Origin of the sequence: Pseudomonas bubulae, from assembly GCF_037023725.1 — a bacterium.
Taxonomy (GTDB): domain Bacteria; phylum Pseudomonadota; class Gammaproteobacteria; order Pseudomonadales; family Pseudomonadaceae; genus Aquipseudomonas; species Aquipseudomonas bubulae.
Genome location: NZ_CP146077.1, coordinates 2,072,418 through 2,185,171 on the forward strand (window position 1 = coordinate 2,072,418; position 112,754 = coordinate 2,185,171).

A 112,754-nucleotide genomic window follows, 5' to 3' on the forward strand; every position below is an offset into this window, starting at 1 on the left:
GGTTTGCTGGGCATCAATGTGGGGGGCGTACCGTTCTCCGATGACTCTTATGGCTTTGCCATAACCTGCGGCGTGATGCTGGTTATCGGGGCGGGGCAATGGTGGTTTTACCGTCGTTTGCAGTGGCTGTGACCGGGTGAATGTGACCCCGGCAAATGTCCCTTCGTCATTTACTGACTTACCGAGAGGTGCTTATGCACGATCCGTTTGAACAGTCCTTACGTGAAATGCTCAAGGCCGAGCCGTCCAACCGGGATGACGATGCGTGCCTGGGTCGCGTGCTGAAAACCGCCAACCGACAGGTCGGTGCGGGAGACCTTTTCAGCCTGCTGGGCCGCTGGATGCAAGCACTGATGATTGCTTTGAATAGCGGTTCGGCTCATATTGCGCCCGTTTCGCGACGCAAATCTGCTGCTCGCCCTGTTGATAAGGCTGATTGAACATGGAATTGAATGTCTGGACCCAAAGCCTGGTCGCGGCAATGACTGCCTTGTGGACCAAGATTGCCAACTTTATTCCCAACCTCTTCGGCGCGTTGGTGGTAGTACTGCTCGGCTTCGTGGTTGCCAAACTGCTCGACGCCTTGCTGTCCAAACTGCTTGCCAAGTTGGGCCTTGATCGCCTGATGGGCGGTACGGGCTTGACCAAGATTCTGGCCCGGGTCGGGATTCAGGTGCCCATTTCGACGCTGATTGGCAAAATCGTCTACTGGTTTGTGCTGCTGGTATTCCTGGTTTCTGCAGCGCAGTCTCTGGGCCTGGATCGTGTGTCATCCGCGCTGGATCTGTTGACGGTGTATCTGCCCAAGGTCTTTGGTGCGCTGCTGGTTCTGCTGGCAGGCGTGTTGCTGGCCCAGGTGCTCAACGGCCTGGTGCGTGGCGCTGCCGAGAGCGTGGGCTTCGATTATGCCGGCGGGCTGGGCAGGGTGACCCAGGGGCTGGTCATCATCATCAGCATCTCCGTGGCTATCAGCCAGCTGGAGGTCAAGACCGACCTGCTAAACCATGTGATTGTTATTGTGTTGATTACCGTTGGTCTGGCTATTGCACTGGCAATGGGGCTTGGCAGCCGGGAAATCGCCGGGCAAATACTGGCCGGGATCTATGTGCGTGAGCTGTATCAGGTTGGTCAGGAAGTGCGGATTGGCGAGGTTGAAGGGCAGATCGAAGAAATTGGCACGGTTAAAACCACGTTGCTGACCGATGAGGGTGAGCTAGTCTCCATCTCGAACCGGATCTTGCTGGAGCAGCACGTAACCAGCCGCTAACACGGCAAACCCTGCTAATGTACGCCGCCGCAAAAAAGCCAAGATTGACTGGTTGCGGCGGACATTGACCTGACTGTTGGCACAACTCGTTTTGAATAAAGCACAATCGCTATCCATGCGCTATGACCCCCGCGAGCTCTCTGATGAGGAGCTGGTGGCGCGCTCGCATGATGAGTTGTTTCACGTGACACGTGCCTATGAAGAGCTGATGCGGCGCTATCAGCGTACTTTGTTCAACGTTTGTTCAAGGTATTTAGGGAACGATAGGGACGCTGATGATGTCTGTCAGGAAGTCATGCTGAAAGTGCTGTACGGTTTGAAAAATTTTGAAGGCAAGTCGAAATTCAAGACATGGCTGTATAGCATCACCTACAACGAGTGCATTACACAGTATCGAAAGGAACGGCGAAAGCGTCGCTTGATGGACGCATTAAGTATTGACCCCCTCGAGGAAGCGTCCGAAGAAAAGGCGCCGAAACCTGAGGAAAAGGGCGGACTTGATCGCTGGCTGGTGCATGTAAATCCGATTGATCGTGAGATTCTTGTGCTGCGTTTTGTCGCAGAACTGGAATTTCAGGAAATCGCGGACATAATGCATATGGGTTTGAGTGCGACAAAGATGCGTTACAAGCGTGCTCTAGATAAATTGCGTGAGAAATTTGCAGGCATTGCTGAAACTTAGTTCAGCGCAAATGGCTCTACGTGTAGGCAAGGTCTGATAGACTTGCTGCCGAGTTGTCCCCCGGTATGAGGGACTGCTTTACAATCACCAGATGGGGATTTAACGGATGAAACTGAAAAACACCTTGGGCATTGCCATTGGTTCCTTTGTAGCCGCAACTTCGTTCGGTGCCCTGGCACAAGGCCAAGGCGCGGTCGAGGGTGAACTGTTCTACAAAAAACAGTACAACGACAGCGTCAAGCACGTAGAAGACGGTTACAACCCAGGCGCATCGATCGGTTACTTCCTGACCGACGACGTTTCGTTGAACCTGACCTACGACAAAACCAACCACACCCGTTCGAATGACGGCACTGGCCACCAGAAAATCAAAGGCGACAACTTTGGTCTGAACGCTCAGTACCACTTCGGCACCGTAGGCGACGCTCTGCGTCCATACGTTTCCGGCGGTGTTGCTCACAAGAGCATGACCAACGTTGAAGCTGACGGCCACAGCGGTCGCGACAAGTCGACTTTCCTGACTGCAGGCGCTGGTGTTAAGTGGTACATCACTGACAACCTGTTCGCCCGTGCTGGCGTTGAAGCTGACTACAAACTGGACAACGGCAAGTGGGACTACGCTCCTACCGTTGGTCTGGGTGTGAACTTCGGCGGTAACGGCGGTAAAGTCGCTCCTGCTCCAGTTCCAGCTCCAGCACCAGTTGAGCCAGAGCCAGAAGCTCCGATCGCTGAAGTTGTTCGCGTTGAACTTGACGTGAAATTCGACTTCGACAAGTCGGTTGTTAAATCGCAGTACATGCCTGACATCAACAACGTTGCTGATTTCATGAAGCAGTACCCTGCGACCACCACTACTGTTGCTGGTTACACTGACAGCATCGGTCCAGACGCCTACAACCAGAAACTGTCGCAGCGTCGTGCTGACGCTGTTCGTGCAGCCCTGGTTAACCAAGGTGTTGCAGCCAACCGCGTAGACGCAGTTGGCCACGGCGAAGCCAACCCAGTTGCAAGCAACGCAACTGAAGAAGGCCGTGCCCTGAACCGTCGCGTAGAAGCTACCGTTCAAGCAGAAGCTAAGTAATTTTTAGCTAGGCTGTTCAGAAAAACCCGGCTCAGGCCGGGTTTTTCTTTGCCTGTGATTTAGTGAAGCGCGCAGCTATAATCGCGCTCTCTTCAAGCAACCCTTTGAGTCCTATCAGCCCATGTATAACCTGGCCCGCCAGTTGCTCTTCAAACTCTCCCCTGAAACCTCCCACGACCTGTCCCTGGACTTGATCGGCGCAGGTGGCCGTCTCGGGCTTAACGGTTTGTTGTGCAAGGCGCCGGCAAGGCTGCCAGTGACGGTGATGGGGCTGGACTTCCCTAACCCGGTCGGCCTGGCCGCAGGTCTGGACAAAAATGGTGCGGCCATTGATGGCTTTGCACAACTGGGTTTTGGCTTCGTTGAGATCGGCACCGTGACGCCGCGACCTCAGCCGGGCAATCCCAAACCCCGTATTTTCCGACTGCCTGAAGCGCAAGCGATCATCAACCGCATGGGGTTCAACAACCTTGGCGTCGATCACCTGCTTGCACGGGTTCAGGCAGCCAGGTACAGCGGTATCCTGGGTATCAACATTGGCAAGAACTTCGATACGCCGGTTGAGCGAGCGGTCGATGATTACCTGATTTGCCTGGACAAGGTGTATGAGCACGCCAGCTACGTGACTGTAAACGTCAGCTCGCCTAACACGCCGGGTTTGCGCAGCCTGCAATTCGGTGATTCGCTCAAGCAATTGCTCGAGGCCCTGCAGCTGCGTCAGAACGAGCTGACTCAGCGCCACGGCAAGCGCGTACCGCTGGCGATCAAGATCGCCCCTGACATGACAGACGAAGAAACCGTGCTTGTGGCTCAGGCGCTGCTTGAGACGGGTATGGACGCAGTGATTGCCACCAACACCACGCTGAGTCGTACAGGTGTTGAAGGTATGGAGCATGGCGACGAGGCGGGTGGACTGTCTGGAGCACCGGTTCGTGAGAAAAGTACTCACACGGTGTCAGTACTGGCCGGTGAGCTGGCAGGTCGTATGCCGATCATCGCTGCGGGCGGGATTACCGAGGGCAAACACGCAGCTGAAAAAATCACTGCGGGTGCGAGCCTGGTGCAGATTTATTCGGGCTTTATCTACAAGGGTCCGGCCTTGATTCGCGAGTCGGTTGACGCCATATCGGCCTTGGCGCGCTGATTGGCAGGCAATAAAAAGGGCTCCCCTAAGGAGCCCTTGGGCCGTAGCCCGCCGCCTGGAAAGGGCGGCAAGGTTGAGTCAGTACAGCTTCGAGGTGATGTCGGATTTTGCCCGGAGTTAGCCGACGGCGTGAAGTTCGTTGAGTCTGTGGATGCCCGCAGTGCCTGTCATACCGTCCCAGTTGTCGCCGCGTCCTTCACGCCAGCCGTTAATCCAGGCTTGGCGTACCGACGGTAGAGTAAAAGGGCAAAGCTCGCGGGATTTTCCGTTAACACCGTATTGATATCCGCGAAGGAACGCTTTTTCCAACGGATCACGCTTAAGTCTTCTCATAGGGTATTGCCCTCACTTGTTGACTGTTTATTTAGCGTCGGCCTTCCAGAGGCCGGGGCAGAGTGTTCTGCCGTTGGTGTGCTCGCTGCCGGCGTGGCGAGCATTTTGTCAGGGCCTGTGCGGCCGTAACCTGAGTTGAGTTCTAACCAATGCGCCAAGGCGTGTGAATGATCGTTTTGTCATAAGGACGTAACGATAATGGTGTTAAGGCCATAAGTAAGGTCGCTTTTTGACCACCGAATACGACCAAAGCCTGATAGGCCGAGTGTTTGCAAAGAGGATGCGTTTCATTCCCCCTCGCGAATACCCGCCTCTTTTGCTGGGGGACTATTCGACGAAGGGTCTGTATATGACCTGTTGTTTCCAGATGAATGACCTGCCTCGGCGTCTAAACTGTTCATGCCTGCGGGCATGAGTGATCGCCTCGGTGGAACGGCACAGTTTCGTGCCACGCGAGCGCTCTTCAAGAAAAGCGCTTGATTGAAAACGGAGCGGGCGATGCGTCGCCTTCTCGCTGATAGCTAATAGCCCAGGAATCCCATGTCGGATCGTTACGAACTCTTCCTTACCTGTCCCAAAGGCCTTGAAGGCCTGCTTCTCGAAGAGGCCACCGGCCTTGGTCTTGAGGAAGCCCGCGAGCACACCTCGGCCATTCGAGGCATGGCTACCATGGAGACGGCCTACCGCCTGTGCCTGTGGTCGCGCCTTGCCAACCGTGTGTTGCTGGTACTCAAGCGCTTCCCGATGAAGGACGCCGAAGACCTGTACCACGGTGTGCTGGACGTTGACTGGCAAGACCATATGGTGCCGGATGGCACCCTGGCCGTTGAGTTCAGCGGTCACGGCTCGGGTATCGACAACACCCACTTTGGTGCGTTGAAGGTAAAAGACGCCATCGTCGACAAGCTGCGCACGCCAAGCGGTGAGCGTCCTTCCATCGACAAGATCAGCCCCGACATGCGCATTCACCTGCGCCTGGACCGTGGCGAAGCCATTCTGTCGCTGGATCTGTCAGGCAGCAGCCTGCACCAGCGCGGCTACCGCCTGCAGCAGGGTGCTGCTCCGCTGAAGGAAAACCTCGCGGCGGCCATCCTGATCCGTGCGGGCTGGCCACGTATGGCCGCCGAAGGTGCTGCTCTGGCTGACCCGATGTGTGGTGTAGGTACGTTCCTTGTCGAAGGCGCGATGATCGCCGCCGATATGGCGCCAAACCTCAATCGTATTCACTGGGGTTTCGATGCCTGGCTGGGTCATATACCGGCCATCTGGAAAAAACTTCACGACGAAGCCACCGAGCGTGCCGAAATCGGCATGGCCAAGCCACCGCTGTGGATTCGTGGCTATGAAGCCGATCCGCGCCTGATCCAGCCAGCGCGCAATAACATCGAGCGCGCGGGCCTGAGCCACTGGATCAAGATCTACCAGGGCGAAGTGGCGACCTTCGAGCCGCGCCCGGACCAGAACCAGAAAGGCCTGGTAATCTGCAACCCGCCGTACGGCGAGCGTCTGGGTGATGAGGCGAGCTTGCTTTATCTCTACCAGAACCTCGGCGAGCGTCTGCGCCAGGCCTGCTTGAACTGGGAGGCCGCGGTGTTTACCGGTGCTCCGGATCTGGGCAAGCGTATGGGCATCCGTAGCCACAAGCAGTATTCGTTCTGGAACGGCGCCTTGCCGTGCAAGCTGTTGTTGATCAAGGTGGTGCCGGATCAGTTCGTTACCGGCGAGCGCCGTACCCCCGAGCAGCGTCAGGCTGAGCGCGAACAGGCTGAGTCCGATCTGCCTTCCAACATCGAAGCGCCAACCAAGTACGAGAAGTTCAACAAGAACGGTAACCCGATCAAACCGGCTCCGGTGGTGATCGAGCAGCCGCGCTTGAGCGAAGGCGGGCAGATGTTTGCCAACCGACTGCAAAAGAACCTCAAGGCGCTGGGCAAGTGGGTCAAGCGCGAAGGTATCGACTGCTACCGTGTCTACGATGCCGACATGCCTGAATATGCCATGGCGATCGATCTGTACCACGACTGGGTTCACGTCCAGGAATACGTGGCACCGAAATCCATTGATCCGGTAAAAGCCTCGGAACGCATGTTCGATGCATTGGCGGCCATCCCGCAGGCGTTGAACATCGACAAGAGCCGGGTAATCGTCAAGCGTCGCGAGCGCCAGAGCGGTACCAAGCAGTACGAGCGTCAAAGTGCCCAGGGCAAGTTCACCGAGGTCAGCGAAGGCGGTGTGAAGCTGCTGGTCAACCTTACGGACTACCTGGATACCGGTCTGTTCCTGGACCATCGCCCGATGCGCATGCGTATCCAGAAAGAGGCTGCCGGCAAACGCTTCCTCAACCTGTATTGCTACACCGCAACTGCCAGCGTACACGCAGCCAAGGGCGGCGCGCGCAGCACCACCAGCGTTGACCTGTCGAAAACCTATCTGGACTGGGCGCGTCGCAACCTGTCCCTGAACGGTTTTTCGGACAAGAACCGTCTGGAGCAGAGCGATGTGATGGTGTGGCTGGATGCCTGTCGTGAAGAGTACGACCTGATCTTTATCGATCCGCCGACCTTCTCCAACTCCAAGCGCATGGAAGGCATCTTCGATGTGCAGCGCGACCACGTGCAATTGCTGGATCTGGCCATGGCCCGTCTGGCGCCGGGTGGCGTGCTGTATTTCTCCAACAACTTCCGCAAATTCATCCTCGATGAAAATCTGGAAGCGCGTTACGCGGTCGAAGAAATCACTGCCAGCACCATCGATCCGGACTTTGCCCGCAACAGCAAAATCCACCGTGCCTGGAAAATCATGGCCCGGTAATAGCGGCTGAGTACTGGCCTGCCTGCTTCTTGCAGGGGTGGGCCTGTAGTGGGAGCGAGCCTGCTCGCGATGGCATCACCGCAGTTTTGCGCCTGAGCGGGTCGCCTGCTTCGCGAGCAGGCTCGCTCCCACAATGAAAAACGCCCCTGATCGCACGATCAGGGGCGTTTTTTATTGCCCGGGCAACGCCTTACTGCGCGATGGATACCGCGCTATTCGGGATTTGCGGCTGACGATACAGGTCGAGCAGAACCTGATCCAGAATCGCCGAAGCGCCCCACGGACGAGGGTCGTTAAGGATGGCCACCACTGCCCAGGTATTGCCGTTGCTGTCGCGACTAAAGCCGGAAATGGCCCGCACGGTGTTCAGGGTGCCGGTCTTGATATGGGCCTGGCCGTTCATGGCCGTGGTTTTCAGGCGCTTGCGCATGGTGCCGTCTTTGCCGGCAATGGGCATGGAACTGATGAACTCGGCAGCGTAGGGGCTTTTCCAGGCAGCCTGTAGCATTTGCGCCATTTCCCGCGCGCTGACGCGCTCTGCACGGGACAGGCCGGAACCGTTCTCCATGATCAAATGGGGTGCGGTAATGCCTTTTTTCGCCAGCCATTGGCGTACTACGCGCTGTGCGGCCTTGGCGTCGTCACCGTCAGCATCGTTGCGGAACTGCGCGCCCAGGCTCAGGAACAGTTGCTGGGCCATGGTGTTGTTGCTGTATTTGTTGATGTCACGAATGATTTCGGCCAGGTCGGGCGAGAACGCGCGTGCCAGCAGCTTGGCATTTTTGGGTACGCTGGCCTGGCGGTCCTGGCCTTGAATGCTGCCACCCAGCTCTTTCCAGATAGCGCGTACGGCGCCAGCAGTGTAGGTCGCGTGGTCCAGTAGGGACAGATAGGTCTGCGAGTTGCAGCCATCGGCCAGTTGCCCGCTGACGGTTACCAGTACCGAGCCGTCGGCTTGCGGTACCGGGTTGTAGCGCACGTCGCCGGTGCATTGTTTGGTGTTGACGGCCTTGACCTGGTTGTCGATCTTAATGCTGGCAATTGGTGGTTCGACCGAAATCAGAACCTTGCCCCCATCGTTGCGCGCCACGAAACGCAGGGCCTTGAGGTTGACCATCAGCGAGTCGGGCTTGACCAGGAACGGTTTGTTCTTGTCATTGCCGTCGTCGTTGAATACCGGCAGTTGCGGCTGATTGAAGAAGTTGCGATCGAGTACCAGGTCGCCGGTGATCTGTTGCACACCATTGGCGCGCAGATCGCGCATCAACAGCCAGAGTTTTTCCATGTTGAGCTTGGGGTCGCCGCCGCCCTTGAGGTACAGGTTGCCTTGCAAAATGCCATTGTTCAGCGTGCCATCAGTGTAGAACTCGGTTTTCCATTGATGGGTCGGGCCAAGCATTTCCAGGGCGGCGTAGGTGGTCACCAGTTTCATGGTGGAGGCCGGGTTCATGGATACATCGGCGTTGTAGACAGTGGGAATGCCAGGGCCGCTTAGCGGCAGCAGAACCAGGGACAGGGCGTCGTCGCCCAGTTTGTTGGTCTTGAGCGCTTGCTGAACTTTTGGTGTGAGGGTGGTATTGACGGGGGCGGCGTTGGCGCCGAAGGCCAGTGGCAGAAAAAAGCTGGCGAGAAACAGTGGCCGTAAAGATTTGATCATATTAAGTAAAACCCTGCAGGCGAGGGGGGGAAATACGAGGGCATGATGAAAAGTTCCCTCAATGGTCATAAAAGTATTGGCATTATGCCCCAAGGTTGTCGGGGTTGTGCATCCACCTGTTACAGGGTTTCGCGGATAAAGTATAGAAAACGATGAACCGTTCACACGGAACCGGGCGCCGGGCGGCCGAAGCTGCTAAAGTGCCGCCCGTTATTACTTAAGAGGATTGTTCAATGGCTACTAATCGTTCCCAGCGTCTGCGCAAAAAACTGTGCGTTGATGAATTTCAGGAGTTGGGTTTTGAGCTGAACCTGGATTTCAAAGAAGACCTGTCGGAAGAGGCTATCGATGCATTCCTGGCAGCTTTCCTGGCAGAAGCCATGGAAGCTAACGGCTTGGGTTATGTTGGCGGCGACGACTACGGTCTGGTTTGCCTGCAGAAGCGCGGTTCGGTCAGCGAAGAGCAGCGTGCTGCTGTTGAAGCCTGGCTCAAAGCGCGTCCAGAGCTGACCACCGTTGAAGTTAGCCCGCTGTTGGACGTGTGGTACCCGGAAAAGCCAATCAATCCGGTAGCCTGACGTCAAATATAAAGGCAGCCCAAGGGCTGCCTTTATATGTTTTACCCCTCTGGCCCGTCCTGGGCTTTACATCGCATTCCCTGGTTCCTCCGACAGCTGCACAGGTGGCATGTGTCTGTCAGTCGTAAATCGACTTCTTCTTCCAGTCGGCATCGGCCTCGTCTGTCTTCAAACCTTCAGTCAGCTCGTTGACTTCACCCGTGGTCGGCTCAAGTGCGCTCTGCACTTGTGCGTTGGCGCGTGCCAGTTGTGCTTCGAAATCCTTGATCTGGGCGTTGTACATGGCGGGTACCGGCTGTTTGCGCAAGTACTGCACGGCACGTTCGAAAGCCAGGCGCGCCTGTGCGGGCTGATTTTTCTGCAGGGCCAGCTTGCCCAGATTGTTGAAGAACTCGATATGCAACACCACCAGCAAGTGGCGAATTTCCGTGAGCCACTGCTTGGCTTCGTTGGTCGGCAAAAAACCGTCCTTGGCCGCACGGGTGATTTGCCCGTGGAGTGTTTCAAGCAAAAAACGTACGTCCTTGGCTTTGGCTTCGGTCAGCACCGGGTTGGGCGGGTTGTTGACAGGAATTGACTCGCCCTTGGCAATCAGGCCGCCGAGCTCGGTCACTTGTGCCTTTAATGCCGCGCTGGATTTATCCAGGAGCAATAGGCGCTGTGTCGCATTGAGCTCAAGGCGGGTAAGCAGCAGTTTGAGGGCGGGAGACATCAACTGGCCGGGGAAGGTCTCGTTGACCTCGCTGCAACGACGGATGCGGTCGTTAAGCTCGACCTTGAGGCGGGCTTTCTCCAGTTTGTTGTTTTCCACTATATGGTTGATGTAGACGATGGCAATCAACAGTGCGATCCCGACGACGACAAGCAGGGCGATCATGGTGGGCGTCAACGTTAAAACCTCTTGTGGGTGTAGATGCGCTGTCTCGGTGAAGTCGCAGTGCCTGGCTAGGACGGGGGTGAGGATCGACTGGGCAGCAAACTGCCATCACTGAGGTTCGGCAATCATAACTCCTTGTAGGGTGCCGGAATATAGGCGCCAAGAGCTTGCCTCGAGACTCTGTAGGAAAACGCCTTAATAGGGGGGAAGTCATTGATTTCAATATATTTTCATATTGGGGTTGACGACCTTCCAATCCATCCCTAGAATGCGCGCCAATTGCAGCGTAAAGCGAACAGCCAAACGCATGTAACCAGTGAAGTTGTAGTGTGTCCCCTTCGTCTAGTGGCCTAGGACACCGCCCTTTCACGGCGGTAACAGGGGTTCGAGTCCCCTAGGGGACGCCATTGCGGGAATAGCTCAGTTGGTAGAGCACGACCTTGCCAAGGTCGGGGTCGCGAGTTCGAGTCTCGTTTCCCGCTCCATTTTTAAGCAACTTTGCTTTCGGGCGAAGTTGAGTGAAAGCCAAGAGACTAACGTTTGTTAGTGATCTGGCACTGAAATGTACGTGTGCATTTCGGGCAACGTCCCCTTCGTCTAGTGGCCTAGGACACCGCCCTTTCACGGCGGTAACAGGGGTTCGAGTCCCCTAGGGGACGCCATTATTGCGGGAATAGCTCAGTTGGTAGAGCACGACCTTGCCAAGGTCGGGGTCGCGAGTTCGAGTCTCGTTTCCCGCTCCATTTTTAAGCAACTTTGCTTTCGGGCGAAGTTGAGTGAAAGCCAAGAGACTAACGTTTGTTAGTGATCTGGCACTGAAATGTACGTGTACATTTCGGGCAACGTCCCCTTCGTCTAGTGGCCTAGGACACCGCCCTTTCACGGCGGTAACAGGGGTTCGAGTCCCCTAGGGGACGCCATTATTGCGGGAATAGCTCAGTTGGTAGAGCACGACCTTGCCAAGGTCGGGGTCGCGAGTTCGAGTCTCGTTTCCCGCTCCAAATTTTGTTTTTTGGAGCAACGCAGTTTCAAAAAACACACAGAAAGCAGCCTTCGGGCTGCTTTTTGCGTTTCCGGGTTTTGCTTTTCGACCCGTACGCAAACACCTCTAAGCTCATAACCAATCGATCTGCAAGAAAACTGCGACTGGCGCAACAAGGATTCAAACCTGTTTTGAGTTCATCAGATGTCGCATTATTTCGATAGCGCCCAACAACGGGACATCCAGGCCTTGTCCCGTACCTTCACCGGTCGAACCCAGTGGCCTACCTGGTTATTGCTGCTTGCCGTTCCCACCGCCTGGTTTGCGTTGCTGCTGGGCAGCCCGGTGCTTGGCGCTGGCTGGACGATTGTGCTGCTGATCCCGGTGGTGGTGCTGTGGATGTCGGTGCAGCACGAACTGCTGCACGGCCACCCCACAGGTTCCAGTAACCTTAACAAGGTGCTGGGCTACGCACCTTTTGCGCTGTGGTACCCCTATACCCTCTATCGGGACAGCCATTTGCAGCATCACCGCGATCATGACCTGACCTTGCCCGGCATTGACCCCGAAAGCCGCTATTTAAGCCAGGCTCACTGGCAGGGCAGTTCCAGTCTGCTGCGTGGTTTGCTCTGGCTGAACAAAACGGTGCCCGGACGCCTGCTGCTGGGCCCGCCCCTGGCATTGTTCGGCATGGCCAGGGAGGAGTTGCATCGCCTGCGCAGCGGCGCGCGGAAAGCCTGGTGCATGTGGCTGACCCACGGTTTTTTCACGATGCTGATGTTTGCCTTTATCGCGTACTGCAGCGAACTGGCTGTTTGGCAGTATGTATTTCTGGTTACCGTGCCGGTTTTGTCAGTGGGCATGGTTCGTTCCTTTTATGAGCACCGTCCCGCAGCCCGGCCGGAACAGCGAACGGTACTCAATGAAGCCGGTTGGCCCTGGACCTGGCTGTTCCTGAACCTCAACTTGCATCTGGTGCACCATGATTTACCGGGTTTGCCGTGGTTTTACATGCCCAGGGTCTACCGTGCGCGACGAGAGCAGTGGCAGCAGCGCAGCGGCGGTTTTCTGGTGCAAGGCTACGGTGAACTGATTCGCCGTCACGCGGTGCAGGCGATTGATAGCCCGCAGCATCCGTTCAGTTAATTTCACAAGGTGCCTTCCATGTCTGGCCGTTATGCCGAATTGGCAATGTATGTAGCCCCCCAGCAGGTCAGCGAAGCCAATGAACGCTGGTTGACCCGTGTTCTCGAGCTTTTGCAGCATACCCGTGGCGATGCCCGGGGCCTTGGCCTGCTGGAGTTGTTCAGGGCCCCCGAGTTGTTGCTGAGCCAGACCTGCGGTTATCCGCTGTTGACCCAGTTGCGCGGTCAGGTGCAATTGGTCGGTCGCCCGCATTACGAATGGCCCGACAGCAATGGGGGGGAGCATTGCAGTGTGATTGTCAGCCGTGATGCAGATCCGCGCCGCGATCTGGGCGCTTTCGAGGGCAGCCGCGGGGTGATCAATGATCAGCACTCCAACAGCGGCATGAATCTATTGCGCCATCGCCTTGCGCCCCTGCAGCGCGGTGGGCGCTTTTTTGCCTCCGTGGCCGTCAGCGGCGCGCACCGGCAAAGCCTGCGCTGGGTGCGCGAAGGTTGGGCCGACCTTGCCGCCATCGACAGCGTGACCTATGCCTACCTGGCCCGCTATACGCCGGCAGAAGTTGCCGGGCTGCGGATTGTGGCGCGTACGGCCTCCAGCCCGACCTTGCCTTACATCACTGCGCTCAGTGCCGGACGTGACGGCGCAGGGCAGATTCGCCAGGCAATGAATACGGCCTTGGAGCAATTACCCGAAGTAGCTCTAACCTTGGGGCTGCGGGAAGTTTTACCAGCCAGTGAAGCGGATTTTCAGATGGTTCTCGATTATCGGCAGGAAGCGGCTGAGTTCGGGTATGACGTGTTGCAGTAGTGGAGCCATACTTAATAGCTGAAACGAATAAACAAATGTTTTTTTAGTATTTAAATTGCATAAAACCATTTGCTAGGATCGCCGCACCGGATCACCGGACATACCGTTCTGTTTAATTCCTGGAGCCCCTATGTCCGGCGCCGACATCGCTCACCGCGACCATGTGAGCCAGCTTTATCGCACCCACTATTTGTGGCTGCATGCACGTTTGTGCCGTTACCTCGATTCCAGCAGCTACGCTGAAGACATCGCGGCCGACACGTTTGCCCAGCTTTTAAGCGCACCTCAGGGGCAGGTCATCCGCGAGCCGCGTGCGTTGTTGACGACTATCGCCCGGCGTCTGATCTTTCAACTGTGGCGTCGCCGGGATGTGGAACGGGCCTATCTGATGAGCGTGCAACAGCAAGAACCCCTTCATTTCCCCTCGCCAGAGACCCTGGCCCAGGCAATTCAAGCCTTGCAGATGATTGATGCCCGGCTCGATGGTTTGCCCGACAAGGTAAGGGAAACCTTCGTTCTATCACGGGTCAATGGCCTGACGTATCCCGAAATCGCACAACAGCTGGGCATATCCCGGCGCAGCGTGAGTGACTACATGGTTCGCGCCCTCAAGCGTTGCGCCATGCACGCCACCGCGCAACCCACCTACCGCCCCTCCATAACAAGAGAATCCGCATGAATAACTTGAAAAAATGGCTCGGTGGTCCGCTGCTGGCCTGTGCATTGATCACCCAACCGGTGCTGGCCGAGCAGAAGGCACCGGTTCACTTTGGTGATATCACCTGGGAAAGCGGCAGCCTGATTACCGAAGTGCTGCGCCTGATTACAGAGAAAGGCTACGACGTGGCGACGGACACATTGCCCGGCAGCACAGTCAGTCTGGAAGCAGCACTGGCCAAAAACGATATTCAAGTGATTGGTGAAGAGTGGGCAGGGCGCAGCCCGGTGTGGATCAAGGCCGAAGCCGAGGGCAAGGTGCTGGGGCTGGGCGATATCGTCAAGAACGCCAGCGAGGGCTGGTGGGTGCCGGAGTATGTGATCAAGGGCGACCCTGAAAAAGGCATCAAGGCACTGGCCCCGGACTTGAAGTCGGTCAACGATCTGGCACGCTACAAAGATGTTTTCCGCGATCAGGAAGACCCTTCTCGCGGTCGCTTTCTAAATAGCCCTACCGGCTGGACCTCTGAAATCGTCAACAGCCAAAAGCTCAAGGCCTACGGGCTGGACAAGGACTTCGTGAACTTTCGTACAGGCTCCGGCGCGGCGCTGGATGCCGAGGTCAGCTCATCGATCAAGCGTGGCAAACCGGTGTTGTTTTACTACTGGTCTCCAACCCCGCTGATTGGCCGCTACAAACTGATAAAACTCGAAGAGCCTGCCTTCGATGCCGAAGCCTGGAAAACCCTGGCCGACGCCAACAATCCCAACCCCAAGGGCACCCGCTCCTTGCCGGCGAAACTGGCGATCGGCGTGTCGACCCCGTTCAGCAAGCAATACCCGCAACTGGTCGAGTTCTACCAGAAGGTCGATTTCCCGATCGATCTGCTGAACACAACCCTGGCGCAAATGAGCGAAAAACGCACCGAACCGCGTAAGGCGGCGCAGGCCTTTTTGCGCGAGCAACCGCAGATCTGGCATGCCTGGGTTACTCCTGAAGCGGCGGCCAAGGTCGATGCGGCGCTTAAAGCGAATTAATTCCTTGAACAAGAGCACCGCATGTTTCCTGAAAATCTGACGTTTTCCATCGCAGGATGGGTCAATGATGGCGTTGATGCGCTGGTGAGCAACTACGGCGATGTGTTTCGGCACATCTCCGACACGCTGCTGTGGGCCATCATCCACCTCGAAAACCTGCTGCGCCTGACCCCGTGGTGGCTGATGCTGATCATCGTCGGCGCCATTGCCTGGCATGCCACGCGCAAAATTTTCAGCACCTTGCTGATTGTCGGCCTGTTGTTCCTGGTAGGTGCTGTTGGCCTGTGGGACAAGCTGATGCAGACCCTGGCGCTGATGCTGGTGGCCACGGTGATTGCTGTGCTGCTGGGCATCCCGCTGGGGATTCTGGCCGCCCGCAGCAACCGTCTGCGTTCGGTGCTGATGCCGCTGCTGGATATCATGCAAACCATGCCCAGCTTCGTGTACCTGATCCCGGTGCTGATGCTGTTTGGCCTGGGCAAGGTGCCAGCGATTTTTGCCACTGTGATTTATGCCGTACCACCGCTGATCCGTCTGACCGATCTGGGCCTGCGCCAGGTCGACCGCGAGGTGATGGAGGCGATCAATGCCTTTGGTGCCACGCCGATGCAACAGTTGTTCGGTGTGCAATTGCCGCTGGCCATGCCCAGCATCATGGCCGGTATCAACCAGACCACCATGATGGCCCTGTCGATGGTGGTGATTGCCTCGATGATCGGTGCACGCGGTCTTGGCGAAGACGTGCTGGTAGGCATTCAGACCCTCAACGTCGGTAAAGGGCTGGAAGCCGGGCTGGCTATCGTGATTCTGGCGGTGGTCATCGACCGCATTACCCAGGCTTATGGCCGACCTCGGCATGGGGATCAGAAATGACCGTCAACAAAATTGAAGTACGCAACGTTTACAAGGTGTTCGGCAATCGCGAAAAGGCCGTGCTGGCGATGATCCGCGCGGGCAAGAGTAAAGACCAAGTGCTGGCCGAAACAGGCTGCGTGGTGGGCATCAATGACATTTCGCTATCGATCAGGGCGGGAGAGGTTTTTGTCATCATGGGCTTGTCCGGGTCAGGCAAGTCCACGCTGGTGCGTCATCTCAATCGGCTGATCGACCCCAGCAGTGGTCAGATCCTGGTCGACGGAGAAGACATCCTGGATTACGACATGCCTGCCTTGCGCCATTTTCGGCGACACAAGATCAGCATGGTGTTTCAGAATTTTGGCCTGCTGCCTCACCGCAACGTACTGGATAACGTCGCCTATGGCCTGAAAGTCCGGGGCGAGAGCGTCGCGCAATGCCAGCAGCGGGCCCTCCACTGGATTTGCGTGGTCGGCCTGCAAGGTTACGAGCAGGTGTTCATTCATCAGCTGTCGGGCGGCATGCGTCAGCGCGTCGGCCTGGCACGGGCATTGGCCACCGACACCGACATCATCCTGATGGACGAAGCTTTCAGTGCCCTGGATCCTTTGATCCGTGCAGAGATGCAAGATCAGTTGCTGGAATTGCAGCGCACTTTGCAAAAAACCATCGTGTTTATCACCCATGACCTGGACGAAGCGTTGCGCATTGGCAATCGTATTGCCGTACTCAAGGACGGGCAGTTGATCCAGGTCGGCAGCCCGCAAGAGATTCTGCAGGCTCCGGCAGATGACTACGTCGGTCGTTTCGTCCAGCGCCGGCGCACCAGTGCCTGATTCTGTACATATCCAGATACCGCCTGTAATGCGGATTCATTGCGTTTAATCAGCCGATCCGGTTCTGCCTCTCGCGGGCGTAACCCTCGTCTAATTCAACGCGATGAACTGTCATGAAAACACTTTCGACCACCCCTGATGCCATGATCCGCTACTCGGCCCTGAGTAGCTTTGCGGGTCACAGTTTTGCCCTGCGCCCGACGTTTCAAGGTGTCGTTGCCAGCTGGTTCAAGCAAGCGCTACAGGATAAATACCCGGCCCTGAACGTGGATTTTACGCAGCTCGCTATCGCTGAGCCATTGAGCCATGAGAACTCACCGGGCATGCCCAGGCGCTATCGTTTCATGGCCGTTGCGGATGTGATGATTCAGTGCTTTATCGACTCAACGCCGGTGGTGCTTATCCAGGGGTTTCACCGCCTGAGCGTCGATAAAAACGAACTGTCTGCGCATCCATTGGCGGTGAACATGGCGGAGCTGCAAAGCATCATCAACGACCATTCGGGGTTATTGATTGCGGCCTATCAACAGGCGTTGGCCGAATTCTGGAGTGACAGGCAAAACGGCTCATTGGCCCCGCTTCAATGGTTGAGCGAAGTGTTACGGATGGCCCTGGGGGGTGCCGCCCTGATGCAAAACCGCGTGCCTGCCTTGCCTGCCGATCAGGCAGTCGTGCTGGCGGTGGTTGCATCCTTCCCTGACAGGGACAATCGGGCCAGAGGAACCCTCGAAACCCCGGTGCACGCCTATCTGGTCAATATCGACGGTACAGAGAACAACGTTCGGCGGCGCTTTCAACTGCCGGGTGTGGTGCTGATCACCCGGCAAATGCCCGATCACCTGATTGTCCTCGGTTATTCACTGGAGCACGGGGTTGAGTCCTTCAGCTCGGTACAGGCGTTCGCTACCTGCATGCTGACTCGTGTGTTGCAGGTTGCCCCCGTTCGGTTGTTGAGCTGGAGTCTGCATGAGCCCGAGGGGGACTTTATCACCGGCCTGGCCCGCACCTTGCTCGACCAGCAGTTGCGCAACATGGTGCGTGTGGGGCAAGCCGCTCAGGCTGGCAAGTGGAGCGTCGGGCGACTGGAGCAGGTGCTGGACGAAGCGGCTGCGATGTTCCCGTTTTTCAGCGAGCAGGAACGCCCGCACCTGGAGAATGTGATCTCCGTATTGCCCGAGTGGCTCAAGCAGGCCAGCTCCGTGGATCAATTGGACTACAGCAGGTTGATGAGCGCAGAAGTGATCTGACAGCGCCAGACCCGGGGCCGCACCTTTCTGGACGGTATTGATGCATTGCCGGTGTACGCCGAGAAAATGATCAGGCAACGCATCGAGCGCGATCATACGCGGTCAGGCCTCGATATCTCGCACATTGAGATACATGACGTGGGGGTCGAAAACTTGCAGCTGCCTGTTTTCAGCGACGATGTGCTGTCTTTTGTCGAGTTTGTCCTTGGCTACAGAGGCGGCTGGCCAGTCGGCCTGATCGCGGTCAAGGATCGCACAGGCGCCCCAGTACCTGACTGGTTGACCAGTGGCTACGTGAAAAGCCTTGTGGATGAGCTGGATGTGGGAGTGGGCTATATCGCGCTACTCAAGGGTTACCTGGTGGACGACGACAAGCAAGTCATGCAGCGCGAGGCGTTATATGCGGCCCAACTGAGAATTCAATTGCCGCTGTTGGCCCTGGAGAAAAAAATCAGGGGGCAAGCCGGTTTTACCCCGCAGGGCTTGCATGTGGTCACCCAGGTCATGCGCCACGACGCGCAACGGTCGGTCAGCCATGACTATGTGTGCGTGCGGCCCCTGGGCTTTTACGCCTATGAAGGGGCCAGAGTTGATACGGCGGCGAACATGTTTGTCTTCGGCTCGCTGAATATCCAGACAGGGCCCTTTATCCTGTACCGGCCTTTTGCCCCTGAACCCTTGTTGGAGTATGCCAGCTGGCCCGCATTGTTTGACGCCATCAAGCATCCGGGTGAGCTGCAAGAAAGCATATTGACCTGGCTGGACGATGACGCCCGTGGTTATTACGCCGACGGCGGTTTTGCGCGACCGCATCTGGAGAATGTACTGCTGGAGGGTTTTTTGGCCCTGTTGCCACGTCGCCCGGCGACCTTGAGTACGCGTAGCTTGGTGGGCAACTACTACGGGGCGATGTTTGACGCCAACGTCAGTGCGTTGATGAGCATGGCGGACAACCAGACGGTGTCGACCTCTGAGCGTCGCTGGATGCTGCTCAAGCACTATGGCTGGAGCCTGTTTAACGGGTTGACGTTTTTCCTCAGTGGGCCCTTGCAGAAAGCCGCCTGGCTTTTTCAGACCCTGTTGAGCCTTGATAGCGGTTTGCAGGCGCGAATTGATGGCGATAAAGAGGCGGGGCAACAAACGGTTATCGATCTTTTATTCAATATCAGCCTGGCACTTCTGCACGAAGGTCTGAGATTCAAGGCAAAAGCCAATGCCCGGTTACGCTTGAGTGCCCCTGTCGATGAACCGTTGTTTACGATCTATAAACCTGAGGCCCTCCCGGCGGTTGAGCCAGTGTCCGCTAGCGTTATCGCGCAAAAGAAACAGCCCGATATTGAACCCCGTGCTGCCAGCCAGTATTCGTCCCTGGACTTCTCATGGTTCAGTGCTCAGCCCCGTTTGACAGAGCTGCAGCAGGCAAGCCTGGACACTTTTGTGCTGGATCTGGACTTGAGCCAGGGCACGCGCATCGAAGTAGGCCCCTTAAAAGGTGTTATCAACCATGAGGGCAAGTCATATGTGCAGATCGGTGCCAAAACCTATCGCGTTGGCCGTGACGCGGATGGGCTGGTGATCCAGGACGACAGGCAGCCTGAAAGATTTGGCCCGCGCCTGAGAAGGGATGAGGCCGGGCAGTGGCAACTCGATCTGCGTTTGGGATTGCGCGGCGGCGGTCCCAAAAAAACCATTCAGGCATTGCGCGAGAAAAAGACCCAGAAAGTGGCCGCGTTGCAGCAAGAGGCCGAACGCCTGGACGAAGAGCTTCTGAGGCGCGACCGAGTGCTGAAACTGACTGAAGAGTTGCTGACTAAATTTCCCGATCGGCGAGCGACGTTTGTTGATCGCTACGAAGCTGAGCTGGAAGCGTGGCGCGCGGGTGTGCTGGACATGATCAACGTCAAAACCAGGTCGAACCAAATTATCCCCCTGGAGGGCTTTGAGGCCAGAACACAGGAGACTTGGGTACAGCTGACCTTGAGGCTGTTCAAATTACAGAACTACCTGGAAGAAGCGCTCCGTGAACTGCCGGTATCCAACTCCAGGGTCTCTTATACCGCTTCGCTGCTGGAGGTTCTGGCAGAGATAAACAATGGCTCGAGTGCTCCCTATGAGCGCTGGATTACCAACTTGAAACAGGCCGAACGGCTAGAGGCGCGGTTATATAAAAACTCGCTGCGCGAGTGCGATGCCCTTGATGAGGTCAGAACCAGGCCGTTGCCCAGATACAGCGCACTGGAAGAGATAATCAATCAACCCAATCGGGATTATTTCGACCGCCACTGGTCCGCCGCCTACCTGGAAACCTTGTGCGAACTGGTGATTCGCCGTGATGCGGTCAACCTCATACCTGAAGAGCAATATGCATTTGATCTGTTCGGGCAAGGAACATTGATTGATACCGCCTGGTCGCAATTAAGCTTGCGCCGTGAAGAGACGAAGTATCCCGGAGAGCATCTCGATTTCTTCGATAAGACCATCGAAAAATACGACGCAGCGGAAGGCGTTTGCCAGAACCTTGTCAGTCTTGGCTCCGAGCATTTCCGTAATGAATATCTGCCCGACATTATTGAGGTTCTAAGCAGCCTGAGAACGTTTGCAGAAGCCCAGATGCAGAATGTTATCCGTGAGTCCGAAAGCTCCTCTTCTGAAGCAGAAGAGCCCCGGCCAGGCCCCAGTCGCCTGATCAATGAGCCAGGAGCCGGGGCAGGATCGTCCCGCGGGACACAGCAAGTAATCAAGACCACAAAAAACCTGACGCTGGTAGGGCAGCGTCGTCCTCCGTCCTCGGAGTTTGAAGATGAAATCGTCGATGTGACTGAGGGCATCGATCAAATGAATATCCGCTCCTATCGCAAAACAGAGGCGGGAGAATGGGAAGAAATCGGTAGCAGCAGACCACCCACTCTTCAGGCTTCACAAGCCAAGTCGTTATCCCGACTCCAGGCTGACGCCCGCACGTTGCTGGAGCGGATTTCGGGAGTCATTGCACAGAACAGGGCAAGCGCTGCAACATCCAGAATACCGATCGAAATAGAAGAAATTCTGAGCTTCAAAGCCAGCTCACTCGACGAGGTGGCGCAGAAGATGGAGCGGATTGTGCTCACATCCAGCCCTGAGGTTGAGCCCCTGACTCAAGAGCGCAGAGCTGGCGCTTTGGCATTAATTACCGACCTGAAGGCGGCGGCCGGCAGGTTGCGCGCCGAGGGCCGAAGCCTGCGCATCAGCATTATCAAGCGGCTGCCGCCAACGGGTGCCAACGTCGAGTATTTAAAGGCCCAGGGCGAGGTAAACATTACCCGCGTGGGGAGGCGGCGGTTTTTGTCCAAAGGCCAGCGCAAGGATTATCTTGAGGAATACGCCATTAGCACTTTGGATGGTAATGAGTTGTGGTTTGCACATTTTCATTACAAGGCAATGGACACACTCGCCGCCGACTTTGACGTGGCCCACTTGAAAACGGCCCAACAGCGCACCCTGAGTGAACAGGCGTTGTACGCCCGGGCACAGAGTTCCCATGACTATATCGCGGTGTATCGCGCCAAACTGGATCGGGCCATGGCGCAGCGGCTTTTTTTATCCCTTCCTTGATTGCGTCAGGCCAGAGCGTAGCGTACTGAGAGCACGCCCTTTTTCTGACTTACGGACAACACGTTGACGGTGCCCAGTTCAGCCAGGGATTGCACATGGGTGCCGCCACATGGATAGCCCGGCAGCTCGCCAAAACGGATGGCGCGCTGCTCCGAGTCCAGGCAGGTATGCCTTTGCAGGTCGGCAGCGATCCATTGTGCCAGGGTGTGCTGTACGGCCTCGGCCTCAAGGGGTTGCGGATTGTCGCCGGCTACAAAGCTTACCCGGCATTCGCCTGGCCAGTGATGGGCTTTGGTGGGTACCCAGCCCAGTTGCTCGCCGCATACACCAATCAAATGCCCGGCCGAATGCAGGCGGGCATGCAACCGACGGCGGGTTTCGTCGACCTGAGCCTGTGCCCGGCCTGTCGGTACGGGCACGCTGACGTGGTGCACGATAGCATCCTGTCCCTGCACAACCTTGATGACCTGGCTGTCGCCGATCCAGCCCGTGTCGCTGGGTTGCCCGCCGCCCTGGGGATGAAAGGGGGTGGCGCAGAGGATGACGGCAAACCCGTCTTCTTGGGGCGCGCAGTGGATGACTTCGACCTCGCAGCTCACGGCGTCGTCATTGAAAAACAGGCGTTGGGTCATGGAGGTGTTCCTGAGCGGGTTTCGTTTTTAGTATAGGGGGGAGCCAGGAGTGTGATAATCCATAAAATTTTCAATGGACCTGTGCGCTGTGAGCATAAATCTCCCGTTGTCATTACTGGCTGAAATGGTCGTGTTTGTGAAAGTGGTCGAGGCAGGCAGCTTCTCTGAAGCCGCTCGTCAGCTTGGCACATCGCCTTCGGCGGTCAGTCGCAGTGTTGCCCGACTGGAAAAAGCCCTGGCCATTCGCTTACTGCAACGCACAACCCGCAAGCTCGGCCTGACCGATGCAGGTGAAGAGGTTTTCAAACGTTGCGATGAAATGGCCTGTTCGGCTCAGGCGGTGATGGACCTGAGCGGGCGTTTTACCCGGGAGGCCGAGGGGCTCATTCGCCTGAGCGTGCCCAAGGCCGTGGGGCGGTATGTGATACATCCCCATATGCCCGAGTTTCTGCGCCGTTACCCCAAGGTTGATGTGCAATTGATCCTCGAGGATCGTTATGTCGATTTGATCGATGACAACATTGACTTGAGCATTCGCATTACCGACCAGCCGCCACCGGGGCTGGTGGGGCGCCAACTGTTCCCGATCGAGCATTTACTCTGCGCCACACCGCAGTATCTGGCCGGGCACGGGGTACCGCAGCAGCCTGAGGACTTGCGTGACCATAGTTGCATTTACCTGGGGGAAACCCCGGCTGATGCGCGCTGGAAATTCAGGCAGGGTGGCAGGTCGGTAACGGTGGGGGTGCGCGGACGTTATGCGGCCAATCATACGGGCGTGCGCCTGGATGCGGTGTTGCAGCATATCGGGATCGGCAGCTTGCCGTACTTTACGGCACGCCAGGCGCTGGAGGAGGGGGTGGTGGTGCAGGTGCTGCCCGAGTGGAATTTTATTGCTTCCTACCACGGCGGCGTGTGGTTGCTACAAACGCCCACCCGGTATTTGCCGCCCAAGCTGCGAGTGTTTATCGACTTTCTGGTGGAGCGGATGGCGCAGGAACCTACGCTGGAGATGTGGCGTAATCCGTAGCAGCTGCCGAGGGCTGCGCCGCCGAACGCAGCCGTTGGAACGGCTACAGAGCTTTTGCTTCTTTAAAAAAAGCCCGCCAGGCAAAACCGGGCGGGCTTTTGGGTCGGACTGCGATCAGTGCTGCGGGCTGTCTTGTGTCGTGGGCAGCGCCATCAGTTGTTTTTCCTGATTCCAGTCAAACGGCTCATCGTTCAGTTCGGCTTCGTGGCGGCGCTCTTCCAGGGCCTGATACATGTCCAGCTCTTCATCCGACAGGAAGTTGAAGCAGGCGCCGCCGAAGTACCACAGCAGGTCGCGCGGGACCAGGTGGGCGATCTGCGGATAGCGCTCGATTACCTGGCACATGATGTCCTGGCCCAGGTACTGGCTGTTGATCGGGTCAACCGGCAACGAGCTGCGCATGTCGTCAAAACGCTCCAGGAACAGCGCGTGGCTTTCCTCGGGGATCTGCTCAGCGTCACCGACAGCAACCAGGATGCTGCGCAGAATGTCGAGCAGGACAAGGTTGTGGTTCAGATCGTTGGTGGCCATTGCGGGTGTCCTCTAGGGTAAAACGGGCGCGAGAGTATAAAGCTCATCGCGCTCGCTGTCCTGTTATCGAATCTTTCCTTCTGTGTGGCTGAGTTCTTCCTTGCTGAAGTCATCCACGTCGATGACCTTGCGTCGTGCGGCTTCGGCGGTGCGCAAGGTTTCAGCTTCGGCCGGTTGCAGTACCCCGGCTTGCAGCGCGGCATCGATGGACGGTTCTCCTGCAGCGGGTTTTACCTGGCCACTTTTCAACGCTTCGTGGAGTTTTTTGTGCAGGGGGCGCGCTTCGCTCAGCAGGTTGCTGGCATGTTGCAGGGCGCCCACAGCGTCATCCGGCGATTGCGGGCGGTAGCAGCCAGCGAGCACGGCTTCAAGTGCCGGATCCCCTTTGGCGCGGCCCAATACTGCAGCGACCTCGGCATCCAGTGCGTCCGACGGACCGGTATGCCGGCGCCCAAACGGAAATACCACGCCGCGCAACAGAAAGCCCAGCGTTCGGCTCGGGAAGTTTTTCAACAGTTCATCCAGTGCGCGCTCAGCGTGGCCCAGGCTTTCTTCCATAGCCCATTTGAACAGCGGATCAAGGTATTGCGGCGAGTCGAGGTCGTGATAACGCTTGAGGGCGGCCGACGCCAGATACAAATGGCTCAGCACATCGCCCAGGCGCGCAGACAAGCGTTCGCGGCGTTTGAGCTCACCGCCCAGCAGCATCATGCTCAGGTCCGCGAGCAGGGCGAACGCCGCCGCCTGACGGTTGAGCGCGCGGAAGTAACCCTGGCTCAACGGGTTGCCGGGCGCAGCTTCGAAACGGCCAATGCCCAGGTTCAACACCAGCGTGCTGGAAGCGTTGCTGATGGCAAAACCAATGTGTTTGAGCAGCAGGGCGTCAAACTCCAGCATGGCTTGATCTTTATCTTCCCGCCCGGCCAAGGCCATTTCCTTCAGCACAAAGGGATGGCAACGGATGGCGCCCTGACCAAAGATCATCAGGTTGCGCGAGAGGATATTGGCGCCCTCTACAGTGATGAAGATCGGAGCCCCTTGCCAGTTACGCCCCAGGTAGTTGTTGGGGCCCATGATGATGCCTTTGCCACCGTGCACGTCCATCGCATGGCTGATGCACTCGCGGCCGCGTTCGGTAAGGTGGTACTTGAGAATGGCCGAAAGAACCGAGGGTTTTTCCCCCAGATCCACCGCGTTGGCGGTCAGCATGCGGGCGCTGTCCATCAGCCAGGCATTGCCGCCGATACGCGCCAGCGCCTCCTGAATGCCCTCGAAGGCGGCCAGTGGCACATTGAACTGTTCGCGTACCTGAGCATATTGGCCGGTCACCAGGCTGGTGAACTTGGCCGCGCCGGTGCCCACTGCCGGCAACGAAATCGAGCGTCCCACCGACAGGCAATTCATCAGCATCATCCAGCCTTTGCCGAGCATTTCCTGGCCGCCGATCAGGTAGTCGAGCGGGATAAACACATCTTTGCCCGAGTTCGGGCCGTTCATGAAGGCTGCGCCCAGGGGGAGATGGCGACGGCCGATCTCGACGCCGGGGGTGTCGGTAGGGATCAATGCCAGGCTGATGCCCAGGTCCTCTTTGTCGCCCAGCAGATGGTCCGGGTCATGGGCCTTGAACGCCAGGCCCAGCAGCGTGGCGACGGGGCCGAGAGTGATATAGCGTTTCTCCCAGTTCAGGCGCAGGCCGATAACTTCCTCACCTTGCCATTGGCCTTTGCAAATGATCCCGGTGTCGGGCATTGCCCCGGCATCTGAGCCTGCCAGTGGCCCGGTCAGGGCAAAGCAGGGGATGTCATCACCACGGGCCAGGCGTGGCAGATAGTGGTCGCGTTGTTCATCGGTACCGTAATGCAGCAGCAGTTCAGCGGGGCCTAGGGAATTGGGCACCATTACGGTGGAAGCCAGATCGCCACTACGGGTGGCCAGTTTCATGGCGACCTGGGAATGGGCGTAGGCCGAGAACCCTTTACCGCCGTAGGCTTTGGGGATGATCAGGGCGAAGAAGCCATGCTCCTTGATGTGCGCCCAGGCCTGCGGTGGCAAGTCCATGGCCTGGCCGATTTCCCAGTCGCTGACCATTGCGCACAACTCTTCGGTGGGGCCGTCAATAAATGCCTGTTCCTCTTCGGTCAGCCGGGCCTTGGGGTAGGCCAGCAGCTGGTTCCAGTCGGGGCGGCCGCTAAACAACTGGCCGTCCCACCACACGGTGCCGGCATCGATGGCATCGCGTTCGGTTTGCGACATCGGCGGCAGGGTCTTCTGGAACCAATTGAACAGGGGGGCGGTAAAGATTTTGCGACGAAGTTCGGGCAACAGCAGCAGGGCCGTGGGCGCGGCCAGCAGCAGCCAGAGGATTGCCAGCAACCCGCCAGGTACATGGCCGATAACCCCCATGGCCAGTAAATACACCGCGACCACGGCAATGATCGTCAGGGGGGCGATGCGGCGATGGGCCATATAGGCGATGCCAACAATCAGAACCAGTATCCACAACAACAGCATATTCAATCCTCCATGAAATCAGGGGCGTGCACCCTTGTGAGCTTAGTCGCAACTTTCGATCAGGGTTGTAGGGATAGTGACCTCGCGCTGGAGACGGAGTTCGTCATCCCGGCGTAGACTCCTTCGGCGTCTATCAATCAGGAGCCAGATCATGCTGAAAGTGTGGGGTCGCAAGAATTCGTCAAACGTGCGCAAGGCGTTGTGGTGTGTTGAAGAGCTGGCGTTGCCGTATAGCCGGGTAGAGGCGGGCGGCGCCTTTGGGGTGGTCAACAGCCCTGAGTACCGGGCGTTGAACCCTAATGGCCAGGTGCCTGTGATTGAAGAGGACGACGGCTTCGTGCTGTGGGAGTCAAACACCATCGTGCGCTACCTCACTGCCAGATATGGCTCGGATACGTCATGGTATCCAACCGATGCACGTGTGCGGGCGCAGGCAGACAAGTGGATGGACTGGACCAGCACTTCCTTTGCCGGGGTGTTTCGCACGGTGTTCTGGGGTGTCTTGCGTACGCCTGCCGAGCAGCAGGACTGGGTGGCAATCAACGCCGCAATCAAGGCCAGCGGCGAATTGCTTGCCGTGGCCGATCGGGCCCTGGCTGAAAAACCCTACTTGTCCGGTGATGAAATCGGCATGGGTGATATCCCGCTGGGTAGCTTCATTTACGCCTGGTTTGAAATGCCCATCGAACGCCCGCCCCTGCCGCACCTGAGTGCCTGGTATGAGCGCTTGAAGCAGCGTCCGGCCTATCGAAATGCCGTCATGACCGCGTTGACTTAATAGCCACTATTAATACGGGCGACTGTACTTGTGCGGCGAGGCCAAGCACCATAGGGTCTTGTCGGACTTGTCCTACAGGCTGTTCGCCCTTATTTACAATTCCCCTTTCCCCCATCTTGGTGCGTAATCCGATATGAGTTCCGCTCTGTCCATACGGCAGCTAACCAAAACCTACGGCAACGGTTTCCAGGCCCTGAGTGGTATCGATCTGGATGTCGCCGAAGGTGACTTTTTTGCCTTGCTGGGCCCTAACGGTGCCGGCAAATCCACCACCATCGGCATTCTCTCGACCCTGGTCAACAAGACCGGCGGCACGGTGAATATCTTTGGCCATGATCTTGATCGCAATCCCGCAGCCCTCAAGCGTTCGATTGGTGTGGTTCCGCAGGAATTCAACTTCAACCAGTTTGAAAAGACCTTCGATATCGTCGTGACCCAGGCGGGGTACTACGGTATTCCGGCGAAAATCGCCAAGGAACGAGCCGAAAAATACCTGACGCAGTTAGGGCTCTGGGACAAGCGCGACACGCCATCGCGTTCGTTGTCCGGTGGCATGAAGCGCCGCCTGATGATTGCCCGGGCTTTGGTGCATGAGCCGCGTCTGTTGATCCTCGATGAGCCTACAGCCGGTGTCGACATTGAACTGCGTCGCTCGATGTGGTCCTTCCTCACCGGGCTGAACGAGCAGGGCACCACCATCATCCTCACCACCCACTATCTGGAAGAGGCTGAGCAGCTGTGCCGCAATATCGGGATCATCGATCACGGCACCATTGTCGAAAACACCAGCATGCGCCAACTGCTTGGACAGTTGCATGTCGAGACCTTTTTGCTCGACTTGAAGCAACCGCTGCAGGCTGCCCCTCAGTTGATCGGCTACCCGAGCCAGTTGCTCGATGCCGCGACCCTGGAGGTCCAGGTCGACAAGGTTGTGGGCATTACCGGTCTGTTCACTCAATTGGCCGCGCAAAATATTGAAGTGGTGAGCTTGCGCAACAAAACCAATCGCCTTGAGGAGTTGTTTGTGTCGTTGGTCGAGAAAAACCTGGCAAAGGTGGCGGTATGAGCTCGGAGCTGCGTCCCAACCTGATTGCGTTGAACACCATTATTTACCGTGAGGTCCGCCGCTTTATGCGGATCTGGCCGCAAACCCTGCTGCCACCTGCGATCACGATGGTTTTGTACTTTGTGATCTTCGGTAACCTGATTGGTCGGCAAATCGGCGATATGGGTGGCTTCACCTATATGGAGTACATTGTGCCGGGTCTGATCATGATGTCGGTGATCACCAACTCCTACGGTAACGTGGTGTCGAGCTTCTTTGGCGCCAAGTTCCAGCGGTCGATTGAAGAGCTGATGGTCTCGCCGGTGTCGCCCCACACGATCCTGATCGGTTTTACCGTGGGCGGGATCTTGCGCGGCCTGATCGTGGGCCTGATCGTGACCCTGCTGTCGCTGTTCTTTACCCATCTGCAGGTGCATCACCTGGGCCTGACCATTGTGGTGGTGGTGCTGACCGCTACGATTTTCTCGTTGCTGGGGTTTATCAACGCCGTTTTTGCACGCAATTTCGACGATATTTCGATTATTCCGACCTTCGTACTGACGCCGCTGACGTATCTGGGCGGGGTTTTCTACTCCATCACCCTGCTGCCGCCGTTCTGGCAGAGCGTGTCGCTGGCCAACCCGGTGCTGCATATGGTCAACGCCTTTCGCTACGGCATCCTGGGCGTTTCGGACATCAAGATCAGTGTCGCGCTGACCTTTATGGTGGTGGCGACCATCGTGCTCTACTTCGGCTGCGCCAGGCTGCTGGTCAGCGGGCGCGGGATGCGTCAGTAGTTGTTGTGACATGCGGATAAAAAAGGCCCCTGTTCGGGGCCTTTTTTATGGGTGTCTGTTTTTGCGGGCTTTCCATTTATGGCTGACCCACCAGCGCCAATAGAGCATGGTCAGGCAATAGGCCAATGCGCCGAGCACCACGCCGCAGACCACCGAGCCCAGCAAGAATGGCTGCCACACAGTAGAGAGCTGGCCGCTGATCCATTCCCAGGTCAGTTCGTCGGGCAGGGTGCGCGCCGGCACGTTCATCAGCCAGGCGCCCAGCTGGTAGGTGCAATAAAACACCGGGGGCATGGTGATGGGGTTGGTCAGCCATACCAGGCCCACGGAGATCGGCATATTGCTGCGAACCCTTATTGCCAGAAAGGCCGCCAGAAGCATCTGGAACGGCATGGGTATAAAGGCCGCGAAAATGCCCACCGCCATTGCCCGGGCCACGGAGTGACGGTTGAGGTGCCAGAGGTTGGGATCATGGAGCAAGGTGCCCAAAAATCGTAAGGACTTGTGTTCCCTGATCAGGGCCGGATCTGGCATGAAACGTTTGATCAAACGCCGTGGCATGGGCCTCTCCCTAGGTCAAGGGGGCAGTATGCCCAAATTCGACAGGATGCCTATTTAGACTTTGTGACAATTTCTTAAGCGCGGCCCCGGGATTCCAGCTAATCCGAGTCAAAGGGATAAGTTGAGTATAGGCATGTACACAGGGATGTTTGCGCTGGCAGCGGGCCTGATCACGCTGCGGTTTTTACCTGGTTTACCGTCTGCCGGGTGGTTGCTGCTGATGGTGACGGCGGGGGGGTTGCTATTGGCCTGCAGGGGCTGGCCGGTGGGGCTTTATGTGCTTGCGCTGTGCTGGGCCTGCTTTCAGGGGCAAAGGGCACTGGATAACCGTCTGGCTGACTCATTCGACGGGCGTACGCTCTGGGTCGAGGGGCGTGTGATCGGCTTGCCGCAGCAGTCTGGAACATCCGTCCGCTTTGAATTGCAGGGGGCAAAGTCGCGCCACGGTGCTTTGCCCGCGACTATCAGGCTGAGCTGGTATGGCGGCCCTGCGGTAAACAGCGGCGAGCGCTGGCGGCTGGCGGTCAAACTCAAGAAACCCAAAGGCTTGCTCAATCCTCAGGGGTTTGATTTTGAGGCCTGGTTACTGGCGCAGCGCATCGGTGCGACCGGTACGGTCAAGCAGGGGCATTTACAGGAGGCTGCCAGTCACGCCTGGCGTGACGGCTTGCGTCAGCGTCTGCTGCGCATTGATGCCCAGGGCCGGGCTTCGTGGTTGGCGGCGCTGGTACTGGGTGATGGATCGGGTCTGAGTCGCGATGACTGGACGTTGTTGCAAGCGACCGGCACGGTGCATCTGCTGGTGATCTCGGGCCAGCATATTGGCCTGTTTGCCGGTTTGATCTATGGATTTATCGCCTTGCTGGCGCGTTATGGGCTGTGGCCACGTCGTTTGCCGTGGCTACCCTGGGCTTGTGCCCTGGCGTTTATTGGCGCCACGGGTTACGGCGTGCTGGCGGGCTTTGAAGTGCCGGTGCAGCGCGCGTGCATGATGCTCGGACTGGTGCTGGCATGGCGTTTGTGGTTTCGGCAACTGGGCGTGTGGCTGCCTTTTTTGCTGGCGCTCAATGCCGTGCTGATCGTCGAGCCGCTGGCGAGTTTACGGGCTGGGTTCTGGTTGTCATTCAGCGCCGTGGCGGTGCTTCTCTTTACCTTCAGTGGCCGCTTGGGGGCGTGGGGGTGGCGGGCCATGTGGTTGCGCCCTCACGGCCTGATCGCCCTGGGCTTGTTCCCGATGCTGTGGATACTCGATCTGCCCATCAGCCTGACCGGGCCGCTGGCCAATCTGATAGCCGTCCCCTGGATCAGCCTGGCAGTGCTGCCAACAGCTTTGCTGGGGACCTTGCTGTTGTCTGTGCCCTGGCTGGGGGAAAACCTGCTGTGGCTGTCAGGTGGCCTGATCGATGGGTTGGTCCAGGGTTTGAGCCTGCTGGCCGATGTGTTTACGCCGTGGTTGCCCGTATCCGTGCCGATTTACATTTGGCTGTTGAGTGCGGCCGGAGTGCTGATCCTGTTGTTGCCTGCGGGGATGGTCTTGCGGCCGCTGGGTTGGCCGCTGGTGCTGCTGGCGCTGTTTGCGCCCCGTGAACAGATCCCCCGTGGTCAGGTCGAGGTGCTGCAGCTGGATGTTGGTCAGGGTCTGGCGATTGCCTTGCGTACCCGCAATCACACTCTGTTGTACGACGCAGGCCCCAAGTCAGGGAATCTGGATCAGGGCGAGCGGGTGGTGGTGCCGGTTTTGCGTTCATTGGGGGTGGCCGAGCTGGATTTGATGCTGCTCAGTCACGCCGATTCGGATCATGCCGGTGGGGCGCTGGCGGTGCAGCGGGGCGTCAGCGTGAAACGGGTGATTAGCGGCGATGTGCCGGGGCTGGCGGAGCCGTTGCGGGCGCAACCCTGTGTCAGTGGGGAAACTTGGGAATGGGATGGTGTGAGTTTTTCACTCTGGCAGTGGGCGGGGGCCAGCGACAGTAATCAAAAGTCCTGCGTGTTGCAGGTGCAGGCCGGTGATGAGCGGTTGCTGCTGACCGGGGATATCGATGCCAGGGCCGAGCGTGCCTTGCTGCAAAGCCCGCTGGGCGTGCCTACCCGCTGGTTGCAGGCTCCTCATCACGGCAGCAAGACCTCGTCGTCGATGGTGTTTCTCAAGGCCCTGGCGCCTGAAATCGTGCTGATCTCCCGGGGGCATGGCAATAGCTTCGGTCATCCCCATCCACAGGTGATGGCCCGGTATCTGGCGCTGGGGGTGCAGGTACTGGACAGCGCCGAGCAGGGTGCGGTGAAGTTTCGCCTGGGGGCGTCGGGCAAGGCTGAAAGCATGCGCGACCAACGCCGGTTCTGGCGCGATTGACGCTGCCCCTGTGGTAGAGTGGCACACTTTTTCGAGGGGATTGTCACTGTGTGGGAACTGGTCAAATCCGGCGGCTGGATGATGTTGCCGATCATTCTGAGCTCTGTTGCCGCGCTGGGCATTATTGTCGAGCGTCTGTGGACCCTGCGTGCCAGTCGCGTGACCCCGGAGCATCTGCTCGGTCAGGTCTGGGTCTGGATCAAAGACAAGCAAATGGACAAGGAAAAACTCAAGCAATTGCGTGCCGATTCGCCTCTGGGTGAGATTCTTGCCGCGGGCCTGGCCAACTCCCGTCATGGTCGCGAAATCATGAAAGAGTGCATTGAAGAGGCCGCCGCGCGCGTTATTCATGAGCTTGAGCGCTACCTCAATACCCTGGGCACCATTGCCGCAATGGCGCCCTTGCTGGGGCTGCTGGGTACGGTGCTGGGCATGATCGATATTTTCAGCTCGTTCATGGGCTCGGGAATGACCTCCAATGCTGCGGTGCTGGCGGGTGGTATTTCCAAGGCGCTGATCACCACGGCCGCAGGCCTGATGGTGGGTATCCCGGCCGTATTCTTCCATCGTTTCCTGCAGCGTCGTATTGACGACCTGGTGGTTGGCATGGAGCAGGAGGCAATCAAGCTGGTTGAAGTGGTTCAGGGCGACCGTGAAGTCGATATGGTCGGGAGTAAAGCGTGAAATTTCGCCGCAAGCCACGGGAAACAGTTGATATCAACCTCGCGTCATTGATTGACGTGGTGTTTATCCTGTTGCTGTTTTTTGTCGTGACCACCACCTTCACCCGCGAAACCCAGTTGCGCGTCGATCTGCCGGAGGCTGTCAGCGGTTCACCCAGCGATGAGCAGAATGGCAAGCAACTGGATATCGCCATCAGCGCAGACGGGGTTTTCTCGGTGAATAACCAGTTGTTGCCCAAGAATGATCTGGCCAGCCTGATGGAGGCCCTGCAGAAAGAGTCCGGTGGCGATACCCGTTTGCCGCTGTCGATCAGCGCCGATGGCAAAACGCAACATCAGGCGGTCATCACCGCGATGGACGCGGCCGGCAAGCTCGGCTTTAGCCATTTGCGCATGACCACGGTTGAGGCGCAGACGACTCCCTGATGGCCATGTCCGATCGTTTACTGCGTGCCTGGTATGCCGGGCATCCGCTGCTGATCCTGTTGCGACCACTCGAATGCCTCTACCGACGGGTGGTTGAGCGCAAGCGGGCACGTTTTGTCGCCGGTGAGGGCGAGATCTATCGCCCGCCGGTGCCGTTGATCGTGGTGGGGAACATCACGGTCGGCGGCACCGGCAAAACGCCATTAATCCTGTGGCTGATAGAGCACTGTCAGCGCCAGGGACTGCGCGTTGGCGTGGTCAGTCGCGGCTATGGCGCGACCCCGCCGCAACTGCCGTGGCGTGTACGCGCCGAGCAAAGTGCCGTGCAGGCGGGGGATGAACCCTTGCTGGTCGTGCAGCGCACTGGTGTGCCCCTGATGATCGATCCCGACCGCAGTCGGGCGATCAAGGGGCTACTGGCCAGCGAGCCGCTGGACCTGATCCTGTCGGATGACGGGTTGCAGCACTACCGTATGGCGCGGGATCTGGAGCTGGTGTTGATCGACAATGCCAGAGGCCTGGGTAATGGCCGTTGCCTGCCTGCCGGGCCGCTGCGCGAACCGGTCGAGCGCCTGCAGAGCGTTGACGCGGTGCTCTATAACGGCGCTGCCAGCGACCCGCAGGGCGGTTTTGCCTTTGCGTTGCAACCCACCGCACTGGTGAATCTGGTGAGTGGGGAGCGCAAGGCACTGGACTTTTTTCCTGCGCAGCAGGCTCTGCATGCGGTCGCCGGTATCGGCAACCCGCAGCGTTTCTTCACCACCCTTGAAACGCTACACTGGCGGCCAATTGCTCATGCGTTTGCTGATCACGCGCCTTATAGCGCCGAAATATTGAATTTCTCGCCATCATTACCCGTGGTCATGACCGAAAAGGACGCGGTGAAGTGCCGTGACTTCGCGTCATCCGACTGGTGGTATCTGGCTGTTGATGCAGTGCCTTCCGAGGCCTTTGTGTTGTGGTTTGACCAACAATTGCTGCGTCTTTTACCTGATCGTCTTTTACCCTAACTCATCTCAAGGGGAACATTTATGGACACCAAGCTGCTCGATATCCTCGCCTGCCCTGTTTGCAAAGGCCCGCTCAAGCTCAGTGCCGACAAGACCGAGCTGATCAGCAAGGGCGCAGGCCTGGCTTACCCGATCCGTGATGGCATTCCGGTAATGCTCGAAACCGAAGCCCGCACCCTCACTGCCGAAGAGCGTCTGGATAAATGATCCCGGTTTTTACCGTCGTTATCCCGTCGCGCTATGCCTCGACCCGTTTACCGGGCAAGCCGCTGCAAATGATCGCCGGCAAGCCGATGGTCCAGCATGTCTGGGAGCAGGCCTGTAAAAGCAGCGCGCAACGTGTGGTCGTTGCCACTGACGATATGCGTATTGTCGAGGCCTGCAAGGCGTTCGGCGCCGAGGTGCTGCTGACCCGTGCCGACCATGAATCCGGCACTGATCGCCTGGCCGAAGTGGCTACGCAACTGGGTCTGGCCAGCGATGCCATTGTGGTTAACGTGCAGGGCGATGAGCCGATGATCCCGCCACAGGTGATCGATCAGGTTGCGCTCAACCTGGCGGCCCATGGCGAGGCGAGCATGGCGACCCTGGCCGAGCCTATTGATGATGTCGAGACGCTGTTCAATCCCAATGTGGTCAAGGTGGTCAGTGATATCAACGGGCTGGCGCTGACCTTCAGCCGGGCCACGTTGCCCTGGGCGCGGGATGACTTTGCACTGCACCCGGACGCACTGCCAGCAGGCGTGCCTTACCGTCGACATATCGGCATCTACGCCTATCGAGCGGGCTTCCTGCATGACTTCGTCAGCTGGGGGCCTTGCTGGCTCGAAAACACCGAGCGCCTCGAGCAACTGCGGGCGCTGTGGCATGGTGTGCGTATTCACGTGGCCGATGTGCTTGAAGCTCCGCCTGCCGGGGTAGATACCGTGGAAGATCTTGAGCGCGTTCGGCGTTTGCTGGAGTCATGAGTTTGGACATGCAGGTCAATGCGTCGCTCAAGCCCTTCAATAGCTTTGGTGTTGATGTGAAGGCCAGCCTGTTTGCCCAGGCGCACAACGATGATGATGTGCGCCAGGCCTTGCTGTGTGCGGCTGAGCACAAGTTGCCGTTGCTGGTGATTGGCGGCGGCAGCAACCTGCTGTTGACCGGCGATGTGCCAGCGCTGGTTTTGCGCATGGCCAGTCGCGGTATCCGCTTGCTGGAAGATGATGGCGAGCGGGTAGTGGTGGAGGCTGAAGCGGGGGAGGTCTGGCATGCCTTCGTGCTGTGGACCCTTGAGCAGGGCTTGTCGGGCCTGGAAAACCTCAGCCTGATCCCTGGCACCGTGGGTGCCGCGCCGATGCAGAATATCGGCGCCTATGGGGTCGAGATCAAGGATGTATTCGCAGGCCTTACAGCGCTCGACCGACAAACCGGCGAGTTGCGTGAGTTCAGTCTGGCCGAATGCAACTTTGCCTATCGTGACAGTCTGTTCAAGCAGCAGGCCGGGCGCTGGTTGATTTTGCGTGTGCGCTTTGCCCTGAGCAGGGCCATGCATCTGCATCTGGAGTACGGCCCTGTGCGTCAGCGCCTGGCCGAGCAGGGCATTGAGCAGCCGACGGCCTGTGATGTAAGTCGGGCTATCTGCAGTATCCGCAGCGAAAAACTGCCTGACCCTGCGGTGTTGGGCAATGCCGGCAGCTTCTTCAAGAATCCGCTGGTATCGGCAAGCCTGGCGGCGGAATTGAAATTGGCCCACCCCGGCCTGATTGGTTACCCACAAGCCGATGGCCAGGTAAAGCTGGCGGCGGGCTGGCTGATCGAAACTGCAGGCTGGAAGGGCTTTCGTGAGGCGGATGCCGGAGTGCATCGCCTGCAGTCGTTGGTGCTGGTCAACTATGGGTCGGCTACCGGTTTGCAGTTGCTGGCCCTTGCGCAGCGTATTCAGGCAGATATCGAGCAGCGCTTTGCGGTGCAGCTGGAGATGGAGCCCAACCTGTATTAGCGGTCTGGACTATCAATGAAGCACATACCGGCAGGGGTGCTGGCGTTGGCACTGGTGACGTTGACCGGTTGTGTCACTGCTCCGCCCAAAGATCAAAACAACCTGTGCAGTATCTATAGGCAATATCCGGCCTGGTACAAGGACTCGGTAGCGATGCAGGAGCGCTGGGGCACGCCTGTGCATGTTTCGATGGCAATCATGAAGCAGGAAAGCAGCTTCGTTGCCGATGCGCTTCCGCCTCGTGCTTACCTTTTGTGGGTCATCCCGTGGGGTCGGGTCAGCCCGTCCTACGGCTATGCACAGGCTCAGCCTCCGGCATGGCGTGACTTTGAAAACAGCATGGGCAGTTCCGGGTCGCGCGACAATTTCGCTGACGCCATCATGTTTATCGGTTGGTACACCGCGGGTACCCAGCGGCAATTGGGGATCTCCAAGTGGGATACCTATAACCAGTACCTGGCGTATCACGAGGGCAGGGGGGGTTACAGTCGCAATACCTATCGCGCCAAACCCTGGTTGATGCAGGTGGCGCGTAAAGTCGAGCAGCAGTCCAAAACCTATGGTGCACAGCTTGGCCAATGTCGCGGTGAGCTGGAGAAAGGTCGTCGCTCGTTCTGGCCTTTTTGATTTAATTCGCAGGCATAAAAAAAGCCCCGCCAGTTCAGAACTGGCGGGGCTTTTTAATGGCCTTTGGAATTAGGCGAGGGGTTTATCCTCGTGTGCCTTTTCCTGGGCTACGCCTTCATGCGCAGTTGCCTGAGCGGCCGCTGCAGCAGCTGCCTCTTCACGCTTGCGGCGACGTACTTCACGCGGGTCGTTAGGTGCGCGACCGTTGCTTGGGGCGCTGACAACCGGAGTTGCTGCAACCACTACCTCAACCACTTCAGTTGTCACAACAGTCTCAACGGGGGCCGGCTCTACGGCTACTATCGTTTCGACCGCGGCTTCAACGGTTACCACTTCAGGTGCGGCAACAGGCTCTGCTACGGCTTCAGTAACGGCAGGCTCTGCTACTGGCGCGCGCACAACGCGGGCTTCGCGGGCATGCGGTGCTTTTTCGATAACCGGAGTTTCGACCGCTGGTGCTTCCAACACGGCTTCAACCACTGGCTCTGGAGTCGCTGCAACCGGCTGGGCAACGGCCTGGACTTCAGGCTGTGCTTCTTGAGCTGGTGCAACTTCAACTTCAGGCGCCTTGACGGCTTCGATCGGCGTCACTGCTTCTACTGTTGGCGCTTCTACTACCGGTGCTTCTACTACTGGAGTTTCAACAACAGGCGTTTCAGTGGTCGGTGCCTGGGCAGCGACTGCTTCTACTTTGGTTGCTGCTTCGCCAGCGGTTTCAACAGCTGGGGCCTGGGCCGCAGGTGTTTCGACAGCCACAATTTCCTTGTCAGCTTCAACGACGGCCACGGTTTCAACCGGGGCCGATTCCTGGGCCACTTCTGTTGCGCGTTCTGCCTGCTGGTGCGCCTGGGCTTCAGCAGGAGCGCTGACGACCTGGCTGGCAACGGTTTCAGTCACGGCCACGACGGCTGTTTCAGAGGTGGTTGCAGGAGCGTTCTGGCTGTTGCCTTCTTCGCTGTTCTCTTCCGAGCCTTCAATCACGTTGCCGTTGGCGTCACGCTGACGCTCGCGGCGGTTGCTGCGACGACGCTGGCCACGGGAGCGACGACGTGGACGATCGCCTTCGGCGTTGTCCTGGGTCTCGTCCTGGGACTGCTCTTCACCGTTCAGCACTTCTTCGTCTTCAGCGGCAGCTACAACCTGCTCTTCGCGTGGCGCACGTTCTTCGCGAGGTGCGCGCGGCTGGCGCTCTTCACGCGGCTGACGGGCTGGGCGCTCTTCAGCTACAGCAGTGGTAGCGGCCACAGCGGCTACGGCTGGTGCTGCATCCAGAGGCTCGCGCAGTTCACGTACGCGCTCTTCGCGTTCGCCACGCGGCTTGCGGTCTTCACGTGGTGCACGCGGCGCACGTTCTTCGCGCGGTGGGCGCGGTGCGCGCTCTTCGCGAGGAGTTTGAGCCACAACCGGAGTTTCTTCGCGAGGGCTGCGCTCTTCGCGTGGTTCGCGAGCGGCACGCTCTTCACGTGGAGCACGCTCTTCGCGCGGTTTACGTTCTTCGTCACGACGACCGTTGCGGTTACGGCTCTGCTGGCGACCGTTGCGACGTTCTTCGTTGCGTGCAGGGCGCTCAGGGGTTGCCGGCTTCTCGACTACGGTCGGTGCTGCAGGCTCTTCCTTGGAGGCAAACAGGCTTACCAGCGACTTGACCAGGCCCTTGAACAGGCTTGGCTCGGCGATGGTGGCCGCCGGTGCAGGAGCAGGTGCGGCAGCAGCAGCGGCTTCGGTCGGAACCGGTGCCGAGGTGCGTGGCGGTGCTGTTTTAACGGCGGCTTCCTGGCGAACCAGGGTGCGGGTGGCAGCAGCCGGTTGAACTTCTTCCACTTCAGCGGCAGCGGCAGCGATTTCATAGCTGGACTGGTTGGTGTGGGCTTCCGGGCTGTCATCACGCAGACGCTGAACTTCGAAGTGCGGCGTTTCGAGGTGGTCGTTCGGCAGAATGACGATGCGGGCACGGGTACGCAGTTCGATCTTGGTGATCGAGTTGCGTTTTTCGTTGAGCAGGAACGCTGCAACCGGGATTGGCACCTGGGCGCGGACTTCGGCAGTGCGGTCCTTCAGGGCTTCTTCTTCGATCAGGCGCAGGATCGCCAGCGACAGCGATTCAACATCACGGATGATGCCGGTGCCGTTGCAGCGCGGGCAAACGATGCCGCTGCTTTCACCCAGGGATGGGCGCAGACGCTGACGGGACATTTCCAGCAGGCCGAAGCGCGAGATACGACCCACTTGTACGCGGGCGCGGTCGGCTTCCAGGCATTCGCGGACTTTTTCTTCCACTGCGCGCTGGTTTTTGGCCGGGGTCATGTCGATGAAGTCGATGACGATCAGGCCGCCGATGTCGCGCAGGCGCAACTGACGGGCGATTTCTTCCGCCGCTTCAAGGTTGGTTTGCAGTGCGGTTTCTTCGATATCGCTGCCTTTGGTGGCGCGGGCCGAGTTGATGTCGATGGACACCAGGGCTTCGGTCGGGTCGATAACGATGGAGCCGCCGGAAGGCAGTTCAACGACGCGCTGGAAAGCGGTCTCGATCTGGCTTTCGATCTGGAAACGGTTGAACAGCGGAACGCTGTCTTCGTAGAGTTTGATTTTGCTGGCGTACTGCGGCATCACCTGGCGGATAAAGGTCAGGGCTTCGTCCTGGGCTTCAACGCTGTCGATCAGGACTTCGCCGATGTCCTGGCGCAGGTAGTCGCGGATGGCGCGGATGATCACGTTGCTTTCCTGGTAGATCAGGAAGGGTGCGGCGCGATCCAGCGAGGCTTCTTTGATGGCGGTCCACAGTTGCAGCAGGTAATCGAGGTCCCACTGCATTTCTTCACTGCTGCGGCCAAGGCCGGCAGTGCGAACGATCAGGCCCATGTCGGCAGGAGCGATCAGGCCGTTCAGCGCTTCACGCAGTTCGTTGCGCTCTTCACCTTCGATGCGGCGGGAGATACCGCCTGCACGCGGGTTGTTCGGCATCAGGACCAGGTAGCGGCCGGCGAGGCTGATAAACGTGGTCAGGGCTGCGCCCTTGTTGCCGCGCTCTTCTTTTTCGACCTGCACGATGACTTCCTGGCCTTCGCTCAGGACGTCCTTGATGTTGACGCGGCCTTCAGGGGCTTTCTTGAAGTACTCGCGGGAGATTTCTTTGAGGGGCAGGAAGCCGTGGCGCTCGGAGCCGAAATCGACAAAGGCAGCCTCAAGGCTTGGTTCGATGCGAGTAATACGGCCTTTATAGATGTTGGCTTTCTTCTGCTCGCGAGCACCCGACTCGATGTCCAGGTCGTAGAGGCGTTGGCCATCTACCAGTGCAACGCGCAACTCTTCAGGTTGAGTTGCGTTAATCAGCATTCTTTTCATGTTGTACCGTCGGTTTCCGGGCTACCGGAAACGGCGTTCGGCACACACGACTTCTCATGGTCGGTGTCAGGTGCGTCAGGAGTTGTTGGCCACTCCTGTGTACAGCGAGGTTCGACCCTTGGGGGCGAAGTCGCGACTTACGCTTCCTGCTTGCTGTGGTGCTAATGCACCTCTTAAGCAAAAGTCTGGTCAGGAGGAGGAATCAACCGGCGGCTGTGGACGAGATGAAGCGTCTTGATAAAGCCTATTGCTACACAGTCCGGCGGTTGTGCATCTCCACCCTACACGTATCCCTGATAATTCGGGTGCTGCCGCGCGCAGAATCCGCAGCGGGTTGGCATTTACCGTGTTCTCCAAAGGGGAGTTCACGCATCATGGCTAATAAAGGCGTTGTTTCCGAAGCATTCGCTCGAAATTCCCGAGGCTGACTGCACTTTGTGAACTGGCCGTGAATATCGGCGTAAAAGGCGAGTTTGCACTCTGCTTTCCAGGCTCGCTTCAGGCCTCATGTCACCTGCGCTTGTTACAACTCCAGGTCTTGCGTATCCAGCAAAAGCCCCGTAGGACGGCCTCGCGTCCTGATCAAGAGCGTTGGTCAGGGCCGGTTGTTCACCGTTAATCCTCTGTCCAGGCCGCTTTTGGCGGCGTTCGCGACTATAGCAGCAATGATTAAGTGCTTCAATTCCATAAAAAATTGTTATCATTCACGGCATGACGACGACTACCCCCCCGACCCCCAGCGTCCAGCTGCTTGAGGTCTCGCCGGAATATGCCGGCCAACGCATCGACAACTTCCTTCTTGCTCGGCTCAAGGGTGTTCCCAAGACCTTGATTTACCGCATTTTGCGTAAAGGCGAAGTGCGTGTGAACAAGGGCCGGATCAAGCCCGAGTACAAGCTGCAGGCCGGCGATATCGTGCGCGTGCCGCCGGTTCGCGTGCCTGAGCGCGACGAGCCGGTGCCTGTGGCCCAGGGTTTGTTGCTGCGCCTTGAAGCGGCCATTGTCTATGAAGACAAGGCCCTGATTATATTGAACAAGCCAGCAGGCATCGCCGTGCACGGCGGCAGCGGCCTGACCTTTGGCGTGATTGAAGCCTTTCGTCAGATGCGCCCGGACGTCAAGGAGCTGGAGCTGGTGCATCGCCTGGACCGTGACACGTCCGGCCTGCTGATGATCGCCAAAAAGCGCAGCATGTTGCGTCATTTGCACGAGGCCCTGCGCGGCGACGGTATCGACAAGCGTTATATGGCTCTGGTGCGTGGCAACTGGGCGGCGTCCATCAAGCAGGTGCGTGCGCCGCTGATGAAGAGCAACTTGCGTTCGGGTGAGCGCATGGTTGAAGTCAACGAAGACGAAGGCAAAGAGTCGGTCACTGTGTTCAAGGTGCTGCGCCGCTTTGGTGATTTTGCAACCATGGTCGAAGCGCGACCGATTACCGGGCGTACTCACCAGATCCGTGTGCATACCCTGCATGCCGGGCATTGCATTGCCGGCGACAGCAAGTACGGTGATGAGGGGTTCTCCAAGGAAATCCGCGACCTGGGCGGCAAGCGCCTGTTTCTGCATGCCTACATGCTGACCGTGCCGATGCCCGATGGGACTGAAATGAAATTCCAGGCCCCGGTCGATGAAATGTGGGCCAAAACCGTGGAGCGTCTGAGTGCCCCTTACTGAGTACAAGCTGCTCATTTTTGACTGGGATGGCACGCTGGCTGATTCCATTGGTCGGATTGTCACGGCGATGCAGGGTGCGGCGCAACGTGCGGGGCGTCCGGTACGTGATGCGCAGGCGGTCAAGGGGATTATCGGTCTGGGGTTGCCTGAGGCGATCCTGACCCTTTACCCCGACATGCCCCCGGAGCAGGTGATTGCCTTCCGCCAGCACTATGCCGATATTTATATCGCCATGGATGCCGAGCCTTCGCCGTTGTTTGCGGGAGTCCGGGAATCGCTGGAAGCATTCCGTGCCCAGGGCTATCGTCTGGCGGTGGCCACGGGCAAGGCCCGTCGTGGCCTTGATCGTGTGCTCAAGGCCCACGGCTGGGAGGATTTCTTCGATATCACCCGTGCTGCAGACGAGACCGCCAGCAAGCCTGATCCGTTGATGCTCAATCAGATCCTGGCTCATTGCGATGTGTGTCCGCAGCAGGCGTTGATGGTGGGTGATGCGTCCTTTGATTTGCTGATGGCGCGCAATGCGGGTATCGACTCGGTTGCGGTAGGCTATGGTGCTCAATCGATGGAGCGCTTGCTGACGTTCGAGCCCCGGTTGGCAATTGACAGTTTTCCCGAGTTGCGTGCCTGGCTTGATCGCCAGGCTAATTAAGATCTTTGCTGGGGTAGTGCATGGTCGATCAATGGAAGGCGCCCTCTGCGGCTGAAAACACTGTCGGTGGTGACAAAAGCTGGCAGTTGCTGGAAAAAACCCTGTTGGCGGGCATTCAGGAGCAGCGCCGCTCGCGGCGCTGGGGCATTTTCTTCAAGGTGTTGATGTTCTGCTACCTGATTGCGGTGTTGTTGCTGTTTACCCCGTTGGTGAGTATGGAGCGCAGCGCTGTCGGCGGTTCCAGCTACACCGCGCTGATCGATGTGCGTGGTCCGATTGCCGATAAGGAGCCGGCCAGTGCCGACAATCTGGTCACCAGCCTGCAGGCTGCGTTTGACGATCCGCGGGTCAAGGGGGTGGTGCTGCGCATCAACAGCCCGGGCGGCAGTCCTGTGCAGTCGGGTTATGTCTACGATGAAATCCGTCGCCTGCGTGGGCTGCATCCCGATACCAAGGTGTATGCGGTGATTTCCGATCTGGGGGCATCCGGGGCTTATTACATTGCCAGTGCTGCTGATGAGATCTACGCCGACAAGGCCAGTCTCGTCGGGTCGATTGGCGTGACGGCGGCAGGCTTCGGTTTCGTCGGTGCGATGGACAAGCTGGGTATTCAGCGTCGTGCTTACACGTCGGGCGACCACAAGGCGTTCCTGGATCCGTTTGAGCCGGAAAAGCCGGATGAGACCAAGTTCTGGCAGGGTGTGTTGAATGTGACGCACCAGCAGTTCATTGACAGCGTCAAGCAGGGGCGTGGCGATCGCCTGAAAGACAAGGAGCACCCGGAGCTGTTCTCGGGCCTGGTCTGGACGGGGCAGCAGGCGCTGCCGCTGGGGTTGATTGACGGGCTGGGCAATACCAGTTCGGTTGCCCGTGACGTGATCGGCGCCAAGGAGCTGGTGGACTTCACGGTGCAGGAATCGGCTTTCGACCGCTTCTCGAAAAAGCTCGGTGCCAGCGTGGCTGAGCAATTGGCCATGTGGATGGGCTTTCAGGGGCCGACGCTGCGCTGATTGTTGAGTGCTTCAAACAAGCCGGCCTGAAAGAGGGCCGGTTTTTTTATGGCTGGCAAAAAGTTTAGAGGCTCTATGTCGCGTAGCAGCTGCCGAAGGAGCGAGGCTGCGTTCGGCGGCGAAGCCGTCGTGAAATCAGCTGGCGCGGTGCGTCGTCGAATTGCGATCATCGGGTTTACGACGGCTTCGCCGCCGAACGCTGTCTTCGTTCCTCGGCAGCTGCAGGAACACTGCAACTGTGGGAGCGAGCCTGCTCGCGAAGGTCGTTCGCGAGCAGGCTCGCTCCCACAATAGGGCTTGACCTGCAACAGAGTATCTACAGAGTGTCCGGCTTATTCATGGCAGGTGTACGCCCTCGGCAAGCAGCATGTCCACCAGTCGGATCAGTGGCAGGCCGACCAGGCTGGTGGCGTCATCGCCTTCGGTGCGCTGAAACAGGCTCACGCCAAGCCCTTCGGCTTTAAAGCTGCCTGCGCAGTCGTAGGGCTGCTCGGCGCGCAGATAACGCTCGATCTGCTCTGCGCTCAGGCTGCGCATGTGTACGGTAAACGGCACGCAATCGGTCTGATAATGGCCGGTCTGGCTGTTGAGCAGGGTCAGGCCGGTCAGGAAGCTGACGCTGGCACCGCTTGCCGTGGTCAATTGCTGGTGCGCTTTTTCGTAAGTGTGGGGTTTGCCGATGATCCGTCCGTCGAGTACGGCAACCTGGTCCGAGCCGATAATCAGATGATTCGGATGGCTGGCAGCCAGCGCGCGGGCTTTTTCCAGTGACAGGCGCTTGACCAGTTCGATGGCGGTCTCGCCTTGATGATGGCCTTCGTCGATATCCGGCGAGCTGCACGTGAAGGGCAGACGCAGGCGAGACAATAAATCGCGGCGATAAACCGAGCTTGAAGCGAGTAATAAAGGTAGCATGCGCGACTCCTGTAGGCAGTTGACGATTCTAATGCTCGTACGCAATGTCGCACAGACACAATTTCCTTTGACACGTGAAGGGGTCCTCCCTAGAATGCTGCGCCTATGTTGAATGACCCGATTCCACCTCACGTTGACCCGCGCAAATTGGCTGATCGTGGCACTACCCTTCAAGGTGAAGTGTTGCTGGCTGATTTGGAGAGACTCTGCGATCCGCTTTCCGACGATGTCGGTACGGTCCAGGCTAAATTTGTTTTTGAGCGCGACGAACGTAGATCTGTGGTAATACACAGCTCCATCGACGTCGAGGTCAAGATGGTTTGCCAGCGTTGTCTTGAGCTGGTCACCCTGCCGATCCACAGCGAATGCAGTTACGCCGTGGTGAAAGAGGGTGCGAATACCCAGTCGTTACCGAAAGGTTATGACGTGCTGGAACTGGGCGAAGATCCATTGGATCTGCATGCACTGATCGAGGAGGAGCTTTTGCTCGCCTTGCCCATTGTGCCTGCTCATCATCCGGAAGAATGCCAGCAGCCGGCGGGTCTCGATGAGCCCGAACCAGGCGAGGACGAGGTAACGCGGTCCAACCCGTTCAGTGTATTGGCGCAGTTAAAGCGTGACCCAAACGTTTAGGAGTTAATCAATTATGGCTGTTCAGCAGAACAAAAAATCCCGCTCTGCCCGTGACATGCGTCGTTCGCACGATGCTCTTTCGGCTAGCACTCTGTCTGTAGAAAAAACCACCGGTGAAATTCACCTGCGTCACCACGTATCGCCAGAAGGCGTATACCGTGGTCGTAAAGTGATCGACAAGGGCGCTGACGAGTAATCACTTGTCCGCTCAGGTCATCGCGATCGACGCAATGGGCGGGGACTTCGGTCCCCGCAGCATTGTTCAGGCCTGTATTGCCTGCCTGTCTGCTACTCCCTCGCTGCATCTGACCCTCGTTGGTCAACCTTCCCTACTTGAATCCCTGATCGCTGGCCATTCGGCTGTGGATCGCTCGCGCCTGTCTATTGTCCCGGCTTCAGAAGTCATTGCCATGAATGAGCGGCCTTCCCATGCCCTGCGCAGCAAGCCGGACTCGTCCATGCGCGTTGCTCTGGAGTTGCTCCGTGATGGCAAGGTGCAAGCTTGTGTCAGTTCCGGTAACACGGGGGCGCTGATGGCCTTGTCCCGGCATGTGCTCAAGACCTTGCCGGGCATCGACCGTCCAGCGATGGTGGCGGCAGTTCCGACCCAGACCGGCTACTGTCAGTTGCTGGATCTGGGGGCGAATGTCGATTGCACGGCCAGTCAGTTGTTCCAGTTTGCGGTGATGGGCTCGGTGGCGGCGCAGGCGCTTGGTGTGCCTCGTCCGCGGGTCGCCTTGCTCAATATCGGTACCGAGGACGTCAAGGGCAATCAGCAGGTCAAGGAGGCGGCGGCATTGTTGCAGGCGGCGCCGGGGTTGCACTACATCGGTTTTGTCGAAGGCGATGGGGTGTATCGGGGCGAAGCTGATGTGGTGGTGTGTGACGGGTTTGTCGGCAACATCATGCTCAAGTCCAGCGAAGGCCTGGCAACGATGATTTCGAGCCGGCTTGAGGCGGTGTTCAGGCGCAACCTGTTCAGTCGCTTCGTGGGCGTGCTGGCATTGCCGTTGATGCGGCGCTTGCAGGCGGATCTGGCGCCGGCGCGGCATAATGGTGCGAGCTTTCTCGGCTTGCAGGGCATTGTGGTCAAGAGTCACGGTTCGGCAGGTGCTCAGGGCTTTCAAAGTGCAATTGAACGTGCGCTGATTGAAATCCATGAAGACCTGCCAAAGCGTTTGTATGGGCGCCTTGAAGGGTTGTTGCCGTAGGCGTTTTAGCGGTCGGGCGCTTAAATGTGACCGCCCGGTCCAATCAGCCATCCAACTGTCAGTTTCTTGCGTCCGCCACGGCAGGACGTCAATTCTCCGACGACAAGATCATTAGGGGCTTGTTACATGTCTACATCCCTCGCATTCGTCTTTCCAGGGCAGGGTTCGCAGTCCCTCGGCATGTTGGCCGAGCTGGGCGCGGCACATCCGCTGGTCCTGGAAACATTTAAAGAAGCGTCTGACGCCCTGGGTTACGACCTGTGGGCGCTGACCCAGGAAGGTCCTGCCGAGAAGCTGAACCAGACTGATATCACCCAGCCTGCCATCCTTGCGGCCTCGATTGCCCTTTGGCGTCTGTGGCTGGCTGAAGGTGGCAAGCGTCCTGACTTCGTTGCCGGCCACAGCTTGGGCGAGTACAGCGCGCTGGTGGCCGCCGAATGCCTGACCCTGGCCGAGGCGGTCAAGCTGGTCGAGCGTCGTGGTCAGTTGATGCAAGAGGCCGTACCGGCCGGGCAGGGCGCCATGGCGGCGATCCTGGGTCTGGAAGATGCCGATGTACTGGCTGCCTGTGCTGAAGCTGCGCAAGGCGAAGTGGTCAGCGCGGTCAACTTCAACTCGCCGGGTCAGGTCGTGATTGCCGGGGCCAAGGCCGCTGTCGAGCGCGCCATGGAACTGTGCAAGGCCAAGGGCGCCAAGCGTGCCTTGCCGTTGCCGGTAAGCGTACCGTCGCACTGCGAACTGATGCGTCCAGCTGCCGAGCGTTTTGCCGAGTCCATTGAAGCGATCGACTGGAAAATGCCGGCCATTGCCCTGGTGCAGAATGTCAGCGCCGCGGTGGCAGCCGATTTGCCAACCCTCAAGCGCGATTTGCTTGAGCAGCTGTACAAGCCTGTGCGCTGGGTTGAATCGGTTCAGGCCCTGGCGGCCGATGGCCCGGTTGACCTGGTCGAATGCGGGCCGGGCAAGGTCCTGGTGGGCATCAGCAAGCGCTGTGCCGAAGGCGTTACCACTCACAATTTGAATACCCCGGATGCCTTCGCCGCTGCGCGCTTGGCTCTGGTCTGAATCAGGAGAAGCCTGCATGAGCTTGCAAGGTAAAGTTGCACTGGTAACAGGCGCAAGCCGTGGCATTGGCCAGGCAATCGCGTTGGAGTTGGGTCGTCAGGGCGCCATTGTCATTGGTACGGCGACTTCCGCTTCCGGTGCCGAGCGCATCGCTGCCACCCTGAAAGAAAACGGTGTTCAGGGCACTGGCATGGAACTCAACGTGACCAGCAATGAATCGGTTGCTGCGGTACTGGCGAGCATTCAGGAGCAGTTCGGCGCGCCGGCGATCCTGGTCAATAATGCCGGTATCACCCGTGATAACCTGATGATGCGCATGAAAGATGACGAATGGCATGATGTCATCGACACCAACCTGAACAGTCTGTATCGCCTGTCCAAAGGTGTTTTGCGCGGCATGACCAAGGCCCGTTGGGGACGAATTATCAATATTGGCTCTGTTGTGGGTGCCATGGGCAACGCTGGCCAAGTAAACTACGCCGCCGCCAAGGCAGGCCTTGAAGGTTTCGGTCGTGCTCTGGCACGTGAAGTGGGCTCTCGCTCGATCACTGTCAACTCGGTCGCTCCAGGTTTTATCGACACCGATATGACCCGTGAGCTGCCAGAAGCACAGCGCGAAGCCTTGCAGACGCAGATTCCGCTGGGCCGTCTGGGCCAGGCTCAAGAGATCGCAAACGTGGTCGCTTTCCTGGCATCCGACGGTGCAGCCTACGTGACCGGGGCTACAATTCCGGTCAACGGCGGGATGTACATGAGTTAAATGTGACGGATTGCTTCAAAAAAATGTCATACGAGCTGTCTAAAATCCGTTATAAAGCTGCAATCTTTTTATAGGTGGCCGGTTGTTGCGGGGTGAGTGCAAAGCTTTCAGTTGAAAAACCGAAAAGGCTTTCGATACACTTGCCCACTGGCCAGCTGCCTGAATTTGTCCATTAGGAGTGAAAACAAGGTATGAGCACCATCGAAGAGCGCGTCAAGAAAATCGTTGCCGAGCAACTGGGCGTTAAAGAAGAAGAAGTGACCAATGCCGCTTCCTTCGTTGAAGACCTGGGTGCCGACTCCCTTGACACCGTTGAGCTTGTGATGGCTCTGGAAGAGGAATTCGAGACTGAGATTCCTGACGAAGAAGCTGAAAAGATCACTACTGTACAAGCAGCAATCGACTACGTTACTAGCCACCAGGCGTAATAGTTTGTAATCGTTGCTCGCTGTCATGGAAAAACCGCACTGCCGCTCTGGCGTGCGGTTTTTTCTTTAGGTGTGATGCAAAGTGTCGTCAATAGAATAAAGGAGAGTGCTGTGTCGCGTAGACGCGTCGTAGTCACCGGTATGGGGATGTTGTCGCCACTGGGTGCGGATGTTCCGAGCACCTGGCAAGGCATTCTGGCAGGCCGTAGTGGCATTGGTCTGATCGAACACACGGATCTTTCTGCCTATTCCACCCGTTTTGGCGGCTCGGTACAGGGCTTTAACGTTGAGGACTACCTCTCCGTCAAAGAAGCCCGAAAACTTGACCTGTTTATTCAATACGGTCTGGCAGCCGGGTTTCAGGCTGTGCGCAATTCCGGCCTGGAAGTTACCGACGCCAATCGTGAGCGCATCGGTGTGGCAATGGGTTCGGGTATTGGCGGTCTGACCAATATCGAAGAAACCAGCCGTACCCTGCACGAGCAAGGCCCGCGACGGATTTCTCCGTTTTTTGTGCCGGGCTCGATCATCAACATGATTTCCGGCTTTCTGTCTATCCACCTGGGTACACAGGGGCCTAACTACGCCATCGCCACAGCCTGTACCACCGGTACGCACTGTATTGGCATGGCGGCGCGCAACATTGCCTACGGCGAAGCCGATGTGATGATTGCAGGTGGCGCAGAAATGGCTGCTTGCGGTCTGGGCATGGGCGGCTTTGGTGCTTCCCGTGCGCTGTCGACCCGCAACGACGACCCGACCCGGGCCAGCCGTCCGTGGGACAAGGGCCGTGACGGTTTTGTGCTGTCCGACGGTGCCGGCGCGCTGGTGCTCGAAGAGCTCGAGCATGCCAAGGCGCGTGGCGCGACCATCTACGCCGAGCTGATCGGTTTTGGTATGAGCGGTGACGCTTTCCACATGACCTCGCCTCCGGCTGACGGTGCGGGTGCGGCACGCTGCATCACCAATGCCTTGCGTGATGCCCGGGTCAACCCTGATCAGGTGCAGTACATCAACGCCCACGGCACCTCGACGCCTGCCGGTGACCTGGCAGAAGTTTCGGCGATCAAGTCGGTGTTCGGCGATCACGCCTACAACCTGGCCGTGAGTTCGACCAAGTCCATGACCGGTCACCTGTTGGGTGCCGCCGGTGCAGTCGAGGCGATCTTCAGCGTACTGGCCATCAACAGCCAGATTGCGCCGCCGACCATCAACCTCGACGAGCCTGATGAAGGCTGCGACCTGGATTTCGTGCCGCACACGCCGCGCGAAATGCCGATCGATGTGGTGCTGTCCAACTCGTTCGGTTTTGGTGGCACCAACGGCTCGCTGGTGTTCCGCCGGTACGCCGAGTAATGCAAAGCTGGGTCGACGGTCAACCGGCGAGCGCCCTGGCGTCGCTTAAAGACCGTGGGCTGGCCTATGGCGATGGGCTGTTCGAGACCATCGCCGTCAAGGCTGGCACGCCGTTGCTGCTGGAGCTGCACCTGCAGCGCCTGGCGCAAGGGTGTTCCCGGCTGGCGATTGTTGCGGATCAATCACTGATCCGCAGCGAATTGCTGGCTTACGCCCACGCGATGGGCGAGGGCGTCCTCAAGCTCATCCTGACCCGCGGCGACAGCCAGCGCGGTTATGGTATATCCCCCGGGGCCATGCCTCGAAGAATTCTGCAAGCCAGCCCGGCGGCTGCCTGGCCTGAAGCCAATGCGCTGCACGGTATCACCCTGTTCGACTGTGCCACCCGTCTGGCCGAGCAACCGCTATTGGCCGGGCTCAAACACCTCAATCGACTCGAACAGGTCATTGCGCGCTCCGAATGGCAAGACCCGGCCTGTGCCGAGGGCTTGATGCGCGATACCTCGGGGCGGGTGATTGAAGGTGTGTTCAGCAATCTGTTTATTGTGCGTGACGGCGTTTTGCTGACTGCCGACCTGCGCCGCTGCGGTGTGGCTGGTGTGATGCGGGCTGCACTGCTGGCCGAGGCCGGGCGCCTGGGCATCCCTTGCCATGTTACCGATATCAGCCTTGCGCAGTTGCAACAGGCCGATGAACTCTTTCTCTGCAACAGCGTATATGGCATTTGGCCGGTGCGCGCTTTTGCAGACCTTAGCTGGCCGGTGGGGCCGCTGACCCGTAAACTGCAAGGTATTGCTCGCACCTTACTGGATGTCTGATTCGTGAAACGTAAAATCTTGGTGCTGCTGGAGACAGGTCTGGTGCTGGCGGGCTTGCTGCTGGGCGTCAGTGCCTGGAAGCTCAACTCGGCGCTCGACCAGCCGCTGAACCTGACGCAAGAGCAATTGCTCGATGTCCCGGCCGGCGCCACGCCGACTGGCACGTTCAATCGACTGGAAGCTGACGGTACCCTGCAAGACGCATTCTGGCTGCGTCTTTACTGGCGCTTTAACCTTGAAGGCCAGCCTTTGCACAGCGGCGAATATCGCATGACTCCGGGCATGACCGCCCAGGAGTTGATCGGTGTGTGGCAGCGTGGTGAGGTGGTGCAATACAGCCTGACCCTGGTTGAAGGCTGGAACTTTCGCCAGGTGCGTAGCGCCCTGGCCAAACACGAAAAAATCGAACAGACCCTCGACGGCCTGAGCGACAGCGAAGTCATGGCCAAACTCGGGCACGAAGGGGTATTCCCGGAAGGGCGGTTTTTCCCTGATACCTACCGTTTTGTGCGTGGGATGACCGATGCCCAGTTGCTGGAAAAGGCCTACGACCGTCTGGATAAAGTGCTGGCCCAGGAATGGGAACAGCGTGACCCGGGCGTACCCTATACAACGCCATACCAGGCGCTGATCATGGCTTCCCTGGTGGAAAAAGAAACCGGCGTGCCACAAGAGCGTGGGCAAATTGCCGGAGTATTTGTGCGTCGGATGAAAATCGGCATGCCACTGCAAACCGATCCTACGGTGATCTACGGTCTGGGTGAGCGATACAACGGCAAACTGACCCGCGCCCATTTGCGCGAGCCTACGCCGTACAACACCTACACCATTCCCGGTCTGCCGCCGACACCGATTGCCATGGTCGGGCGTGAGGCCATTTATGCCGCACTGCACCCGGCGGATGGCACCAGCCTGTACTTTGTGGCCAAGGGCGATGGCAGCCACACGTTTTCCGATGACCTGGATGCGCACAACTCTGCTGTGCGTGAATTCCAGATCAAACGTCGGGCCGATTATCGTTCGAGCCCTGCGCCGACCCCCGCTGCTGAACCGGCAAGCGCCCCGGTCGAGCCGCAAAGTCCGAAAGACACTGATTAAGGATTGCCGCTTGTGACTGGCTTGTTTATTACCTTGGAAGGCCCCGAAGGCGCGGGCAAAAGTACCAATCGCGAGTACCTGGCAGAGCGTTTGCGCGCCGCAGGCATCGACGTGGTGCTGACCCGCGAACCTGGCGGCACGCCGCTGGCCGAGCGCATCCGCGAGCTGTTGCTCACGCCCAGCGACGACGCTATGTGTGCCGATACCGAGCTGTTACTGGTGTTCGCTGCCCGCGCCCAGCATCTGGCCGAAGTCATTCGCCCGGCGCTGGCCCGTGGTGCAGTAGTGCTGTGTGATCGCTTTACCGACGCCACCTATGCCTATCAGGGCGGTGGCCGGGGCTTGCCCCGTGAGCGCATCGCAACCCTGGAGACCTTTGTTCAGGGGGCTCTGCGCCCGGATCTGACCCTGGTGTTCGATCTGCCCATCGAAGTCGGCATGGCCCGTGCCAGTGCCCGCGGTCGCCTCGACCGCTTTGAGCAGGAAGGCCGCACCTTCTTTGACGCCGTGCGCAGTACCTACCTTGAACGTGCCAGGCTTGAGCCCGGGCGCTACCGCCTGATCGATGCCGCACAAACCCTGGAGCAGGTGCAGGGCCAGCTCGACGCCCTGTTGCCGCAATTGCTGGGCATGCACCGTGGCTGAGGCTTATCCGTGGCAAGACGGCCTGTGGCAGCAGATGGCCGGGCGCGCACAGCACGCTCATGCCTACCTGCTGCACGGCCCGGCGGGCATCGGTAAGCGGGCGCTGGCCGAGCGGCTGATGGCCAGCCTGCTGTGCAAACAGCCGGTCGGGCTTGAGGCTTGCGGTACGTGCAAGTCCTGTTCGTTGCTGGCGGCGGGCAGTCACCCCGACAACTACATTCTTGAGCCTGAAGAGGCTGACAAGGCGATCAAGGTTGACCAGGTGCGTGATCTGGTCAGTTTTGTGGTGCAGACCGCCCAGTTGGGCGGGCGCAAGGTGGTGCTGGTCGAGCCGGTGGAGGCGATGAACATCAACGCCGCCAACGCCTTGCTCAAAAGCCTTGAAGAGCCCTCGGGCAACACTGTCTTGCTGTTGGTCAGTCATCAGTCCAGCCGGTTGCTGCCGACCATTCGCAGCCGCTGTGTGCAGCAGGCCTGCCCGTTGCCAAGTGAAGCGCTGAGCCTTGAATGGCTGGCCCATGCGCTGCCCGATATCCCTGAGGCCGAGCGGGTCGAATTACTGACTCTGGCAGCCGGTTCCCCCCTGGTGGCCGTCAAGCTGCAGGCCCAGGGTGTGCGCGAGCAGCGTGCGGCGGTGGTTGAGGGGGTTAAAAAACTGCTCAAGCGCGAGTTGTCGGCCAGTCAGTTGGCTGAAAGCTGGAAAGCCATCCCGCTGCTGTTGCTGTTTGACTGGTTTTGCGACTGGTCGAACCTGATCCTGCGCTATCAACTGACTCAGGACGAGGACGGTCTCGGGCTGGAGGACATGCGCAAAGTGCTGCAGTACCTGGCGCAGAAGACTGCGCAGGACAAAGTCCTGACTATTCAGGACTGGATTCTTGCCCAGCGCCAGAAGGTCTTGAGCAAGGCCAACCTCAACCGTGATCTGTTGCTTGAAGCGTTGCTGGTGCAGTGGGCAGGCCTGCCCGGCCAGCGCTGATCTGACTGAATTGATAAACAGGTAATTTTTTGTATGCTGGTTGACTCCCATTGCCATCTCGATCGTCTTGATCTGAGCGCCCATGACGGCTCGCTGGATGCCGCCCTTGAGGCTGCGCGCCAACGTGGTGTCGGGCATTTTCTATGCATTGGCGTAAGCGCCGACAACGCGGCCGATGTCAAAGCCCTGACTGAGCGCTATGCCGATGTGGACTGCTCGGTGGGCGTCCACCCGCTGGACGTACAACCCGGTGCCGCACCGGCGCTTGACTGGCTGCTGGGCGAGTTGAATCACCCACGGGTGGTGGCCATTGGTGAAACTGGTCTGGACTACCACTACGAGCCTGAAGCAGCCGATTTGCAGCAACTGTCGTTCAGGGTTCACCTGGAGGCGGCACAGCAGACCGGCAAGCCGGTGGTGATCCACACCCGCGGTGCCCGCGCCGATACCCTGGCCATGTTGCGTGAGGCAGCGTTGCCGCAGGCCGGTGTGCTGCATTGCTTTACCGAAGACTGGGATATGGCCAAGGCGGCGCTGGACATGGGTTACTACATCTCGCTGTCGGGGATTGTGACCTTTCGCAATGCTGATGCCCTGCGCGATGTGGCCCGTCAGGTGCCTGCCGACCGGCTGCTGGTCGAGACCGACTCGCCTTACCTCGCCCCGATCCCCCATCGTGGCAAGCCAAACCTGCCGCAATACGTGCGTGAAGTGGCTGAGTTTTTGGCGATGTTGCGCGGTGAGTCCTACGAACGCTTTGCAGAGCAAACCACCGAAAACTTCAAGCGCCTGTTCCCGCTGGCACGGGTCAGATGATTGCGTGGCTTTGAGGGGGCGGGGTTGCTCGCGATGGGATCGCTGCGGTGTGTCTGCTAAACCGAGTTGCCTGTGTCGCGAGCAAGCCCGTTCCTACAGGTTTGGCGTTTAACTGAACAGCAGGCAAAAAAAACCCGGGCTCTGGGGAATCCGGGTTAAGACCATTAGGAGTAAAACAAAGGCACACATTCCATTGCGGCCAATATCGGCGCAGCACTTTGGGGGGGATGTCACGCCGACATGATAAGTATTGGTCAGCTTTGTCGAACGTCCAGCCGTAGCTGATCGTTTTTTAAACAGATTTGGAATACCCCAGCTTCGCTTGAGTGCTCATCTAATCGTGGGTAAATCGTTTGAACCCATCGATATGCAGGATGATCCGTGCAATTTAGCGTGACTAATGCATAATACTCCGCTTCGATTTTGACCCGAACAGACCTTTTCTTATGCACAAAGAACCCCGTAAGGTCCGTGAGTTTCGTCGCCGTGAGCAAGAAATTCTCGATACCGCGCTCAAGCTGTTCCTCGACCTGGGTGAAGACAGTGTCACCGTCGAGATGATCGCTGATGCCGTGGGTATCGGCAAAGGCACGATCTACAAGCACTTCAAGTCCAAGGCCGAAATCTACCTGCGCCTGATGCTCGATTACGAGCGCGATTTGAACGAGCTGCTGCATTCCGCCGATGTGGATAAAGACAAGGAGGCGCTGTCCCGTGCCTACTTTGAGTTCCGCATGCGCGACCCGCAGCGCTACCGATTGTTTGATCGCCTTGAAGAGAAGGTGGTCAAGGGCAATCAGGTGCCTGAACTGGTCGAAGAGCTGCACAAGATCCGCGCTTCCAACTTTGAGCGCCTGACCCTGCTGATCAAGGGCCGCATCAGCGAAGGCAAGCTCGAAGACGTGCCGCCTTACTTCCATTATTGCGCGGCCTGGGCCCTGGTGCATGGTGCGGTGGCGCTGTATCACTCGCCGTTCTGGAGCAATGTGCTGGAAGATCAGGAGGGCTTTTTCCAGTTCCTGATGGACATCGGCGTGCGCATGGGCAACAAGCGCAAGCGTGACACCGACACCCCGGCAGTCGAGTAACCACAGCCTGTATTTGCCTTCATGGCTTATGGCCTTGAGGCTTATACTCAGGCTTGGGTCTTGCCAAAACCTGATTTATGAGTCAGGTTTTGCAGCGACCCATTTCCCCCGCGCCGGAGTCATTCATGATCGTTGATCGCCAAGGCAGACGTTTTCGCAATTTGCGGATCAGCCTGACTTCAGCCTGCAACTATGCCTGCACTTACTGTGTGCCCAACGGTAAACGGCTGGTGGCGGCACAGGATGAGCTGTCGGCCGAAGCCATGGTGCGTGGTGTGGCCTATCTGATCGAAGCTGCAGGCATCGAGCGCTTGCGCATCACCGGCGGTGAGCCGCTGATCAGCCCCAAGCTCGACACCTTTATGCGTGATGTCGGCCGGCTCGGCCTGGGTGATATCAGCCTGACTACAAATGGCCAATTGCTTGCGCGCAAACTGCCGTTGCTGCTGGACGCGGGCATCGCTCGCATCAACGTCTCCCTCGATACCCTTGACCCAGAAGCATTCCGCCGCATTGCCCGGGGCGGAGACCTGGCAACGGTGCTCGATGGCATGCAACAGGCGCGTGAGGCCGGGATCAAAATCAAGGTCAATATGGTGCCGCTGCGCGGGCAGAACCTGGATCAGGTCATGCCGCTGCTGGAGTACTGCCTTGAGCGTGGTTACGAGCTGCGTTTTATCGAGCTTATGCGCATGGGGCACCTGGCCAGTGATGGCAATGCTTTCCTGCAGCAGTTCGTCAGCCTGCAGCAGTTGTTGGCGCTGATTGGCGAGCATCATGAATACCTGCAGGCTGATGCGCCCATCGACGCCACGGCGGTGCGTTACCAGATTCCCGGGCACGGGTATTTCGGCGTGATTGCCAACGAAAGCGTGCCGTTTTGCCGGACCTGCTCGCGGTTGCGGTTGTCGTCCACGGGGTGGCTGCATGGTTGCCTGTCATCGAGCAATCGCCACTATGTGGGTGATCTGCTGAACAAGCCGCGCCACGAGGCATTGCCAGCGCTGCAAGGTTTATTGATGAAAGCCCTGGGCGACAAACAGGACGTGGCTTTCTCGGGCGGCGCTACGGTGATGAAAATCATCGGCGGCTAACAATCTGTGTGGGAGCGTGCTTGCCTGCGATGCTGGCAAACCGGTCTTGCTGATACTCCGAGTTGATGCCAAAGCGGGTAAGCCCGCTCCCACAGGGGAGGAGGGTGTTGGCGCGTAATCTGCATCTCGGGGCTATTCGCCGGTTTTTTGTCATCGGCTTTCGGGAGAGCGGGATGCGTGGTCTGATTGTGTTGCTGGCTTTTTTGGCGCTGGGCGGCTGCATGAGCGTCAGTGATCTGGGCGAGGGCGCGCGCTATCAAATGAGCGACGCCGGTTTGCTCGATCACAGCAATACACGTCGCAGCAATTCGCTGCGCATTCAGCCTGATTCCTTTATTTATATCGCCCAGGGGCCTTTTGCACCGATCGGCGATCCGTATGTGCGGCCCAATATCGTTGCCGAAGAAGCTTTCAACGGTTTTGTCGAATACTTCCCCATGGTGCGCCGGGCCAAGGAGCCGGTGGGGCTCGATCAGGCCATGACCGAAGCGCGTAATTTTGGCGCCCACTACCTGTTGTACACCCGCTTTGCCCGGGCCGATGACCGCATCGGCAACAGCGACGAATGGCTCGATCAGGAAGAAATCAGCCGCCTGGGCATCGACAGTGGGGTGATTCAGGTGATGCTGATCGAAACCAGTACCCAGTACTTGATTGACACTGCCACCATTCGCAGCCGTGGCGGTTTGCTGACGTTCCATGACAACAAGCCCGCCGACCTGATCGGCCCGCCGCTCGCCAAGTACGCCCGCAGCTTGATAGGCTTGAGCGATCAATAAGTCGAGGAGAGCACCATGAGCGAGCCGGTAGACGTCAGCAATTTGCTGGCGCAAATCCCCAGGGCCGACAAGGGGCTGCCGCCCGTTCATTTGTGGGATACCGCCTTTTGCGGGGACATCGATATGCGTATCGCCCGTGATGGCATCTGGTATTACATGGGTACGCCGATCGGTCGCAAGCCAATGGTCAAATTGTTCTCGACCATCATTCGTCGCGATGGTGATGAATATTTTTTGATCACACCGGTCGAAAAGGTCGGCATCAAAGTGGATGACGCGCCTTTTGTAGCGGTCGCTCTGGACGTGGAAGGGGTGGGGGAGCAGCAAGTGCTGCGCTTTACCACCAATGTCGATGAGTCGGTCAGCGCTGGCAGCGAGCACCCGCTGCGCTTCGTCATTAACCCCGAGACCCAGGAGCCTGCGCCTTACCTGCATGTACGGCGTAACCTTGAAGCGCTGATCCACCGCAATGTGTTCTATCAGTTGATAGAACTGGCGGTGGTTGCTGAAATCGATGGGCAAAACTGGCTGGGCGTGTGGAGCGCTGGCGAGTTTTTCCCGATAGGGCTTGAGCCCTAGACCCAGTGATTGTGGGAGCGGGAAACCCGCTCCCACAAAGACGCATTTAGGCCTTCAGCGTTTTCATATCGATCACAAAGCGGTATTTCACATCGCCTTTCACCACGCGCTCAAAGGCTTCGTTGATGTTTTTGATGTCGAGCATTTCGATATCGCAGGTAATCCCGTGCTCGGCGCTGAAATCGAGCATTTCCTGGGTTTCGGCAATGCCGCCGATCAGCGAGCCGGCCAGTACGCGCCGCTTGAACACCAGGTTGAAGGCGTTCAGTGCTGGCTCGACCGGCTCGATCAGGCCCACCAGAATGTGTACGCCGTCAAAGGTCAGGGTTTCGAGGTACGGGTTCAGGTCGTGCGGCACCGGAATGGTGTCCAGCAGGAAGTCGAAGTGCCCGGCAGCGGCTTTCATCTGTTCGGCATCGGTGGACACGATCACATGGTCGGCGCCCTGGCGACGCGCTTCTTCAGCCTTGGCTTCGGAGCGGGTGAACAGGGTCACTTCAGCGCCCAGAGCCTTGGCGAACTTGATGCCCATGTGGCCCAGGCCGCCCATACCCAGAATACCGACCTTGTCGCCCGCTTCCACGCCGTAGTGAACCAGAGGCGAGTAGGTGGTGATGCCGGCGCACAGCAGGGGTGCGGCGCTGGCCGGGTCGAGATTTTTCGGAATGCTCAGTACGAAGTGTTCGCTGACAACCATCTTGTCCGAGTAACCGCCCATGGTCAGGGTGCCGTCGATGCGGTCCGGGCTGGCGTAGGTTTGGGTCATGCCTTCCAGGCAGTATTGCTCCAGGTCTTCCTGGCAGGCCGAGCAGGTGCGGCACGAATCAACCATGCAGCCCACGCCGACCAGATCGCCGACCTTGTGTTTGGTAACTTTGTCGCCAACGGCGGTGACCTTGCCGATGATTTCATGGCCCGGCATCAGCGGGTAAGTCGCGAAGCCCCAGTCATTGCGCGCCTGGTGGATGTCGGAGTGACAGACACCGCAATACAGCACTTCGATCGAGACGTCGTCCGGTCGCGGTGCGCGACGGTTGAACGGCATGGGCGCCAGTGGGGCCTTGGCATTCTGGGCGGCATAACCGATAGCGTTATAAGTAACAGTGGACATGAGAACCTCGCGAAACGTTGACTGTGAACAGGGCGCAATTTTGCGCTTACATGCCTTTCAGGACTATGACGATTCCTCCGCCTGTCATGCCTAATACTCCGGATTGACGGGGTGGCTGCCATTTTATTGACCAATTCTGCGAAGATGCGGCTGTCTATTCCTCCTGCGAACCTTTCTCCATGCTTTTGACCCGTCACCGTGACGAGAACGCCGCTCTGGTGTCTCTGATCGAACCGCTGGCGACACAAACCGGTTTTGTGTCGACCTTGTTGCCCGAAGTCCGGGTGGTTTCTGCCTGCCGGGTAGTAGCCCGAATGCCGCAGATTTATGAGCCTAGCCTAATGGTGATTGCTCAAGGCAGTAAGTTGGCCTATCTGGGCCAGCGCACCCTGGAATACGGTGCCGGACATTATCTGGTGCAGGCGCTGGCGGTGCCTTTTGAGTGTGAAACCTTCGCTTCGGAAGAAATGCCATTGCTGGGTGTTGCTATCAGCATCGACCGAGCGGTACTGGGCGAGTTGGTACTGGCCATGGGCCTGGCCCCTGACCGCAGTGCAGTTGCCCAAACTCCGGAGTCGATGACCTCGGCGGTGCTGGATGACGATATGCGCCAGGCGGTCGAGCGCCTGTTGCGTTGCCTGCACGACCCTCTGGAGTGCCGGATCATGGGGCAGGCGAGGTTGCGCGAGGTGCTGTTCGCGGCCTTGCGGGGGCCGCAGGCGGGTGTGTTGCGGGCTTTGGTTGAGCAGCAAGGGCAGTTTGCCCGGGTGGCGGCGTCATTGAGCTACTTGCATGAACACTTCGCACAGCCGCTGAATGTCGAGACATTGGCCCGTTGCGCGAATATGAGCGCGTCGACCTTTCATGAGCATTTCAAGCGCAGCACCTTGTTGTCGCCGGTGCAGTATCTCAAGCGGTTGCGGCTGTTGCGGGCGCAGCAGTTGCTATTGAGTGAGGGGCTGGGGGTGGCGCAGGTGGCGGAGCGGGTGGGCTATCAGAGTACGTCGCAGTTCAGTCGGGAGTACAAGCGCTACTTCGAACGCAGCCCCGGTCATGAAGGGGTGGGGTGCTAGCCAGCCGGTGTGACGGGCGTGGTGTGGGAGCGGGCTTGCTCGCGATGCGCACAGCGCAGTCTGTCAGGCAAACCTGGGCGATCCCATCGCGAGCAAGCCCGCTCCCACAAATCCGGGGGCAATAAAAAAGGCCCCCGAAGGAGCCTTTTTTAGACTTACATGTTCGGGTAAGTCGGCCCGCCGCCACCTTCCGGGGTTACCCAGGTGATGTTCTGTGACGGGTCCTTGATGTCACAGGTTTTGCAGTGCACGCAGTTTTGCGAGTTGATCTGGAAGCGCTTCTCGCCGCTTTCCTGGGTGATCACTTCGTACACACCCGCCGGGCAATAACGCTGAGCAGGCTCGTCGTAGAGCGGCAGGTTGACGCTGATCGGGATGCTCGCGTCGCGCAGCTTGAGGTGGCAAGGCTGCTCTTCTTCGTGGTTGGTGCTGGAGATGAATACCGAGCTGAGCTTGTCGAAGCTGAGTTTGCCGTCCGGCTTCGGGTAGTCGATCTTTTTGCAGTCCTTGGCCTGTTTGAGGCAGGCGTAGTCAGGCTTGGTGTCGTGCAGGGTGAACGGCAGTTTGCCGCCGAAGATGTTCTGATCAAGCCAGTTGAAACCACCGCCCACGATAGGGCCGAACTTGTGCAGTGCCGGACCGAAGTTGCGGCTGGCGAACAGTTCGTCGAACAGCCAGCTGGCCTTGAAGGCCTCAACGTAGGTGTTCAGTGCATCACCGCCTTCGGAGTCGGCGAGCAACGAGTCAGCCACGGCCTCAGCTGCGAGCATGCCGGACTTCATCGCGGTGTGGCTGCCTTTGATCTTGGAGAAGTTCAGGGTGCCCAGATCGCAACCGATCAATGCGCCGCCGTTGAAGATCATTTTCGGCAGCGAGTTCAGGCCGCCTTTGCAGATGGCGCGAGCGCCATAGCTGATACGTTTGCCGCCTTCCAGGTACTGCTTGAGCACCGGGTGATGCTTGAGGCGCTGGAATTCGTCGAATGGCGACAGGAAGGTGTTGCTGTAGGACAGATCAACGATCAGGCCAACTACTACCTGGTTGTTTTCCAGGTGATACAGGAAAGAACCGCCGGTGTTTTCGCTGCTGATAATGTCCAGCGGCCAGCCTGCAGTGTGCACCACCAGGCCTGGCTGGTGTTTGGCCGGGTCGATTTCCCAGATTTCTTTCAGGCCGATACCGTAGTGTTGGGCATCTGCGTCGCTGTCGAGCTTGAAGCGTTCGATCAGTTGCTTGCCCAGGTGACCGCGGCAGCCTTCGGCGAACAGGGTGTACTTGCCACGCAGTTCCATGCCCGGGGTGTACAGGCCTTCCTTGGGGTTGCCTTCGCGGTCAACGCCCAGGTCGCCGGTGATGATCCCGCGAACCACATTGTTTTCGTCGAATAGCACTTCTTGAGCAGCGAAGCCCGGGTAGATTTCTACACCCAGGTTTTCGGCCTGCTGTGCCAGCCAGCGGCACAGGTTGCCCAGGGAGATGATGTAGTTGCCTTCGTTGTGCATGGTTTTCGGCACAAACAGGTCTGGCACCTTGGTCGCGGTGCTGTCGCTGCGCAGTACATAAATATCGTCGCGGGTAACGGGAGTGTTGAGCGGAGCGCCGAGCTCTTTCCAGTCCGGGAACAACTCGTTCAGGGCGCGAGGTTCAAAGACCGCACCGGACAGGATATGAGCACCGACTTCGGAGCCTTTTTCAACCACGCAGACGCTGATTTCTTTACCGGCTTCGGCGGCCTTCTGCTTCAGGCGGCAGGCGGCGGACAAACCGGCAGGGCCGGCGCCGACGATGACCACGTCGAATTCCATGTATTCGCGTTCCACAGGTTCTCTCCTACTCAAGGCTCAACGGTATTTTTCTAATTGGAGGTTTGGCGTTTCATCCATTATTCCCTCGACGCAGGCCAAGGACGCAATGGATGAGGCGCCGCTCTCTCTATGAGGTCGGGCATTATATCTACACCACTGGCAGGGTCCAATACAAACGTTTGTTTGAATTCACTGCAACCCAGACAAATCAAAGACGCGCGGCTTAAAACTGGCCCATTTGCTGTATTGACCGCAAATGGTGTTCCGGTCAAGATACGGTCGGTTTTGCGCTCGCCGTAGGCTGATTGTCGGTTTCAAGAGCACCTCTAAAGACAGGGCACAGGCATGAGCCAGTGGGAGCCTGCCATTTTTGCAGCGGAGTTTACACGTCCTTTTGGTGGATGACTTGTTAGTCACATCGGACAGACGGTCGCAGGGGCAGTCGCTGGTACCCGTCTATTAATAAGGCAACGATCTTTGGAGGTGCCCTTGTGCTGACGAGCATCAACCGCCAGGTTCGCCTAGGCGACTTTCTTTTCACCGGAGAGTAACGAGGAATCCATGAAGGTTCTTGTAGCTGTCAAACGAGTGGTCGATTACAACGTTAAAGTGCGCGTCAAAGCGGACAACTCCGGCGTTGACCTCGCCAACGTCAAGATGTCGATGAACCCCTTCTGCGAAATCGCCGTGGAAGAAGCCGTGCGCCTGAAAGAGAAAGGCGTTGCGACTGAAATCGTCGTCGTCTCCATCGGCCCGACCACCGCTCAGGAACAGCTGCGTACCGCGCTGGCGCTGGGTGCTGATCGCGCCATTCTGGTCGAGTCCGCCGAAGACCTGACCTCGCTGGCCGTGGCCAAGCTGCTCAAGGCCGTTGTCGACAAGGAACAGCCACAGCTGGTGATCCTGGGTAAACAAGCCATCGACAGCGACAACAACCAGACTGGCCAGATGCTGGCTGCGTTGACCGGTTTCGGTCAGGGCACGTTCGCGTCCAAGGTTGAAGTGGCAGGTGACAAGGTTGCCGTGACCCGTGAAGTAGACGGCGGCGCGCAAACTGTTTCGCTGAAATTGCCGGCGATCATCACCACCGACCTGCGTTTGAACGAGCCGCGTTATGCGTCCCTGCCAAACATCATGAAAGCCAAGAAAAAGCCGCTTGAAGTACTGACGCCAGACGCGTTGGGTGTTTCGACTGCTTCGACCAACAAGACCCTGAAAGTGGAAGCCCCGGCTGCACGCAGCGCGGGTATCAAGGTCAAGTCGGTGGCTGAACTGGTCGAGAAACTGAAAAACGAAGCGAAGGTAATCTAATCATGACTATCTTGGTAATCGCAGAACACGACGGCAAGGCACTGGCTCCGGCCACGCTGAACACCGTTGCCGCTGCCGCCAAAATCGGTGGCGACATCCACGTTCTGGTTGCAGGCCAGGGCATTGGCGCTGTAGCCGAAGCAGCTGCGCAGATCGCTGGTGTGGCCAAAGTTCTGGTTGCTGATAACGCGGCCTACGCCCATCAGTTGCCTGAAAACGTTGCGCCATTGGTTGCAGAGCTGGGCGCTGGCTACAGCCATATCCTGGCTGCAGCTACTTCCAACGGCAAAAACATCCTGCCGCGCGTTGCTGCGCAACTGGACGTTGATCAGATCTCCGAGATCATTTCGGTGGTTAGCGCCGACACCTTCACTCGTCCGATTTACGCCGGTAACGCCATTGCCACCGTACAGTCCACTGCGCCGGTCAAAGTGATCACCGTACGCGCCACCGGTTTCGACCCGGTTGCTGCGCAAGGTGGTTCGGCAGCGGTTGAAGCGGTTGCAGCGGTTCACGATGCAGGCACTTCGTCGTTTGTTGGCGAAGAGCTGGCCAAGTCGGACCGTCCTGAGCTGACCGCAGCCAAGGTTGTGGTTTCTGGCGGCCGTGGCATGCAGAACGGTGACAACTTCAAGCTGCTGTACACCCTGGCTGACAAGTTGGGCGCTGCTGTTGGCGCATCCCGCGCCGCTGTGGACGCAGGTTTCGTACCCAACGACATGCAGGTTGGCCAGACCGGTAAAATCGTTGCGCCACAGCTGTACATTGCGGTCGGTATTTCCGGCGCGATCCAGCATCTGGCCGGGATGAAAGATTCCAAGGTGATCGTTGCGATCAACAAGGACGAAGAAGCACCGATCTTCCAGGTGGCCGATTACGGCCTGGTAGCGGACTTGTTCGAAGCTGTGCCTGAGCTGGAGAAACTGGTTTAATCCAGTTGCTTCACTTATAAAGGGCCCGGTTACCGGGGCGTGGGGAAGGGTAGGGCACTCAGTGTCCTGCCTGTTTTCACAGCCCGGGTAACCGGGCTTTTTAATGCCTGTCAATTGTGTGGAGGGAGTGTAGGGTATGGATATGCGTCAGATCAGCAGGCTGCTGGCAGGGTTGGTGTTTTTGCCATTGCTGTCCGAGGCGGCGGGCAAATGCGAACGCCTGATCGTCACCGGCAGCCCCGATGCCCCGCCTTACCTGTGGCGTGATCCGGCCGACCCTGCCCATTTGATCGGCGCCAGTGCCGACCTGATCCAGCAGGCTGGCCACGAGCTGGGGATCAAGGTTGAAGTGCTCTATGGCGGCAAGCGTGCCCAGGCCCATGACGAGGTTCGTACCGGACGCATGGACTTGCTGCTCGATGCTCCGCTGACCGTGGCCGGGCTTTCTTCCTTCGATTACATCCACCCGCCGCTGGTGCGCAACGATTATCTGGTGTGGACGCGCAAAGATTCTCCCCTGATCTACGAAACGCCCGCAGACTTGCATGGGCACAAGGGCGCGGTCTCGGAAAAGGCCCGTTTAAGCGAAACCTTCAATGAGTTTGCCCGTCATCAACTGACCCTGGAGCCCCAGCCCGGGTTGACCCAGGCTTTTCAGAAGCTGCTGCTGGGGCAGGCCGAGTATGTACTGGCCGGTCGTTATGCCGGTATGGTCACTGCGCAAACCCTGGGCATCGCCGATGATTTGCTGGCACATCCGCAACCTGTCGATCAGCCAGGGCTGTTTTTGGCTGTTTCCCATGACTCAGCCTGTAATGAGCCGTGGTTGCGCGGACAGCTCGCCAAAAAGATGACAGAATTGCCCGCCTCCGGCCTGACCGAGGCGGTAGTGCAACGCAATCTGGAGCGGTGGAAAACCCAGCTGCAACAACCGCTCAGCGCCCCAAAACAGTAGGAATCCCTAGTGACAATTCGACCTCTTTTCGCTGCCCTGGCCGTTGTGGCTCTGGCGGGGTGTGCAGCCGATCCTGCGCCGAATGAACAATTGCGTTTGACCGAGCAGGCCCTGGAGCAAGCCAAGGCGGTGGGTGCAAAAGCCGATGACCTGGCCGAGCTTAAACAAGCCGAAGACAAGTTGGCCCAAGCGCTGGCCGATATGACAGATGAATCTTACAAGGACGCGCGCATGCAGGCCGAACAGGCGGAGCTTGACGCCCGCTTGGCTGAAGCTCGTGTGCTGACGCAAAAAAGCCAGGAACAATTAAACGTGCTCAATACCCGTATCGCGCGCTTGCGCAAACAACTGGCGGAGGCGCAATGAGCCTCAAGTCCGCAGCTTATATGGGGGCGCTAGCTATCGGCCTGAGCGGTTGCACCGGCCATCACAACAGCCAGCAGGCCTTGCAGCAGGCCGGTACCGACTTCCAGGCCGTCAAGGAAGATACCAATGTATTGCGCATCGCTCCCAAGGACGTGATCCGCTCCGGTGAGTCCCTGGCGCGTGCTGACCGGTTGTCCAGCTATTGGGGCAGCGGTGATGACGTTGCGCATTACGCCTACTTGAGCCAGCGTTACAGCGAAATCGCCCGTGAGCACACCCAGCAGGTGCTGAATGAAGAGCGCGCGGCCAAGCTCGAGCTGGAGCGTCAGCGACTGCAACTGGCCTTGCGGGAGGCCAAGCTGTTAAGCGTTCAGCAGCAGGGCCAATGGCTGGAAGAGCAAATCGTCAGCCTGGCCACGACCCAGACCGATCGTGGCCTGGTCATGACCCTGGGTGACGTGTTGTTTGATACAGGCGAAGCCGATTTGAAAAATTCGGCCAACCGCACGGTGCTCAAACTGGTGCAGTTTCTGCAACTCAACCCCAAGCGCATTGTGCGGATTGAGGGTTACACCGACAGCACGGGCGGCACGGAGGATAACCTCAAGCTGTCCATGGCCCGTGCCCAGGCAGTGGCGGATGTGCTGATCGACCTGGGTATCGACGAGAAACGTATCCAGGTGGAAGGTTATGGCGACCAGTACCCGGTGGATGTGAACGCCAGTGAGCGCGGCCGGGCCCAGAACCGTCGTGTTGAAATCGTCTTCTCGGACGAAAAAGGCCAGTTGGGCGCCGCTCGCTAAAACCGGGATTTGCCTGGACTGTGGGAGCGGGCTTGTTCGCGATTGGAGCGGCTCGGTGTGCCAGGCGTACCGCGGTGCTGCCATCGCGGGCAAATCTCGCTCCCACAGCTGCATTGTCCGCACCCATACAGTTACCCCCGCACTCGCGCTGTACGGCTTAGATAAGTGACAACTGTGCCCGTACACTTCTAAACTGTTCCGGTATTGTTCCCCATAAAAACAAAGCCTGAACATCGAGTGCAGCGCCATGACCAACCTTTTGCTTTACCAACGTATCGCTCAGCAGCTGGCTGAAGATATCCGGCGTGGCGTTTATCAGCCGGGCGAGCGTGTGCCTTCGGTGCGCAAGATGAGCTCGCAGCTCAACGTCAGTCATGCCACGGTGTTGCAGGCCTACGCCAATCTTGAAGACCAGGGGTTGATCCGGGCACGGCCACAGTCCGGATATTATGTGCACCAGACCCCGGCACTTACCGCACCCACTCCGGATATCGCCCGTGTCGAGCGTCCGGGGCTGGTCACCCGCAGCAGCATTATCCAGCAAGTCCTGGTCGAGTCCCGCCGCGAAGGTGTGTTCCCGCTGGGAGCGGCTGTGCCCAGTGTCGATTACCTGCCTGTACGCGCTTTGCACCAGCAACTGGCCAAGGTCACCCGCTTTCACAGCCCGCGGGCGTTCAGCTATATGTTCAGCCCCGGCTTCGAACCCCTGCGCCGCCAGGTGGCAATACGCATGCGCGATGCTGGCGTGGTGGTCGATCCGTCTGAAGTGATCATCACCCACGGCTGTGTCGATGCCCTGCAAATGTCATTACGGGTGCTGACCCGCCCCGGAGACCTGATCGCGGCGGAGTCGCCAACGTACTACGGCTTGTTGCAACTGGCTGACCTGCTGGGTTTGAAAGTCATTGAAATCCCCAGTGACCCGGCCACCGGCATGAGCCTTGAAGCCCTGCAACTGGCCGCCAACCAATGGTCGATCAAGGCATTGGTGCTGACCACGCGCCTGAGCAACCCCCTGGGTGGGACCATGCCTGAAGAGCGGCAAAAGCAGCTGCTACGCCTGGCCTCGGACTTTGATATCCAGATTGTGGAAGATGATATCTATGGCGAACTGATGCTCGAGGTCGGGCGCACCAAGGCCTTGAAGGCCTTTGATCGCCTGGATCGGGTGATCTACTGTTCGAGCTTTTCCAAAACCCTGTCACCCGGTGTGCGAATCGGCTGGATGATTGCGGGCAAGTTTCAGCAGGAAATCCAGCGCCTGCAAACCTTTACCACCCATTCGGCCTGCAGCGTGACCCAAATGGGGGTGGCGGCTTACCTTGAAAATGGCGGTTACGACCGCCATTTACGCTATATCCGCCAGGAATACAGAAAAAACCTCAGTGCTTTTCAGCTGGCAGTGCAACAGCATTTCCCGGAAGGGACGCAGATGTCCCGCCCCAGCGGTGGTTTTATCCTGTGGGTCAGTTTGCCGGGCCGGGTCAATACCCAGGAGCTGCATGTGCGGGCGCTGCAACAAGGCATCAGTATTGCGCCGGGGCTGATTTTCAGTAACACCGAGCAGTTCAATCATTGCATCCGGTTAAACTGCGGCACGCCCTGGAATCGGGAAGCCGAGCGGGCCCTGATGACGCTTGGCATGCTTGCCAACCAGCTCTGCCAGGAAACTGCAGGTCTATATGGTGGCTCGGCAATAGCCGGTATGGCATTTTGACTATAATTACCTTGTTCCCCTGTGCGTAAAGCGCGAGCATACGCACCTGAACCGTTAAAGCTGTGGGAGTTATGAAAGCGACATATTGTGCGAGTCTTGTGTTGATGGGTGTTTTGAGTGCGCTCAATGCAGTCGTTGCAACAGCAGATCCGGTGCTCCCCGCATCCACTTCTGCGCAGACGCAATCTGTCCATTCATCGGCAAAATCTGCCGCCAGCGAGAAAAAAGCGCCGGTCAAAAAGCGTAAGCCAATCGCCACAAAATCCCGGTCGGCCCATGAAATCGCCAAAAAGCCCTTGCCTGCTGCCAAGCTCGACCTGCGCCTGCCGCCCGAGATGGTCAAGCAACTGCGGCCCTTGGGCACGGTAGCCATGCCTGCGCACAAACCGTTACTGCCCAATATGTTTGGCGAAAAGTCTGTCGAAGAAAGCCCTTTTCAGCTCAATGGGCGTTTGCTCAGTAATGAAATGGACCTGCAATTGCGCAATGAATATCGACACAATGAAATCGAAGGTGCGGCACTGGATTTCGAGTTCAAACAATAAGTGTCGAGCGCTGTAAAACAGCCTTCTAAACTGACTGATCAGTCACCGTCATTTATCGGCACATTCTGCTGAACGGTCAATTTCAAACACCTGTTCCAGCGAGTACTATCCCTTGTCATCAACACACTTTGCCCCGAACGAGGAGCTGACGTCATGAATTGCCGTGAAGGCTGTGGCGCATGCTGCATAGCCCCTTCCATCAGTACACCGCTGCCCGGTATGCCCAATGGCAAGCCTGCCGGGGAACGCTGCCTGCATCTTTCTGTCGACTACTTGTGCGGTTTATTCGGCCAGCCGCAACGCCCTGCGGTGTGTGGTGATTTCAAGGCAGATATCGAGGTGTGCGGCAGCAATCGGGAAGAGGCCATCAACCTGATTGGCTGGTGGGAGCAGGTGACCGCTGCATAGTGTGTTCGTGTCCAGTGAACAAACCTTCAACAATAAGGAACAAGACAATGGGTTCGTTGCATAAAGTGGCATTGATCTGTGGTTTGAGCGCTCTGCTGGCGGGTGTGGCTCAGGCTGAAGACTGGAAGGTTGCCAAGGATCAGGACGGCATCAAGGTGTCGCTGAGTGAGGTGGCCGGCTCCCAGTACAAGGCGTACCAGGGCGTGACGACCATCAAGGCGCCACTGGCCAAAATCAGCAAGTTGCAGGAAGACGTGGCCAGCGCTTGTGCCTGGATCCATGAGTGCCAGTCGCAAAAGCTGCTCAAGCATGAGGGCGACCAGAGCTGGACTTACACCCAGTTCAAAACACCGTGGCCGGTTACCCCGAGAGATTCGGTGCTGCTGGTAACGTCTACCCAAGGCGCAGATGGCAGCCTGACCCGCACGCTCAAAGGCCTGCCGACCTATATCCCGGAAGAAAAGGGCTTTGTACGGGTTGCCCAGGTCAACGGCTTCTGGAAGCTGGTGCCCAAAGGTGACAACCTGACCGAAGTGACCTATCAGGTACACACCGAGCCGGGCGGCAGCGTGCCTTCCTGGTTGGCCAACAAGTTTGTGGTCGATGCGCCTTTCAATACCCTCAAAGGGCTGAAAGAGCGCGCTGAAAAGCCGTAACTCACAGCAGCGCAAGCCGGGTCCTGGACAGCGCATCTGTCCGGGTACCGGGCGCGGTTTTTTCCGACAAACGAAAAAACCTGTTGAAATTCATGGCTTGCCCCCTTGGCAGATCCCGCACCCTGGAGCTACTCTGCAACCAGACCAGCGAAGTAATCGACTGGCTCTGATCTTGTTTGCTACATGCTTATTTCTTCCCTTGTCACGGCCCGACTGTTGCCGAAGGGGAGCGCTGAATGTCTATCCATTGCGAGGAGGACGTTTCATGAGCACAGCCCATCAAGAAGACCTCAGCAGCTATGTGCTGCGCCGCATGAAAGAAGGCGGTTTTGATTTTTCACGTATCCATCCCATCGAGTTTTACGCGATCTTCCCGGACGAGGAGCGGGCGCGCAGAGCTGCACAAAAATTTTGTGGTGAGTCCCTGAATGCGCAGATCAATGTGCGAGATGACGGTGCATGGCATCTGGAGTTGAGTAAGGTGATGTATGCCACCTATGGGGGCATCGGCGATTTCGAGCAGGACTTTGAAGCAGTAGTCGTGCCGCTGGGAGGAATTATCGAAGGTTGGGGCGTGAAGCAGGAGGTGCGTGGCCTGCTCAATTGAAAGGTGTTTGATCGTTTCTCGGCTGGCCTCAGGGCCGGCCGTTCTGTTTTATAGCCAGCAACTTTAGCCCGCGAAGACGCGCAGGGGCGCACGTCTTCGGCATATTGGCATGTCTAACCGATAACCTTTGTCAGGTTCGGCAAGATCAGCAGCAAGGTGGTAGCAAAGAGGATAAGACCGGCTTGACGTACTTTCGTATGTTTGAACATGGCTATCTGCCTTTTTTTGTTTTTCCTGAACGACAATGCCTGCGCCAAGAGATTAATGCCTCGAAAAGAAAGCGGCCCTGGCAACAGGGTTAACCTTAGAGCCCCCATAAGACATGGCTTAGAACCCTTTAACATCATCCAAGTGCAGTAAGTTTCTAAAACGCTATTAAGTCTTTTACCCCTGACCTGCCGACCCGTATCTAGACGCAACGGGCCCGTTTGGTGTCCATATTCTTAGCCCCCTACCGTTCGTCAGGGAGTGCAGTGCAGCCCTGTTTTGTCCTACAAAAGGCCCCCGTTTTCAGGGGTTGCAGGGCGATTACTACGTTCAGTACTTGCCATCAAATACCCTTTCAGGGCAGGCTCGGATCTGTTGTCATCATTACTTTCGCCTTTATCGTGCCAGGTACTTTTATGTCGCTACGCATCTGCATTCTGGAAACCGACATTCTGCGTCCAGAGTTTGTTGACCAATATCAGGGCTACGGGCAAATGTTTGTGCGCCTGTTCTCCACGCAGCCAATCGCGGCACAGTTCACTGTTTTCAATGTCATGCATGGCGAATATCCGTCTGATGACCAGACGTTCGATGCTTACCTGGTTACCGGCAGCAAGGCGGACTCATTTGGCAACGATCCGTGGATTCAAACCCTCAAAACCTACTTGTTGACCCGCTACGAGCGCGGTGACAAGTTGCTGGGCGTTTGCTTTGGCCATCAATTGCTGGCGCTGCTGCTGGGTGGCAAGAGCGAGCGCGCCACTCAAGGCTGGGGCGTGGGCACCCATCAGTACAAACTGGCTGCCAAGGCACCGTGGATGAACCCGGTGGTCGAGGACTTGACGCTGTTGATCAGCCATCAGGACCAGGTTACGGCCTTGCCGGAGAACGCCACGGTCATTGCTTCCAGCGATTTCTGCCCGTTTGCTGCCTACCACATCAATGATCAGGTGCTGTGCTTCCAGGGCCACCCCGAGTTTATCCACGACTATTCGCGGGCCTTGCTTGACCTGCGCCAGGAACATCTGGGCGAGCAGGTCTACAGCAGCGGTATCGCCAGCCTGGGCCAGGAACATCATGGCCGCACCGTTGCCGAGTGGATGATGCGTTTTGTGTCGCACGAGCCGCAGATCGTCTGATATCCGGCTCGATATAGGTGGGAGGGTTAGAGCCAGCCAGACCGTTTGAAGCTGGTCCACAGGCCGGTGACGCCCACCGCAATAAACCCCAGCACACCGAAATAGCCGTAGTGCCAGGTCAATTCCGGCATGTTCTGGAAGTTCATCCCGTAAATCCCCGCCACGGCAGTGGGGAACGCCAGGATGGCCGCCCAGGCGGCGAACTTGCGCTGTACATTGCTCTGGCGTGAAGACTCCAGTAGCACAACGATCTCAATGGTCTGGGTAGCGGCATCGCGCAGGTTGGTGAGGTCTTCCATCTGCCGCGTGACGTGAATCTGCACATCACGAAAATACGGACGCATGTTCTTGTCGATAAAGGGGAAGGTCAGGCGCTGCAGCTCTTCGCTGATCTCCACCATGGGCGCCACATAGCGGCGCAGACGCAGTACATCGCGGCGCAGGCCATGCAGGTGGACGATGTCCGCCTCATTCAGGGCATTGCCCATGATGCTTTGTTCGAGCTGCTCGATTTCGGCATGGATGGCTTCGCTGACAGGCTGATAACTCTCGGTAACGAAGTCGAGCAGGGCATACAGCACAAAGTCTTCACCATGCTCCAGCAGCAGCGGCCGTGCTTCGCAACGCTGGCGCACGGATTTGTAAGAGGCTGAATGGCCATTGCGGCTGGTGATGATATAGCCGTTGCCGGCAAAGATATGGGTTTCGACAAACTCCAGTTTGCCTTCATGGCGAACCGGCGAATAGATCACGATAAACAGCGCATCGCCAAAGGTCTCGAGCTTGGGACGGCTGTGTTGCTCAAGGGCGTCTTCGATGGCCAGTTCATGCAGGTTGAACTGGCGTTGCAAGTTGGCCAGCTCTTGCGCGTCGGGTTGCTCCAGACCAATCCAGACGAAGTGACCAGGCTTTTTCGCCCACTCAATGCCTTCGTCCAGCGTGATATTGGTGACTTTCTTGCCTGCGTTATAAACCGCAGCAGCAACAACTCTCCCCATAGTTCTAATCGCTTCTTCTTCAAAGGGTTATGGCACGAAGATGCAGCTTAGCGTGCTATTGGCCACTTTGAGACGACAAAGGTTCAGTGGTTCGGGTTGGATACTGTCGAGTTGCCCTTGGACAGGGGTGGCAAGTGAATGTTTTTCTGGCTCAGCAGTTCCCGGTCCATGGCTTCAATGCATTCACGCATCTGCTCGTGGCACTGTTCCATCAACTGCGGGATGTCATTCAGGGTCAGGCCGGCTGTCGGGATGGCAGGCAGTGAACGGATCTGGATATCGGCACTGTGCCAGCGGTTGAGCTGCAGGTGCTGGCTATAAGTGCTAACGCACACCGGTACGATCGGCACCCCGGCAGTGATTGCCATCTGGAATGCGCCCTTCTTGAAAGGCAGCAGGGTTTTGCCGAAATTGCGCGTGCCTTCCGGGAATACCCAGATGGACGTGTCTTTCTCTTGCAGGGTGCGGGTAGTCGTCAGCATCGACTTGCGGGCTTTCTGGGCATTGCCCCGATCGATCAGCACATTGCCCGCCAACCAGAACAGCTGGCCGAACAGAGGCACCCACTTAAGGCTTTTTTTGCCGATGCACACAGTGCGGCGCGGTACCACGTTGCCGAATATAAACAGGTCGTAGTTGGACTGATGATTGGCAATCACCACACAGCTTTGCGGCTTGTCCATCAGCGGTCCGACCTCGGCCTTGAGTCTGTAGCCCAGGATCCAGCGGGACGGCCAGGCATACAGGCGCGCGCACAGGCGGCTGTTGTCCGGATTGAAGGGACGGCACATGCCCAGTATTACACCCAGTACGCCTGCAAGCATAAAATGCAGACACATCAACAACATACGCATCGAAAGTAGCATTTACAGGCTCGCCAAAACAAAAGTCGGCGCAGTGTACGGATGTGCACTGTCTTCAGCAATTACCCCGATACAAGTAGGAGATAGCTGAAGTTTTAGCATTTGTTTCAACGAGCTTTGTAAGAGGCGGGCCAGAGCAGTTTGAGAATGATTGCAGGGGGACGTCAGGCAGGCACAATCCCGACCGCAGGTTGCGGTCGGGACCGGTATTTCAGGGGGGGAGGGTCAGAGCGGGTGGTGCTGGTCTTCTTCAATTGCCTTGTCCAGCGTTTCCAGCAGCTCCTTGCGCACCTTGAGCTTGGTGTTCCTGTGGGCCCTCATATTGATCTTCTTCAACTGGCGGGCGGCTTCCAGGGCTGCGGCTTGCAGCTCATCAGGCTTGACCACCTTGTCGAGGAAGCCTGCGTCAACTGCGGTGAGCGGGGTGAACATCTCACCGTTGATAACCGAGCGGTGGAATGCCGATTTGCGCAGCCGGTCGCGGGCCAGCTCAATACCGGCATGGTGCATGGTCATGCCTATCTGCACTTCGTTCAGGCCGATGCTGAACGGGCCTTCCACGCCGATACGGTAATCCACCGACAACAGCAGAAATGCGCCCTTGGCCACCGCGTGGCCGGAACAGGCAATCACCACCGGGAACGGATGCGCCAACAGGCGACGAGCGAGGGTCGAGCCCTGTCTGACCAGCTCAATGGCTTGCTCGGGGCTGGCGGTCATCACCTTCAAGTCATAGCCGCCAGAGAGAATGCCTGGTTGCCCGGTAATGATGACTACAGCGCGATCCTGCTCGGCCTGGTCCAGGGCGGCATTAAACGCAGTGATCACATCCGGGGAGATGGCATTGACCTTGCCATTGCTCAAGGTCAGCGTGGCGATACCGTCTTCCAGGTGATAGGCAATCAAGTCACTCATGGCGCAAATCCTTGTTATGAAGTGGGGCAGACGTTACCCAGCCCCGTGGCCCAGGTAAAGGGCCATGACTGACCGGTGAGTCATGCAATTGGCCTGCACCTTCTATATAGAGGGCAGCGGAGCAGGGTTTTTGCCTGAACGGGCAAAGCTGCGGTGCCGGAATTTGGCAGAAACGCCCCCCCGTGGCATACCGCCAAAAGGACTATTTTCGTAAGCACATGAAAATTCTGAAAAAAACATTTGTCATATCGAAAGCTTTCGACTACATTAGCGCGCCTCGACAGACAGAACTTGTTTGAAGAGATACGGTGAAGTGTCCGAGTGGCTTAAGGAGCACGCCTGGAAAGTGTGTATACAAGAAATTGTATCGAGAGTTCGAATCTCTCCTTCACCGCCACATTTAGAAAAACCCCGCAAATCAATCGTTTGCGGGGTTTTTTGCATTCTGGATTGTACTACTGCTTTGTACTACTCCAATCTGGTCGATCCCCTCACCAGCGAGCATCTGAAGCATTCCACTTTGGTTACGCTTTGAATCGATACGCATTTCGAACATGTGCTAGGGCTGTTCACTGATGTCTTCAAGACTGCTATAGGTTGGTAGTGTGGTGTCGTGCCGTTTTGGAGGCGAGTTTCGCAGCTTATTTGGTCTGAATGTTTATCGTGTGATGTTGGTGCGGTATTATTCCAGTACAGAAACAGCAATACCTCTTCTGTCTAACCATAAAATCATCTGAAACCAGCCGCCAGCAATGCATGGAGAGCATTTGGCTGCGTGCACCATTGTAATATCTATATATAACAATCAATAAACCATAACAAAACATTTTATATATTATGATCGCCATAATAAGAATCAAGACAAATAGGACGCAAGTAGAAAATGAAAATGAAAGAAAGCTTCAATGATACGTTCAAAGGGTTTGAAGTGAACGCCAGCAAATCCAAGGGTTACGGTGTCTATCCAGTTATTTTAGATCGTATGCACAACCAAATGATTAATCTGCAAAGTTACCACTCTCGCATGACAGTGGTTCGAATCGACCTACACTTTCCGGTGGATCACGTTATCAATCCTAAGCATGAAAATATGATGCTTAGTCGGTACATCAAGAAGTGCAAGGCCGATCTTGGTTCAAGCGATTGGAGAAATCATAAGCGGGTCATTCATGGCTGGGTAAAGGAAATCGGAAAAACCGCCAACCCACACTACCATGTGTTCTTCGGCTTCCAGACCCTGGAGCGCAATCTAGGGCTGATTTCGGGCGGCGGGCATACCGGTATGTGGAAGTTATTCGAAAGTCGCTGGCAAGAGCTTACAGGTGGTACGGTGCACTTCACCAAAACGTTGCACTTCTTGGAACGTGACGACAAACAGGCTTTCGCTGACTGCTTTTATCATCTGAGTTATCTGGCGAAGATTAGAGATAAGCATTTCGGCACGGGAGAATCATATCGACGGTTTGGTTTTTCTAAATTAGAACCAAAAAGTAAAGAATTAACAGTTTTGGAAAAGTTAATGGCAGTATGACTTGTTTCTTGTTGAGTACGCCTCCTGTAGTCGCGCTGATCAAGGTTTCAGTTGCCTCCAATATCTTTGTGGCGCACAACTAAAATCCGCGCTCATACGGGCTTGTAGGAGGCTTTGCTTCGTGCCGCAGAATCTAGCTAATCTTTAACTAAATCATAATGTCAAATCATCCGGTGTAAATGACATCTTAAATAGCCGGTATTTAGCTATGTCACTTGGTTTCATTTCCTGTACTTCCGACAGTCGACCGATGTTTTTGATCGCTGCCACTGTTGAGCGATCATATGAAGGATCACCGCTCGACTTGTCGATGTCGACTGACATAATTGTCCCATCAGTGGCCATGCCAATTTGTAACGTAACAGTCATGTTTTGCCGTGCTGAGGGTGGCCGTGCCCAACCTTCAGAAGCCCTAGCCCTGATCAAATCATCAAAGTGAGCGGCAACGTCAAAAACATCGACAACCTCTGGGCGGGCTTTGCCCAATGCGATGTTTGGTGAAAATGCGATGCAATTTGCAAGGTATACCCCAAAATTAAATACAACCCTCGGGCATTGAAAATACAACTCCTCTCCTGAGTCGATATTGGCGGAAAACTCCCGGTTTAACTGTAACTCTGCGACTTCTAAGTGGTTTTTGACAGCTTTCCATGACGATGCTTGATAGGGCGCTAAAACTACCACCGCAGTGGTGCTCTCTCCATAGTCCAAAATTAAATTGGCATTACCATTGTCCATAACTATTTTACTAACACGCCCGCGATAAATTCCAGGTCTACTGTATTTGATTTCAGCACGCGCCTGATTTACTTGCCAGTCGTTAAAGATTTGTTTGGTGTCTATGGCCTTAGCAAAATTCCAGCCTGTAGTGTTGAACATTTGTTGTAGACTGGTATTGTACAAATTCAATGCTCCGGGGTCGATGCCAGCAGTGCATGTCATAGATGCTAAGGACGTAAGAAGTAGTACAGTTAATGGATATTTAATTTTGTTAAATCCTTTTTTCATCATATCAACTCCGTCACAGAAATCTAAATTAATGACTTGGAGAAAACACCACGCAAACGGTGTTCTCACTCAAGCCTAAGACCAATTCAATGTGAATTCATCATGGATATAAGTTGTGTGCGATCCCAGAATAAGCATTCATCTAGTATCGGCCTGCCATATTCGTTTTCGCCACCTTTACATTGAAATGATAGCAGTGTTCCTGTTGATAGCTGCATAAGGCTGGTTATCGTTTGTTCGTTCTGCACGACCCCATCACCGTTGCGCCTTAATTGTTTTGGAGACGTATACGCTTTAATAGTCGCAATTCCACGATCATCGGCAAAGACGGTGATATAGGGACTGCCATCGCTGTCTTTCGATACATTCGATACGACACCGATGAACATATTCCAGCGCCCAAGGAACCGATTGTCGGCGGACAACTTATTAGATTTGTAAGCCGCATAATAGCCTGTAATATCCACTGGCACATGCTCGACAGCAAGCGCATCGTAAAGATGCTTCGCCCGCTCCGTCGCCGCCTGATCACCTGACGCAGCTACTGCCCCTGTGCTGCACGCTAACGACGCAAACAGAACGGATACGACGATACTTATTTTTTTATTAATCATTAATATTCCCAACTCACGAAACAAAAGTGTATTCACGACTACAGCAACTGTGTCACTGGAGGAATCTCAAACTCTAATTTGCCATGCCCGACATAAGGTGGCGGATGCACGCCAATAGAATATCTGAAAATCAGATATCCGAAAACCAGATATAGGTTGTAAGGCTGCTCAGCACTGGACAGCCACATGCCGAAGGCCATTTACCGATCTGAATACGACGTTTTTTTGACCTTGCTAAAAGGTCGACGCATCAATGCTGGACTGACACAGGTGCAGTGCTCAACCGCTTTAGGGCGCCCACAGTCCTTCATGAGCGACGTTGAACGAGGGGTTCGACGGCTGGACATCATCCAGATTTACGACCTGTGCCGGGTGCTCGGGTGCGATTTTGTAGCGTTGATTCAAGAATTCGAAAGCAAAATCCGTTCGCTGTAGTTCATCTTACGCTTGGATGCTGCCATCGAGCCAAAAACCTTCAAGCATCAGCGTAGGCGACTGATGTACGCCCCCCAACCTATCAAAGAACTCTTCGGCTCAGTGGGGCGTAACAATTCTACATTACCCATCAATGCCCAAATTTTTGTATGCCTGGTCACTGTAACAACCCAAGCCACCACCCACAGGGAGCTTGTAATGTGAGAATTGGCCGATTGCATCCAAGATTGCAGCTTTCCTAAACGGCATATGAATAACGTTAGCCGTACCGTCATTGATACGTTTTGCCAGTGCCGCAGGCCAATATGCGGACCATGCGTTAGCGTTACGGATCGGTTTTTCAGTATCGACATAGGCTGCGATGATTGGTATCTGATAGGTGTCCACTGCTCGTTCGATTTCGAATGGCACCCAATCAGTATCATACTTCGTGGTTTTCCCGATAATAAGAACCATATTTTTGGAGTTTTTTAGGCGCTCATGTAGCGAGCGTCGCAGCGTTTCCTTCGCACTTGAATCCCGTACCGCAGCTACTTTCTCGTGGCTGTTGATCAACGTAAAGTCATCGTTGGGGTTTGCTGACCATGCTCGCATTAGATTGTAATAATCAATGTCAGACTTGCCGGGAATATTAGTTCCATTTGCATGAAAAGCGACGTATGTACCATTACGGTATGCCATTATTTTTCCTCCCAGTGCTTTTTAACTTCACGTAGATCAAGATCATCGAACCTATCACGATGCAGGACAATTCGTATTTTTGTAGTTATTTCACTAGCCTTCGTGACTGTAATAGCGGATAGAATTATGAGGTTAAGTAGGTCGCGAGTAGGTAGGCCCAAGCCAGATAAACCACTTCCTACCAGTGGTAAATTCAACGAATGCCCTCCACACTCAATCCGCGCACGCTCCCACAGTTTATTCAAGGCGTTCCACATCATCGTAACATCGGCACTCGCCTTACAGGTTTGTGGATCACTTTGTGCCAGTGCAAATACCAAATATCGTTCTTTGTTTGCTTCAAGCATCGCCGTCGTACCGATGTCATAGCGTTGAATTTTCCCCTCGACTTTTTCTGGTACTTCCGTAGCAACGGCATTCGCCAGCTGCGCCAAAACCTGCTTGTCAAAAGGTTCAGGATGCCCGCCGAAGCAATTATTAATCAATATCCCGTGCAAACTTCGATCTGATACGGGCTTGCCAATTTTGCTATCGAAAAAGTTGTTCACGGCTATCGCCCTAATACCTTCTTGCGTAAACAAGTCACCGAAAATCACTTCGATTTTGGTCGCGCAGTTGGCTACACCGATATCGATCTTGGATGGCTTCCAGACCTTCTTCATACCAACAGCGAGACTGGTCAACACAATTGCAGCAAATGGGATTGCACCTTCGATTTTGATCTGTGGTGAAAAATGGTTCAACGCCTTGATGACTGTAAAAATCATGCTGAACGAACTGAACGCATAACCAAACGCTTTTGCAGGGTGACGTACCAAGCCTCGCCACAGATCACGAATACTACTCATTTACAAAGGCTCCTGGCCTAAAAATTTTCCCATTGTATGAGAGTTGATATCCATGCACTAAGAAAAAACGGACACAACCTATACCTACGTTGTTGACATTCGCGGTGGTAGAAATTTATCACCCTTCCTTGCAGAAGCAATCGGTTGTGCTCGTGGTTGATGAGATTCTCAGCCAAAGATTCACTATCAAATAACTCTACTTTTTTAATAGTCAGATGAATCTTAGTTTCTTGCTATCAAAAGTCTATTGCAGATAGGTATACGATCGAATTATCATAGGGCTATAAAATTAAACTATAAAGGATAACAAAAATTGAAAGCACATCTGTACCTGCGCGCCAGCACCAAAGACCAAGATGCCTTGAGAGCTAAAGCAAGCTTGGATGCATTCGTAACTGAAAAAGGTCTTGTCGTGGCTGGCGTGTATTCTGAAAACATCAGCGGAACAAAGCTAGACCGCCCAGAATTGATGCGGTTGTTGGATGCAGCACAATCAGGTGAATGCATCGTATGTGAAAGCGTTGATCGCCTAAGCCGTCTCTCCCAGTCGGATTGGGAAAAATTGAAAACCAAGATCAAAACAAAGGGTCTACGTCTGGTGATTGCAGACTTACCCACAAGCCACATGTTGATCGAAGATCAGGGAATGACTGGTCAAATAATGGAAGTAATTAACAGCATGCTGCTGGACCTCATGGCGACGATGGCTCGCCTTGACCAAGAAAAGCGTGTTGAACGAATTAAACAAGGATTGGACAACAAGCGCCTTGCAGACCCAGGTTGGACGCCGAAGGGAAAGAGCAAGAACATCGAAAAGTGGGGGAAAGTAAAATTGCTAATGGCTAAACACCCAACAATGTCTGCGGAAAACATTGCAAAACTTGCTGAGGTGGGAGTTGCAACGGTCTACCGGATAAAACGTGAGGTATAGGCCTCCCGTTGGTGGGGTAACTAATGTGCTGGTTCCATATATGTAGAGGTACCTACTAGAGGGTAAATCTAGCTGATATCTATCTAAGGGTGAAATTAAACTTTACGTCTTGAAATATTCAGCTTACGACCGACTGATTTTACATTCGGTCGCATTTCTGATTTTTAATGAGTTGTATCTATCTATGACTCCTCAAATATATCCAGTATCGGAGTTGGTGTGAGGGCGGTTATTTTTTCTGATTTTATAAAAAAATAATTGCACAAGTAGACAATATTGTCGGGCGTGATTGGAATAGATATTTTCTTGTTGGATAGTTTTTCCATGACTTTTTTCCTATCCACTCTGTAGATTGATTTTCCGACATCGATATTTTCATCTAGGACGCTAGTAATTTCCGGATTGATTGTGCCATTCGATCTCAATCGGAATTTTGCTCTGAGCATCTGTGTCCATTCAGATTGTTTGTAGTGCCGATACGCCAGATCTTCTAGAACCTTTAACATGCTCCAGTCTGAAGTTTCCAAGCTGGCGTAAATTCCGTTGAGGGCTCTATCTAGGTCTGAGTGACTTTCCCAGTCCTCTTTGCATTTGTATCTCAGGTCATGTTCTACTTCATGCCAGCCTTCAGATAAAATCGTTCTGATCTGTACTTCAAACGTCCTGTCAATACAGTCGTATTTTTTAAAAATATTACTCGTTTCTACTAAGTTATCAGGTAATCTAAATACTAGGTTGCATCGTGTTGCAGAAAAACTACTTCCTGCAGGAGAATCAATAGTTGAAGATTTGTCGTCATATGTGAAAATATTTTTAATTGTATCGATAGCAATTTTCTGGTCATCTAAAAAATAAAGGGCAATGCGTATGCCGAATACGTCTTGGATTTTTTTTCCGGCGCTGCTATATTTCCCAGGTTCCCGATCAATTTTACTGACTATCGAATATTCTGACTTTGATCTCGAAAAGACCCGGCAAAGTAAACCTAGTTTGGCTAGCTCAGCCTCAATCATGTCTTGTAACTGCTTTGCGATACGAAGCTCGGAGGAATTATACATTTCAGGATTTCCCCCCTGAATTCAACACATAAGTGCAACGCTCACCCCTGTATGCACTTCGTACGGCGTCTTCCAGCCCAAGCGCTTGCGCGGGCGTAGATTGATCCTCGCTACTGTCCGATTGACGGCTTCGACGGTCAGCTTGCTGAAGTCGCTGCCCTTGGGGAAATACTGGCGGAGCAGACCGTTGGTGTTTTCATTGGTGCCACGTTGCCAGGATGAATAGGGGTCTGCAAAAAAGACCTGGCACTGGCTCCGTAGCGCGATGCGTTCATGCCCGGCAAACTCCCTTCCGTTATCCAGCGTCAGCGTGTGAGCGGCATGGCCCTGAAGCATCAGATTGATCGCCCGCGTTACCTGCCGGCGCGTTCTGCGCTTGACCGGATAGGCGCTCAGATAGCCGCTTTTGCGATCAACCAGGGTCACCAGGTTACCGCCCAGTCCATGTACCGTATCGCCCTCCCAGTCCCCCAGGCGCTCGCGGCTTTCGACCTCGGCTGGGCGTTCACTGATTGACACGCGATTACGCAGCTGCCCGCGCCGATCGTGGCTTCCATAGCGTTTCCGGTAGCGCTTTCGGCGATGTCGCAGATAGGTATAAAGCTCACCACCGGCGCGCTGTTCGGCGGCAATGAACCGATAAATCCACTCATGGCTGACCGCCCGGCTTGGCTGCTCCTGCTTCAACCGCTGGGCGATCTGCTCCGGACTCATGCCATGCTTGAGCCACACCGGGAGATGATGGCTGAGCCATGTCGCCGGCTTGCAAAACTTGCGCGCACCCGCTCGACGAGCATCACTTTCATGGGCCGCAGAAACAGCCTTGTAGATATTCTGGGTGCTGTTGCGGCGAACCTCGCGACTGATCGTCGAGGGATGCACGCCGACCCGCTTTGCAATGCTCGCCTGGCTCTCTGCGGCGCTCAAGCCAGCCTCAATCTGGTAACGTTGTCCCTGAGTCAGCTGCCGGTAATGCGTAGTCATCTGCGCTTGAATCCTTCGGTGTGAGAGCCTGGATTCTACCGGTGGCTGGCTCTCTGCCTCTCGTTTCAAGCGTTGCGCTTATTCTATGAATTCAGGCCCAGTAGTTCTTTTACTTCAGGAATGAAAGTCATATTCAGCTCCAGGAAACTAATTTTATCACCCTCAAGGAGATACTGATTATTTCTCAACTCTGCAATCGCTGCCAATATTTGTTCTTGGGAAAAAAAGCTATTGTAAGCGCAGATAACTCGTATAGGCCGGTGTTTGGTAAAGGTCGGGCGTCCACGGGGCCAAAATTTTTCAAGTACGTATATTTGAGCTTTAACGGATTCATTTAAATCTGGCAATAGTTCATTGGCATTGTCAGACTGAGATAGTTGATTTAAAAAATCTTCCGTATCGCTGTGGCATCCACGAGTGAATATATCACCGCGAACACCTTGATTTTTAATTGTGCAACCATAAAATTTACAGTTCACAAACGTGACATTTTGAAAGTTAGTGGTGTTGAAAGATGTGCTTGTGAATGCGCAGCCAATAAATAAATAGTTATTAACAGTGTGGGTCTCGCCTAATTCTACGGCCCCTATTTCGAGATTTTCTATAGCGCTGTCTGATAATTCAATATCGGCTTTGCCGGTCAAACTAATCGTGAATGAAAGCTTTTCATTTGCGGGAAGGAACTCTAGAAAAAATTTTATTGATTGCCAGAATGTTTCACGCCGAATGTTCGACCTAGGTAAAGTTGCCACCACAGAGGGTTCAACAAATCTAGCGTTTCCAACCCACTCACCTGTAGTGTCATCGGTGATTAATTCTGAACAAAAATTCCCTAAAACGAATTCATTTACAAATCCAATACCTTGGCCATCATCTGAACTTCTATCTAGAAGTGCATGGCCAGCTAGTTTGGTTACCAATTCATCCAAAGTAGGTCTTTCATCAGCCGGATATTGTTTGCGTGTACTATCAAGTAAATCGCCAAATCCATCGAAAATCACTTCTGAAATATAATCTCTTGATTCAGATGTGTAGTCTAAAGCCATCATGTCCTTAGCGATATGTTTGAGTATCTTGTATTGGTCGCTAGGTAATACTCTTAAGTCTTGGCGTTTACGTTCCCTTTCCAGCATCGAATTAAAATATTTGTCAACGATCTTGTCTGGTGAGTCAATGGCTTCCATGAATTGTTGGTCTGTAATGCATCGAATATACGATAAAAGTACAGGGTTGTTTAGCCGGTCGATCGGAAAATTTAGATTTCTAAGTTCTTCAAGGCGATGGGTAGGGATCCATTCATTTATAGTGGGTTCACTTATTCTGATTCTGTATATCTCAAAATCTTCATTGTGTGACTCAACCCAGCTATGGAATTCATCACCATCGAAAATTGCAGTTCGACGGGTAGTTAATACGACTTTTGCGGAGTTTTTTAGTAGTTCTCCGATGGTTTCAAGCATTGGTTCAGTGTTGTTATAACCCTCGCCTTCTGTATTTTTACTTTGATGGAGTAGCTCATCAAAACCATCCAGAATAACAGGGACGTTCCCATTTTGGATCTCGGATCTTACAAGCGCGGAGCTTAGGAGCGGAAAGCTGCGGTCAATTTCATCAAGCAATACATATCGGAAAATCTTAGCTTGGCGATTTCGAGATAATTCGCTAAAAAGCGGAACTTTATCAGCTGAGCAAGTAGTGATCTTTTTCAATAACTCAAAAGCTGTACATGTTTTTCCGAAGCCTGCAGCAGCCTCAACTAAGAACAAAACTGGTTTTTTAACAGAAAGCCTTGAAAATATTTCATGCACTACATCACTTTCACCTGGTTTTTCATTGATGGTGTAGTTCGAATTAATATAAGAGTATACACCTTCGTCGGAATGTATTTTAGTAATGGCGTCCGCATGTTTTTCATATTCTTTGTCAAGGCGAGATTTCGTGGATTCTACAGAAAAAAAGCCCTTGAAAAGCTCTTGTTCTACGGAGGAAGAATTTTCGTATTTCCGTATTTTGCAGGCGAAACCAGATTTTTTGAACTCGTCGAATACTTTTTCTTCGTCGCCATGGCCACTTATTTTTACAATGTCTGCGTTATGAAAGTGTCCTGATCTAATAGTAAAGACATAGATACCATCTTCTCGACACTTTGCGGATTCAAATCCATATTGCTTGTATATTCTTGTAAGGGAGTTTGGGTCTATCATGCTTGCTCCATAAAGCATCCGATTCAAAGGCTGCGCAGTGATGTCTAGATGATATCACCTCGCGTGAGGTGATGGGTGTCCGCCTTTTCGTACATTGCTAACCAGTGGGCAACGGCAACGATATGCTTGACTGTATCGAGTTCGATAATAACGAAAAGCGTATTGGCGACAGCATTGCAGCTTTTTAGCAAGACACCTGTGGTGCTGGTTTGGCGCACTAATTCATGTCTAGAGGAGGGGGGGAAGTTTTGAAATCGCGGCTAGCTTCTGAACAGTACTCGCGCCTTTCGAGTAAACGTCGTGTGTCACTGATCCTGTTTCATGTCCAACCAATTCTTTGGCTAAGGCATCTGGCACGTCTGCCCTTATTAGCTGGGTGACTACCGTATGCCGGAAGCTGTGGAAGACGTGGAGTTTACTGAAGGCTGCGGTTGTACGCAGTCTGCCGAACGCCTTTGAGATTGCATGTGAGCGGTGGCCGTAGCGATTAGCTGATTGTGTGGGTATGAGGTAGGTATCTAGTGCGTCTTGAAGAAGACGGTCCACGGTAGTCAGAAGGCTTGCATGAATGGGTACTACACGTTTGCTCGCTTTGCTTTTGCTCCTAGGGAAGTCGAAGCAACGGATACCATCGACGGTTATCACACTTTCTTTGTTAAGTTGGCATAGCTCTTCGATCCTAGCTCCGGTGTACCAGCCCAGCATGATGAGGTCAGCGAGCGACTGATTACTGCCATTTAGCGCCGCCTGACGCAGCTTTATGGTGTCGTCCAGAGTGTAGATTTCCCTGTCTTGGCCTGCTGTCTCGGAACCACCACCTTGTGGCAAATCATGTCCTACGAACGGGTTTACCTTGTCTTTGTATTCTTCACGCCAAGCTGTGTCGTATTTCATCGCCCACTTCCAGAATGCAGTGCCCGCCATGAGGTACTGACCTAGCGTCGCTGGTGCGCGATCCAATGAGTTGAGCCATACATCTACCGTGTCGAAGTTCAGCACGAGTCCTTCGTCTTTAAGGAATGTCGACAATCGGTCCATCTTGCCCACTTGTTGATCAATATGTTTTGGTGCCCCGCCGCGATTTTCCCGAAATGCTCTGTATGCCTTTAAGCGATTTTTCGTAATCGGTGATTTGCTTCTGTGGCTTGCAGGATCAGCAATCAGGGAAATAAGTACAGCTTTCTGTTCCAGGCCGACGGTGTGCCTACGGATTACCAGTTTCTCAGCAAGCTGTTTGTGAACTTCTGCAAGCTCGTCTTGAAGTTGCAGCTTGCCTGATAGTCCCTCGCCCAAGCGTTGTTTTACGTGGGTTTCGAATGCCTCTACCAGTCGCGGATTGCCACGTAAGCGAGCTTCTAATTCAGGATTAATCGGCGGTAAAGGTGGAATGGCTTCGCCGATGATCGCTCGTTTCTGGTTCTGAAACATTGAGCTAACTGTTTCAATCGCAGCAACAACATTAGATTGCCAGCCTTCGGGCAGTTCTCTGCTTTTTCGAGCTGCCTCGATTTGTGCCCACCATGTGGTGAGATACACGCCTCGACGCCGTTGCGCTTCAGTTAATGATGCGGTCTGAAGCGATTTGATAAACACCTTGCGACCGATGACCTTCTGAACATCCGCAGGGACAGCGAGGCGAACGTACCACGTAGATTCACCTGCTTTCTGGATCAGGTTCTTGGTGTCTCTGATAGTGTTGCTAGGTTTTGCCATTTTAGTGCCTAGAATGAGGCTGGGCGAGTGGTGATAGTACTACCTTTTTGTACTACTAATCCTGCTTAAAGCCTTGAATTACGGTAGATAATGGCTCGACCAGTGTTCAGGTTCGAATCTCTCCTTCACCGCCACATTAAGTAAACACAAACCCCTGATTTTCCTAGAGAAAGTCGGGGGTTTGTGGTTTCTGGCGTCTGGAAAATGGTGGTATGGGAATACCGGCTGAATTTTGCCCGTGCTTATCCCTGAATTGTGGAGGGCGCTGGCTGTAGATTCAGAGCGTGTTGCAGGATGCTGACGACGTCCGGGTCGTCTTCATTGATCCGCGTCCCAGAGTGCTGACGGATATCTGGGCGTTTTCAGGATGTTCGACACGAAGGATATGTGCCAGCAATGAAGGAAGATCATGCCATTTGTGCTGGGTGCCTGCGTGCGGGGCTGACTAGTGATCCAGCAATGCCATGATCAATGGCGATGTCAGCGTTGCTAGATATAAAGATGTTTCTGTTGATTTGAAACCGGTGCTGATCGGGCGTGAATCCTATCCATGCAGTCCGCGTCACTCGCCCGGTAAGCCCTACAAGAGCAACATCAAGCACCGGCTATCCAAGCCTTACCATTCTTGGAATGGCGGCCAAGTCTAGCGAATGAATCGTACGATTATAGGAACTACGGTTAAGACGTTTTATTACCTGGGTTTTGATGCGCTGAAAGCCCGCGTTTTGGCTTTCGTGAGGGCTTCCAACTTTGCCAGGCATCTCAAGGCTTTGCACGGCTGAACTCCGCTCAAGGTGTTCTGTGAGGCTTGGACTGAAAACCCAGCCTGTTTCGCAATGAGTCCGCAGCTTCTCATGTCGGAACCTTACACCTAGTAAGCGCACAATTAAAACGCACTCTTATAGTGCTCCCGCAAGTATAAGTTCCCTGCCTGCACCCTAACCAATCGCACGATTACACACTACGAAAATCCGCACCAAATTAGCGCGATAGCATTCAGTGCAATGAAATTCGAAAAAATCAAGCGCGCAACTATTGGCGTCAGCCTTCTTGACCTATGCAAAACAAATACTAGTATGGATTTCAAGCCTGAAGTCGACATTTAACAGGTTGGCCTTTGCATCATAAAAAGGAGGGATGCAATCCATATGAAGCTGAGTAAGCCGCTGCCACTTAAACCCCTATACAGGGATAATATGACGCTAAGCCCTGCGGAAGAAAATGATATGACCCACGTTTTTTTGATGGGAAAGGATGCGTGGGGTGCGGAATTCCAAACGGAAGAATACCTTGATATATGCTGCGCATCGGAAAAATACAGATTAGGCAACTGGTTTATCTTAAGGGATAGCAGCGGGGCGCCCCTATCATCTGCCATTTCCTATGTGATCCCGGGGCATAACAACAGTTCATGGATAGGCATAGGCTCATTAGCTACAGAGGTAAACAGCCGCAAGAAAGGATATGGCCTAAGCTGCCTGTCAATGCTGCTAGAAGGCTATGAGAAACAACAAGCAACTACAGGGTTTATGCTTTTTCAAGACGTACAAACCAACATCTACAGATCAGCTGGTTTTGTTGCAGCAGAATCAAGAGGCTATAAAGGAGCTCACCCGAGCTTGCTGCTTAGAATAAATGAAAGGAATAATCAGGAAGCTGAGTATTTCTTAAAAAACCCGCCGAGCTATTTTTAATTGTTCATGAGCAAGGTGCTTACTGTTCTTGCCTTTTTTCGAGGGCTAAACGCAAAGAATACACATGCCCTATCAGGCAGCAGATCCACAAGTTGACACACAACCCCATGGGGCTGCCATGGGGCCGCTCGTTAGTCAGCAGATCCTCTGCAGTCGTTATAAGCCGGGGGCCGTGATTTGAAAAAACGGGTATGGACGGTTTCGAACCCCTCCTTAAACGCCACATTAAGTCAACACAGCCCCCTGATTTCCTACAGGATGTGCGGTTGATAAAGGCTTAGCCAGTTCTGAAGGTCACTGGCTAGGGTGATATTTATAGGGCGAGATCAAACAAATAGAAGCGGGTTGATTGCTTAAGCTTCCGGTTGCGTAAAGCTGTAACGGTTTGAGCGCTTATAGGTGCCGAAGTCATTAAACCTGACACCGGCGTCCGCTAAAACTTTATGGGCGAAGGGCGCGGTCATTTGGCGCAGGTAGAACGGGTCCTTGACCACAAAGTGATGAATGCAATGGGTGCTCCCGAAGTTGAAGCAAAACAACTGGAATGGCCACAGCCACCACCGGTTCATGACCTGGGTTTGCTGCAAGGGATTGCGTGGCATGACGTCGCCGAAATAGTGAATGTTAGAGCTGATAAAAAACAGGCAGAACTGACGGATGATATTGGGCGCGACGATAATCACCACTGCAGCATTGACCACCTGTATCAGCAGTGATGCGGCAGCAGAGAGCTCAACGGTGAGGCCCATCAGCGAGTTCACCCATGTGTAGAGGTGGTAACCCAGGAATATATACCAGCAGCCCCAGTACAGAAGCCCCATGGGCGCATTCAACCGAAGCACCTTGACGGTCAACCTGATTTTTTCTTGCCAGGTCGGTGCGAACAGGGCATTGACAATGCCAAAGACAAAACCGTCGATGAGTTTTAAAAAGCGCTTGGCCCCCCACTTGCTGCCGCTGGTGGTAATCCAGGCTTCAACATCGGTGTGGGTGCCGGATTCTTTGTGATGATGAAAGTGCAGTTCACGCCGTAACCAGGGGCTGGGCATGCCGGGGCGGGCTATCCAGCACAGCAGCATCATCAGGTTGTGCGCCACGGGGTGTTTTCTGAAATACAGGCGATGAATCAAGTCGTGTTCAAGTTCATGAATAAATGACGTCAACAACGCATTGATTACAATACAAAGCCAGCCGGGAATAAGCCCTTTTATATACAGTGTGCCCGTTATTATCATGCCAGTTACAGAAACAGCCATCACGCTGGCGCCTATGGCATTCTGGAAGCCCAGTACGCGATAGCGTTTACGTAGCTCATTACTGTGCTGTGTGATTTTTTGAGTAACGTCGTTAATTAAATCCTGCTCGGTTTTTGGCAAAGTCGTACTGGGTGCTCGAGAGTCAGTGTTCATCACTTCATCCTTTGAAGACGATGGGTTGGGATCGCTTCACTAGAAAAGCACATTTATTTTATTGGGCAAGTTTTAATGTTTTTATGGCGGGGTGGTCGGACGAGTGGATATATATCGTTATATTGTCGGACAATAACTTTGTGGCGCGGGGTTAACTTTTGCGTCGGGTTAAATATCGGCCTGAAAACTAACGGTTGATATCATGTAACTGGCCTGGACCGAATTGTTGCGAATGCTCGGTTGTGTGGCGCCGGGATTGAAGGATTACTACCCGGTAGTGCCATTGAGCGCTCCCATTCGAGCTCAAATGGATTTAGACGATGATAAGGCTGCTCCCCCTTTGGCGTGCTGTTGCTGAATGCGGGCTGCGCGCAGGCCCGGCAGTACACGCCACCTGCCGGTGCCCCCAGGCGCTGCCCGGTCACGGCCCAAGACTTGATTCAGGAAGGCGGACTGTTCAGGTCCAGCTCTCTGGAAATTGCTTGTTCCGCTTTCACGAATGCTGGGGTTTTGCCGGCATCGGCATAAATCTCTTCACCTTCTTCAATCCTGATGACCTCAGAGCCCTTCACATAGGGCATGGCCTGCTCTGCTTGCTCAAGCGCGCAATGAATCAGGCTTTGGGTAATGGTGGCTTCATCCAGGCCGTAGGCTTGGGCAAAAGCCTTGATTTTGATCAAATCACGCTTGTGCAGTGAAAGGCTGTATTCAACCCGCTCACTGGACTCCTGAGATCTGGACTCCCAGTTGTCGAGCATGGCCCTGAAGGCGTCCATATGGCTTCTCCTGTTTGACGGAAAGTGCTGCTGGACAGTATGGCTCAGGGTTCGCTGAAGTGCCTTCAGTTGCCATCCGTCAGAAAAAACAGCTTTGATTTAAACCTTTGCCATCACGTGCCTTCAGATTCTGTGCAGGGAATAAACCTGCCTTTTTCTGGAGGACGTTATGAAACAGCTGATTGGCCCCAAACGCTTTGTGGCAGGTTGTGCCCTGGTCTGCTCCCTGATCGTGGCGGCCACAGCAGTCGCAGCCAGTCCGGCAGACTTTGTTGATGAGGCTCATGCAGCAGGGATTGCGGAGATCGAGACCAGCCGTATGGCGATCAGTAAAACCTCTTCGACGGACATAGAAAGCTATGCCGTGGAAGCCATCAAGGACCATACCAATGCCAATCGGGATTTGAAGGATCTTGCCAGCCGACTGGGCCTGCAGGTGTCCAGCGATGAGCAGATACTCGACAAGGCGAAAAAGCTGATGCTGCAAGTGCAGGAGGGCGATTCGTTCGACGCGGCCTATGCGGCCAATCAGGTCAAGGCCCATGAACAGGCCATCGAGTTGTACAAGGAGCAGGCGCAAAATCCCGAGTCACCGGAGTTGCAGGCGTTTGCCGAAAAGTATCTGCCCAAGCTGGAAATGCATCTGCTGATGGCGCAAAAACTGGTGGATGCCCACCACAAGTCCTGATCCTTTAAGTGCAAAAACGCCCGGTGAGTGATCGACCGGGCGTTTTATGCAACGTGGCGTGGCTCAGACCGCGATTTCGTTGAACCCGCAGTACTCTTCCCAGCTCATGTCCAGGGCTTCGGCGACTTCCTGATGCACTTCAAGGCGCATGCTCTTGAGTTCTTCAGGGGAGCGGGCGATCAGTTCCAGGGCCAGTTCCCAGGCTTCCAGGCCGCGGCTTTCGGCTTCGTCCTCAAAGGCCCACAAAATCTGTTGCTGGCGGTCCTCGGCGCTCAGCTCTTTCATTTCTTCGATCAGTTCAGGGTGCGCCTTGATAAAAGTATCCAGGGCCAGTTCGTTACGGGATTCTTTAGGGATCATATGGCGTCTCGGATGGTCAGGGCATTTTTCGCATGCTAGCGAGTTCGCATTACGATGAAAAGTGCCATATAGCTGCTTAGCCCACCGGTTGCAGCTTGCTTTCGCGCTGCAGGCTGTAGCCCCATACCGCCAATGCCAGTGTCGCGACCACGGCGCCGACCACGACAATACCGTCCCAGCCATAGGCCGGGTAGGTCTGCGCACCTACCAGTGAACCCAGTGCGCCGCCAATGAAATAACAGGTGATGTAGCCAGCATTCAGGCGGTTGCGGGCTGCCGGGCGGACTTTGAACACCGCGTTCTGGTTGCTCACATGGACCAGTTGCACGGCAAAATCCAGGGCCAGCACACCGATCAGCAAAGCCACCAATGAATGCCCGGCAAATGCCATGGGCAGCCAGCAGGCCAGTAGCACCAGCAGGCCAGCGGTGGTGGCCTGTTGCCCCTTGCCGCGATCAGCCATGCGTCCGGCCCAGTTGGCCGCTACCGCACCGACGGCGCCGGCCAGGCCGAACAGACCGATCACCGCGTCCGAGTAGCTGTAGGGTGGTACCGCCAGCAAAAAGGCCAGGGGGGTCCAGAACAGGGCGAACAGCGAGAAGGTCAGCAGGCCCAGCAGGGCGCGCAGGCGCAGTACGGGTTCTTCGATAAACAGAGTGAACACCGACTTCAGCAGTTTTGGGTAGCTCAGCCCGGCGCTTTGATGGTGGTTGGGCAGGGCGCAATACAGCGAGATGGCACTGATCAGCATCAAGGCGGCAGCCACCAGGTAAATGGTGCGCCAGTCACCTGCCGATGACAGCGCGCCCGCTACGGTGCGGGCCAGCAAAATGCCCAGCAACAGGCCACTCATCAGTGTCCCAACGACCCGACCACGGCTTTGCGGGTCGGTCAGGCTGGCCGCCATGGGCACCAGCACCTGGGCCGATACCGAAAACAGCCCGGTCAGTGCCGTGCCGATCAACAGCCACGTCAACGAAGGGGCAAATGCGCTTAGCAGAAGGCCCAGGGCGCTGAGCACGGTCATGGTGACGATCAGTCGGCGTTGTTCGAACAGATCACCCAGCGGCACCAGCAGTAACAGGCCAGCGCCATAGCTGAGCTGGGCAGTGATAACCACGGTACCGGCGCTGCCCATGCTCAAGCCCAGTTGCTGGGCGATGGTGTGCAGCAGGGGTTGGGCGTAATAGTTGCTGGCAACAGCCAGGCCGGTGGCGGTGGCCATCAGCAGAATCAGGGCGGTGCTAAGAGGTTTTGTTGCAGCAGTAGACGTGGACATTGACTGTCTCGTTGGCATGGGGAATGCGACGAAGTATCAGAATGTCAGCGGAGAATGTCACTGAATATGTCGGCGGTTTTAAATTTTAAACCGCACAGCCCCTGGCAATAATCACCAGGGGCTGTGCAGGCAACAGTGGCAGCCAATGTTAGTTGCGACGGCCCAGCAGCAGGCCAACGACCAGACCGAAACCGGCCGAGATGGCCACGGTCTGCCATGGATGGCCACCGATATAGCTTTCCGTGGCGTCGACCACAGGCTTGGTGCGCTCGCGCACGTTGGTCACTGAATCCAGTGCCTGCTTGAGCTTGAGGCTCACCTGGGCACGCAGGGTTTCGCCTTCTTCACCGACCAGGGACACGCTGTCCTTGAGCAGCTTTTCAGATTCGGCAATCAGGTCTTGCAGTTCGCTGAACGCTTGATCCTTGATTTGATCTTCAGCTTGTACGGCATTTTTTCGAGCCATTGCGGTACTCCTTGCAGGTTAAAGGGGTGATATGTAATGGAGTCAACCCAATGCTAAAAAGTTGCATCTGATTTGCGCCTGAGCTGAAAGCGTAGTCAAAAACCAGACTGAGACACTTCTTTGTAGGGTGTAAGATGTCACCTAATTAACACCGCAGGAAATTCACATGAGCTTCAACCTCGCCAACAAGCCTCTCGCAGAGCGTGCAGCGCTTGAAGATGAAAAATCCCGTTTGTATGACCTTTGGCAGAGCAACCTGGGCAAGGCCAAAGGGGATGCGGCGCGTTTGTTTGGTGAACGTGCCAAGCGTAAGGGCAAGTGGGCTGAATGGGTGCGCTCGGAACTGGACGTCATGTCACCGCCGGAATACGCCAACATGGTGCGCAGTGAGTTGAACCGCATGGTGGCTGCTGCCAAGTAAGGCATGCATCAAACTTTGGTAGGAGCGGGCTTGCTCGCGATTCAGCTGCCGCGGTTTATCTGCGTGACCGGGGCGATACTATCGCGAGCAAGCCCGCTCCCACAGTTGTCTAGAGCGTTTCGCAAACGCTAAACACCTGTACCGCACCGCCCACATTGATCTGCACTTCATCATCAAGCTGTTTGCCCTGCAAGGCGGCCCCCAGGGGTGAGCGCGGGGTGATGACGGTGACCGTCTGCCCGCTGTGGTCGAGCTTGAGCCCGGCGGCATCGGGGGCGAGGAACAGCCACTGTTCGCTGCCATTTTCGGCTTCCAGCCTGACCAGCGCTCCGATCTGAATGCCCTGCGCCGGGTTGTACGGCGCAAGGGTCATGGCCCGGCAGTTTTTCAACGCCTGGCGAATTTCCTCAACCCGGCGTGCCTGTCCTGTGGCCAGATATGACGCTTCCAGGCCGAGGGTGTCGTATTTGTTCTCGGCGATGTTTTCCGCATGGGTGGCCGCTTCATAGGCGGTTTGCGCCGCGCGCTGGAGGACATCGAGGTCGATTTCGAGTTTCTCCAGCATCAGCAGGTGCACAGCAGTCTTGTTCATGGTCGCAGCTTGATAGTGACGAACGTCGATTGTCGCACGAGTGCCGCGCAGATTAATCCGCCTCAAGACTTCTGTACGCAGCCAATTATGCGGACAATCCCCCCTTTTGAATGTTGGAGCCCGGTATGAAAGCCTCCTGGGATATTTTTTGCAGTGTGGTCGATAATTACGGCGACATCGGGGTGACCTGGCGTCTGGCCCGGCAGTTGGTGGCCGAGCATCAGCAGGGCGTACGGTTGTGGGTCGATGACTTGCGTGCGTTTGTGCCGTTGTGCCCCGAGGCGGATGTCGGCGCTGCGCAGCAATGGCAGCAGGGGGTTGAGGTTTGCCAGTGGCCGGCGCAGTGGCCGGCGACGGAGGTTGCCGACGTGGTGGTCGAGGCCTTTGCCTGCAAACTGCCTGAAGGCTATCTGCAGGCGATGAAGGCTCGCGAAAAACCGGCGTTGTGGATCAATCTCGAGTACTTGAGTGCCGAAGACTGGGTCAGCGGCTGCCACGGCCTGCCATCGATGCGGCCTGACGGTTTGAAACGGATGTTTTTCTTTCCGGGGTTTGATGCCGGTACTGGCGGGCTGTTGCGTGAGGCAGACTTGTTGCAGCGCCGCCACGCCTTTGAGCAGGACCCGCAGGCCAAGCAGGTATTTTTGCAGGGGCTGGGGGTTTGCCCGGCGCACAATGCGCGGCTGATTTCATTATTTGCCTATGAAAATACCGGCCTGGCCAGCTGGCTGGATGCAATGGCGGCGGGGGCCGGGCCGACCCACCTGCTGGTGCCACAAGGACGGATCATGGGTGATCTGCTGCAGTGGCTGGGTATTGAGCAGTTACCCCTGGGTGCGGTCGAACAGCGCGGGGCGTTGACCGTTCAGGCGTTGCCGTTCGTCAGGCAAGAGGATTACGACCACCTGTTATGGAGCTGTGATTTCAACGCAGTGCGCGGTGAAGACTCGTTTGTGCGGGCGCAATGGGCAGGGCGCCCCCTGCTGTGGCATATCTATGAGCAGGAAGAAGACGCGCACTGGGTCAAGCTCAACGCATTCCTCGACCTCTACTTCAAAGGCCTTTCGCCACAGGCCGCCCGGGCGGTTACCGGGCTTTGGCATGCCTGGAATGCTGGCGCCGAGATGGGCGAAAGCTGGAATGGGGTGCTCCAATGCTGGCCTGAAATCGCTGCACACGCTGAACAGTGGTGTCTGGAACAGTCATTACAGGCTGATCTTGCGCAAGCGCTAGTACTGTTTTATAGAAATTGGATATGATACGCGACCTAGATTTTTGTAAATCTCAATCCAAATTCGGATATTCGTAATGAAAACTGGTAAAGAGCTTAAACCCGGTACAGTCATCAAGCTCGAAAACGACCCTTGGTTGGTTCAGAAAGCTGAATTCACCAAGTCCGGTCGTAACAGCGCGATCATGAAGACCAAGCTGAAAAACCTGCTGACTGGCTACAAGACCGAAATCGTATACAGCGCTGACGACAAGCTGGAAGACGTGATCCTGGATCGCAAAGAAGCGACCCTGTCCTTCATCAGCGGCGACACCTACACGTTCATGGACACCACTGACTACACCATGTACGAGCTGAACGCTGAAGACATCGAAGCCGTTCTGCCATTCGTTGAAGAAGGCATGACCGACGTTTGCGAAGCGATCTTCTTCGAAGACCGTCTGGTATCCGTAGAGCTGCCGACCACTATCGTGCGTCAGGTTGACTACACCGAAGGTTCCGCTCGCGGCGACACTTCGGGCAAGGTGATGAAGCCTGCCAAACTGAAAAACGGTACCGAGCTGAGCGTTGCTGATTTCGTTGAAATCGGTGACTGGATCGAAATCGATACCCGTGACGGTGGTTCCTACAAGGGCCGCGCCAAGGTTTAAACCTTGCGTTAACCGCACGATGAAAAAGCCCGGCCTTGATGCCGGGCTTTTTTTTGCTCGATGAAAAAGCCCCGGTTCTGCGCTTTGCCCGGCGCCGGGGACTGGTTAGCATGGGTGCTCACAACGAGGGGTGGTAATGCTGATCGATTTTGTAATGTATGCAGCCTTGGGTATCGCCATGGGGGCGCTGGGCGGGTTGTTCGGAATTGGAGGCGGTCTGATCGCGATCCCGGTATTGGGGTTGTGGTTCGGTCTGGACCAGCAATTGGCGCAAGGCACGGCCCTGGCCATGTCGGTGCCCAATGTGTTCTTGGCGTTGTACCGCTATCAGCAACGCAACAGGATCAATTTGCGTCAGGCATTGCCGCTGGTGCTGATGAGTTTTTGCTTCGCCTGGTTGGGCGCGATGCTCGCCGTTGGCGTGGATGCGCGGATCATTCGCTGGGGCTTTATCGTCTTTTTGCTGGCGATCACCCTCTATAACCTGATCAAAATGTACACCTCGCCAGCCCCGCCTGTGGCCGGTTCACGCTATGGCTGGCCGTGGTTCGGGGTGCTGGGTGCCGTGGCAGGCACGACCGGCGGGCTGTTTGGTGTCGGTGGCGCCGTGGTGGCGGCGCCCGTGCTGACCAGTGTGTTCGGCACCACTCAAGTTGTGGCCCAGGGCCTGTCACTGGCCCTGGCTGCGCCAAGTACGGCGGTGACTTTGCTGACGTATGCAGTGCATGACGAGGTCAACTGGGCCATGGGCGTACCGATGGCCATTGGTGGGCTGTTAAGCATCAGTTGGGGTGTCAGGCTGGCTCACGCCCTGCGGGAGCGCCTGTTGCGCGGCTTGTACTGCGGGTTTTTGCTGCTGTGCGCGGGGTTGCTGGCGCTCAAAGCTTGAAGCCTTCGACGATGTATTCGGCAAAGCACTCAATGATCGGTGACGACGCGCTGTTGGCTTTGCGTAACAGCACAATACTGGCTGAGGGAAGCTCCGGCAGGTTCTCGGCCGCGCCGATGATGCGCAGGTCGGGCGTCAACAGGCTTTGTAGCTGGGCGGTGACGGCGAGCCCGGTGCTGACCACGGCGTTGATCGCCGCGAGGCTGGCACTGGTGTAGGCAACCCGGTATTCACGTTGTTGAATATCCAGGGCATTACAGGCCCAGGTCCGGCAAAAACAGTCGGTATTGAACATTGCCAGGGGCAGGGGTGTTTGTTCATGGGGCGAAAAGCCTTGGGCCACCATCCAGACAAAGCGTTCCTGGCGCAGGATCTGGCCCATTTCGGTACCGGGTTTGCGGGTTACGATCGTCAGGTCCAGATCATTACGCTGCAACAGCTGGGATGACGGCTCGCAATGTACCTCGACGTTGATCAGCGGGTAGTCCTGGGCAAAGCGCGACAATACGCCGGGCAAAAAACGCATCACGTAATCATCCGGCGAACCTATCTTCACCGTGCCCACCATCTGTGGTTGGCGCAGGGTGTTGAACACTTCGCTGTGCAGCTTGAGGATGCGCCGGGCATAGCCGAGCAGCACCACGCCTTCCTGGGTCAGGCTGACAGTGCGCCCTTCGCGCTGGAACAGCGCACATTGCAGCACGTCTTCTTCCAGGCGTTTCATCTGCATGCTGACCGCCGACTGGGTGCGATTGACCGCTTCGGCGGCGCGGGTGAAGCCGCCGTGATCGGCGATGGCGGCAAAGGTGCGCAGCAGGTCGGTGTCGATGCTGGGAAATTCAGCCATTGATCAATCTCGCAGATGTATCGCATAAGAAACATTCGTTGGATTGATCTTATGCCCACGCAGACACTTGAGCCATACCACAGGAGGGCTCAAGTGATGAAAGGTCAAACAGGCGTAGTGTGGATTGCCCGGATTTCGCGCTGGTATCAACTGTCGCGGGAGCGGGCGTGCTTGCGGCAGATCAGTGATGCGGCGCTCAAGGACCTTGGGTTGAGCAGGGCGGATATCGAGGCCGAAAGCCATCGGGCTTTTTGGGATGATCCGTTTAACAGGTGAGGGCGGGGTGTTTGCTGCCCCTCACCCTAACCCTCTCCCGGAGGGTTAGGGTGAGGGTGCTCTTCAGCGCTTGACCTGCTTCAGCGTCTCGGCAATCAAAAACGCCAGTTCCAGTGACTGATCGGCATTCATCCGCGGGTCGCAGTGGGTGTGGTAGCGGTCCGACAGGCCGTCTTCGGTAATCGGATTGGCACCGCCGATGCATTCGGTCACGTTCTGGCCGGTCATTTCGATATGAATGCCACCTGCGTAACTGCCTTCGGCATCGTGAACCTGGAAGAACTGTTTCACTTCACCCAGTATTTGCGCGAAATCACGGGTCTTGTAGCCGCTGCTGGCCTTGATGGTGTTGGCGTGCATCGGGTCGCAACTCCACAGCACCTGCTTGCCTTCGCCTTCTACCGCGCGGATCAGCTGCGGCAGGTGATCGCCCACTTTGTCGGCACCCATGCGCACGATCAGGTTGAGGCGGCCCGGGTCGTTGTCCGGGTTGAGGATATCGATCAGGCGGATCAGGTCTTCGTTGTTCATGCTCGGGCCGACCTTGACCCCGATCGGGTTGTTGACTCCGCGCAGGAACTCGACATGGGCGCCGTCCAGCTGGCGTGTGCGGTCGCCGATCCAGAGCATGTGTGCCGAGCAATCGTAGTAATCGTTGGTCAGGCTGTCGCGGCGTACGAAGGCTTCTTCGTAATTCAGCAGCAACGCTTCGTGGGCGGTAAAGAAGCTGGTTTCGCGCAGTTGCGGCGAGCTGTCCATGCCGCAGGCACGCATAAAGGCGAGGGTTTCATCGATACGGTCGGCCAGCTGGCTGTATTTCTCTGCCAGGGCCGAGTTGGCGATGAAGTCCAGGTTCCACTTGTGCACCTGGTGCAGGTCGGCAAAGCCGCCCTGGGCAAAGGCGCGCAGCAGGTTCAGGGTGGCGGTGGACTGGTGATAGGACTGCAGCAGGCGTTCAGGGTCTGGCACGCGGCTTTTTTCATCAAAGCCGATGCCGTTGACGATATCGCCTCGATAGGCAGGCAAGGTCACGCCGTTGATGGTTTCGTCATTGGCCGAGCGCGGCTTGGCGAATTGCCCGGCCATGCGCCCGACCTTGACCACCGGGCACCCTGCCGCGAAGGTCATGACAATGGCCATTTGCAGCAGGACCTTGAACGTGTCACGAATCTTGGCTGCCGAAAACTCCGCAAAACTCTCGGCACAATCACCGCCCTGAAGCAGAAACGCCCTGCCTTGAGTGACCTCGGCAAACTGTCGGCGCAGTTCCCGGGCTTCGCCGGCAAATACCAGTGGCGGGTAACTGGCCAGGCTTTGCTCGACGCGCAGCAGGTGCGCCGCGTCAGGGTAGTGGGGTTGTTGCTGGATCGGCAGGGCGCGCCAGCTGTCAGGGGTCCAGATTGGGCTCATCGCAGACTCTAGTATTTGTTGGAGATGGCCCATGTTAGCAGCAATTAGTGCGTGACCTGTTGCGCCGCAATGGCCGACAATCGCGCCTTTGCGCTCGATATCGAGTGGCTGTTTTTTCAGCGCCGCGGGTAGTACCGGGGCGCGGCAAGGAGAGGAAATGTCTGAGGAGCGCGTAGAGCGTCTGCTCGCCGAAGTTCATGATGACTTCGGCATGATTCGAGTGCTGGAAGTGGCTGACTACCGTTTCCTCGAATTCGGCGATGCGATCGAGCAAAGCTGCGTGTTCACTGCTGACCCCAGCTGGCTGGAATACGACTACACCCGCGCCATGCTGATTGGTGCGTTGTGCCATGACGCTCCGGAAAGCGCACTGTTTCTGGGGCTGGGTGCCGGAACTCTGACCCAGGCCTGTCTCAAGTTTTTGCCCCTGGAAGATGTCGAAGCCATCGAGCTGCGCCCGGATGTGCCGCGTCTGGCCATCGAATACCTGGGCCTGGATGATGATCCGCGTTTGTATATTCGTATCGGTGATGCCCTGGAGCTGCTGGACAGCGCCGAGCCCGCGGACCTGATTTTTGTCGATCTGTACAACGATCTTGGACCGGCAGCGGGTCACCTGGCCTGGACATTCCTTGAAAACTGCCAAAAGAAGCTGGCCCCCAATGGCTGGCTGATCATCAACCAGTGGGCCACCGACGATGGCAAGCCGCTGGGGGCTGCGTTGCTGCGCGGCCTGTATCACCGCCATTATTGGGAGCTGCCGGTCAAGGAGGGTAATGTCATCCTGATGGTACCTGCTGATCTGGAACAGGCACTCGATATCGACGCGCTGACAGTCCGGGCACAAGTCCTGGCTCCGCGTCTGGGTTATTCGCTGGAGTCCCTGATCAAGGCAATTCGCCCGGCGACTTGATGCCAAGCGGTGAAACGTTTTAGCGTTTCACCCAGAGTGGCCCGGCACGAAAAGCTTTTTCAAGGACGAAAAAAAACGTTAAAGCCCGGTCCACAGAGGGATACAGACGATTTTGTGGCAAAAAACCCCTTCTTTTTTTTGATAAATCCGGTATAGTGCGCGCCGGCCTTTAGCCGGGCCACGTTTAGGTGTCGCATTTCCCGAAGCACGCTTCGGCTGCTCGTCCGTTTCGCGGACAACCCTGAACGCTCCATTCATTTAAACGTTTTCGCAAATCCCCGCCGACAAAGCAGCCAGGGCGACTCTTGAGTCTTACACGGCATGCGCAGCTTTGGAGCATGGGTCTTTGCGGATGCACTTAGAGGCAGACCCATGACCCAGGAAACCGGCGGCTTCGCCGCTTTTAATCTTAATCCGAACATTCTTTCTGCTGTCATCGCGACTGGCTACGAAGAACCTTCGGCTATTCAGCAGCAATCGATCCCGATCATCATGGCCGGTCACGACATGATTGGTCAGGCGCAAACCGGTACGGGTAAAACCGCCGCGTTCGCCCTGCCGATCCTGCACCGCATCGATCCTGCTAAGCGCGAGCCGCAAGCCCTGATCCTGGCGCCAACCCGTGAGTTGGCGCTGCAAGTAGCAACCGCTTTCGAAACCTACGCCAAGCAAATGCCGGGCGTTACCGTTGTGGCCGTTTACGGCGGCGCCCCTATGGGTCCACAACTGAAAGCAATCCGTAATGGCGCACAGATCGTTGTCGCCACTCCGGGCCGTCTGTGCGACCACCTGCGTCGTGACGAAAAAGTGCTGTCGACCGTGAACCACCTGGTTCTGGACGAAGCTGACGAAATGTTGAAACTGGGTTTCATGGACGATCTTGAAGTTATCTTCAAGGCACTTCCGCCAACCCGTCAGACCGTATTGTTCTCGGCAACCTTGCCGCAGTCGATCCGTGCCATTGCCGAACGCCATCTGCGCGATCCGCAACACGTGAAGATCCAGACCAAGACTCAGACCGTTACCGCGATCGAACAGGCTCACCTGTTGGTTCACGCTGACCAGAAGACCTCGGCTGTATTGAGCCTGCTGGAAGTTGAAGATTTCGACGCCCTGATCATGTTCGTTCGCACCAAGCAAGCGACCCTGGATCTGGCCAGCGCCCTTGAAGCCAAAGGCTACAAAGCTGCTGCGCTGAACGGTGACATTGCCCAGAACCAGCGTGAGCGCGTTATCGACTCGCTCAAGGATGGCCGTCTGGACATCGTTGTGGCAACCGACGTAGCGGCACGTGGTCTTGATGTTCCACGTATCACTCACGTGTTCAACGTTGACATGCCTTACGATCCAGAGTCCTACGTTCACCGTATCGGCCGTACTGGCCGTGCCGGTCGCGAAGGTCGCGCACTGCTGCTGGTGACTCCTCGTGAGCGCCGCATGCTGCAAGTGATCGAGCGTGTAACCGGTCAGAAAGTTGCGGAAGTCCGTCTGCCGGATGCCCAGGCTGTTCTTGATGCCCGCATCAAGAAGTTGACCAACAGCCTGACGCCGCTGGTCGCTGACGCTGAATCGACTCACGGTGATCTGCTGGATCGCCTGATTGCCGATATCGGTTGCAGCCCGCGTGCCCTGGCCGCTGCTCTGCTGCGCAAGGCAACCAACGGTCAGGCCCTGACCCTGGCAGCCATCGAACGTGAACGTCCACTGGTGCCTAACAGTGCACCGCGTGAGCGTTCCGAGCGTTCGGGTGACCGTCCTGATCGTGGTGATCGCGAGCGTCGTGCTCCGGTTCCATTGGCTGAAGGCCGTGCACGTTGCCGTACCGCGCTGGGTGCGCGTGATGGTATCGCTGCCAAGAACCTGCTGGGCGCTATCCTCAACGAGGGTGGCCTGGCTCGTGAAGCTATCGGTCGCATCCAGGTGCGTGACAGCTTCAGCCTGGTAGAACTGCCGGAAGCCGGTCTGGAAGGTTTGCTGGCCAAACTGAAAGACACCCGCGTTGCTGGCAAGCAGTTGAAACTGCGTCGCTACCGCGAAGATTAATCACTCTTGCAGTGATTGATCGCTAAAAAAATCCCCGCCTGGTGCGGGGATTTTTTTTGTCCGGGATTTGTATTTGCTGGCCTTTGTGGGAGCGGGGCGCTAGCCAAACCGGTAGATATCCATCCCCAACGCACCCAGTGTCCAACCCTGGTGGGCAATGCTGAATTGGCCGCCCGCGGCACGGGCAAAATACAACGGCAGCAGGTGCTCGTCGCTGGGGTGGTTTTTAGCGGCGAAAGGCGCCTGTGTGCGGTAGGCATGCAGCGCGGTTTCGTCATCAGCCGCCAGTTTGTCGATCATCCAGTCACGAAACGCCTTGGCCCAGGGTTCAATGCTCTCAGGGCCTGCGTGCCAGTCCAGTTCGCGCAGGTTGTGGGTGATGCTGCCCGAGCCGATGACCAGAATCCCCTCGCTGCGCAAGACCGCCAGTGCATGGCCTACCCTGGTCTGGCCCGCCGGGCCCAACTGGCTGGGCAACGAGACCTGCACCACCGGGATATCCGCATCCGGGTACATCAAGGACAGTGGCACCCAGGCGCCATGGTCAAAAGGGCGCCTGGCGTCCAGTCGCGCCGGCAAGCCGTTGTCTGCCAGCAATTCCACAATGTTCGCGGCCAACTTCGGGTCGCCGGGCGCAGGGTATTGCACGGCAAACAGTGCGGGCGGGAAGCCGCCAAAGTCATGCCAGGTTTCCGGTGACGGGTGGCTGGCGACCCGCAGGTCGGGGCTTTCCCAGTGCGCAGACACCAGCACTATGGCCTTGGGGCGCGGCAGTTCGGCCGCCAGGCGTTTGAGCGCCGGGCCACTGGCGCCCGGTTCCAGTGCTAGCATGGGGGAGCCGTGGGAGATAAACAGGCTGGGGAGCATGACAGAGGTCCTCGAAGTTGAGATGCGTCATCTTCATCCTGATCATTGATCTAAATCCAATATAAGTTTTAGTGCTTATCTATCGAATTTAAAGGTGAATCATGCAGCCCGAATTTTGGCACGACCGCTGGGATCGCAATCAGATTGGCTTTCACCTGTCGCAGGTCAACCCTTACCTTCAGCGCCTTTGGCCGGCACTGGGGGTGGAGGAGGGCGGTCGTGTGCTGGTGCCGCTATGCGGCAAAAGCCTGGATATGAGCTGGCTGGCGGCCAACGGTCATGAAGTGCTGGGCGTGGAGCTGACGCAGACGGCCGTGGAGCAGTTTTTCAGTGAACAACAGGTCGAGCCACAGGTTCGTCAGCAGGGCGCCTTCAAGGTGTACGAGGCGGGTCCTGTGAAGATCCTCTGCGGTGATGTGTTTGCCCTGACTCAGGCTGACGTGGCCTCCTGTGTGGGGTTGTATGACCGCGCTGCAACCATCGCATTCCCTCCCGAGATGCGTGCGGCCTATGCTCGGCACCTGAGCCGGATTCTGCCGCCAGGCTGTCGGGGGCTGTTGATTACCCTGGATTACGATCAGTCGCAAATGAACGGCCCGCCGTTCTCGGTGCCGGACGCCGAGGTACAAAGCCTGCTGTCGCCTGCCTGGGCGCTGGAAGTGCTCGAGCAGCCGGATGTACTCGATCAGGAGTGGAAGTTCCTCAAGGGCGGCGTGACGCGACTGGTGGAGCGGGTGTATCGCCTGAGCAAAATCGCCTGAAGCAAAACCCGGGCACAAAAAAGGGCGACCTGGGTCGCCCTTTTTATGTTTGCCGTGGGGTTAGCCGCGGCGACGCAGTGCGTCGATACGTTCTTCCAGTGGCGGGTGGCTCATGAACATCCGCGCCAGGCCTTGTTTGAGGCCGCCGTTGATGCCGAAAGCCGCCATGGTGTCCGGCATGTGAACCGGCAGACCCTGCTCGGAGCGCAAGCGCTGCAGGGCGCTGATCATTGCCGAGGTGCCGGCGAGCTGTGCACCGGCTTCGTCAGCCCGGAATTCACGTTTACGCGAGAACCACATCACAATGGCGCTGGCGAGGAAACCCAGGACCAGTTCGGCGAAGATGGTCGCAACGTAGTAGGCAATGCCGCGGCCCTCGTCGTTCTTGAACACCACCTTGTCGACAAAGTTGCCGATGATCCGGGCAAAGAACATGACAAAGGTGTTCACCACGCCCTGCACCAGCGCCAGGGTGACCATGTCGCCGTTGGCAACGTGGCCGATTTCGTGGGCCAGTACCGCTTTTACTTCATCGGGCGAAAAACGCTCGAGCAAGCCCTGGCTGACAGCGACCAGTGCATCGTTTTTATTCCAGCCCGTGGCAAAGGCGTTAGCCTCGTATGCCGGGAAAATCCCCACTTCAGGCATCTTGATCCCGGCTTCGCGGGACAGTTGTTCAACGGTTTGCATCAACCATTGTTCATGACGAGTACGAGGTTGTGTAATCACCTGGGTGCTGGTGCTCATCTTCGCCATCCATTTGGATATGAATAGCGAGAACAGAGACCCTGCAAAACCAAAGACCGCACAGAACACCAACAGCTGACTGAGGTTCAGATCAACCCCGTTGGCCGCCATGAACCCGTCAAAGCCGAACAGGCTCAGGGTGATGCTGGCAATCAGCACGACCGCCAGGTTAGTGGCCAAAAACAGCAGAATGCGCATCATGGTTGTATGAATCTCCTCGTCTTAAGGGTGTTGCCGTATGCGGGGTATATAAGGTGCTGCCACAGGCTATTCAACCAGGTGACTATTTCAAACTGTGTCCTGCAGCCTGATTTTAGTAGTTTGCTGGGAATTTCCTAATATGAAGGAGCGTTTTTTTTGGCCAAAAGTTCCACTGAGCGCCAGTAAATAAAGGGCTTTATGGTTTTCATGAGGCTATTGAAGGCGGGGGAGGTCCGTAAAGACGCAGAATGAAGAATGTTTCATCAGACACATGTTGTGCGACTTTTGATTGGTCGCACAACATGTTCAGAAACTACTGACGATAAGTCTTCAGAAAGTTACCGATCCGGCCAATGGCCATGTCCAGCTCGTCGACACGAGGCAGGGTCACGACGCGGAAGTGATCCGGCCACGGCCAGTTGAAGGCGGTGCCTTGTACCACCAGCAGTTTTTCCGAGAGCAGGAGGTCCAGCACGAATTTCTCGTCGTTGAGGATCGGGCACACTTTCGGGTCGATACGCGGGAACGCATACAACGCCCCCATCGGTTTCACGCAACTGACACCGGGGATCGCGTTGAGCAGTTCCCAAGTGCGGTTCCGTTGCTCAAGGAGGCGTCCGTTGGGCAGTACCAGATCATTGATGCTCTGGTAGCCGCCCAATGCGGTTTGAATGGCGTGCTGGCTGGGCACGTTGGCGCACAGGCGCATGTTGGCCAGCATGTCGATGCCTTCGATATAGCCCTGAGCGTTTTGCTTGGGCCCGGAGATGGCAATCCAGCCCGAACGGAAACCCGCAACCCGGTACGACTTGGACAGGCCGTTGAAGGTCAGGCACAACACGTCAGGGGCCAGTGAAGCGGTGCAGATATGCACCGCGTCGTCGTAGAGGATCTTGTCGTAGATCTCGTCCGAGAACACCACCAGATTGTGCTGGCGGGCAATCTCGAGCATGCCCAGCAGGACTTCCTTGGAGTACACCGCACCCGTCGGGTTGTTCGGGTTGATGATGACCATGGCTTTGGTGTTTGGAGTGATCCTGGCTTTTATGTCCTCAAGATCAGGCCACCAGTTGGCTTGCTCGTCGCACAGGTAGTGCACCGGATGGCCGCCAGCCAACGTCACGGCAGCGGTCCACAGTGGGTAGTCCGGTGCTGGTACGAGAACTTCGTCGCCATTGTTGAGCAGCGCCTGCAGCGACATCACGATCAGCTCGGACACGCCGTTGCCCAGGTAGATGTCTTCGATGCCGACACCTTCCACCTGCTTTTGCTGGTAGTACTGCATGACTGCCTTGCGGGCGCTGAACAGGCCTTTGGAGTCGCTGTAGCCCTGGGCTGTCGGCAGGTTGCGGATCACGTCCTGGAGGATTTCGTCCGGCGCTTCAAAACCAAAAGGTGCCGGGTTGCCGATGTTCAGCTTGAGGATGCGATGGCCTTCCTCCTCCAGTCGTTTGGCGTGCTTGAGCACCGGGCCGCGAATGTCATAACAGACGTTGGCGAGCTTGTTTGATTTGCTGACCTGCATGGCGATGTGATCCCGAAAATGAACGATCCAGGCGATGTGATGACCACTGCACTGGGAAATTCTGTGTTTGCACACAGTGGCTAACACCGCTTTGCTTCAAGAATCCGTTTGAATGCAGCTAGGGCGGGTGCCAGACTGGTGATTAACGAGGCGCAATCATACGTGCCACCCGATCCCTGGAAAAGCCACCGGTCGGGGTTTTTCAGTGACAGAGGCAGAACCATGGAAAAGTTGAACAAAACCCTGGACGAATGGAAGGCCATGCTCGACCCGGAGCAATACAACGTGTGCCGCCTCAAAGGCACCGAACGGCCGTTTTCGGGGAAATACAACGCCACCAAAACTGACGGTGTCTATCACTGTATCTGCTGCAACGCGCCGCTGTTTGACTCCAGCGCCAAGTTTGACTCTGGCTGCGGCTGGCCGAGCTTTTCCCGGCCCATTGGCGACAGTGCGATGGTCGAGATCCGTGACGTCAGCCACGGCATGGTGCGTACCGAGGTGGTCTGCGCCAAATGTGATGCGCATCTGGGCCATGTGTTCCCTGACGGTCCGCCCCCGACCGGGCTGCGCTACTGTATCAACTCGGTGTGCCTGGACCTGGTCCCTCGCGTCTGACTTTTTGAGGTGTTGCCATGAACGATAACCTGCTCGATATTGCCTGTACCACACTGGTCGGTGAGCAAAAGGCCCTTGGCGATTTCGGCGGCAAGGCGCTGCTGGTGGTCAATACGGCCAGCAAGTGCGGCTTTACTCCGCAGTACAAAGGGCTGGAGGCGTTGTGGCAGCAGTACAGGGATCAGGGGCTGGTGATTCTGGGCTTCCCCTGTAACCAGTTTGGCAAGCAGGAGCCGGGCGACGAAGCGGCCATTTCCGGGTTTTGCGAGCTGAATTTTGGTGTGAGCTTCCCGCTGTTCAAGAAGGTCGAGGTCAATGGCCCACAGGCTCATCCGTTGTTTGTCCAGCTCAAGAGGCGTGCGCCAGGGCTGTTGGGCTCGCAGGGAATCAAATGGAACTTCACCAAATTCCTGGTCAGTGGCGATGGCAAAAGCGTAAAGCGCTATGCCCCGACCACCAAGCCTGAGGCGCTCAAGGCCGATATCGAAGCGTTACTGGGTTAAAATCGCTCTATCTGTAGCCGCTGACGAGTGGTACGAGGCTGCGATCGGCGGCGCAGCCGTCGCAAATCCTGCAAACCGTGTCTGTCTGGTGCACCCTGGTGCATCATTTTGCGACCGCTTCGTCGCAGTGGCGCACCATCTCGATCGCGGCCTCGTTCTACTCGTCGGCGGCAACACGGTTGGTGTCTCTGTCTCGCCTTTGCGGCACCCATACCTCAATCAACGCCGCCAGCTCTTCGCGCCGAAACGGCTTGGCCAGATAATCGTTCATCCCCGCCGAACGGCAGCGCTCACGCTCTTCGGGCATGGCATTGGCGGTCAGGGCGACGATGGGCAACTTGGGCCAGCGCCCGCGATGGCGGATTTGCCGTGTGGCTTCGTAGCCATCCATGACTGGCATGTTGCAGTCCATCAACACCAGGTCAAAGGTCTTCTGCTCCAGCCGACTCAGCGCCTCGCCGCCGTGGCTCGCAACCACCACTTCACAGCCCAGCTTGCTCAACATGCCCTTGGCCACCAGCTGGTTGACCGGATTGTCTTCGACCAGCAGGATTCGCGCGCGGTGGACCGCAGGAGTATTCACGGTTTGAGTGCCCTGTACCTCGCCGTCGTCCTTGAGCAGCAAATGTTGCAAGGTCTTGTACAGTGCCTGACGCGACAGGGGCCGGGCTTTTTGTTGCAGGGGTGCCAGCGCATTGACCTGGTCACCGGGCATAAAGTTGCCATACGCGGTCACCAGCAGGATCGGCGCACTGATGGCCGGGCGCAGGCCAAACAGGCACTCGGCACAGTCGGTAATCAGTAACTGTGGATGGGTGTCGGTCAGTGAGTCGTCCTGGGAGTAGCGTGTGTAGTCCAGCCCCCACAGGGGCAAAAAACTGCCAAGCATTTCGCTCAGCCCGCTGCTCGCTGCACTCACCACAATAACCCGGCCGGACAACGGCTTTGGCTGGATGGCGGGGGTATGGCAGGGCAGGGGGAGTTCGGCGCAGAACTGGCTGCCAAAACCGACTTCCGAGCTGATGGTCAGGCGTCCGTGCATGACTGCGCACAGACTATTGGTCAGGGTCAGACCAAGCCCGGTGCCACCATACTGGCGGGTGATGCCGGCCTCTGCCTGAGTGAAGGGGCTGAAAATTCTGGCCTGGGCCTCCTGGGCGATGCCGATGCCGGTGTCGCAAACCTCGATACGTACCTGATCGCCTTGCGCGCTGAGCCGTACATCCACCCGCCCGAATCGGGTGAATTTCAGCGCGTTGGACAACAAATTGCTGACGATCTGTCGGACCCGGGTCGGGTCCCCCATGACCAGTGCCGGAAACTGCGGATCGATCAGGCAGGTCAGTTCCACGCTGGGTGCGGCGTTCTGTGACAGCAGGTTGGCGGTATCTTCGATCAGCGTGCCCAGGTCGAAGGCAATATGTTCAAGCTCCAGTTGGCCCGCGTCGAATTTCGACAGGTCGAGAATGTCATTGAGCAGCTCGACCAGAACCTTGCCGGAGTCATGGGCAATCGACAATTGCTGGTGTTGCTCGGCATTCAGCGGGCTGTCCAGGCACAGCGCCAGCATCCCGAGCAACCCATTGAGCGGGGTGCGTATTTCATGGCTCATATTGGCCAGAAACGCTGAGCGTGCCTGGGCCATTTCCAGGGCAGTAGTGCGCGCAGCCTCAAGCTCTTCATTGGAGTGGCGCAGTTGTTCGTTGCTGGCCTCCAGTTCCTGGGTGCGCACAGAAACAATGGTTTCCAGCTGTGCCAGGTACTCGGTCAGGGTGTTTTCGGCGCGGCGCCGGTATTCCATTTCACGGGCCATGGCCTCGAACTGCTGATTGGCAGCGTTCACCAGTACGCCAATTTCATCGTTTTCGTGACCGCTGGGGCAGTGCACTTTCGACTGCCCCGGATCTGCGGGCTTGCCATCGCTGATCTCACGAATCACTCGCACCAGCGGCTTGGTCAGCATGACGTAAAACAGGCCCAGAAGAATAAAGGTGAGCACGATGCTGCGAATAAAACCGCTGAGCAGTGTGACTTCCGCCCGCTGCAAAAACCGCTTGCCGAAGGGGTAGGTATCCACCTCAAGGTGCAAGACCCCCATGCTTTGTTCGGGGAGGTGATTGAAGTACAGTCGCTGGTCAAATGAGCGGTTGGCACCGAACAGAGAGTCGCTCAGCGCCCGATAACGGCCGGTTTCAGGCAGATCCTGCACCGCCGAGAGCACCAGATAGTCGTTGTCGAGCAGTTGTGCGGCGGTGATCGCCGGTGAGCGCACCAGCCCTTGCAAAAGCTCTTGGGCAAGCTCCGAATCAAGGTTGTAGGCAATGCGTGATGCCGGGTTGTGACTGATCTCCAGCAGCGACTGGATTTCGCGATCGATGGCGGCGTTTTCACTGGCATAATCGATGCCGATTTGCAGCAGGCTAAGCAGGGTCCCCAATATCAGACCGACCAGCACAGTCAGTTTGGCTTGCTTGAAAGACAGGCGGTGGGTGAGTTTTATGTCCATTGGGGGTGTTGCACCTGTTTCCATTTCCTTGCGGCGTGCAAGAGTAGTCGATTCGTGGGTCAACCGGCAGGCATTACTGCGGTATTTGCGACCTGGCGATGTGAGTCGTAGTGTGGTTTGAGCTGAATGTAGGTCATATCAATATGCCATCATTGTGTATCAGTCTGAGGAAATGTTGTGAATTCTAATCTGGATGCCTTTCTGCAACGGGCCGAAGCGGTCCTCGCACGTCTTGAACCCTTGCTGCCTGCTCAGCGTGAGCCGATCGAATGGCATCAATGCCTGGCGGCCCGTTGGCAGCGGGAGGGGCGTTCGGGTTACCTGATGCCATTGCAAGTCAGCCTTGATATGCGCCTTTCGGACCTGATCGGCGTCGATAACCAGCGGGATCAGCTGGGTCGCAATACCAAACAGTTCCTTGATGGTTTGCCGGCCAACCACGCTCTGCTTTGGGGTTCGCGCGGTACTGGCAAGTCTTCGATCATCCGCGCACTGCTTGCCGAGTATGGCAATGCGGGCCTGCGCCTGATCGAGATCGAGCGTGACCATCTGGCCGACCTGCCGCGGGTGGTCGAGCAATTGCAAGGTTTGCCCCAGCGCTTTGTGCTGTTTTGCGATGACTTGTCATTTGAGGCGGGTGAAAGCGATTACCGGGTGCTCAAAAGCGTGCTCGATGGTTCCCTTGAGCAAGCGCCGGATAACGTCCTGCTTTACGCCACGTCGAACCGCCGTCATCTGGTGCCCGAAAAGGAAAGCGATAACGAGAACTGGAAGAATGTCGACGGTGAGTTGCATCCCAATGAAGCTGTGGAAGACAAGATCGCCTTGTCTGATCGCTTCGGCCTGTGGCTGTCGTTTTATCCGTTCACCCAGGACCATTTCCTGAGCGTGGTTGAGCACTGGATCGATGTATTGGCCACCAAAGCCGGTTTGCAGTGGCAGCGCGACGAGGCACTGGATATTCTGGCGGTGCGCTGGGCAACCGGGCGTGGCAACCGCAACGGCCGTTGTGCCTATCAGTTCGCGCGTTATTGGGTGGGTTTGAAATTGTTGGAGCAAGTGAATGATTGATTTGAACGCCACAGGTGCAGGCCTGAACGGCTATGGCCTGTTGCAGGCTCAGTTGGAGTCGTTGTTGGCAGATGAGCGTGACTTTATTGCCAACGCTGCACAGTTCTCGGCGTTTTTGTATCACCAGCTCGATGATCTGAACTGGGCCGGGTTTTACCTCAATCGTAATGAGGAGCTGGTACTGGGCCCGTTTCAGGGGCAAATTGCCTGTGTTCGTATCCCGTTTGGGCGTGGCGTCTGCGGGGCTGCAGCGGCGAGCCGGCAAACGCAGCGAGTTGAAGACGTGCATGCATTTGCCGGGCACATCGCTTGCGACAGCGCCTCCAACAGTGAGTTGGTCGTGCCGTTGATCAAGGATGGTCGCCTGATCGGCGTGCTGGATCTGGACAGCCCGAGCATCGGGCGCTTCAGCGAGCAGGATCAGTTGGACATTGAAGCGCTGGCGGCCATCTTTTTGCGCTTGAGCGAGTGCTGATCCGCATCAGTTTTTCAGCCCGGCCTTGAGCATCAGCGCATGGATATCGACCGTATCGATTTGTTGAGGGTCAAGAAACTGCCGGGCGTATTGCAGGTAAATCTGTTCGTGCATGAACAGCGCGAACAGTTGCGGATCAATATGGGCGTCATGGCACATGGCGGCCATGATGTTCAGCGCCTCACTCAAGGTTTTGCTGCGTTTATAGGGGCGATCCGACGCGGTCAATGCCTCGAAAATATCGGCAATTGCCATCATCCGTGCCTCCAGGCTCATTTCCTCGCGTTTCAGGCGTTTTGGATAACCGCTGCCATCCATTTTTTCGTGATGCCCCCCGGCAATTTCGGCAATGTTGCTCAGGTAGGCAGGTAGCGGCAGGCTGCTGAGCATCAGGATGGTTTGCACGATGTGGTTATTGATGATGTAGCGCTCTTCGCGGGTCAAGGTGCCGCGCCGGGTACTGAGGTTGTACAGCTCGCCACGGTTGAATTTGTAGGGTGGTACTTCGAGTTTGAAGCCCCAGGGGTTTTCGGGGTCAATCAGGTCGGCCTCGGGGCGAGTGAACAGGTGCTCGGGCTTGTCGGCCAGCAGCGACTCGGTCACCGGCAAGGCTTGCTCCTGGCGGGTGGACTGGCGTTTGTTTTCTTCCCAGGATACGCCAAGGCGATCATCCAGCGTGCGGGTCCAGGTACGGCGCGCAATGGCGTTCAAACGCTGCAGGTCTGCCTCCATCATGGCTTCCCCGCCCAGATTGCACTGGGCGACAAAAGCGAAGTCATCATCCAGCTCAAGCAGGCAGGCATCTCGCAGGTGCGCCAGCTGTTGATCGTCGCCACCCAGGGCTCGTGCCTGCCAGTAATTGACCCAGGCATCGCGCTTGAGCACTTCAAAGCGGGTGCGGATTTCGTGAATGCGGTCGTACAGGGTTTCCAGCTTGGTGGCCTTGTCGACCACATATTCCGGTGTTGTGACCTTGCCGCAGTCGTGCAGCCAGGCGGCGATACGCAGCGCCTCCCATTGCTCATCCGTGGGAGCGTACTGCTCAAAGGGTGGCTGCCGGCTCGCAGCAGCCGCCTGTGCCAGCATCAATGTCAGGATTGGAACCCGTTGGCAATGGCTGGCGGTGTACGGGCTTTTGGCGTCTATAGCCCCCGCCAGCAATTGGATCAATGCATCCAGCAACTGTTTCTGCCGAGCCTGCAGGCGCTGGCTTTCAATAGCAACGGCAGCTGTACCGGACACCGCCTGGATAAAGGCAATCCGGTCGGCCCGCAAGTGGTCCTGATCGTCAGTCGAACCACTGTCGTTCAATACCAGCACAAGAATACCCACCGTTTCGCCCTGGCGGTTGTGCAGGCGAATGCCGATCAGGTGGACACTCTGGCTGCCCAGTTCATCCATCACAGACTGCAAGTCACCCGCCTGTTCAAGGGTGAGTGAGCGGGCGACACTGTCATGACCTTCGAAAAGCGCCCGTAACCACTCGGGGCTCTGGCTGTCGTCAGGGTTCAGCACGGGCGCGGGCTGGGTTGCCAGATCCTGGGGCTGGCCGTTGATGATCAGGCCTTTTAACTCCAGTTGAGTACTGTCGTTTTTTGTCAGGTAGATCAGCCCGGCCT

General features: G+C 56.5%; 110 protein-coding genes, 7 tRNA genes and 1 pseudogene (2 of these 118 cut by a window edge). 83 read left to right on the forward strand and 35 right to left on the reverse strand.

Annotation, left to right across the window (positions count from 1 at the left end; all coding sequences use genetic code 11):
* From V6L81_RS09635 to V6L81_RS09660, 6 genes are all read left to right on the forward strand, one after another.
* On the forward strand, positions 1-132 hold the 3' end of the coding sequence (locus V6L81_RS09635; RefSeq protein WP_095021009.1) for a CorA family divalent cation transporter. It extends 864 nt beyond the left edge of the window; only the last 132 of its 996 coding nucleotides appear in the window; its start codon lies off the left edge, out of view; the stop codon is at positions 130-132.
* Between the two features lie 62 nt (positions 133-194).
* Positions 195-440 carry a CrfX protein gene (locus V6L81_RS09640; protein ID WP_095003121.1) on the forward strand — a complete coding sequence of 82 codons (246 nt, stop codon included), beginning with the start codon at positions 195-197 and terminating at the stop codon, positions 438-440.
* Between the two features lie 2 nt (positions 441-442).
* Positions 443-1,267, forward strand: coding sequence for a mechanosensitive ion channel family protein (locus V6L81_RS09645; protein WP_095003122.1), 825 nt, complete (start codon positions 443-445; stop codon positions 1,265-1,267).
* Positions 1,268-1,358: 91 nt separating this feature from the next.
* Positions 1,359-1,949 carry an RNA polymerase sigma factor SigX gene (sigX, locus tag V6L81_RS09650; RefSeq protein ID WP_029611289.1) on the forward strand — a complete coding sequence of 197 codons (591 nt, stop codon included), beginning with the start codon at positions 1,359-1,361 and terminating at the stop codon, positions 1,947-1,949.
* A gap of 106 nt (positions 1,950-2,055) precedes the next feature.
* Positions 2,056-3,030 carry an OmpA family protein gene (locus V6L81_RS09655; protein WP_095003123.1) on the forward strand — a complete coding sequence of 325 codons (975 nt, stop codon included), beginning with the start codon at positions 2,056-2,058 and terminating at the stop codon, positions 3,028-3,030.
* 121 nt (positions 3,031-3,151) lie between these two features.
* Positions 3,152-4,174: a quinone-dependent dihydroorotate dehydrogenase gene (locus tag V6L81_RS09660; RefSeq protein WP_095003124.1), complete on the forward strand. Its 1,023-nt coding sequence runs from the start codon at positions 3,152-3,154 to the stop codon at positions 4,172-4,174.
* 117 nt (positions 4,175-4,291) lie between these two features.
* Here the strand turns inward: V6L81_RS09660 and rmf are convergent, their stop codons facing one another.
* Positions 4,292-4,507 carry a ribosome modulation factor gene (gene rmf / locus V6L81_RS09665; RefSeq protein ID WP_095003125.1) on the reverse strand — a complete coding sequence of 72 codons (216 nt, stop codon included), beginning with the start codon at positions 4,505-4,507 and terminating at the stop codon, positions 4,292-4,294.
* A 540-nt stretch (positions 4,508-5,047) separates the two neighbouring features.
* Between rmf and rlmKL the strand changes: the two genes are divergently transcribed.
* Positions 5,048-7,318, forward strand: a complete 2,271-nt coding sequence (rlmKL, locus tag V6L81_RS09670; protein WP_095019627.1) for a bifunctional 23S rRNA (guanine(2069)-N(7))-methyltransferase RlmK/23S rRNA (guanine(2445)-N(2))-methyltransferase RlmL — start codon at positions 5,048-5,050, stop codon at positions 7,316-7,318.
* Positions 7,319-7,508: 190 nt separating this feature from the next.
* Here the strand turns inward: rlmKL and dacB are convergent, their stop codons facing one another.
* Complete coding sequence (gene dacB / locus V6L81_RS09675; protein WP_095003128.1) at positions 7,509-8,975, reverse strand: D-alanyl-D-alanine carboxypeptidase/D-alanyl-D-alanine-endopeptidase; 1,467 nt, start codon at positions 8,973-8,975, stop codon at positions 7,509-7,511.
* 233 nt (positions 8,976-9,208) lie between these two features.
* Here dacB and V6L81_RS09680 point away from each other — a divergent pair, with 233 nt between their 5' ends.
* Complete coding sequence (locus V6L81_RS09680; protein ID WP_095003129.1) at positions 9,209-9,553, forward strand: YggL family protein; 345 nt, start codon at positions 9,209-9,211, stop codon at positions 9,551-9,553.
* Between the two features lie 118 nt (positions 9,554-9,671).
* Here V6L81_RS09680 and V6L81_RS09685 read toward each other — a convergent pair whose 3' ends face one another.
* Positions 9,672-10,430, reverse strand: coding sequence for a hypothetical protein (locus V6L81_RS09685; RefSeq protein ID WP_095003130.1), 759 nt, complete (start codon positions 10,428-10,430; stop codon positions 9,672-9,674).
* A 331-nt stretch (positions 10,431-10,761) separates the two neighbouring features.
* Here V6L81_RS09685 and V6L81_RS09690 point away from each other — a divergent pair.
* The 14 genes from V6L81_RS09690 to V6L81_RS09755 all read left to right on the forward strand — a co-directional run bounded on the left by V6L81_RS09690 (position 10,762) and on the right by V6L81_RS09755 (position 21,592).
* Positions 10,762-10,837, forward strand: a tRNA-Glu gene (locus tag V6L81_RS09690).
* Between the two features lie 2 nt (positions 10,838-10,839).
* Positions 10,840-10,915, forward strand: a tRNA-Gly gene (locus V6L81_RS09695).
* Positions 10,916-11,016: 101 nt separating this feature from the next.
* A tRNA-Glu gene (locus V6L81_RS09700) sits at positions 11,017-11,092 on the forward strand.
* Positions 11,093-11,097: 5 nt separating this feature from the next.
* Positions 11,098-11,173 (forward strand) — tRNA-Gly (locus V6L81_RS09705).
* 101 nt (positions 11,174-11,274) lie between these two features.
* Positions 11,275-11,350, forward strand: a tRNA-Glu gene (locus tag V6L81_RS09710).
* A gap of 5 nt (positions 11,351-11,355) precedes the next feature.
* Positions 11,356-11,431 (forward strand) — tRNA-Gly (locus V6L81_RS09715).
* Between the two features lie 185 nt (positions 11,432-11,616).
* Positions 11,617-12,558 (forward strand): fatty acid desaturase, encoded by a 942-nt coding sequence (locus tag V6L81_RS09720; RefSeq protein ID WP_153379716.1) that lies wholly within the window; start codon positions 11,617-11,619, stop codon positions 12,556-12,558.
* An 18-nt stretch (positions 12,559-12,576) separates the two neighbouring features.
* The gene (locus tag V6L81_RS09725; protein WP_338660637.1) at positions 12,577-13,368 is read left to right on the forward strand and encodes a PhnD/SsuA/transferrin family substrate-binding protein; all 792 of its coding nucleotides are present in this window, start codon (positions 12,577-12,579) and stop codon (positions 13,366-13,368) included.
* A 130-nt stretch (positions 13,369-13,498) separates the two neighbouring features.
* On the forward strand, positions 13,499-14,047 hold the full coding sequence (locus V6L81_RS09730; protein ID WP_095003133.1) for a sigma-70 family RNA polymerase sigma factor: 549 nt from the start codon (positions 13,499-13,501) through the stop codon (positions 14,045-14,047).
* Positions 14,044-15,063, forward strand: coding sequence for an ABC transporter substrate-binding protein (locus V6L81_RS09735; RefSeq protein ID WP_095003134.1), 1,020 nt, complete (start codon positions 14,044-14,046; stop codon positions 15,061-15,063). The genes V6L81_RS09730 and V6L81_RS09735 overlap by 4 nt, the downstream gene beginning before the upstream one ends.
* 21 nt (positions 15,064-15,084) lie before the next feature.
* Positions 15,085-15,936: a proline/glycine betaine ABC transporter permease gene (locus V6L81_RS09740; protein WP_095003135.1), complete on the forward strand. Its 852-nt coding sequence runs from the start codon at positions 15,085-15,087 to the stop codon at positions 15,934-15,936.
* Complete coding sequence (locus V6L81_RS09745) at positions 15,933-16,754, forward strand: glycine betaine/L-proline ABC transporter ATP-binding protein (RefSeq protein ID WP_095025759.1); 822 nt, start codon at positions 15,933-15,935, stop codon at positions 16,752-16,754. The genes V6L81_RS09740 and V6L81_RS09745 overlap by 4 nt, the downstream gene beginning before the upstream one ends.
* A 113-nt stretch (positions 16,755-16,867) precedes the next feature.
* On the forward strand, positions 16,868-18,001 hold the full coding sequence (locus tag V6L81_RS09750) for a hypothetical protein (RefSeq protein ID WP_338660638.1): 1,134 nt from the start codon (positions 16,868-16,870) through the stop codon (positions 17,999-18,001).
* A gap of 66 nt (positions 18,002-18,067) precedes the next feature.
* Positions 18,068-21,592: a dermonecrotic toxin domain-containing protein gene (locus tag V6L81_RS09755; RefSeq protein WP_338660639.1), complete on the forward strand. Its 3,525-nt coding sequence runs from the start codon at positions 18,068-18,070 to the stop codon at positions 21,590-21,592.
* Between the two features lie 5 nt (positions 21,593-21,597).
* Here V6L81_RS09755 and V6L81_RS09760 read toward each other — a convergent pair whose 3' ends face one another.
* Positions 21,598-22,224, reverse strand: coding sequence for a hypothetical protein (locus V6L81_RS09760; protein WP_095021013.1), 627 nt, complete (start codon positions 22,222-22,224; stop codon positions 21,598-21,600).
* An 88-nt stretch (positions 22,225-22,312) separates the two neighbouring features.
* On the opposite strand from V6L81_RS09760, the gene V6L81_RS09765 reads away from it, so the two are divergent.
* Positions 22,313-23,254, forward strand: coding sequence for a LysR family transcriptional regulator (locus V6L81_RS09765; RefSeq protein ID WP_095019651.1), 942 nt, complete (start codon positions 22,313-22,315; stop codon positions 23,252-23,254).
* 114 nt (positions 23,255-23,368) lie between these two features.
* On the opposite strand, the gene V6L81_RS09770 is transcribed toward V6L81_RS09765, so the two are convergent.
* Positions 23,369-23,785 carry a PA2817 family protein gene (locus tag V6L81_RS09770; protein WP_083369822.1) on the reverse strand — a complete coding sequence of 139 codons (417 nt, stop codon included), beginning with the start codon at positions 23,783-23,785 and terminating at the stop codon, positions 23,369-23,371.
* A 63-nt stretch (positions 23,786-23,848) separates the two neighbouring features.
* Entirely contained in the window at positions 23,849-26,296 is a 2,448-nt protein-coding gene (locus V6L81_RS09775) for an acyl-CoA dehydrogenase (protein ID WP_095021014.1), read from the reverse strand.
* A 151-nt stretch (positions 26,297-26,447) separates the two neighbouring features.
* On the opposite strand from V6L81_RS09775, the gene V6L81_RS09780 reads away from it, so the two are divergent.
* The 3 genes from V6L81_RS09780 to V6L81_RS09790 all read left to right on the forward strand — a co-directional run bounded on the left by V6L81_RS09780 (position 26,448) and on the right by V6L81_RS09790 (position 28,916).
* Positions 26,448-27,074 (forward strand): glutathione S-transferase, encoded by a 627-nt coding sequence (locus V6L81_RS09780; protein WP_095021015.1) that lies wholly within the window; start codon positions 26,448-26,450, stop codon positions 27,072-27,074.
* A 133-nt stretch (positions 27,075-27,207) separates the two neighbouring features.
* Positions 27,208-28,140 carry an ABC transporter ATP-binding protein gene (locus V6L81_RS09785; RefSeq protein WP_095003141.1) on the forward strand — a complete coding sequence of 311 codons (933 nt, stop codon included), beginning with the start codon at positions 27,208-27,210 and terminating at the stop codon, positions 28,138-28,140.
* Positions 28,137-28,916 carry an ABC transporter permease gene (locus V6L81_RS09790; RefSeq protein WP_095003142.1) on the forward strand — a complete coding sequence of 260 codons (780 nt, stop codon included), beginning with the start codon at positions 28,137-28,139 and terminating at the stop codon, positions 28,914-28,916. Before V6L81_RS09785 ends, V6L81_RS09790 begins: the two co-directional genes overlap by 4 nt.
* 45 nt (positions 28,917-28,961) lie before the next feature.
* Here the strand turns inward: V6L81_RS09790 and V6L81_RS09795 are convergent, their stop codons facing one another.
* Positions 28,962-29,477: a DUF2062 domain-containing protein gene (locus V6L81_RS09795; RefSeq protein ID WP_095003143.1), complete on the reverse strand. Its 516-nt coding sequence runs from the start codon at positions 29,475-29,477 to the stop codon at positions 28,962-28,964.
* A gap of 133 nt (positions 29,478-29,610) precedes the next feature.
* Here V6L81_RS09795 and V6L81_RS09800 point away from each other — a divergent pair, with 133 nt between their 5' ends.
* From V6L81_RS09800 to V6L81_RS09835, 8 genes are read left to right on the forward strand one after another with little or no spacing between them, the layout of a single operon-like run.
* The gene (locus V6L81_RS09800; RefSeq protein ID WP_178084406.1) at positions 29,611-31,827 is read left to right on the forward strand and encodes a DNA internalization-related competence protein ComEC/Rec2; all 2,217 of its coding nucleotides are present in this window, start codon (positions 29,611-29,613) and stop codon (positions 31,825-31,827) included.
* A gap of 48 nt (positions 31,828-31,875) precedes the next feature.
* Entirely contained in the window at positions 31,876-32,511 is a 636-nt protein-coding gene (locus V6L81_RS09805) for a MotA/TolQ/ExbB proton channel family protein (protein WP_338660684.1), read from the forward strand.
* On the forward strand, positions 32,508-32,936 hold the full coding sequence (locus V6L81_RS09810; protein WP_095003145.1) for a biopolymer transporter ExbD: 429 nt from the start codon (positions 32,508-32,510) through the stop codon (positions 32,934-32,936). The genes V6L81_RS09805 and V6L81_RS09810 overlap by 4 nt, the downstream gene beginning before the upstream one ends.
* On the forward strand, positions 32,936-33,946 hold the full coding sequence (gene lpxK, locus V6L81_RS09815; RefSeq protein ID WP_338660640.1) for a tetraacyldisaccharide 4'-kinase: 1,011 nt from the start codon (positions 32,936-32,938) through the stop codon (positions 33,944-33,946). The genes V6L81_RS09810 and lpxK overlap by 1 nt, the downstream gene beginning before the upstream one ends.
* Before the next feature lie 21 nt (positions 33,947-33,967).
* Positions 33,968-34,153, forward strand: a complete 186-nt coding sequence (locus V6L81_RS09820; protein ID WP_086796064.1) for a Trm112 family protein — start codon at positions 33,968-33,970, stop codon at positions 34,151-34,153.
* Complete coding sequence (gene kdsB / locus V6L81_RS09825; protein WP_095019638.1) at positions 34,150-34,914, forward strand: 3-deoxy-manno-octulosonate cytidylyltransferase; 765 nt, start codon at positions 34,150-34,152, stop codon at positions 34,912-34,914. Before V6L81_RS09820 ends, kdsB begins: the two co-directional genes overlap by 4 nt.
* Positions 34,911-35,930, forward strand: coding sequence for a UDP-N-acetylmuramate dehydrogenase (gene murB / locus V6L81_RS09830; protein ID WP_095003148.1), 1,020 nt, complete (start codon positions 34,911-34,913; stop codon positions 35,928-35,930). The genes kdsB and murB overlap by 4 nt, the downstream gene beginning before the upstream one ends.
* A 15-nt stretch (positions 35,931-35,945) precedes the next feature.
* Entirely contained in the window at positions 35,946-36,557 is a 612-nt protein-coding gene (locus V6L81_RS09835) for a hypothetical protein (protein ID WP_338660641.1), read from the forward strand.
* Between the two features lie 69 nt (positions 36,558-36,626).
* On the opposite strand, the gene rne is transcribed toward V6L81_RS09835, so the two are convergent.
* Positions 36,627-39,890 carry a ribonuclease E gene (gene rne, locus V6L81_RS09840; protein ID WP_338660642.1) on the reverse strand — a complete coding sequence of 1,088 codons (3,264 nt, stop codon included), beginning with the start codon at positions 39,888-39,890 and terminating at the stop codon, positions 36,627-36,629.
* Between the two features lie 720 nt (positions 39,891-40,610).
* Here rne and rluC point away from each other — a divergent pair.
* From rluC to V6L81_RS09855, 3 genes are read left to right on the forward strand one after another with little or no spacing between them, the layout of a single operon-like run.
* A complete protein-coding gene (rluC, locus tag V6L81_RS09845; RefSeq protein WP_095003150.1) occupies positions 40,611-41,573 on the forward strand; it encodes a 23S rRNA pseudouridine(955/2504/2580) synthase RluC in 963 nt (320 codons plus the stop codon).
* Complete coding sequence (locus tag V6L81_RS09850) at positions 41,560-42,225, forward strand: HAD-IA family hydrolase (protein WP_095003151.1); 666 nt, start codon at positions 41,560-41,562, stop codon at positions 42,223-42,225. Before rluC ends, V6L81_RS09850 begins: the two co-directional genes overlap by 14 nt.
* Positions 42,226-42,245: 20 nt before the next feature.
* A complete protein-coding gene (locus tag V6L81_RS09855) occupies positions 42,246-43,235 on the forward strand; it encodes a S49 family peptidase (protein ID WP_095003152.1) in 990 nt (329 codons plus the stop codon).
* A gap of 336 nt (positions 43,236-43,571) precedes the next feature.
* On the opposite strand, the gene V6L81_RS09860 is transcribed toward V6L81_RS09855, so the two are convergent.
* On the reverse strand, positions 43,572-44,150 hold the full coding sequence (locus tag V6L81_RS09860; RefSeq protein ID WP_095003153.1) for a nucleoside triphosphate pyrophosphatase: 579 nt from the start codon (positions 44,148-44,150) through the stop codon (positions 43,572-43,574).
* Positions 44,151-44,255: 105 nt separating this feature from the next.
* Between V6L81_RS09860 and V6L81_RS09865 the strand changes: the two genes are divergently transcribed.
* From V6L81_RS09865 to V6L81_RS09940, 16 genes are all read left to right on the forward strand, one after another.
* On the forward strand, positions 44,256-44,783 hold the full coding sequence (locus V6L81_RS09865; RefSeq protein WP_016779948.1) for a YceD family protein: 528 nt from the start codon (positions 44,256-44,258) through the stop codon (positions 44,781-44,783).
* 13 nt (positions 44,784-44,796) lie between these two features.
* Positions 44,797-44,979 carry a 50S ribosomal protein L32 gene (rpmF, locus tag V6L81_RS09870; RefSeq protein WP_003442519.1) on the forward strand — a complete coding sequence of 61 codons (183 nt, stop codon included), beginning with the start codon at positions 44,797-44,799 and terminating at the stop codon, positions 44,977-44,979.
* 4 nt (positions 44,980-44,983) lie between these two features.
* Entirely contained in the window at positions 44,984-45,994 is a 1,011-nt protein-coding gene (gene plsX, locus V6L81_RS09875) for a phosphate acyltransferase PlsX (RefSeq protein WP_095003155.1), read from the forward strand.
* 126 nt (positions 45,995-46,120) lie between these two features.
* Positions 46,121-47,059, forward strand: a complete 939-nt coding sequence (gene fabD, locus V6L81_RS09880; protein ID WP_095019641.1) for an ACP S-malonyltransferase — start codon at positions 46,121-46,123, stop codon at positions 47,057-47,059.
* 16 nt (positions 47,060-47,075) lie between these two features.
* Positions 47,076-47,819, forward strand: coding sequence for a 3-oxoacyl-ACP reductase FabG (gene fabG, locus V6L81_RS09885; RefSeq protein ID WP_016779951.1), 744 nt, complete (start codon positions 47,076-47,078; stop codon positions 47,817-47,819).
* A gap of 191 nt (positions 47,820-48,010) precedes the next feature.
* Positions 48,011-48,247, forward strand: a complete 237-nt coding sequence (acpP, locus tag V6L81_RS09890; protein WP_016779952.1) for an acyl carrier protein — start codon at positions 48,011-48,013, stop codon at positions 48,245-48,247.
* 111 nt (positions 48,248-48,358) lie between these two features.
* Complete coding sequence (fabF, locus tag V6L81_RS09895; protein WP_029611296.1) at positions 48,359-49,603, forward strand: beta-ketoacyl-ACP synthase II; 1,245 nt, start codon at positions 48,359-48,361, stop codon at positions 49,601-49,603.
* Positions 49,603-50,421, forward strand: a complete 819-nt coding sequence (gene pabC / locus V6L81_RS09900; RefSeq protein WP_095019642.1) for an aminodeoxychorismate lyase — start codon at positions 49,603-49,605, stop codon at positions 50,419-50,421. Before fabF ends, pabC begins: the two co-directional genes overlap by 1 nt.
* A gap of 3 nt (positions 50,422-50,424) precedes the next feature.
* Entirely contained in the window at positions 50,425-51,519 is a 1,095-nt protein-coding gene (gene mltG, locus V6L81_RS09905) for an endolytic transglycosylase MltG (protein ID WP_095019643.1), read from the forward strand.
* A 12-nt stretch (positions 51,520-51,531) separates the two neighbouring features.
* Positions 51,532-52,164, forward strand: a complete 633-nt coding sequence (gene tmk / locus V6L81_RS09910; RefSeq protein WP_095003159.1) for a dTMP kinase — start codon at positions 51,532-51,534, stop codon at positions 52,162-52,164.
* Entirely contained in the window at positions 52,157-53,143 is a 987-nt protein-coding gene (locus V6L81_RS09915) for a DNA polymerase III subunit delta' (protein WP_095019644.1), read from the forward strand. The genes tmk and V6L81_RS09915 overlap by 8 nt, the downstream gene beginning before the upstream one ends.
* A 33-nt stretch (positions 53,144-53,176) precedes the next feature.
* A complete protein-coding gene (locus V6L81_RS09920; protein WP_338660643.1) occupies positions 53,177-53,959 on the forward strand; it encodes a TatD family hydrolase in 783 nt (260 codons plus the stop codon).
* A 446-nt stretch (positions 53,960-54,405) separates the two neighbouring features.
* Positions 54,406-55,047, forward strand: coding sequence for a TetR/AcrR family transcriptional regulator (locus tag V6L81_RS09925; RefSeq protein ID WP_019827947.1), 642 nt, complete (start codon positions 54,406-54,408; stop codon positions 55,045-55,047).
* A 125-nt stretch (positions 55,048-55,172) separates the two neighbouring features.
* A complete protein-coding gene (locus tag V6L81_RS09930) occupies positions 55,173-56,141 on the forward strand; it encodes a GTP 3',8-cyclase MoaA (RefSeq protein WP_095003162.1) in 969 nt (322 codons plus the stop codon).
* A gap of 173 nt (positions 56,142-56,314) precedes the next feature.
* Positions 56,315-56,920, forward strand: a complete 606-nt coding sequence (locus V6L81_RS09935) for a DUF4823 domain-containing protein (RefSeq protein WP_095019647.1) — start codon at positions 56,315-56,317, stop codon at positions 56,918-56,920.
* Positions 56,921-56,935: 15 nt separating this feature from the next.
* Entirely contained in the window at positions 56,936-57,499 is a 564-nt protein-coding gene (locus V6L81_RS09940; protein ID WP_338660644.1) for a DUF1285 domain-containing protein, read from the forward strand.
* A gap of 46 nt (positions 57,500-57,545) precedes the next feature.
* Here V6L81_RS09940 and V6L81_RS09945 read toward each other — a convergent pair whose 3' ends face one another.
* Positions 57,546-58,610 carry an NAD(P)-dependent alcohol dehydrogenase gene (locus tag V6L81_RS09945; RefSeq protein WP_095003165.1) on the reverse strand — a complete coding sequence of 355 codons (1,065 nt, stop codon included), beginning with the start codon at positions 58,608-58,610 and terminating at the stop codon, positions 57,546-57,548.
* Between the two features lie 179 nt (positions 58,611-58,789).
* Here V6L81_RS09945 and V6L81_RS09950 point away from each other — a divergent pair, with 179 nt between their 5' ends.
* On the forward strand, positions 58,790-59,683 hold the full coding sequence (locus V6L81_RS09950; protein ID WP_095003166.1) for an AraC family transcriptional regulator: 894 nt from the start codon (positions 58,790-58,792) through the stop codon (positions 59,681-59,683).
* A 155-nt stretch (positions 59,684-59,838) separates the two neighbouring features.
* Here V6L81_RS09950 and V6L81_RS09955 read toward each other — a convergent pair whose 3' ends face one another.
* Positions 59,839-61,503 carry an electron transfer flavoprotein-ubiquinone oxidoreductase gene (locus V6L81_RS09955; RefSeq protein ID WP_095019830.1) on the reverse strand — a complete coding sequence of 555 codons (1,665 nt, stop codon included), beginning with the start codon at positions 61,501-61,503 and terminating at the stop codon, positions 59,839-59,841.
* Positions 61,504-62,049: 546 nt separating this feature from the next.
* Here V6L81_RS09955 and V6L81_RS09960 point away from each other — a divergent pair.
* From V6L81_RS09960 to V6L81_RS10010, 11 genes are all read left to right on the forward strand, one after another.
* Positions 62,050-62,799: an electron transfer flavoprotein subunit beta/FixA family protein gene (locus V6L81_RS09960; RefSeq protein WP_153327758.1), complete on the forward strand. Its 750-nt coding sequence runs from the start codon at positions 62,050-62,052 to the stop codon at positions 62,797-62,799.
* Between the two features lie 2 nt (positions 62,800-62,801).
* Positions 62,802-63,731, forward strand: a complete 930-nt coding sequence (locus tag V6L81_RS09965) for an electron transfer flavoprotein subunit alpha/FixB family protein (protein WP_016779965.1) — start codon at positions 62,802-62,804, stop codon at positions 63,729-63,731.
* 136 nt (positions 63,732-63,867) lie between these two features.
* The gene (locus V6L81_RS09970; protein WP_095002269.1) at positions 63,868-64,686 is read left to right on the forward strand and encodes an ABC transporter substrate-binding protein; all 819 of its coding nucleotides are present in this window, start codon (positions 63,868-63,870) and stop codon (positions 64,684-64,686) included.
* 9 nt (positions 64,687-64,695) lie between these two features.
* Positions 64,696-65,052, forward strand: coding sequence for a DUF4398 domain-containing protein (locus V6L81_RS09975; RefSeq protein ID WP_307987220.1), 357 nt, complete (start codon positions 64,696-64,698; stop codon positions 65,050-65,052).
* Positions 65,049-65,855 (forward strand): OmpA family protein, encoded by an 807-nt coding sequence (locus V6L81_RS09980; RefSeq protein WP_095002267.1) that lies wholly within the window; start codon positions 65,049-65,051, stop codon positions 65,853-65,855. Before V6L81_RS09975 ends, V6L81_RS09980 begins: the two co-directional genes overlap by 4 nt.
* A gap of 247 nt (positions 65,856-66,102) precedes the next feature.
* On the forward strand, positions 66,103-67,572 hold the full coding sequence (locus tag V6L81_RS09985; RefSeq protein WP_338660645.1) for a PLP-dependent aminotransferase family protein: 1,470 nt from the start codon (positions 66,103-66,105) through the stop codon (positions 67,570-67,572).
* A gap of 71 nt (positions 67,573-67,643) precedes the next feature.
* The gene (locus V6L81_RS09990) at positions 67,644-68,117 is read left to right on the forward strand and encodes a translation initiation factor 2 (protein ID WP_338660646.1); all 474 of its coding nucleotides are present in this window, start codon (positions 67,644-67,646) and stop codon (positions 68,115-68,117) included.
* Positions 68,118-68,270: 153 nt separating this feature from the next.
* Positions 68,271-68,525, forward strand: coding sequence for a YkgJ family cysteine cluster protein (locus V6L81_RS09995; RefSeq protein ID WP_016779971.1), 255 nt, complete (start codon positions 68,271-68,273; stop codon positions 68,523-68,525).
* Between the two features lie 47 nt (positions 68,526-68,572).
* Positions 68,573-69,181: an START domain-containing protein gene (locus tag V6L81_RS10000; protein ID WP_095020313.1), complete on the forward strand. Its 609-nt coding sequence runs from the start codon at positions 68,573-68,575 to the stop codon at positions 69,179-69,181.
* Positions 69,182-69,446: 265 nt separating this feature from the next.
* The gene (locus tag V6L81_RS10005) at positions 69,447-69,788 is read left to right on the forward strand and encodes a ribonuclease E inhibitor RraB (protein WP_016779973.1); all 342 of its coding nucleotides are present in this window, start codon (positions 69,447-69,449) and stop codon (positions 69,786-69,788) included.
* A 623-nt stretch (positions 69,789-70,411) separates the two neighbouring features.
* Positions 70,412-71,134: an amidotransferase gene (locus V6L81_RS10010; RefSeq protein WP_338660647.1), complete on the forward strand. Its 723-nt coding sequence runs from the start codon at positions 70,412-70,414 to the stop codon at positions 71,132-71,134.
* A gap of 26 nt (positions 71,135-71,160) precedes the next feature.
* On the opposite strand, the gene V6L81_RS10015 is transcribed toward V6L81_RS10010, so the two are convergent.
* The 3 genes from V6L81_RS10015 to V6L81_RS10025 all read right to left on the reverse strand — a co-directional run bounded on the left by V6L81_RS10015 (position 71,161) and on the right by V6L81_RS10025 (position 73,910).
* Entirely contained in the window at positions 71,161-72,132 is a 972-nt protein-coding gene (locus tag V6L81_RS10015; protein ID WP_095002262.1) for a magnesium and cobalt transport protein CorA, read from the reverse strand.
* Between the two features lie 83 nt (positions 72,133-72,215).
* Positions 72,216-72,998: a 1-acyl-sn-glycerol-3-phosphate acyltransferase gene (locus V6L81_RS10020; RefSeq protein ID WP_095002261.1), complete on the reverse strand. Its 783-nt coding sequence runs from the start codon at positions 72,996-72,998 to the stop codon at positions 72,216-72,218.
* A gap of 222 nt (positions 72,999-73,220) precedes the next feature.
* The gene (locus tag V6L81_RS10025) at positions 73,221-73,910 is read right to left on the reverse strand and encodes a crotonase/enoyl-CoA hydratase family protein (protein ID WP_095019389.1); all 690 of its coding nucleotides are present in this window, start codon (positions 73,908-73,910) and stop codon (positions 73,221-73,223) included.
* A gap of 307 nt (positions 73,911-74,217) precedes the next feature.
* Here V6L81_RS10025 and V6L81_RS10030 point away from each other — a divergent pair.
* A tRNA-Ser gene (locus V6L81_RS10030) sits at positions 74,218-74,307 on the forward strand.
* Between the two features lie 486 nt (positions 74,308-74,793).
* Positions 74,794-75,441, forward strand: a complete 648-nt coding sequence (locus tag V6L81_RS10035) for an inovirus-type Gp2 protein (protein ID WP_338660648.1) — start codon at positions 74,794-74,796, stop codon at positions 75,439-75,441.
* Between the two features lie 153 nt (positions 75,442-75,594).
* On the opposite strand, the pseudogene V6L81_RS10040 reads toward V6L81_RS10035, so the two are convergent.
* Positions 75,595-75,891 (reverse strand): annotated as a pseudogene (locus V6L81_RS10040) (cell envelope integrity protein TolA); the annotation flags it as partial.
* 644 nt (positions 75,892-76,535) lie between these two features.
* The gene (locus tag V6L81_RS10045) at positions 76,536-77,063 is read right to left on the reverse strand and encodes an OB-fold protein (RefSeq protein WP_338660649.1); all 528 of its coding nucleotides are present in this window, start codon (positions 77,061-77,063) and stop codon (positions 76,536-76,538) included.
* Between the two features lie 186 nt (positions 77,064-77,249).
* Here V6L81_RS10045 and V6L81_RS10050 point away from each other — a divergent pair, with 186 nt between their 5' ends.
* Positions 77,250-77,498, forward strand: coding sequence for a helix-turn-helix transcriptional regulator (locus tag V6L81_RS10050; protein ID WP_338660650.1), 249 nt, complete (start codon positions 77,250-77,252; stop codon positions 77,496-77,498).
* Positions 77,499-77,621: 123 nt separating this feature from the next.
* On the opposite strand, the gene V6L81_RS10055 is transcribed toward V6L81_RS10050, so the two are convergent.
* Positions 77,622-78,179 carry a TIR domain-containing protein gene (locus V6L81_RS10055; RefSeq protein ID WP_338660651.1) on the reverse strand — a complete coding sequence of 186 codons (558 nt, stop codon included), beginning with the start codon at positions 78,177-78,179 and terminating at the stop codon, positions 77,622-77,624.
* Positions 78,179-79,027, reverse strand: coding sequence for a macro domain-containing protein (locus tag V6L81_RS10060; RefSeq protein WP_338660652.1), 849 nt, complete (start codon positions 79,025-79,027; stop codon positions 78,179-78,181). The genes V6L81_RS10055 and V6L81_RS10060 overlap by 1 nt, the downstream gene beginning before the upstream one ends.
* A 313-nt stretch (positions 79,028-79,340) precedes the next feature.
* Between V6L81_RS10060 and V6L81_RS10065 the strand changes: the two genes are divergently transcribed.
* The gene (locus V6L81_RS10065; protein ID WP_338660653.1) at positions 79,341-79,958 is read left to right on the forward strand and encodes a recombinase family protein; all 618 of its coding nucleotides are present in this window, start codon (positions 79,341-79,343) and stop codon (positions 79,956-79,958) included.
* A 182-nt stretch (positions 79,959-80,140) separates the two neighbouring features.
* On the opposite strand, the gene V6L81_RS10070 is transcribed toward V6L81_RS10065, so the two are convergent.
* The 4 genes from V6L81_RS10070 to V6L81_RS10085 form a co-directional block, all read right to left on the reverse strand.
* Positions 80,141-81,016: a RelA/SpoT domain-containing protein gene (locus V6L81_RS10070; RefSeq protein WP_338660654.1), complete on the reverse strand. Its 876-nt coding sequence runs from the start codon at positions 81,014-81,016 to the stop codon at positions 80,141-80,143.
* 21 nt (positions 81,017-81,037) lie between these two features.
* Complete coding sequence (locus tag V6L81_RS10075) at positions 81,038-82,000, reverse strand: IS30-like element ISPpu17 family transposase (RefSeq protein WP_004577240.1); 963 nt, start codon at positions 81,998-82,000, stop codon at positions 81,038-81,040.
* Positions 82,001-82,083: 83 nt separating this feature from the next.
* Positions 82,084-84,204 (reverse strand): hypothetical protein, encoded by a 2,121-nt coding sequence (locus tag V6L81_RS10080; RefSeq protein ID WP_338661117.1) that lies wholly within the window; start codon positions 84,202-84,204, stop codon positions 82,084-82,086.
* Positions 84,205-84,432: 228 nt separating this feature from the next.
* Positions 84,433-85,917 (reverse strand): site-specific integrase, encoded by a 1,485-nt coding sequence (locus V6L81_RS10085; RefSeq protein WP_338660656.1) that lies wholly within the window; start codon positions 85,915-85,917, stop codon positions 84,433-84,435.
* 1,148 nt (positions 85,918-87,065) lie between these two features.
* On the opposite strand from V6L81_RS10085, the gene V6L81_RS10090 reads away from it, so the two are divergent.
* Entirely contained in the window at positions 87,066-87,611 is a 546-nt protein-coding gene (locus V6L81_RS10090; protein WP_095020311.1) for a hypothetical protein, read from the forward strand.
* Between the two features lie 353 nt (positions 87,612-87,964).
* Here the strand turns inward: V6L81_RS10090 and V6L81_RS10095 are convergent, their stop codons facing one another.
* On the reverse strand, positions 87,965-89,020 hold the full coding sequence (locus tag V6L81_RS10095) for a fatty acid desaturase (protein ID WP_095002256.1): 1,056 nt from the start codon (positions 89,018-89,020) through the stop codon (positions 87,965-87,967).
* Positions 89,021-89,460: 440 nt separating this feature from the next.
* Complete coding sequence (locus V6L81_RS10100) at positions 89,461-89,796, reverse strand: hypothetical protein (RefSeq protein WP_338660657.1); 336 nt, start codon at positions 89,794-89,796, stop codon at positions 89,461-89,463.
* 169 nt (positions 89,797-89,965) lie between these two features.
* Here V6L81_RS10100 and V6L81_RS10105 point away from each other — a divergent pair, with 169 nt between their 5' ends.
* Positions 89,966-90,484 carry a DUF4142 domain-containing protein gene (locus V6L81_RS10105; RefSeq protein WP_338660658.1) on the forward strand — a complete coding sequence of 173 codons (519 nt, stop codon included), beginning with the start codon at positions 89,966-89,968 and terminating at the stop codon, positions 90,482-90,484.
* A 63-nt stretch (positions 90,485-90,547) separates the two neighbouring features.
* Here V6L81_RS10105 and V6L81_RS10110 read toward each other — a convergent pair whose 3' ends face one another.
* The 3 genes from V6L81_RS10110 to V6L81_RS10120 form a co-directional block, all read right to left on the reverse strand.
* The gene (locus V6L81_RS10110) at positions 90,548-90,844 is read right to left on the reverse strand and encodes a DUF6388 family protein (RefSeq protein WP_016779995.1); all 297 of its coding nucleotides are present in this window, start codon (positions 90,842-90,844) and stop codon (positions 90,548-90,550) included.
* 76 nt (positions 90,845-90,920) lie between these two features.
* Positions 90,921-92,123 (reverse strand): MFS transporter, encoded by a 1,203-nt coding sequence (locus V6L81_RS10115; RefSeq protein ID WP_095002253.1) that lies wholly within the window; start codon positions 92,121-92,123, stop codon positions 90,921-90,923.
* 148 nt (positions 92,124-92,271) lie between these two features.
* Positions 92,272-92,589 carry a YqjD family protein gene (locus tag V6L81_RS10120; protein WP_095002252.1) on the reverse strand — a complete coding sequence of 106 codons (318 nt, stop codon included), beginning with the start codon at positions 92,587-92,589 and terminating at the stop codon, positions 92,272-92,274.
* A gap of 166 nt (positions 92,590-92,755) precedes the next feature.
* Here V6L81_RS10120 and V6L81_RS10125 point away from each other — a divergent pair, with 166 nt between their 5' ends.
* Entirely contained in the window at positions 92,756-93,010 is a 255-nt protein-coding gene (locus V6L81_RS10125; RefSeq protein WP_095032180.1) for a hypothetical protein, read from the forward strand.
* Between the two features lie 109 nt (positions 93,011-93,119).
* Here V6L81_RS10125 and V6L81_RS10130 read toward each other — a convergent pair whose 3' ends face one another.
* Entirely contained in the window at positions 93,120-93,602 is a 483-nt protein-coding gene (locus V6L81_RS10130) for a GreA/GreB family elongation factor (RefSeq protein ID WP_095002250.1), read from the reverse strand.
* A gap of 125 nt (positions 93,603-93,727) precedes the next feature.
* Here V6L81_RS10130 and earP point away from each other — a divergent pair, with 125 nt between their 5' ends.
* From earP to V6L81_RS10145, 3 genes are all read left to right on the forward strand, one after another.
* On the forward strand, positions 93,728-94,861 hold the full coding sequence (earP, locus tag V6L81_RS10135) for an elongation factor P maturation arginine rhamnosyltransferase EarP (protein ID WP_338660659.1): 1,134 nt from the start codon (positions 93,728-93,730) through the stop codon (positions 94,859-94,861).
* 49 nt (positions 94,862-94,910) lie between these two features.
* Positions 94,911-95,483, forward strand: coding sequence for an elongation factor P (locus tag V6L81_RS10140; protein WP_016780001.1), 573 nt, complete (start codon positions 94,911-94,913; stop codon positions 95,481-95,483).
* A gap of 139 nt (positions 95,484-95,622) precedes the next feature.
* On the forward strand, positions 95,623-96,372 hold the full coding sequence (locus V6L81_RS10145) for a sulfite exporter TauE/SafE family protein (protein WP_338660685.1): 750 nt from the start codon (positions 95,623-95,625) through the stop codon (positions 96,370-96,372).
* Here the strand turns inward: V6L81_RS10145 and V6L81_RS10150 are convergent.
* Positions 96,362-97,219, reverse strand: a complete 858-nt coding sequence (locus V6L81_RS10150; protein WP_095002248.1) for a LysR substrate-binding domain-containing protein — start codon at positions 97,217-97,219, stop codon at positions 96,362-96,364. The genes V6L81_RS10145 and V6L81_RS10150 overlap by 11 nt on opposite strands.
* Positions 97,220-97,315: 96 nt before the next feature.
* Here V6L81_RS10150 and V6L81_RS10155 point away from each other — a divergent pair, with 96 nt between their 5' ends.
* Positions 97,316-97,495, forward strand: coding sequence for a DUF1127 domain-containing protein (locus tag V6L81_RS10155; protein ID WP_095025155.1), 180 nt, complete (start codon positions 97,316-97,318; stop codon positions 97,493-97,495).
* Between the two features lie 63 nt (positions 97,496-97,558).
* Here the strand turns inward: V6L81_RS10155 and V6L81_RS10160 are convergent, their stop codons facing one another.
* Complete coding sequence (locus tag V6L81_RS10160) at positions 97,559-98,905, reverse strand: class II 3-deoxy-7-phosphoheptulonate synthase (RefSeq protein WP_095020307.1); 1,347 nt, start codon at positions 98,903-98,905, stop codon at positions 97,559-97,561.
* 157 nt (positions 98,906-99,062) lie between these two features.
* Between V6L81_RS10160 and V6L81_RS10165 the strand changes: the two genes are divergently transcribed.
* Positions 99,063-99,818, forward strand: coding sequence for a spermidine synthase (locus V6L81_RS10165; protein WP_095002245.1), 756 nt, complete (start codon positions 99,063-99,065; stop codon positions 99,816-99,818).
* A 372-nt stretch (positions 99,819-100,190) separates the two neighbouring features.
* A complete protein-coding gene (locus tag V6L81_RS10170) occupies positions 100,191-101,861 on the forward strand; it encodes a DEAD/DEAH box helicase (RefSeq protein ID WP_095002244.1) in 1,671 nt (556 codons plus the stop codon).
* A 99-nt stretch (positions 101,862-101,960) separates the two neighbouring features.
* Here V6L81_RS10170 and V6L81_RS10175 read toward each other — a convergent pair whose 3' ends face one another.
* The gene (locus tag V6L81_RS10175) at positions 101,961-102,728 is read right to left on the reverse strand and encodes a class III extradiol ring-cleavage dioxygenase (protein ID WP_095019382.1); all 768 of its coding nucleotides are present in this window, start codon (positions 102,726-102,728) and stop codon (positions 101,961-101,963) included.
* A gap of 101 nt (positions 102,729-102,829) precedes the next feature.
* Between V6L81_RS10175 and V6L81_RS10180 the strand changes: the two genes are divergently transcribed.
* Positions 102,830-103,489 (forward strand): thiopurine S-methyltransferase, encoded by a 660-nt coding sequence (locus tag V6L81_RS10180; protein WP_338660660.1) that lies wholly within the window; start codon positions 102,830-102,832, stop codon positions 103,487-103,489.
* Between the two features lie 60 nt (positions 103,490-103,549).
* On the opposite strand, the gene htpX is transcribed toward V6L81_RS10180, so the two are convergent.
* Both htpX and V6L81_RS10190 read right to left on the reverse strand, forming a co-directional pair.
* Positions 103,550-104,437: a protease HtpX gene (gene htpX / locus V6L81_RS10185; RefSeq protein ID WP_088379295.1), complete on the reverse strand. Its 888-nt coding sequence runs from the start codon at positions 104,435-104,437 to the stop codon at positions 103,550-103,552.
* Between the two features lie 313 nt (positions 104,438-104,750).
* Positions 104,751-105,962, reverse strand: a complete 1,212-nt coding sequence (locus V6L81_RS10190) for a pyridoxal phosphate-dependent aminotransferase (protein WP_095002241.1) — start codon at positions 105,960-105,962, stop codon at positions 104,751-104,753.
* Between the two features lie 222 nt (positions 105,963-106,184).
* Between V6L81_RS10190 and msrB the strand changes: the two genes are divergently transcribed.
* Both msrB and V6L81_RS10200 read left to right on the forward strand, forming a co-directional pair.
* Complete coding sequence (msrB, locus tag V6L81_RS10195) at positions 106,185-106,580, forward strand: peptide-methionine (R)-S-oxide reductase MsrB (RefSeq protein ID WP_095002240.1); 396 nt, start codon at positions 106,185-106,187, stop codon at positions 106,578-106,580.
* Between the two features lie 17 nt (positions 106,581-106,597).
* Entirely contained in the window at positions 106,598-107,083 is a 486-nt protein-coding gene (locus tag V6L81_RS10200; RefSeq protein WP_095002239.1) for a glutathione peroxidase, read from the forward strand.
* A 157-nt stretch (positions 107,084-107,240) separates the two neighbouring features.
* Here the strand turns inward: V6L81_RS10200 and V6L81_RS10205 are convergent, their stop codons facing one another.
* Positions 107,241-109,589: a response regulator gene (locus tag V6L81_RS10205; protein ID WP_095002238.1), complete on the reverse strand. Its 2,349-nt coding sequence runs from the start codon at positions 109,587-109,589 to the stop codon at positions 107,241-107,243.
* 177 nt (positions 109,590-109,766) lie between these two features.
* Here V6L81_RS10205 and V6L81_RS10210 point away from each other — a divergent pair, with 177 nt between their 5' ends.
* The gene (locus tag V6L81_RS10210; protein ID WP_095002237.1) at positions 109,767-110,660 is read left to right on the forward strand and encodes an ATP-binding protein; all 894 of its coding nucleotides are present in this window, start codon (positions 109,767-109,769) and stop codon (positions 110,658-110,660) included.
* Positions 110,653-111,135, forward strand: a complete 483-nt coding sequence (locus V6L81_RS10215; protein WP_338660661.1) for a GAF domain-containing protein — start codon at positions 110,653-110,655, stop codon at positions 111,133-111,135. The genes V6L81_RS10210 and V6L81_RS10215 overlap by 8 nt, the downstream gene beginning before the upstream one ends.
* A 6-nt stretch (positions 111,136-111,141) precedes the next feature.
* Here V6L81_RS10215 and V6L81_RS10220 read toward each other — a convergent pair whose 3' ends face one another.
* Positions 111,142-112,754 carry the 3' portion of an HD domain-containing phosphohydrolase gene (locus tag V6L81_RS10220; protein ID WP_218723378.1) on the reverse strand. The gene runs 1,342 nt beyond the window's last position, so 1,613 of the gene's 2,955 nt are visible here — the last part of the coding sequence; its start codon lies off the right edge, out of view; it ends in the stop codon at positions 111,142-111,144.

Excerpts from the sequence above, each read along its gene's own strand:
- V6L81_RS09685 (WP_095003130.1), bottom strand. The coding sequence starts at position 10,430 with ATGATCGCCCTGCTTGTCGTCGTCGGGATCGCACTGTTGATTGCCATC.
- V6L81_RS10170 (WP_095002244.1), top strand. The coding sequence starts at position 100,191 with ATGACCCAGGAAACCGGCGGCTTCGCCGCTTTTAATCTTAATCCGAAC.
- lpxK (WP_338660640.1), top strand. The coding sequence starts at position 32,936 with ATGGCCATGTCCGATCGTTTACTGCGTGCCTGGTATGCCGGGCATCCG.
- V6L81_RS10105 (WP_338660658.1), top strand. The coding sequence starts at position 89,966 with ATGAAACAGCTGATTGGCCCCAAACGCTTTGTGGCAGGTTGTGCCCTG.
- V6L81_RS09785 (WP_095003141.1), top strand. The coding sequence starts at position 27,208 with ATGAGTTCCGCTCTGTCCATACGGCAGCTAACCAAAACCTACGGCAAC.
- V6L81_RS09680 (WP_095003129.1), top strand. The coding sequence starts at position 9,209 with ATGGCTACTAATCGTTCCCAGCGTCTGCGCAAAAAACTGTGCGTTGAT.
- V6L81_RS10025 (WP_095019389.1), bottom strand. The coding sequence starts at position 73,910 with ATGAGTGACTTGATTGCCTATCACCTGGAAGACGGTATCGCCACGCTG.
- V6L81_RS09795 (WP_095003143.1), bottom strand. The coding sequence starts at position 29,477 with ATGCCACGGCGTTTGATCAAACGTTTCATGCCAGATCCGGCCCTGATC.
- V6L81_RS09920 (WP_338660643.1), top strand. The coding sequence starts at position 53,177 with ATGCTGGTTGACTCCCATTGCCATCTCGATCGTCTTGATCTGAGCGCC.
- V6L81_RS10010 (WP_338660647.1), top strand. The coding sequence starts at position 70,412 with ATGTCGCTACGCATCTGCATTCTGGAAACCGACATTCTGCGTCCAGAG.
- V6L81_RS09660 (WP_095003124.1), top strand. The coding sequence starts at position 3,152 with ATGTATAACCTGGCCCGCCAGTTGCTCTTCAAACTCTCCCCTGAAACC.
- V6L81_RS09860 (WP_095003153.1), bottom strand. The coding sequence starts at position 44,150 with ATGCTACCTTTATTACTCGCTTCAAGCTCGGTTTATCGCCGCGATTTA.
- V6L81_RS09740 (WP_095003135.1), top strand. The coding sequence starts at position 15,085 with ATGTTTCCTGAAAATCTGACGTTTTCCATCGCAGGATGGGTCAATGAT.
- V6L81_RS09935 (WP_095019647.1), top strand. The coding sequence starts at position 56,315 with ATGCGTGGTCTGATTGTGTTGCTGGCTTTTTTGGCGCTGGGCGGCTGC.
- V6L81_RS10020 (WP_095002261.1), bottom strand. The coding sequence starts at position 72,998 with ATGCTACTTTCGATGCGTATGTTGTTGATGTGTCTGCATTTTATGCTT.
- V6L81_RS10035 (WP_338660648.1), top strand. The coding sequence starts at position 74,794 with ATGAAAATGAAAGAAAGCTTCAATGATACGTTCAAAGGGTTTGAAGTG.
- V6L81_RS09780 (WP_095021015.1), top strand. The coding sequence starts at position 26,448 with ATGCTGAAAGTGTGGGGTCGCAAGAATTCGTCAAACGTGCGCAAGGCG.
- V6L81_RS09760 (WP_095021013.1), bottom strand. The coding sequence starts at position 22,224 with ATGACCCAACGCCTGTTTTTCAATGACGACGCCGTGAGCTGCGAGGTC.
- V6L81_RS10015 (WP_095002262.1), bottom strand. The coding sequence starts at position 72,132 with ATGGGGAGAGTTGTTGCTGCTGCGGTTTATAACGCAGGCAAGAAAGTC.
- V6L81_RS10045 (WP_338660649.1), bottom strand. The coding sequence starts at position 77,063 with ATGATTAATAAAAAAATAAGTATCGTCGTATCCGTTCTGTTTGCGTCG.
- V6L81_RS10095 (WP_095002256.1), bottom strand. The coding sequence starts at position 89,020 with ATGAACACTGACTCTCGAGCACCCAGTACGACTTTGCCAAAAACCGAG.
- V6L81_RS10125 (WP_095032180.1), top strand. The coding sequence starts at position 92,756 with ATGAGCTTCAACCTCGCCAACAAGCCTCTCGCAGAGCGTGCAGCGCTT.
- V6L81_RS10175 (WP_095019382.1), bottom strand. The coding sequence starts at position 102,728 with ATGCTCCCCAGCCTGTTTATCTCCCACGGCTCCCCCATGCTAGCACTG.
- msrB (WP_095002240.1), top strand. The coding sequence starts at position 106,185 with ATGGAAAAGTTGAACAAAACCCTGGACGAATGGAAGGCCATGCTCGAC.
- V6L81_RS10110 (WP_016779995.1), bottom strand. The coding sequence starts at position 90,844 with ATGATCCCTAAAGAATCCCGTAACGAACTGGCCCTGGATACTTTTATC.
- V6L81_RS09800 (WP_178084406.1), top strand. The coding sequence starts at position 29,611 with ATGTACACAGGGATGTTTGCGCTGGCAGCGGGCCTGATCACGCTGCGG.
- V6L81_RS09855 (WP_095003152.1), top strand. The coding sequence starts at position 42,246 with ATGGTCGATCAATGGAAGGCGCCCTCTGCGGCTGAAAACACTGTCGGT.
- V6L81_RS09985 (WP_338660645.1), top strand. The coding sequence starts at position 66,103 with ATGACCAACCTTTTGCTTTACCAACGTATCGCTCAGCAGCTGGCTGAA.
- rlmKL (WP_095019627.1), top strand. The coding sequence starts at position 5,048 with ATGTCGGATCGTTACGAACTCTTCCTTACCTGTCCCAAAGGCCTTGAA.
- V6L81_RS09755 (WP_338660639.1), top strand. The coding sequence starts at position 18,068 with ATGATCAGGCAACGCATCGAGCGCGATCATACGCGGTCAGGCCTCGAT.
- V6L81_RS10180 (WP_338660660.1), top strand. The coding sequence starts at position 102,830 with ATGCAGCCCGAATTTTGGCACGACCGCTGGGATCGCAATCAGATTGGC.
- V6L81_RS09725 (WP_338660637.1), top strand. The coding sequence starts at position 12,577 with ATGTCTGGCCGTTATGCCGAATTGGCAATGTATGTAGCCCCCCAGCAG.
- V6L81_RS09925 (WP_019827947.1), top strand. The coding sequence starts at position 54,406 with ATGCACAAAGAACCCCGTAAGGTCCGTGAGTTTCGTCGCCGTGAGCAA.
- V6L81_RS09655 (WP_095003123.1), top strand. The coding sequence starts at position 2,056 with ATGAAACTGAAAAACACCTTGGGCATTGCCATTGGTTCCTTTGTAGCC.
- V6L81_RS10090 (WP_095020311.1), top strand. The coding sequence starts at position 87,066 with ATGAAGCTGAGTAAGCCGCTGCCACTTAAACCCCTATACAGGGATAAT.
- V6L81_RS10215 (WP_338660661.1), top strand. The coding sequence starts at position 110,653 with ATGATTGATTTGAACGCCACAGGTGCAGGCCTGAACGGCTATGGCCTG.
- rne (WP_338660642.1), bottom strand. The coding sequence starts at position 39,890 with ATGCTGATTAACGCAACTCAACCTGAAGAGTTGCGCGTTGCACTGGTA.
- V6L81_RS09745 (WP_095025759.1), top strand. The coding sequence starts at position 15,933 with ATGACCGTCAACAAAATTGAAGTACGCAACGTTTACAAGGTGTTCGGC.
- pabC (WP_095019642.1), top strand. The coding sequence starts at position 49,603 with ATGCAAAGCTGGGTCGACGGTCAACCGGCGAGCGCCCTGGCGTCGCTT.
- V6L81_RS09735 (WP_095003134.1), top strand. The coding sequence starts at position 14,044 with ATGAATAACTTGAAAAAATGGCTCGGTGGTCCGCTGCTGGCCTGTGCA.
- kdsB (WP_095019638.1), top strand. The coding sequence starts at position 34,150 with ATGATCCCGGTTTTTACCGTCGTTATCCCGTCGCGCTATGCCTCGACC.
- V6L81_RS09640 (WP_095003121.1), top strand. The coding sequence starts at position 195 with ATGCACGATCCGTTTGAACAGTCCTTACGTGAAATGCTCAAGGCCGAG.
- V6L81_RS10190 (WP_095002241.1), bottom strand. The coding sequence starts at position 105,962 with ATGCAGGTCAGCAAATCAAACAAGCTCGCCAACGTCTGTTATGACATT.
- V6L81_RS09990 (WP_338660646.1), top strand. The coding sequence starts at position 67,644 with ATGAAAGCGACATATTGTGCGAGTCTTGTGTTGATGGGTGTTTTGAGT.
- V6L81_RS09720 (WP_153379716.1), top strand. The coding sequence starts at position 11,617 with ATGTCGCATTATTTCGATAGCGCCCAACAACGGGACATCCAGGCCTTG.
- V6L81_RS10115 (WP_095002253.1), bottom strand. The coding sequence starts at position 92,123 with ATGTCCACGTCTACTGCTGCAACAAAACCTCTTAGCACCGCCCTGATT.
- V6L81_RS09980 (WP_095002267.1), top strand. The coding sequence starts at position 65,049 with ATGAGCCTCAAGTCCGCAGCTTATATGGGGGCGCTAGCTATCGGCCTG.
- fabG (WP_016779951.1), top strand. The coding sequence starts at position 47,076 with ATGAGCTTGCAAGGTAAAGTTGCACTGGTAACAGGCGCAAGCCGTGGC.
- V6L81_RS10075 (WP_004577240.1), bottom strand. The coding sequence starts at position 82,000 with ATGACTACGCATTACCGGCAGCTGACTCAGGGACAACGTTACCAGATT.
- V6L81_RS09820 (WP_086796064.1), top strand. The coding sequence starts at position 33,968 with ATGGACACCAAGCTGCTCGATATCCTCGCCTGCCCTGTTTGCAAAGGC.
- V6L81_RS10140 (WP_016780001.1), top strand. The coding sequence starts at position 94,911 with ATGAAAACTGGTAAAGAGCTTAAACCCGGTACAGTCATCAAGCTCGAA.
- rpmF (WP_003442519.1), top strand. The coding sequence starts at position 44,797 with ATGGCTGTTCAGCAGAACAAAAAATCCCGCTCTGCCCGTGACATGCGT.
- V6L81_RS10200 (WP_095002239.1), top strand. The coding sequence starts at position 106,598 with ATGAACGATAACCTGCTCGATATTGCCTGTACCACACTGGTCGGTGAG.
- V6L81_RS10100 (WP_338660657.1), bottom strand. The coding sequence starts at position 89,796 with ATGGACGCCTTCAGGGCCATGCTCGACAACTGGGAGTCCAGATCTCAG.
- V6L81_RS10060 (WP_338660652.1), bottom strand. The coding sequence starts at position 79,027 with ATGAGTAGTATTCGTGATCTGTGGCGAGGCTTGGTACGTCACCCTGCA.
- V6L81_RS09790 (WP_095003142.1), top strand. The coding sequence starts at position 28,137 with ATGAGCTCGGAGCTGCGTCCCAACCTGATTGCGTTGAACACCATTATT.
- V6L81_RS09970 (WP_095002269.1), top strand. The coding sequence starts at position 63,868 with ATGGATATGCGTCAGATCAGCAGGCTGCTGGCAGGGTTGGTGTTTTTG.
- V6L81_RS10005 (WP_016779973.1), top strand. The coding sequence starts at position 69,447 with ATGAGCACAGCCCATCAAGAAGACCTCAGCAGCTATGTGCTGCGCCGC.
- V6L81_RS09645 (WP_095003122.1), top strand. The coding sequence starts at position 443 with ATGGAATTGAATGTCTGGACCCAAAGCCTGGTCGCGGCAATGACTGCC.
- V6L81_RS09960 (WP_153327758.1), top strand. The coding sequence starts at position 62,050 with ATGAAGGTTCTTGTAGCTGTCAAACGAGTGGTCGATTACAACGTTAAA.
- dacB (WP_095003128.1), bottom strand. The coding sequence starts at position 8,975 with ATGATCAAATCTTTACGGCCACTGTTTCTCGCCAGCTTTTTTCTGCCA.
- acpP (WP_016779952.1), top strand. The coding sequence starts at position 48,011 with ATGAGCACCATCGAAGAGCGCGTCAAGAAAATCGTTGCCGAGCAACTG.
- V6L81_RS10000 (WP_095020313.1), top strand. The coding sequence starts at position 68,573 with ATGGGTTCGTTGCATAAAGTGGCATTGATCTGTGGTTTGAGCGCTCTG.
- V6L81_RS10055 (WP_338660651.1), bottom strand. The coding sequence starts at position 78,179 with ATGGCATACCGTAATGGTACATACGTCGCTTTTCATGCAAATGGAACT.
- V6L81_RS10050 (WP_338660650.1), top strand. The coding sequence starts at position 77,250 with ATGCCGAAGGCCATTTACCGATCTGAATACGACGTTTTTTTGACCTTG.
- V6L81_RS10150 (WP_095002248.1), bottom strand. The coding sequence starts at position 97,219 with ATGGCTGAATTTCCCAGCATCGACACCGACCTGCTGCGCACCTTTGCC.
- V6L81_RS09750 (WP_338660638.1), top strand. The coding sequence starts at position 16,868 with ATGAAAACACTTTCGACCACCCCTGATGCCATGATCCGCTACTCGGCC.
- V6L81_RS09950 (WP_095003166.1), top strand. The coding sequence starts at position 58,790 with ATGCTTTTGACCCGTCACCGTGACGAGAACGCCGCTCTGGTGTCTCTG.
- V6L81_RS10120 (WP_095002252.1), bottom strand. The coding sequence starts at position 92,589 with ATGGCTCGAAAAAATGCCGTACAAGCTGAAGATCAAATCAAGGATCAA.
- V6L81_RS09995 (WP_016779971.1), top strand. The coding sequence starts at position 68,271 with ATGAATTGCCGTGAAGGCTGTGGCGCATGCTGCATAGCCCCTTCCATC.
- earP (WP_338660659.1), top strand. The coding sequence starts at position 93,728 with ATGAAAGCCTCCTGGGATATTTTTTGCAGTGTGGTCGATAATTACGGC.
- V6L81_RS09770 (WP_083369822.1), bottom strand. The coding sequence starts at position 23,785 with ATGGCCACCAACGATCTGAACCACAACCTTGTCCTGCTCGACATTCTG.
- rmf (WP_095003125.1), bottom strand. The coding sequence starts at position 4,507 with ATGAGAAGACTTAAGCGTGATCCGTTGGAAAAAGCGTTCCTTCGCGGA.
- V6L81_RS09945 (WP_095003165.1), bottom strand. The coding sequence starts at position 58,610 with ATGTCCACTGTTACTTATAACGCTATCGGTTATGCCGCCCAGAATGCC.
- V6L81_RS10085 (WP_338660656.1), bottom strand. The coding sequence starts at position 85,917 with ATGGCAAAACCTAGCAACACTATCAGAGACACCAAGAACCTGATCCAG.
- murB (WP_095003148.1), top strand. The coding sequence starts at position 34,911 with ATGAGTTTGGACATGCAGGTCAATGCGTCGCTCAAGCCCTTCAATAGC.
- V6L81_RS09965 (WP_016779965.1), top strand. The coding sequence starts at position 62,802 with ATGACTATCTTGGTAATCGCAGAACACGACGGCAAGGCACTGGCTCCG.
- V6L81_RS10165 (WP_095002245.1), top strand. The coding sequence starts at position 99,063 with ATGTCTGAGGAGCGCGTAGAGCGTCTGCTCGCCGAAGTTCATGATGAC.
- rluC (WP_095003150.1), top strand. The coding sequence starts at position 40,611 with ATGACGACGACTACCCCCCCGACCCCCAGCGTCCAGCTGCTTGAGGTC.
- V6L81_RS09940 (WP_338660644.1), top strand. The coding sequence starts at position 56,936 with ATGAGCGAGCCGGTAGACGTCAGCAATTTGCTGGCGCAAATCCCCAGG.
- V6L81_RS10160 (WP_095020307.1), bottom strand. The coding sequence starts at position 98,905 with ATGAGCCCAATCTGGACCCCTGACAGCTGGCGCGCCCTGCCGATCCAG.
- V6L81_RS09930 (WP_095003162.1), top strand. The coding sequence starts at position 55,173 with ATGATCGTTGATCGCCAAGGCAGACGTTTTCGCAATTTGCGGATCAGC.
- V6L81_RS09730 (WP_095003133.1), top strand. The coding sequence starts at position 13,499 with ATGTCCGGCGCCGACATCGCTCACCGCGACCATGTGAGCCAGCTTTAT.
- V6L81_RS09835 (WP_338660641.1), top strand. The coding sequence starts at position 35,946 with ATGAAGCACATACCGGCAGGGGTGCTGGCGTTGGCACTGGTGACGTTG.
- V6L81_RS10155 (WP_095025155.1), top strand. The coding sequence starts at position 97,316 with ATGAAAGGTCAAACAGGCGTAGTGTGGATTGCCCGGATTTCGCGCTGG.
- fabD (WP_095019641.1), top strand. The coding sequence starts at position 46,121 with ATGTCTACATCCCTCGCATTCGTCTTTCCAGGGCAGGGTTCGCAGTCC.
- htpX (WP_088379295.1), bottom strand. The coding sequence starts at position 104,437 with ATGATGCGCATTCTGCTGTTTTTGGCCACTAACCTGGCGGTCGTGCTG.
- V6L81_RS10130 (WP_095002250.1), bottom strand. The coding sequence starts at position 93,602 with ATGAACAAGACTGCTGTGCACCTGCTGATGCTGGAGAAACTCGAAATC.
- V6L81_RS10205 (WP_095002238.1), bottom strand. The coding sequence starts at position 109,589 with ATGGACATAAAACTCACCCACCGCCTGTCTTTCAAGCAAGCCAAACTG.
- V6L81_RS09775 (WP_095021014.1), bottom strand. The coding sequence starts at position 26,296 with ATGCTGTTGTTGTGGATACTGGTTCTGATTGTTGGCATCGCCTATATG.
- V6L81_RS10070 (WP_338660654.1), bottom strand. The coding sequence starts at position 81,016 with ATGTATAATTCCTCCGAGCTTCGTATCGCAAAGCAGTTACAAGACATG.
- V6L81_RS09865 (WP_016779948.1), top strand. The coding sequence starts at position 44,256 with ATGTTGAATGACCCGATTCCACCTCACGTTGACCCGCGCAAATTGGCT.
- V6L81_RS10080 (WP_338661117.1), bottom strand. The coding sequence starts at position 84,204 with ATGATAGACCCAAACTCCCTTACAAGAATATACAAGCAATATGGATTT.